Below are 84,300 nucleotides of genomic sequence, written 5' to 3'. Positions count from 1 at the left end.
ATGTGTTAGGCCTGCCGCCAGCGTTCAATCTGAGCCATGATCAAACTCTTCAATTTAAAAGTGTTTGATGCTCAAAGAATTAAAACTGTTTATAAAATCAGTAGTCACTCTTCAAGACTTGATATTTTTTTGCATCCGGAGATGCTGAGATATCAATCCTGCGAGTGCCCACACAGATTGTCTGATAAATTGTTAAAGAGCAGTGAGTTAGGCGCTTTCGCTTGCTAACTCGAGGTGGCGTATATTACGCTTTCCTCTTTCAGAGTCAAGCGTTTATTTTCGCTTTCGTCTGACTGACTACCGGGTTGTGAAGCCGCTTTCGAAGCCGCTTCGCCGTGTCAGTGGAGGCGCATTATAGGGAGTTCTCAGAGCCTGACAACCCCTAATTTGAAAAAACTTTCTGACCGCTCACTTTTCAGGCTAAAAGCACAAAACCCGGTCAATAATGGCTATTTTACAAACAAAAACGAGCCCAAATGGGCTCGTTTTTTTTACGTTAAGTGGCTTACTGCACGGCCACAATGCGGTCGTCTTTGACTTCCAGCTTAATTGTTTTCCCAGGAATCAGCTCACCGGAAAGGATTTGCTGAGCCAATGGGTTCTCAATTTGCTGCTGAATAGCGCGTTTCAACGGACGTGCACCGTAGACCGGGTCGTAGCCGTTCTCGCTGATGAGCTTCAATGCGTCATCTGAAATGCTGACGCCATAGCCACGCTCTTCCAGCCGTTTGTACAGACGCTGCAGCTGAATCTGAGCAATAGAAGCAATGTGGCGCTCACCGAGAGGATGGAAGACAACAACCTCATCAATACGGTTAATGAACTCCGGACGGAAGCTTTGACTCACCACGCCCAGCACCAGATCCTTCATATGGCCGTAATCCAGTTCACCGAAACGCTCCTGAATTAAGTCTGAACCAAGGTTAGAGGTCATAATGACAACCGTATTACGGAAATCAACAGTACGGCCCTGCCCATCGGTAAGACGGCCGTCGTCCAGAACCTGCAACAGAATGTTAAACACATCCGGATGCGCTTTCTCTACCTCATCAAGCAGAATAACGGAATAAGGACGGCGACGAACGGCTTCCGTCAAATAGCCACCTTCTTCATAACCGACATAACCCGGAGGCGCACCCACTAGCCGCGATACAGAGTGTTTCTCCATAAACTCGGACATGTCGATACGCACCATCGCATCGTCACTGTCGAACATAAAGTTCGCTAACGCTTTGCACAACTCAGTCTTACCTACCCCGGTTGGCCCCAGGAACAGGAACGAACCTATTGGGCGATTAGGATCGGACAATCCAGCACGGCTACGACGAATCGCGTTAGAGACAGCTTCGACGGCTTCATCCTGACCAATCACACGCTGATGAAGCTCTTTTTCCATACGTAATAGCTTGTCACGCTCCCCTTCCAGCATTCTGGCTACCGGGATCCCGGTCCAGCGAGCCAGGACTTCGGCGATTTCTGCATCCGTCACTTTATTACGCAGCAGACGCATGGTTTTCCCTTCGCTTTGGGTCGCTGCGGACAGCTGTTTTTCAAGCTCCGGAATTTTGCCGTACTGCAATTCAGACATGCGTCCAAGGTCACCCACGCGGCGAGCCTGCTCAATTGCGATTTTCGCCTGCTCAAGCTCAGCCTTAATGGTCTGCGTCCCTGACAGCGAAGCTTTTTCCGCCTTCCACTCTTCTTCGAGCTCCGAATACTGACGCTCTTTATCTTCCAGCTCTTCATTCAGCATGCTGAGGCGTTTCTGACTGGCTTCATCAGATTCTTTCTTCAACGCCTGCTGCTCCAGCTTAAGCTGAATAATGCGGCGATCGAGGCGGTCCAGCTCTTCAGGCTTGGAGTCTATCTGCATACGGATGCTGGATGCAGCCTCGTCGATGAGGTCGATAGCTTTATCAGGCAACTGGCGATCGGCAATATAGCGGTGGGACAGCGTAGCTGCCGCGACAATCGCCGGGTCGGTAATTTGTACATGGTGATGCAGCTCATAGCGTTCTTTCAGCCCGCGCAGAATCGCAATGGTGTCTTCTACAGAAGGCTCGGCCACGAAAACTTTTTGGAAACGACGCTCAAGCGCGGCATCTTTCTCTATATATTGACGGTATTCGTCGAGCGTGGTTGCGCCAACGCAATGCAATTCACCTCGGGCCAGGGCTGGCTTAAGCATGTTCCCGGCATCCATAGCACCGTCGGCTTTGCCTGCCCCGACCATGGTATGCAGCTCGTCAATAAACAGAATGACGTTGCCTTCCTGCTTAGCAAGATCGTTCAGCACACCTTTGAGACGCTCTTCAAACTCACCCCGGTATTTTGCACCGGCCACCAGCGCCCCCATATCCAGCGCAAGCACGCGTCGGCCTTTCAAGCCTTCAGGTACTTCGCCATTAATGATGCGTTGTGCAAGCCCTTCGACGATGGCTGTTTTACCCACGCCCGGTTCACCAATCAGTACCGGGTTATTTTTGGTACGGCGCTGCAATACCTGGATAGTACGCCGAATTTCTTCATCACGACCGATTACCGGGTCCAGCTTGCCTTGTTCAGCTCGCTCAGTTAAATCAACGGTGTATTTCTTCAATGCCTGACGTTGATCTTCGGCACCTTGATCGTTCACGTTCTCCCCTCCACGCATTTGCTCAATCGCGGCGGTTACGTTGGCTGGCGTTGCGCCTGCGGCTTTCAGCAGGTCGGTCAGAGTGCCGCGTGAGTCAAGTACCGCCAGAACAAACAGTTCTGACGAAATAAAGTTGTCGTTTCTTTTTTGTGCAAGTTTGTCGCACAGGTTCAGTACACGCACCAAATCCTGAGAAGGCTGGACGTCACCGCCGGTGCCCTCTACCTGTGGCAGGCGGCTTAATGCCTGCTCGATGTCGGTACGTAATTTGCCCGCGTTGACCCCCGCAGAGGTCAGTAACGGACGCACAGAGCCCCCTTCCTGATTGAGCAGAGCGCTCATCAGATGCAGAGGTTCGATGAATTGATTGTCGTGCCCAAGAGCAAGAGATTGGGCATCGGCGAGAGCAAGCTGGAATTTATTGGTAAGACGATCCAGACGCATAACTCCTCCCATAAACAGGTCAAATTTGCTACTGGAGATTAAATGAGGTCATCCCTCAATTATTCAAGGTTAATGACCTGAAATATATGAAGCGCGAGCGACACGCACTGGATCGTCTTGATTCGATAGGTTATATCAGCCAGATGAAACTTGCCATACGACCCGTTATTCTGTCGCGGCGGTATGAGAAGAAATCGCCACTTTCGGTCCAGGTACAGCGGTCGCCGCCGTACACCTGCGTAACACCCACGTTCGCCAGCCGCTGCCTTGCAAGCTGGTAGATATCAGCATAGTACTTTTCGCCCGCTGCGCTAAAAGCGTTTGCCGCTTTTTCGTCCTTCGCCATAAAGGCTTCGCGAACTTCCGGCCCCACTTCGAACGCCTGAGGACCAATTGCCGGCCCTAGCCAGGCGCGAATATTCTGTGGGCGATCCTGGAAACAGGCTACCGTCTCTTCGAGCACGCCTTCACATAAACCGCGCCAGCCAGCATGCGCTGCCGCAACTTCAGTTCCAGCCTCATTACAAAACAGCACCGGCAGACAATCCGCCGTCATCACCGCGCAAACCGTCCCCGGCGTATTGCTATAAGAAGCATCCGCTCGCTTTGAGGCATATGGCTCGCCCGTTAGCTTCAACACAGTTTTCCCGTGAACCTGCTCAAGCCAGACCGGCTTCGAAGGCAAGCCTGCGGCGGCATAAAATAATCGACGATTCTCTTCAACATCAGCCAGATCGTCGCCGCAATGGGCCCCCAGATTCATCGAGTCATACGGTGCGACGCTAACGCCACCCACGCGGGTTGAGCTACAGGCAGCAACGCCTTCAGGAAGAGGCCAGTGCGGGACGATCGTTTTGGTCATAGCCAGTCCAGTTGGTCTTTATGGGTTTCGGTATCAGCGCGTAGAGCTTCGATCAGTTCAACCATATCCTGTGGGATTGGCGCGCTCCACTCCATCAGAATACCACTGATAGGATGGTACAGGCGCAGCATGGTTGCGTGTAAGGCCTGGCGATCAAACTTGCGCAGTACGCTGACGAACTCTTCCGATGCGCCTTTCGGCGGACGAGGACGGCCACCGTAAAGCTGATCGCCCACCAGCGGATGGCTGATATGCGCCATGTGAACGCGGATCTGGTGAGTACGGCCGGTTTCCAGGCGCAAACGCAGGCGCGTATGCACGCGGAAGTGCTCCATAATGCGATAGTGAGTGACCGCCGGTTTGCCCATTGGATGCACTGACATGTGGGTACGTTTAGTTGGATGGCGGCTGATTGGTTCTTCAACCGTACCACCACCGGTCATATGACCAATTGCAACGGCTTCATACTCACGGGTAATTTCTCGCAGTTGAAGGGCTTCAACCAGGCGAGTTTGCGCCGGGACAGTTTTTGCCACAACCATCAGGCCGGTGGTGTCTTTATCCAGACGGTGAACAATGCCCGCACGAGGCACATCCGCAATTGGCGGGTAATAGTGCAGCAACGCATTGAGCACAGTACCGTCCGGATTGCCCGCACCGGGGTGCACAACGAGGTCGCGTGGCTTATTGATCACCAGAATATCTTCATCTTCGTAGACGATATTTAGCGGGATATCCTGAGCCTCCCAGCGGACCTCTTCTTCAATTTCAGCATTGATGGTTACGCTTTCGCCACCCAACACTTTCTCCTTCGGCTTGTCCCAGACAACGCCGTTGACCGTAACTCGCTGGTCAAGAATCCATTCTTTTATGCGCGAACGCGAATAATCCGGGAACAATTCGGCCAATGCCTGATCTAAGCGTTGACCCAGTTGTGAATCGGACACCGTTTCGGTGAGTTGTACTAGTTGTGCCATAGACAGCTTCTTTCGTTAACGTTGGGTTTTACGGCAATGCCGTTTAATATAATGTGCTATTGTAGCTGGTCTTTATCGGGAGCCGGAACACGAACTCTCCCGGAAATAACATTACTTAGGAAAGTCAAACGTCATGACGCGCATGAAATATCTGGTGGCAGCGGCCACGTTGAGCCTGGCTTTGGCTGGTTGCTCCAGTTCCAAGGATGAGGTTCCTGATAATCCGCCTTCTGAGATCTACGCGACTGCCCAGCAAAAGCTGCAGGACGGTAACTTTAAAGCGGCGATAACGCAACTGGAAGCGCTGGATAACCGCTATCCATTCGGCCCGTACTCTCAGCAAGTGCAGCTCGACCTGATCTACGCCTACTACAAAAATGCGGACTTACCGCTGGCTCAGGCGGCGATCGATCGCTTTATGCGCCTCAATCCAACTCATCCAAACATCGACTACGTACTTTACATGCGTGGCCTGACGGACATGGCGTTGGATGACAGTGCGCTGCAGGGCTTCTTCGGCGTTGACCGTTCCGACCGGGATCCCCAGCACGCACGCGATGCCTTTAACGACTTCTCGAAGCTGGTGCGCGGCTACCCGAACAGCCAGTACGTTACCGATGCGACTAAACGTCTCGTGTTCCTGAAAGATCGCCTGGCGAAGTATGAGCTTTCCGTGGCGCAATATTACACGAAACGCGGCGCGTGGGTGGCAGTAGTTAATCGCGTAGAAGGTATGCTGCGTGATTATCCTGACACTCAGGCTACCCGTGATGGCCTGAAGCTGATGGAAAATGCCTACCGCGAGCTGCAGATGCCGGGTCAGGCAGAGAAAGTCGCGAAGATCATTGCCGCCAACAGCAGCAACACCTGATCGACAATATAACAAGAAAAACGGCAGCCTCGGCTGCCGTTTTTTTATCTGCCGACGCAAAAACTGAAACGGTTTAGCGTCAGGTCATCTCATCAAATATGGACGTGATTTCTGATAACCACAAGCCTTAAAAGCACATATCCTGTCCTGCCTCACAAAAAGGTCTCCTTGACAAAAAGTGACAAAATAACGTGATTTACATCACACATTTTGACATTAAGAACGGTATGCTGGAGTTACCAAGACGGCAAAGACAAGAGGTAAATTTATGACAATGAACATTACCAGCAAGCAAATGGAAATCACCCCAGCTATTCGCCAGCATGTCGCCGACCGTCTCAGCAAACTGGACAAGTGGCAAACTCATCTCATTAATCCACATATTATCTTGTCCAAAGAGCCTCAAGGTTTTGTGGCTGATGCCACGATTAACACACCGAATGGGCACCTCGTAGCCAGTGCCAGACATGAAGATATGTATACGGCTATCAACGATTTGATCAACAAACTGGAGCGGCAGTTAAATAAAGTGCAACACAAAGGTGAAGCACGTCGCGCAGCAGGTTCAGTGAAAGACGTGTCCTTCGCAGAAGCAGAAGCTGACGAAGAGTAATACATCACTCTCCTTCCACTCACCGCAACGCGCCTCCGGGCGCGTTTTTTATTGACAGAACGAAAACAGAGCAGGTACTTTACCTCTCAGATTCCTCAGGAAACCTGACATGAAACTTTTCCCGTTCCTCTTCGCATTCTTTTTTACCTTCCCCTGACTGGGAGGCAATTCGTCGTGTGATAAAGAATGCGAAGACGAACAAACAAGCCTCCCAACCGGGAGGCTTTTTTTATGGACACCGAAAAGGTAGCGTTATGACCGAAATTAATCCGTTGCTGGCCCTGCGCGATAAAATCAGCGCGCTGGATGAAAAGCTGTTAGCCCTGCTGGCAGAGCGCCGCCTGCTAGCGGTTGAAGTTGGCAAAGCCAAACTTGCTTCTCACCGCCCGGTACGCGATATCGATCGTGAAAGAGATTTACTGGAACGCCTGATTACTCTCGGTAAAGATCACCATCTCGATGCCCACTACATCACGCGCCTGTTCCAGCTCATTATTGAAGATTCTGTTCTGACCCAGCAAACTCTGCTGCAGCAGCACCTGAACAAAACGAACCCTCACTCTGCCCGCGTCGCTTTCCTCGGCCCTAAAGGTTCTTATTCTCATCTTGCTGCGCGCCAGTATGCCGCGCGCCACTTTGAGCAGTTCATCGAAAGCGGCTGTGCCAAATTCCACGACATCTTCAATCAGGTGGAAACCGGCCAGGCCGATTACGCTGTAGTGCCAATCGAAAACACAAGTTCGGGGGCCATTAATGATGTCTACGATCTACTGCAGCACACCAGCCTGTCGATTGTCGCCGAAATGACCGTGCCGATTGACCACTGCGTACTGGTTTCCGGTTCCACCGATCTCGAGGAAATCCAAACGGTTTATAGTCACCCTCAACCTTTCCAGCAGTGCAGCCAGTTCATTAATCGCTATCCACACTGGAAAATTGAATACACCGAAAGTACCTCTGCCGCGATGGAAAAAGTCGCTCAGGCCAACTCTCCTCACGTTGCCGCTTTGGGCAGCGAAGCCGGCGGCGCACTTTATGGCCTGCAGGTGCTGGAGCGTAACCTCGCGAACCAGACCCAGAACATCACTCGCTTCATCGTTCTCGCCCGTAAGGCCGTCGAAGTATCCGACCAGGTACCAGCGAAAACTACATTGCTGATGGCGACTGGCCAGCAGGCTGGTGCCCTGGTAGAAGCACTTCTGGTATTACGCAACCACAGTCTGATCATGACTAAGCTGGAATCGCGCCCAATCAACGGCAACCCGTGGGAAGAGATGTTCTATCTCGATATTCAGGCAAACCTGAAAGATGAGAGTATGCGTAAGGCGCTGCGCGAGTTGGGGGAAATCACTCGTTCTCTGAAAGTGCTCGGCAGCTACCCAAGCGAAAACGTGGTACCGGTCGACCCGGCCTGATAACAATGCCAGCCCGGCTAAAACCGGGCTGCACAAATCACACTTCCCGAAAATTCAGTTTTTCCATTCCGGCCACCGCAACGCGGAGGGTGAAAATCGCCCCGGAAAGCGGTAATCGGGCCACTTCATCTTCGTCCATGTTTTCTCTGGTGGTGGTAATAAACAGTGTTTTCATATCCTCGCCGCCAAAACAGACCATCGTCGGGCAACGCACGGGCAAGCGATGCTCTTCCACAATCTCACCCTGAGGAGAAATACGCACAATGCAGTAGCCATCAAACAACGCTGTCCAGTAATAGCCTTCGCAATCCATCGCCGCGCCATCAGGAATGCCCTCACCTTCGGCAAACCGCCTGAAGACTTCACGTCGGCCTGGCTCGCCTTGCTCATCCAGCGGCGTGCGGTAAATCACGGCATTGGGCGTGTCAGAGGTATACATCCATTTGCCGTCCGGGCTAAATGCAAGCCCGTTTGCGCCATGAATATCATGCTGAACTACATGCGGCGCCAGATCGTTATCCACCCGGCAAAGTAGCGCGCCGTTGTAATCCCCTGGCCCCCAGAACGTGCCGGCATAAAAACGCCCCTGTCGGTCGGTGCCGCCATCGTTGAAACGCGCCAAATCCGGGTTACTCGGGTTATCACAGACTTTGCCCACGATCAGCCCGGTATTATTGGTTAGCCAGATACCGCTGCGCATCGCCACAATAAATCCGCCCGACTCACGCAAGGCAAAACAGCCTACTTCTTCAGAAAACTGAATAACGTCATGTTTGCCGCTGGCCAGATGGTAGCGGTGGATTTCATTCTCCAGAATATCCGTCCAGTAGAGGCTGCCTTCTTCTGCACTCCACGTAGGGCATTCGGGTAAGTGACCGGTATAGTCGAACAGCAACTGCGGCTCAGCCATTTCAGGGATCCTTTTGACAAACAAAAAAGCCAGCGGGCAAAATCCCACTGGCTTTTGATTATAAGACCTTTTGGCACCTACTGACGGTTATCATTTGCCTGCCGTAACAGAACGCGGCTCTCATTCTGGAAACGCTGCGCGTAATCCCCGAACCAGTGCTCCACTTTCCGGAAGCTGTCGATAAACGCCTGCTTGTCGCCATGTTCCAGCAGGCCGATCGCCTCGCCGAACCGTTTATAATAACGCTTGATCAGCGCCAGGTTACTTTCCGACGACATGATGATGTCGGCATAAAGCTGTGGATCCTGGGCAAACAGTCGGCCCACCATTGCCAGCTCCAGCCGGTAAATCGGCGAAGACAGCGCCAGCAGCTGTTCAAGCTGCACATTTTCTTCCGCCAGATGCAGGCCATAGGCGAAGGTCGCAAAGTGGCGCAACGCCTGAATAAACGCCATGTTCTGGTCATGCTCAATCGCGCTGGAGCGGTGCAAGCGCGCACCCCAGACCTGAATCTGTTCCAACAGCCACTGATAGGCTTCAGGCTGACGACCATCACAGTAGACCACAACCTGTTTTGCCAGGCTGCCGCTATCCGGGCCAAACATCGGGTGCAGGCCAAGAACCGGGCCCGAATGTACGGCAAGCATCGCCTGCAGCGGGCCATTCTTCACCGACGCTAAATCCACCAGGATGCAGTCCGCCGGCAGCGGAGGCAGCTTAGCGATAACCTGCTCGGTGATATGAATCGGTACGCTGACAATCACCATGCCCGCATCGGCCAGCAGCGCCGGTGCTTTGTCCCAGTCTTCTTTTTCAAGAATACGAACCTGGTAGCCGGAAAGCGTCAGCATTTTTTCAAACAGACGGCCCATCTGGCCCCCGCCGCCAACAATCACCACCGGACGCAAAGCAGGATGCAGGGTTTTAAAGCCCTTGTCGTTCTCGCTGGAGTACGACTCGCGCATCACGCGGCGCAGCACGTCCTCAATTAAATCCGGCGGAACGCCCAGAGCTTCAGCCTCTTTGCGGCGAGACGCCAGCATGGAGGTTTCTCGCTCCGGCACATAAATCGGCAAGCCGAAACGGCTTTTTACTTCACCCACTTCCGCCACCAGTTCCAGTCGCTTAGCCAGCAAATCCAGTAGCGCCTTATCCACTTCGTCGATTTGATCGCGCAGCGCGGTCAATTCAGCCACCATAGTAAACCTCTTATGCCTGACGAGCCGCCAGCACGCCGCTCAGAGCTTTGTGGATCTCACGCAGCAGGCTGTCCGTAGTTTCCCAGTCGATGCATGCATCGGTAACGGACACGCCGTATTTCATTTCGCTACGCGGCTGCTCTGATGATTGATTCCCTTCATGGATATTACTTTCAATCATCAGGCCAATAATAGAGCGGTTACCATCTTTAATCTGGGCAATGGCGGATTCGGCCACGCCCGGCTGGCGACGGAAGTCTTTATTTGAGTTGCCGTGGCTGCAATCGATCATCAAGGACGGACGCAGGCCGGCTTTCTGCATTTCTGTTTCGCACTGGGCAACATCAGCCGGGCTATAGTTAGGCGCTTTACCACCGCGCAGAATCACGTGCCCATCCGGGTTGCCCTGAGTCTGCAGCAGGCAAACCTGCCCCGCCTGGTTAATGCCTACGAAACGGTGCGGCATTGCAGCGGCGCGCATCGCGTTAATCGCCGTGCCCAGGCTACCGTCAGTGCCATTTTTAAAACCAACCGGCATAGAAAGGCCAGAAGCCATTTCGCGGTGAGTCTGGGATTCAGTGGTACGCGCACCAATTGCAGACCAGCTAAACAGGTCGCCCAGGTATTGCGGGCTATTGGGATCCAGCGCCTCGGTTGCCAGCGGCAGCCCCAGGCTTACCAACTCAACCAGCAGGCGACGCGCAATTTTCAGCCCTGCTTCCACATCAAACGAGCCATCCATGTGCGGGTCGTTGATCAGCCCTTTCCAACCCACGGTCGTACGAGGCTTTTCAAAATAGACGCGCATTACGAGGTACAGACTATCGCTAACTTGTTCAGACAGAGCTTTAAAACGACGAGCGTATTCAATCGCAGCTTCCGGATCGTGGATCGAGCAAGGTCCACAAACAACCAGCAGGCGCGGATCGCGGCCAGCAATAATATTGGAGATAGTCTGGCGGGACTGCTCAATTTGCGCTTCCTGAGCCGCAGTGAGTGGAAATTCCGCTTTCAGCTGATCCGGCGTGATGAGTATCTGTTCGTCAGAGATATGAACGTTGTTAAGCGCGTCTTTTTGCATGATGTCTGTCCTGTATTTAGCTCGTTTGCGATAGTCGTTTCCTCGTAGAGGAGACCTTACTGTAACCGCCGACAGTAAAGATTGCAATCCATTATACGTAAATTAATCGTTACACAACCAATTAAATGCCGCATGCAATCGCCAAATTCGTAAATAAAAAATTACACAGGACATAAAAATGCACATTTTATGGTCAAACTTGCATGACTAAACAAAAGCGCGCGTAAAAATTCATTCCACCTTCTATGCTGATATTATCCCCCACGTGTGCGTTTTTCGTGGGGAAACTGATAACGATTTACACCATCTTTCCAGGGTTATTCTCGTTATTATTTTGGATAATCAGGAATATCATCACACCTGGGAATGAATGACGGAAATACGTAGGAGTGATATGCTCAAAGGCAACATCATAAATAATAAAGACTGGCTTCACCGGCCAGGATGCTTTTGGGCTGGTGGCGCGTGAAAACCACGTCTCAACTCCGCGGGCTGACGTTATTTTTAACGTTTATCGTCCTCGCGCTAACGATATTCAGGATGCAGGCTGCACAGGCAACAAGCCCCGTGCTGCCCGACAAAGTCCGCACTACAGTGGCCGGGATTGTCAGCTACACCCGCTGGCCTCAGCTACAGGGGCTTCCAAAGCTCTGCATATTTTCAACGGCAGCCTATGCCACGACGCTAAGCACAAAAAATAGCGATATTTCATATCAACCCTTCATCGTTCAGTCATCAGACGAGGCATTGCGAGCGAACTGCGACGGGATATATTTTGGTAACGAGTCACCACAACAGCAGTTGCAATTAATAGAACGTTATCAATCCCGGCCTTTATTGTTAATTGCCGAGCAGAACCCACAATGCATAATTGGCAGTGCTTTCTGCCTGAATATTCATAATGACGCAGTTTCTTTTTCGGTAAACCTTGATGCCCTCAGCCGCAGCGGCGTCAGGGTTAGTCCGGATGTATTACTGCTGGCTCGGCCAGGGAATAATAGTCATGAATAAGGATTTGACTACGCCGTCACGTCCAACGTTTAAAGGAACGTTACGTAGAATCAGCATAATCAGCGTGGTTATTGCCATGCTGGCTGTCTGGCTGCTGCTTTCCGTCGCTTCGATGCTGACGCTAAAACAGTATGCGCAAAAAAACCTCGAATTGCTGGCGGTGACTGTTAGTCATAGCCTGGAAGCCGCCGTTGTTTTCCGTGATGGCACCGCGGCCAATGAAACCCTGGCCGTGCTGGGCAAGCAAGGGCAATTCACCGCCGCAAAGGTGGTAGATGTTAATGGTCAGGAGCTCACGCACTGGCAGGCAGATAAGCCGTCTCAGCATGACATGGTGAGTGGCCTGGTTACCCGATGGCTATATCCTCATCCGATCAGGCAGCCTATCTGGCATAACGGGAAAATCATCGGGGAAATGCGGCTGATAGGCACGGATGCTACCGTGACTTTGTTTGTCTGGCTCTCATTAGGCGTGCTGACGGCCTGTATTTTACTCGCGTCAGTTATCGCATTAGGCATTTCACGTCATTTACATCGCGATATTGATGCCGCGCTGCAGAATATTACTGACGTTGTCCACGACGTTCGCAGCAACCGTAACTTTTCTCGCCGCGTATCACCGGAAAAAATTGAGGAGTTTCACCTCTTTGCCCAGGACTTCAACAGCCTGCTGGATGAGATGGAAGAATGGCAAAAACAGCTTCAGCTGAAAAATGCTTCGCTGCAGAAAACGGCCCTGCAGGACTCATTGACGGGCCTGGCAAACCGAGCAGCCTTCCGAACCGCGCTGGATAAACTGATTGCAGATCCCGAAACCCTCCAGAACAGCGCCTTGCTGTTTATGGACGGCGACAACTTCAAATTTGTTAACGATACCTGGGGACATGCGGCCGGGGATACTGTGCTTATTGAAGTCGCAAAACGGTTACAGGTGTATGCCAATACGCGCTACCTCGCCTTCCGCCTCGGCGGGGACGAATTTGCCATGCTGCTTCATTCTGTGAATAGCGAAGAACAAGCCGCTTCCGTGCTGGAACAGTTAAAAGAAATGGTCGAGCAGCCGATCCTTTTACCAGGCGAGCACTGGGTCACCATGACCCTAAGCATCGGCGTTGCGCTCGCGAAAGATATCACCTCAGCGGAAAGCCTGATGGAAACTGCTGATCGCAATATGTACATAGAAAAACACAAGCAACGTGAGTTGCTAATAAAACCGCCCCAAAGGGATACATTATGAAAGCTTCACGCTTATTTGCACCGGCAATCCTCTTCTCGTTTCTGTTAACTGGCTGTCAGGCACCGCCATCGACGTTCTCTCCTGAACAGGTTGCCGCGATGCGCTCGTACGGATTCTCTGAGTCAAACAACGGCTGGTCACTTGGACTGTCAGACAAGATCCTGTTTGGTAAAAACCAGTACAAGCTGCAGCCTGAAAGCTACCAGACCATCCAGAGTATGGCCGCCAAACTCTCTGCGACCGGCCTGAAACACGCCCGCATGGATGGTCACACGGATAACTACGGTGAAGACGGCTACAACGAACAACTCTCCCTCAAGCGAGCTAATATCGTGGCAGATGCCTGGGCCGAAGGTGCTCACATCCCACGCAGCAACCTCACAACCCAAGGTTTGGGTAAGAAATACCCGGTGGCCAGCAACAACACCGGCGAAGGCCGCGCGGAAAACCGCCGCGTCGCGGTCGTCATCACCGCCCCATAATCAAGGCCGATTTAGAGCATAAAAAAGGGCTGCCTGATGGCAGCCCTTTCAGTCCGGTGACAAACAGCCGAAAAACGTGGTTTTCGACTGTTTGGGGCAAACAACAAAACACAATTCACATGTTTTTCAGCCAGAGTGATGACCTTTACAAGCGCACGATGCTTTCTTTTTCCCATAAAAAAGGGCTGCCAGATGGCAGCCCTTTTATTTGGATGTCGCCTAAGCGAATCTTAGTTAAGACGCTTTTACTAAAGCACATGGAAAAACATAGATTTTTCTTTATAAACAGAATGTTATATACCTATCTGGTGCTGCGAGATGCGGTCAAAAACATGCTGCGTGGGCACAACATGGACACATTACTCAAACTTCTTCAACCGGTGCTTTAACTAAAGCACGATATTTAGTTATTATGGGAATGGCCTCTTCAGGTATGGTTCCCCATCTTGAATTGTAATAGTGCTCACAGGTTAAATCTAAAATACTTCTACAAAATCCTTCTATATGCCACATAGGAAGTTCACTGTTATTATTCATATTCGATTCTTCCTTTTCCATCATACCTAAGTAAGGCATGCATTGCGTAATTCTTTTTTCGAATTCTTCAACAGTGGAATCATACCTTCTTATTTCATCAAGAAGCTCTGGAATATCCTCATTTGAGAATTTCCTCCCAGGCGAGTATTCATTAATTAATTTTATTAAGTTGTCTGAGTTCAATGCCTCATCTTTATTTATCACTTCTCCTTGAGTTTCAATTCTATCGTTATAGGAAATTTTCAAATCTTTTATACTGTCAAATTTTTCATCGGCAAGCTCAATGAGAGCGCTTAATTTACTCAAGCTTCTTTTAATCTCTCTAGGCGCATCTTTCTCTCGTTTATATAAGAGTTTGTGGCTTATCGCTGCCCATGTATGCATCAGCATTGTTCGGACTTGTATCTCCATCTTAAACCCACCCAAATTACGATAATTCGGGACATTTAACCACTCATCTTTAATTTTACATATCAAATGCCTCGAGGAGTATCCAAAACGATCGACATCTATTTCCTTTTGCTTATCTGATCCAGAAGTAACATCAAACTCCTTTCTGATAATATCTTCAATTCTATCTAAGTCAGACTCATAATAACAAATAATTCTAATCCCACAGAAATCCTCAATTTCCTCCAAAGGGTTAACATATACTTTTCTTGTCAACTTAACCCTCAATGAGTCTATAGTTTTCACCCTGCCTTCAATATTGAATATAGAAACACTTTCATCCTCTACCAGCTTTCTAAGCACAGGCATCGCTTGACTCATCAAAGAAACATAAAATGGATACTGTTTCTCATACTCCTCACAGTGGTCAATCATAATTTCCCTCTTATTCTAAACTAATCTTTGATAATGGATTATAAAGTACAGCATCCTCTAAATGATCAGGGGAAAAATGAGAATAGCGCATAGTTTCACGAATATTCGCATGACCTAAGATTCTCTGTAACACCAAAATATTCCCACCATTCATCATAAAGTGACTCGCAAACGTATGGCGTAACACATGCGTTTTCTGCCCCTCAGCTAACTGTATATCGGTCAGCGTGAGCATTTTCTTGAATTCTTGATAGCAAGGATGGAACATTTTTCCCTGCAGAGGAGCCAGTTCTTCATACAGCCACCGTGGGATCGGTACTGTTCGGTTCTTCTTCCCCTTCGTTTTCGTGAAAGTCAGCTTGTGGGGTGATAGCTGTGAACGGGTCAAACGTTCAGCTTCGCTCCATCGAGCGCCGGTCGTCAGGCATACTTTAACAATGCGAGTTAAATAAATTTTTCCGTATGACTCACAGGCGTTGAGCACTTCTTGAATTTGCGGGTGAGTAAGCCACGACATTTCTTTTTCGGCTTCTTTGAAAACACGCACGCCTTCGAGAGGGTTTGGCAAACTCCACTCCCCCAACCGCTTCAGCTCGTTGAAAACAGCTTCGAGGTACTGTTGTTCCCGGTTCACAGTCACAGGTTTCGCAATCCACTTTTCGGGATTTGCGTGATAGCCATTGTCGATTTCACCCTTGAGACGTTTATCTCGATAGTGGGCAAAGTCTTTGGCGGTAAGTTGGGTCGCAATTGGATCACCAAGCCCACGACAAACTATGCGTAGTTTAGCCAATCGGGATTTGCTGGCGGCCAGCGACTGGCCGTGAAGGTTATGCCAGAGTTCAATCAGTTCACTCAAGCGTCGACGGTCTTCCTTCTCACCCATCCACGGCTTATTTTTCGCCTCTTCACGGTAATACTGTTCAAAGGCAACAGCTTCACCTTTGGTGGTGAATTTCTTTCGCACTCGGCGGCTTTCAGCGCCATCTACGCGGAAATCGCAAAGCCACTCACCAGAGGCTAGTTTTTTTATCGCCATAATTCTTTTAGCTAGTTCTGCTCAGGGTAAGGTGTACCAGGCCAATGCATTCAACCTCTGAGACTGCGCACTGAAAATCAGTGCCTGAATTGCTCACCTTGATTTTATTGCCTGGAATTCTCGCAACATCGTAAATGTCATGATCGCCATCAATACTCAGCAACCAACGGCCATTAGAGATATCAGTAGTATCAAAATCGATAATCCAGGAGCTTAGCCCCTTACAAACGTACTTCGGGCTAGTTACCGCATCTGAAAGAAGCGAATCATCAACAATCCATTTATCATTTTCGACCAGATTGCCAGCCAGAATATCGAAGCGGATTAACGTCCTCATCCTACCTTGCGTATGGTCTGTATCGAACTTACTTCCCTTCCCTGTCGCTAACCAACGCAGTGATACCCCCGTATCCAGAGCGCAAGCTACCACCACATCACCAGGGAAATAATCTCGCCTTATCCATGTGCTGATCGTCCCTGATGACAACTCGTGCATATCACCAAGCTGCTTTTGCATAGTGAAACCATAAGCGTCCAGCATGCGCTGCAACACAGCTTTTCCACCTTCTAGTTCGTTCAGTTTCATCTTAAAAATCCGAGTAATCGCAAAAATCCAATTTGACAACTTAAATAAATGAGATTAGATTCCGCTTAAACCTGAAAAATGCACGCCAATGCACAGGAATGACTATCAACAGAGGATGATCACTTATGACTTCACAAATTGCAATCCCGTCTGGCGCAGACCTCATGACTTATGACGAATTTGCTGAACGCTACGGCTACAGCATTCGCACGGTAAAACAGATGGTTGCTGATGGAGACCTACTCCTGATGCCTCGTAAAAAAGACGGTGGTGCCGCACGTATCAACATGATTGCTTTCCGCGCCCGCCTCCTAGCCCAGGGCATCAATTGTCGCTATGTGGCCGCCTGAACAACTCGATTATTTAAGCTAACGAGGAAAAGCGCATGTTTGATTTTCAAGTTTCCAAACATCCTCACTATGACGAAGCATGCCGGGCATTTGCTCAGCGGCACAATATGTCGAAGCTAGCCGAGCGTATGGGTATGAACGTTCAAACCTTACGTAACAAGCTTAACCCAGAACAGCCTCACCAATTGACGCCGTCTGAATTGTGGCTACTGACTGACCTGACCGAAGACTCAATCTTGGTTGATGGCTTTCTCGCGCAAATTCATTGTCTGCCGTGTGTACCGGTTAACGAGCTGGCGAAAGACAAATTGCAGTCTTACGTCATGCATGCAATGAGCAAACTCGGCGAGCTGGCCACTGGAGCAGTATCAACAGAACGTCTCACCCCGGCGCGTAAAAATTCGATGGTTGAGAGCATTAATTCAGGGATCCGAATGCTGTCTCTTTCTGCGATGGCATTGCAGGCTCGTTTGCAGGCTAATCCGGCTATGTCGAGCGTGGTCGATAGCGTGAGCGGTATCAGCGCATCATTTGGGATTATCTGAGGTGACCATGCTGAGGAATGAGCCATCATTTGCTTCACTGCTGAAAAGCCAAAGCCCCTCTATGCACTTCGGGCATGGCTGGATATCCGGGAAAGATGGTAAGCGCTGGCACCCAAGCCGCGACCAGTCTGCATTGTTAAATGGTCTTTGCGCTAAAAAGCCATCTTTGTTTACCTGGCTGATTAAACGTTGGGGGATTAAATGAAAAGTGCTGCGCTCTCTTCATCCGTTCCGGCCGCAAAAAAAGAATTTAACAATGTGTACTTTATGCACGCGCGTATTGATGAGCCGCTAAAAATGACCGGCGACGAATGTCTCGCACGTTTTCGCCAGCAATTAAAGGCGACGAGTAACGCCGCGCAGCGTAATTTTAATAAGCTGGACGACAATTTTAAATTCGTCGTCCTGACACTGGCGAACCGTAAAGAGCCTGCAGCATTTAAGTCTGACGAAATCGGCAAGCCGTTTGAGTATTTCGATAAGCCGCGCCGCTTTCTCATTATTGAGTCGATGAACGAATTAACGCGCTGGGGAAGCATTCTGCCGCGTCGTTTTTCAAAACACGATATTTATCTAGCTGATTAATTAACCACTTTTAAAAACAAAGGCGTAAACCCGCCGGGCATTCTTTTGCCTAAATTCAGGAGAAGCATAAATGCGAAATATTCAGATTAGTGCATTTCAAGTTGATAACGATGCGCTGGGCGCAATGTTGAGTAAAGCCAAAAACGAGGAACGCAAAGCGCGCGCCGCTGCGGTTTCCTTGCGCCTTGAGGCGCTGGCAATTCACATCACAAATACCGGCATGGATGGCAAAGAAGCCGCTGATCTGCTACGCCGCGAAGCTATTCGCTTTGAAAACGAATCGCAGGAGCTGCACTGATGACCGACGCAATGGACGAAGTGAAGGAACGCGAGCGCCACATCAATCAGGCTCGCAGACGTACCGCTGCACCTTCTCGATTTACCTGTGAAGAGTGTGATGCACCAATTTCGGAGGCAAGACATACAGCACTTCCGGGAGTTGCCTCTTGTGTGACCTGTCAGCAAATCACTGAGCTTAAATCCAAACACTACAGAGGCGTGTAGTGGAAGCAATTAAATATGCTTACCCGTGGAATGCTCCACGGGCGGCAATCGCCAGCCCTTACCTCACCTATGCCGAAGAATATCGCCGCAACCGTATGTTTGCGGCGTTGTTGCATGCAAGAAAATCCCTGGCGCTTCTGCCCGAGTGTGTGCGTTTTGATGTTTACCGCACCGCTGCCGTGCTGGAGCGTGAGCAGGGAAGCCAGCGAGCTAATGCCTTTTTAATCAGCTTTTGCAAAAGGGCATTGTCCCGCGTTGAGCTTGTTACCCAAAAATACCAGGTGACCGGTATTAATGCCGACGTATCAAGCGCCGCGTTTGGCGGTCAATTCGATACCGACATTATCCGCTATACCGCATCAAGCATGGTCAACATGGTAAGCCGCTATAACCGCTTGCCGGATATGTCGCGCGCTGATGTGGATTTACTGGCCGCTGATATTGCGAACCTTACCCGCGCCGAGCTAGCAAATATTGACGACTCTGGATTCGGCGAGCTGAAAACGCTTTACACCTGGTACACTCGCGCCGGATTAATTGCCCTGCAGTTTAATGTCACCCCCCCGCATTGGGATCGCGTATTAAGTAAGCGCGTTGATCAGGATGATTTAGCCCCAGCAGTCATTCGCATGTTTACCGAAACGTGGTGGCGTGGTCGCCTGCGCCGTGTTGCTGCCTCCTGGCGCGAACACCTGCAAATTGCTGTCGGTAGCGTTAGCAAGAAGAAGCACGCTTACGCGAGTAAAAACTGCGTAACTGACTGGCGCGAGCAAAAGCGCCGCACCCGCGAATTTCTCAAGGGGCTTGAGCTTGAGGACGCGGAAGGAAATCGCTTCAGCCTGATTGAAAAATATGACGGCTCTGTCGCTAACCCTGCTATTCGTCGCTGTGAATTAATGGCTCGTATTCGCGGGTTTGAGGATATCTGCTCAGGTCTCGGTTATGTTGGTGAGTTCTACACCATCACCGCCCCGTCCAAATATCACGCCACGACGAAAGCGGGCTACCGTAACACCAAGTGGAACGGAAGCAACCCGGCAGACACGCAGTCTTATTTAACCGGCGTATGGGCTCGTATTCGCGCCAAGCTGCACCGCGAAGATATTCGCATATTCGGGATCCGCGTTGCCGAACCACATCACGATGCAACCCCTCACTGGCACATGCTCATGTTCATGCAACCGGAAGATGTTGAACGTGTACGCGGCATTATCCGGGATTACACCTACCAGGAGGATTCTTCCGAGCTGAGAAGCGATAAGGCAAGAAAAGCACGTTTTCATGCCGAGGCTATCGATCCGGAGAAAGGCAGTGCGACAGGCTATATCGCCAAATACATTTCTAAAAACATTGATGGCTATGCGCTGAACGATGAGACGGACGACGAGAGCGGCGAGCTGCTCAAAGAAAGCGCCCCTGCTGTTTCAGCCTGGGCGGCGCGGTGGCACATCCGTCAGTTTCAATTTGTCGGCGGTGCGCCGGTAACCGTTTATCGTGAATTGCGTCGCATGGCTGACCCTGAAACAGCCCGCGCGCTTAGCGTTGAATTTGCAGCGGTTCATGATGCTGCGCATTGGGGGCGTTGGGCTGATTATGTTAACGCTCAAGGTGGCCCGTTTGTTCGTCGTGATGAGCTGCAGGTGCGCACGCTGTATGAAGCTCGCGACGATCTGAACCAGTACGGAGAGGAAACCGTCTGCATTCGTGGCGTATACGACACGGCCATCGGCTCTGATTCGTCAATCTTAACCCGTCTTACACAGTGGAAGATTGTCCCAAAACGAGCCTCTGATTTGGCCGTTGAATTGGATTTTGACGTTAAGGGCGCTTCTGCGCCCTCTCGGAGTTCTGTCAATAACTGTACGGGGAGCGATAGCGAGCCACCGGAGCTGGATTTATCAAAACCACTAAGCCGGAGTGAAAGACGGCGACTTATAGGCCGGTTGAGAGAAGAAAAGCCGGTATCGAGGCGGCAGTTTTCACCGGGAACGGAAAGACAGGCCGCCGCGATAACGCGAACCATTGAGGAAATACACCAGGTAACCGGCGAAACCATCAGCCGGGGCGAGGCGCTGCACCTCATGGCCGGTGGCCGTGGGCGCTTTGGCGATAAGTTATGCCGGGGATCCGCAAGTGGCGAAGTGTTTACCGCGAAACCGTCTTACGATATGAAAACACAAAGGATCATGAGCCGCGTTTCTAGGTTGTCAGAGTCTGCAAGCAAAGTTTAAAAATTAATCTTCATCTAATCATGCACATAGATGCATTAATTTCACTTCCAATTTTTTGTCACAACACTATACTGTATTAATGTACAGTATAAATTTAGGGGATTTTATGGTTGGCGAACAATTTAGCCACACTCAGCATAAGCTGGCGTGTGTTCAATTCATTGCGGAAGTTTCGTTGATAGCGAACTGTAAAGCAGCAGATCTCAAGCTTGCGCTGTCAATCATCGCTGACCTGGCAGGTAGAGAAAACAGTAAATCAGATAATGAGATTTTTTATGAAGTTCAATAATCCCGTCTTTTTTACAGCTTCGATTCCAGCACAGGGTTGGAAGCATTATTAAGAAGGCCGGGTAAAGCTGACGTCCGTTTTAAAAAGAGTGCAATCCTTGCCGCCAGATTTGATAGTATGAGGTTGTTTTATATGGGATTACACACAAAGGAAAATTATGGACACTATAGTGGCTTTTTTATCTCTGGCTCTCTTTATTGCTTTTATCGTCGGTTTAATCAAGCCGTCGGTGGTTCGGATGCCAAACCGTAAGCGTTCCAGTGCCGTTTATCTGGGCGGCTGCCTAGCGCTGGGTGTTATTGGCTCAATCTTATGGCCAACTGAAAAAAGTCAGTCTGTAGTAAAAAGTGACGTACCGGCGGTTAAAGCGGAACTGGTTACACCAACATTTGAGTACGCAGAAAAAACCCTCAAAGAGTATCGCAACGAGCCAAAATCAACCCGGCACAATATCGTTAAAAACTATGTTGGCTTCAAAGGTGTACCGGCCAGCTCTGCTGATGCCTTTTACGCCTGTATGAGTGAGTTCACTTTTACTAAAGATGATGCGTTAAAGCTCGGTGATGTGTTGGGGTGGTGTTTCAATGACTTCGAGAAGGATCCACAATCTCTAAATAATAAAATCAACCTTGACGCGTTTCAGGGTAACTTTAGCGGTTGGGATGGCTCCTATCGCCCGTTGGAGAAACTGATAAAAGCCAACATGAATGATGATTCCTCTTATAAACATGTTTCAACTGTCTATCATCTGATTTTGAATAAAGACCCACATGCGGTTGTGAAAACAACGTTTCGAGGCACCAATGCTTATGGTGGTGTGGTTAAGCAAACCGTAGCGGCGCGTGTTGATGTAAGAACGGGTGATGTCGATTCGATACTCGACAATTAACCAACATAGTGACAAACGCCGCTGGTGCTGAAACTTGCTTTCAGTGCTGGCGGCGTTGAACAACGAGTCCCGTTAGGCGTTAGAATTTATTAACGCTTTAACTAATTTAAAGGGTAGAACTATGGATATTTCAAGTGCTACTCACCTCTTTAGATTTCGGGGTGATAACATAAATACCATAAATGAACTTGTTAATAATATTATTTGGCATTCAAAGTATGCTGGATTAAATGATCCATTCGAAATGTTCTTTCAATTAGATGATAGCGGCTTAGAGAAATTACCCTTGGATGATATAGCAAAAATCTTAGCGAAGACAAGATATCTAGCTGAGCAAAGGGAGTATATTCAAAGGTGTTTTATGCAGAAGGATATGGTGGAAATATATGAGCATATACGACAGTATTGGGGGGAGTCATTTATAAAGGCTTTGGTTTCTACTTATCAAAAAGGCGTTGCTGTGGCTTGTTTCACAAAGACGTATGATAGCCGTTTGATGTGGGGATACTATGGAAATGGTATGAAAGGCATCTGCTTTGTATATAACAAACAGAAATTACTTGAATCCGGTCTTGAAATTGCCGATGTCATTTATTCCGATGAGGCCCCCAAAATTGACACCTATAAGCATCTCGTTGAGAGACTGAGGGGAAGACCTCTAACAGTGGATGCTTTATTTTCATTACGTAAACATAATGATTGGATTAATGAGCAGGAGGTTAGAAGCTTAAAGTATTTAGAGAAAGATGAGGTGTATGAACATCAGCCCGGCATAGCGGTGCCTCTAAGTCCGGGATGTATCGACGCGATCATTTTAGGTGAGCGCTTAGCTGGGGATATGAGAAGTTTTGTAGAAGCTTATGCTAAAAAAAATGATATACACCTGTTGATTGCCAAAGCTGATTTTACAAGCTACAAAGTGAAAATTGAGGGCTAAAGATCTGTGCATGCATCAGGTGCATTGTTTTGCATGTGTCAAGGTTTCCCGTGCTGACCGTGCGTCGCCAGTGCTGGCGCGGCTCCGGCCTGTTCATGCAACTGCATTAAAAACGCCCCCTAAAGCGGGCAGGCGTGGCGGGGAAAGCATTGCGCGCTGAGGCGGGTATTTAATTATTATTTTTCGGCCTGAGCGCGGCGCTGTGGCGTCGGTGCGGGTGTGGTCGGATTGCGAGGTGGTGCCGGGTTTCGGTGGTGTGTCGTGCGTCTGAGGCGGTCTGAGGGCGGGACGTAAAAAAGCCGCCCTGGGGCGGCTGTGGTGGATGGGTCAATCGTCCTCAAGTGAGTATTTTTTGAATCTGATAATTTCCTCTCCCGCCCACTCGTTAAGCTCCATGAAACGCGCCTGCAGTGGAGACAGCTCGTTACGCACAAAGACCTTTGCCACCTTCTCAATATCGCCCATTGAACCGATGTTCTCGGGCTTGCCGCCCATGAGCTGGAACGGGATCCGGTGCGCGTCGAGCAGGTCGGCAGCGCTGGCCTTTTTGATATTGAAAAAATCATCTTTGGTTGCCACCTCACTGAGCGGCACGATTTTAATGCCGTCCGGTTTTCCGTTCGGGGCGTAGAAAAACAGGTTTTTAAAATTGCCGAGCCCTTTCGAATCGCGCATAGAACGGCGCAGGGCTTCAACGTCGGTGCTACTCTGCGCGGCGTCGGTCACATACATGATGTAACCCGCGTGCGCGCCGTTCTGGTAATACTTGCGACGGAACAGCGTCGCCGACTCATTCAGCCACGCTGAATTTAATGCGCTGAGATATTCCGGCATCCCGTAAAGCTCCTGATTAATATCAGGCTCCATCAGGTGAAACACCGAGCCCGCCGCATACTGGTGCGGCTTGTTGAAGTCCTGCAAAAACCAGTAAGTATCCTGCTCCACGCCGCGCCGGGTGTATTTGGCCGGGGACGTTTCAAAGCGCAGCGCCTTGTTGCTGAGGCTCTGCCGTTTTTCCAGAAAGCCGTTGCCGAACACGAGAAAATCCAGCGTCAGGCGGCTAAAGTCCTGACTGGAGAGCTTCGGGTGCGGGATGTACGTCGACACCAGAATATTACGCTTAACGTAAATCGGTGAGCTGTGGTGCACGGCGGCACGCATGGTTTTCGCCAGGCCGGAGAAGCTCACCGGCGGCTCGTACCATTTGCCGTTATGGGCGCATTCCAGATAGTCGAAAATTTCCCGGCGATCCAGTACCGGCGTCGGCTCGCCGAAAGTAAACGCCTCCATATTTTGTGATGGGGTGGCGGTGTGCTGCTGCGCTTTTGCAGCGCGCTGACCTTTGTATTTTTTTTTCATCAGTAAAATTCCAGAATGGAGGAGGACGCCTTGCCGCTGGCGGCGGTCAGTGGTTCATTGATTAATACGTGCATGGTTGCCCAGGCTAAATCGGCGTGGCTCGCCTCTTCGGTGCGGCTCGCTTCATACGTGGAGCTGCGCCCGCTGCTTGTCATGGTTTTGCGAATAGACATAAACGACTGTGTGATATCCGTCGCGCCGACGTCGTATTCCAGGCAGCCGCGGCGAATGGTGTCTTTTGCCTTGAGCACCATCGCGGTTTTCATTTCCGGCGTGTAGCGAATCTCTCGCGCTGCCGGGTAGAACGAGCGCACGAGCTGGTAAACACCCTGGCCGAGGCCGGTGGCGTCAATGCCGATGTACTCCACGTTATATTTTTGCGTCAGCGCCCGGATTGACTCGGCTTGGGTGGCAAAGTCCATGCCCTTCCACTGGTGGCGCTCCAGAATGCGGAACTTGCCCCCGGCGACAACCGGCGGCGCGATAACCACACAACCGGCGCTATCCCCACGCAGTGACGGGTCGTAGCCAATCCACACCACACGGTGACCGAATGGCCGGTCGGCGTAAGGCTCGACGTCCTCCCACTCTTCCATGCTGTCGACCATGCAGCGCTGCAGCTCCTCGAACGGAAAGACCGAGGCTTTATCGTCGACAAACTCGCACATAAACAGGTTGCGAAAATCGTCGGCGCTGTTTTCCTGTTTCAGCGTGTCCAGGTCAAACAGGGTGCAGCCCCCGGCGAGCGCGTCCTCAATGGTGACAATCTGCCGCCACTGACCATCGGCGCAGGCCACGCCCCGCGCTAACGCTGTGTGGCTGATATCAATCTCGACCCGCTCGCTGGCGCTGGCGCGCCCCTTGTTAAACAGTTCGCCCGACCAGAACGGATAAGCACCATGGCCGAGAGAGGAAGGTGTCGAAAAGTAGGTCGTGCGGAGGTGTTTTTGTGAGGCCATGCCCGAGGCGACTTTGCGCAGGCGCTGGAAGTTTGGGATCCAGAAAATCTCGTCGACATACAGGTCGCCGTTGTGGCTCTGCGCGGTGTTGGAGTTGGTGCCGAGGAACAGCATTTCAGCGCCATTGTTGCCGATAACAATCGGGTCACCGCTCAGGTCAACATCGACCAATCGCGCAAAGGCGATGATGTATTTTCGGAACACATACGCCTGAGTTTTACTGGCTGATAAAAAAATCTGGTTCTGGCCGGTTTTCAGCGCCCGCAGCAGTGCCTCGCGCGCAAAATAAAACGTCGCGCCAATCTGGCGGGATTTGAGGATGTGCCTGATACGGTGCTCAAGCCCTGCTTTGTGCCAGCCGAGCTGATACTCGAAAGACTGGTCAAAGAAAATTTCCTCCAGCTTCTCTATCGCTTCCTCGCTGAAATAGTTCTTTTTCGGCTGCTTGCGCTCCCCTTTGTTGCGGTTCGCCACGTTCGGATTTAAGTCGGCCTCATTCCCGCTCACGCCGTAGCGGTTGATACGGGCGAATCGCTCCATTTGCCGCGCCAGAAAATCGGCGACTTTGAAGTCGTGCGCGGTCAGGTCGGGTTTCGCGTAGAGCTGAATCAGCCGCGCCTCTAGCGTGCTCTCAACCCGGTTAAGCGGGGCTGTTTCTTCCCACTGGTCGCGCTGCTTCCAGCTTTGCACCGTGGGGCGTTTGGTCTGCAGCATTTCCGCAATTTGCGGCACGGAAAACCCCTGCCAGTACAAAAGCGCGGCCTGCCGTCGCGGGTCGCTGAGGATGGATGTGTCGGTCGTGATGTTCATGAATGCCTCGCCGTCGTTGATACCAGGGCAAGGCTAAAGAAACGGGAGGGCTTATTCGCTAAGCCCCTGTTGTGTCAGGCGTTGCACTTCCGTAACGGGTGGCTGGCGTGGGTCGGAGTCGGGAAACTAAGCCCGAACCCATCACCCACTATCAGGATTCCTGAATATGGCTAAGAAAGTAGTTTCTAAGTTTTTCCGTATTGCTGTTGAGGGCGATACCTGCGACGGGCGCGACCTTAGCGCCGTGGATATCCAGCAAATGGCCGACACGTTTGATCCGCGCGTTTACGGCTGCCGTATCAACCTTGAACACATTCGCGGTTATCTGCCGGATAGCGACTTTAAGCGCTACGGCGACGTGGTGGAGCTGAAAGCCGAAACCATCGACGACGACTCCGCGCTGAATGGCAAGCTGGCGTTGTACGGCAAAATTGCCCCACTCGATACCCTGATTGAGATGGTTGGCAAAGGCCAGAAGGTTTACACCTCCATCGAGATCCAGCCGAACTTTGCCAACACAGGCAAATGCTACCTGGTCGGCTTGGCCGTGACCGATGACCCGGCCAGCCTCGGCACGGAATACCTCCAGTTCTGCCGTAAGGCTGAGCACAACCCGCTCAAGCGCTTCAAAGCCAGCCCGGACAACCTTTTCTCTGTCGCCACTCTGGCCGAAATGGAGTTTGAAGATGTGCCGGAAAACCTGCTTCACAAAATCACCGACTCGGTAAAAAGCATTTTCAGCCGCAAACAGGCCAGCGATGACGCGCGTTTTAACGACGTGCATGAGGCGGTGACCGTTATTGCCGAGCAGGTGCAGCAGACCGGCGACGATACCGCCGCGCGTTTCAGCAAACTGGAGGCTGAAATCACCGGGCTTAAAAAGGCCATGACTGACCAGGCCACCGAAACCAGCCAGCAATTCAGCACCCTGACGAGCACCCTGGACAACACCGAGAGCAAGACCCAGCAGCGCCGCAAATTAAGCACCGGCGGCGGCGGTGAAAGTGCGGCTGAGCTGCTGACCGACTGCTGATTAATGCCTTTGAATCAGCCCTGATTCAGAGCCAAACCCATTTAAAACAGGAAGTAAAATCCATGCGTAAAGAGACACGTTTCCAGTTCAACAAGTTCCTGAGCCGTATTGCCGAATTAAACGGCCTGGACGTGAGCGACCTTAGCAAAAAATTCACCGTCGAGCCGTCGGTGACGCAGACCCTTTTTGAAAAGGTGCAGCAGTCCTCCTCGTTCCTGGCACTGATTAACATGCCTGTGGTGCGTGAGCTGACCGAGGAGAAAGTCGGCATTGATGTGAATGGCTCCATTGCCAGCACCGCCGACACCGACAACGGCGTCGAGCGTAAGACTGCGGATTTCTCGAAGCTCGATGCTTACCGCTATTTCTGCAAGCCGGTCAACTTCGACTACAACCTGAAATACACCAAGCTCGACCTGTGGGCGCGCTATCAGGATTTCCAGATCCGTATTCGTGACGCCATCATCAAGCGCCAGGCGCTGGACTACATCACCATTGGCTTTAACGGCGTGACCCGTGCGGCAACCTCTGACCGCAAGCAAAACCCACTGCTGCAGGATGTGGCGGTCGGCTGGCTGCAGAAGTACCGCAACGACGCGCCGGAGCGCGTGATGAGCAAGGTTGTCGACGAGGACGGCAAGGTCATTTCTGACACTATCAAAGTGGGGAAAGGCGGGCATTACGCCAACCTGGACGCCCTGGTGATGGATGGTCACGAATCCCTGATTGATGAAATCCACCGTGAAAACCCGGAGATGGTTGTCATTTGCGGCCGCCGCATTCTGACCGACAAATATTTCCCGATGATCAACAAATTCCAGCCGAACAGTGAAGCCCTGGCCGGGGAGCTGATTATCAGCCAGAAAACTATCGGCCAGCTCCAGGCGGTGCGCGCGCCGTTCTTCCCGGCTAACGCGGTGTTTATCACCACGCTGGATAACATTTCCATCTACCTCTACGAGGACGGCCACCGCCGCCACATCGTGGAAAACCCGAAACTCGACCAGGTGGAAAACTACGAGCAGGTGAAAGTCGATTTCGTTATCGAGGACTACGCCGCCGGGTGCCTGATTGAAAACATCGAAATTCTCGACCCGGAAGAACCAGCCACTGCCGAGCAGGCTAGCGCGAGCGTATTCGCGGCTGAGCTGGTGAAAGCCATGCAGCACCTGACCGTACCGCAGTCAGCGCCGGTCGCGGATACCGAAACCGACAAAAAGGACGCCTAAGCCATGCTGAGCCCCGCACGACGTCACGCGATGCGGGTCTCGGCCAGCCAGGCAGCGCAGCGGGAAAACGCCCCGCAGCGCCACGCCACCCCTTACGAGCAAATGCTCGTCAAGCTGGCCGCAGACCGTCGGACATTAAAAAACATCCATTCCAACGAAGCGAAAGCAACAAAAAAAGCCGAGCTGCTGCCGTTTTATCTGCCCTGGGTGACGGGCGTACTGGAGAACGGCACCGGCGCGCAGGACGACATTTTAATGACCGTCATGCTCTGGCGTCTCGATGCCGGGCAACTGGCTGGCGCGCTGGAAATCGCCCGTTATGCGCTGCGCTACAACCTCGCCACGCCTGACGGCCATGCGCGCACCGCGCCTTATATGCTGGCCGAGGAGTTTGCCCTGTCTGCACAACGCGCGAGCGATGGCGGCCAGCCGGTTGACGTGTCGCTGCTTCTGGATGTGCTTGCGCTGGTTCGTGATGCCGATATGCCCGACCAGGTGAAAGCCCGTCTGCATAAAGTGATCGGCCTTGCGATGCGTGATGACGGAAACCCTGCCGCCGCGCTGGAGCACCTGAATCGTGCTGTGCAGCTCGACCGCAACGCCGGAGTACGCAAGGACATTGAGCGCCTGACGCGTGAGCTCACGCCTAAACCCGCCCCCGCGAAAGCACCGCCAGCGGCTAAGGCTCCGGCCAGCAAGACCCCGGCGAAAAAACAAGATTCATCGGTGAAACGAGGGCGAGGACGCCCGAAGAAAGTCACCGCCTAACCGAAAGCGCCCCGCGCCGGGCGGCACGCTGGTCAAAGACGGTGATCCACCGACACGGCGACCGGCGTCCACCGCCCACCCATTACAGAGGTTGTCATGACAGTGATTATCACTAAGCCGGAAGCGGTATCGGTCGAGCCTGGTGTGGTTATCCCCGCCCGACCGGTGCCGGAGGCCGTTATTACCAACACGGCGTTTTTCCCGGACATTGAGCCCACGCGCATTCGTGAGCTGCTGCGCATTGAAAGCACTGTGAACGCCGTGCGCTTACGCGCCGCGATTATCGACGGCATGGCAGAAACCAATGCCGAGCTAAGAGAGTACCGTGAGGAGCAAATCTTACTCGGGCGTAAAACCCTGGCCGACGTTCCCGCAGACAAAATCGGCGGGGAGAGCGTGCGCTGTTTTTACTACCTGCAGGCCGTCAGCGCCATGACCACCGCGAAACTTTATGAGGGTTATCGCGGGGTGGATGCGAGCGCCAAAGGCGACAAGAAAGCCGACAGCATCGAGAGCGTGGTTGATGAAATGTGGCGGGATATGCGCTGGGCGATATCCCGTATCCAGGATAAGTCCCGCTGCATCATCGGGCAAATCTGATGAGGGTTTACGCGCAGCAGGGCGACACCCTCGACGCACTCTGCGCCCGGTATTACGGGCGCACTGAGGGAGTATTCGAGGCGGTACTCGTCGCAAATCCGGGACTCGCCGAGCTCGGGGCGGTGCTGCCGCACGGCACCGGCATTGAGTTGCCGGACGTTCAATCCTCACCCGTTACGGAGACGATAAACCTGTGGGACTGACAATGGAAAAAATCACCACGTTTGTGACTTACTGGCTGTCCGTGGCGCTGGCCTATTTAGGCACCCAGACCCCCGACCGCCTTGCGCTTTATGTGGGGAGTGCTTGTGCGATTTTTACCGCTCTGGTGAATCTGTGGTATCGCCGTAAAACCTTCAACTATCTGCGCTCAATGGGCGTTAATCCGGGGGTTATTCATGAGCTCAATCGTTAAACGCTGCAGTGTGGCCGCCGTGCTGTTGCTGGCGGCACTCGTGCCGGATTACCGGCTGATAAAAAGCTCCCCTGATGGCCTGGCACTCATTGCCGATCTGGAGGGGTGTCGTTTGCGCCCGTACCAGTGTAGCGCCGGTGTCTGGACGTCGGGTATTGGTCACACTGCTGGCGTGGTGCCGGTAAGGGATATCACGGAGCGGGAGGCCGCAACAAACCTGGTGAGGGATGTGCTTAACGTCGAGCAAAAGCTCGCGGTATGCGCTCCGGTAGATATGCCGCAACCCGTTTACGATGCCGTGGTTAGCTTCGCTTTTAACGTCGGCACCGGCGCGGCGTGTAGCTCAACGCTGATGACATTTGTTAAGCGCCAGCAGTGGCAGCAGGCTTGCGAACAGCTCCCGCGCTGGGTGTACGTGAAGGGTGTCAAAAATACCGGGCTGGAAAATCGCCGGATGCGTGAGCAGGCCTGGTGCATGAGGGGGGTTAAATGAAAACGCTGATTGTCCTCCTTGCCCTGGCTGTGCTCGGGCTGCTGTGGATGCGCCACGAAAACACCTCTCTCACCCGCTCATTTGAAAAGGCTAACCGCGTCGCCGGGGAGCAGAAAACACAAAACATCATGCTGAAAAACCAGCTCGATGTTGCCGCCAGAATCGCCGACAGCAAAGAACGTGCGCAGGTGGATTTAAGAAACAAACTGGCAACCGCTGAGGCGCTGGCCGGGCGTAGAAGCAACACGATTACGAGGCTACTCAATGAAAATAAAGCACTTCGCGAATGGTATGACACTGCTTTACCTGATGATGTTATCCGGCTGCAGGAACGCCCCGCCTTTGACACCACCGCCGATTATTTACAATGGTTGTCCGAAAGTAGCGCTGTGCAAACTCCCGGCCAGCCAGCCGCGCATTAACGGCGATTTGCTCGCGGATAATCGCCAGCTCGAAAGCGCCTGGGTGAGCTGCGCCGCCCAGGTCGAAACGGTGAAAAACTGTCAGGATAATCTCGATGCACAAGCAAGCCAGCCTGAAAAAAGTCCTCACTGAGGCGGTGCCGGGGGTGGCGAATAACCCCTCCATGATGCGTATTTTTGCCGACGAAGGGACGATTGAATCCACGCTTGCCGCGTCACTTTCATTCGTGAAGCGCTACACGCTAAACGTGATCGTGACTGACTACACCAGTGATATTGATTACCTCCTGGTGCCGCTGCTGGCGTGGCTGCGGGTGAATGAGCCGGATATTATGACCACGGCAGAGGGGCAAAAGCGCGGCTTTACCTGGTATGCGGATATCAATAACGACAGCAGCATTGATATCAGCATCAGCTTACGCCTGAGTGAGCGCACGATTGTTAAAGAGACCGAGGGCGGCGAGCTGCACGTCAGTTACGCGCCGGAACCGCTGCAGCCTGACCCGGTTACCCGCCCGGTGCAGCTGTGGGTTCACGGTGATTTGGTGAGTGAATGGGATGAGTGAACTCAAGCCCTTTGACGACAAACTCGCTGCGCTGATTGCGAATCTGTCACCGGCTGGCCGTCGCAAAATGGCCGGGGAGATTGCGAAAAAGCTGCGTACCCGACAACAGCAGCGGATAAAAACGCAGAAAGACCCCGACGGCAAGCCATACGCCGCCAGAAAGCGCCAGCCGGTGAGGAGCAAAAAAGGCCGCATTAAGCGGGAAATGTTTGCGAAGCTGCGCACCAATCGCTACATGAAAGCCACCGGCAGCGACGAGGCCGCAGTCGTGGAGTTTGTCGGTAAAGTGCAGCGCCTGGTGCGTGTGCATCAAGAGGGATTGGAAGATAAACCAAACAGTCATGCACAAAGTGTCAAATATCCAAAACGACAACTATTAGGCTTTGCTTTTAGTGAAATCGTAAAGATTGAGAGTGTAATTATTGAGGTTTTGACATAGGAACAGGCGAATTATTAATTCGCCTACTAATCCTATAGCTTAATTACGAAGTCGCCAATATCAACTCTATATAGTTTTTTTCTTGTTCGTTCGCCTGGGGTTACCTTTACTGTTTCAGATGTATTCAAACCCCAAGTAATAGAAGGTTTTTTTACAATCTCTTGTTTATCAGGCCGAGTTTCATAATCATTAGAGGTAATTGTTGTGACTTTTTCCTGAATATGCGAAACTTTTGCCATTCCTTTAACGATTTCAAGCTGACCTAGGCTTTCAAGGGTGTCAGGGTCAATGATTTCATCTCCAAGGGCAACAATTTTAAATCTGTCATGCATCGTAATTCCATCCTCAGAGCCCTTATTGATGACTACAGTATAATCATCAACTTTATAAGCTACCTTGCCAAAGTATTTGTCGTCAAACATATTGAAAAGCATAATTAATCTCCATTAAGTTCTGAGATGATATCAAAGGGTATAACCGGTCTGATGATGACTTTTGACCTTCCATCAGGAGAGAATGCACCGAATTGCTGCGGATTAATAATGTTTTTAATTACTTTTATTTGAATGAGTTTTTCTTGAACATGATGAACAACCCCAACAAATGCTATTGTTTCCACACCGTCTCTTTCTTCCCAAAAACATCCAACAACTGAGCTGTGAGCAAAAAGATCATTTTTCCTGATAATGAAAATCCCCTTCTCAGGAAGAGAATCTATTGGCTTTTCTGATGTCCTGATTCCAGGTGGCTCTTTGCGCTTTTTTATATCATTGATAATTTTACATAAGATTATCAAAATAGAGATAAAAAGCCATGATAAGAAAATTGTCCAGCGAACAGAGAGTGTAATGTTCACGTCTATGAACATAGTGACTATCGTAGACAGAAAACCAGCTACACCTATAAGTATTGGTACTGACTTTAGACTAAATACTTCCTTAATTTCATCACTCACTTTGTCCCTCGATCATTCGATTTAGAATGGTCACTATAATACCTGAATTTACAGATATTGTAATTGTTGTACCAGCCCTGACAAAACCCCGCATGATTGCCGCCGGATAACCCCGGCGGCATCCTTTCCACTATGAATACTCTCGCAAATATACAGGAACTGGCGCGCACACTGCGCAACCTCATCCGCACCGGTGTCGTTGTTGAAGTCGACACGGCAACGGGGCGCTGTCGCGTCCAGACCGGCGGCAATATTACCGACTGGCTCCAGTGGCTGGCGCAGCGCGCCGGGCGTTCACGTACATGGTGGGCTCCCTCTGTCGGCGAGCAAGTCATGATTCTGTCCGTCGGCGGTGAGCTCGATACGGCGTTTGTGTTGCCCGGTATTTATTCCGACGACAACCCCGCCCCCTCGGCCTCTGCCGATGCGCTGCATATTTCGTTCCCTGACGGCGCGGTGATTGAGTACGAGCCCAAAACCAGCGCCCTGACCGTGAGCGGGATTAAAACCGCTGATATCACGGCATCTGAATCGCTGGCCGCCTCGGTGCCGGTGGTGACCATCAAAGCCGATACCCGCGTCACGCTCGATACGCCGGAAGTGGTCTGCACCAATAAGCTGACGTGCGCCACCCTGGACGTGCAGAAAGGCGGGAAAATGGGCGGCAACATCGCGCATTCCGGCGGCTCGTTCACCTCCAACGGCGTACAAGTTGATAAGCACGCTCACGGCGGCGTCCAGCGCGGCGGCAGTATGACGGAGGGCACCCAATGACCGCCCGTTATATCGGCATGAATCAGACCACCGGCCTGAGCGTCAGCGACGCGGAGCACATCCGGCAAAGCATCCGGGACATTCTTATTACGCCGGTCGGCTCGCGCGTGATGCGTCGCCAGTATGGCTCGCTGTTGTCTGCCCTGACTGACCAGCCGCAAAACGAGGCGCTGCGGCTGCAAATTAGCGCCGCCTGCTATATGGCGATCCTGAAATGGGAGCCTCGCATCAGGCTGACCGGCATTACTTATGAAACCCGGTTTAACGGCGAAATGGTCGTCGATATCACCGGCGAATTTACCGACTCGGGCGCAAGCCTTTCTCTTTCCATTCCGCTGAGCTGATACCTATGCCAACCATTGACCTGAGCCAGCTCCCCGCGCCTGAAATCGTTGAGGAGCTCGATTTTGAAACCCTCCTGGCCGAGCGCAAGGCGACGTTAATCTCGCTTTACCCGGAAGAACAACAGGACGCTATCGCGCGCACGCTCGAGCTGGAATCCGAGCCTATCGTCAAGCTGCTGCAGGAGAACGCTTACCGCGAGGTGATTCTGCGCCAGCGCGTCAATGAAGCCGCCCGCGCGGTCATGCTGGCCTACGCAAACGGCGCCGACCTCGATGTGATGGCCGCGAACAATAACACCGCGCGCCTGGTGCTGAGCCCGGCAGACGACACCACAATCCCGCCGACGCCAGCCGTGATGGAATCCGACAGTGATTTACGACTTCGCGCCCAGCGAGCTTTTGAAGGAATGAGCGTGGCGGGGCCGGTCGGGGCGTATGAATATCACGGCCTGAGCGCCGACGGTCGGGTCGCCGATATTGCGGTCGAAAGCCCGTCCCCGGCATGTGTGACCGTGACCGTGCTGTCGCGTGAGGGTAACGGCACCGCAGGGGCTGACCTGATTGCCGTTGTGACCCGCGCGCTCAACGATGAGGACGTGCGCCCGGTGGCTGACCGTGTGACCGTGCAGGCCGCCGAGATTGTTCCCTACCAGATTGACGCCACGCTTTATTTTTTCCCTGGTCCCGAAGCCGCCCCGATAAAAGCCGCCGCCGAGAAACAAATCCGGCGCTATATCTCGGCACAGCACCGGCTCGGGCGGGATATCCGGCTGTCAGCCATTTACGGGGCGTTGCACGTCGAGGGCGTGCAACGTGTCGAGCTGGCTTCCCCACTGGCCGATATCGTGCTCGCAAAGCATCAGGCTTCTTACTGCACCGCTTACGCGCTGAAAGACGGGGGATCCGATGAGTGATAACCGCCTCTTGCCGGTCGGCTCGTCGCCGCTGGAGGTCGCCGCCGCCCGCGCCCTGGCTGATATCGCGCGAACGCCGATTCAGTTGCGCACACTCTGGAACCCGAACACCTGCCCGGTGAGCCTGCTCCCGTATCTCGCGTGGGCGTTTTCCGTCGACCGGTGGGATGAGAACTGGACGGCAGCGACAAAGCGAAACGTGGTGCGTACTGCGTATTTCATCCACCGGCGAAAAGGCACTATCGGCGCTATCCGGCGCGTGGTCGAGCCGCTGGGCTACATGATTAAGGTCACTGAATGGTGGGAAACCGGCGACGCGCCCGGCACCTTTCGCCTGGATATTGGCGTACTGGAAAGCGGTATCACGGAAGAAATGTATCAGGAAATGGAGCGTTTAATCGCTGATGCCAAAGCCGCAAGCCGTCACCTGATTGGCCTGAACATCATTCAGGAAATTGCGGGTGATATGTACGTCGGCGGCACGTATTACGACGGCGAGATTGTGACGGTTTACCCCGAAATGGAGCTACTGAAATGAGTCAGAAATTTAAAACTATTCTCACCAATGCCGGGGTGCAAAAGCTGGCCGCCGGTTTACCGCCCGACGGGAAGAAAGTCATTTTTACCACAATGGCCGTGGGCGACGGGGGCGGCTCGCTGCCCGAACCAAAGCCGGAGCAAACCGCCCTGGTGCGCGAAGTGTGGCGCGCACTTATCAACACGATCACCCCGCATCCCAAATATGCTAACTGCGTGGTCGCCGAGCTGATTATCCCGCCGGAGGTGGGCGGCTTCTGGACGCGGGAGCTTGGACTCTATGACAGCGAGGGTGTGCTCATCGCGGTGGCCAACATGGCCGAGAGTTACAAGCCGCTACTCGCCGAGGGCTCAGGGCGCGCGCAAACCGTGTGCATGGTGATTGCTGTCAGCAATATGGCCTCGGTCGAGCTGCAGGTCGACAGCTCCACGGTGATAGCGACAAAAGAGTACGTTGACGACGCGCTCGACAAACACGCGAAATCACGCAATCACCCCGACGGCACGCTCAAAGAAAAAGGCTTTGTGCAACTGAGCAGCGCCACCGACAGCGACAGCGAGACGTTTGCTGCTACGCCGAAAGCCATTAAGGCCGCCGTAGATGTGGGTAATGCTGCGAACCAGAACGCTGAGAAACGACTACTCAGAGACAGCAATCTGTCCGATGTGCCGGACAAAGTTGCAGCCCGTAAAAATATGGGGCTGGGAACGGCGGCGCAAATGGATGCCAGCAATTTTTTAACCCCCTGGAATAACTTATGGGATGTGCAGGATAAAAGCGCCGCGCGTTTAAATCTCGGCCTGGGTACTGCATCGCAGCTTCCAGCGGAAGCGTTTTTAATGCCAGGAAAAAACCTGTCTGATGTGAATGATAAGGCGCAGGCGCTGAGGACGCTGAACGGTGTAGCGAAGAGCCAGAAGGTGAACGGACACGCGCTGGAAGGTGACAATACGAATGTCACATCACAGGATATTTTTGACGGCCAGGCGATTAACATCCCGGAGGTTGCTGACCTGAACAGCTACACAACGCCGGGGCTGTATTTGCAGCCAGCCAACGCCAACGCCATAGCGGGAAAAAATTACCCGGAGGCGAATGCCGGATCGCTCGAAATCTATAAAAATGCGGGTATTACGCAAGTTTACCGCGTGTATCTCAGCTCGCGCTCTTATGTTCGTTCGTTTTACGCAGGTGTCTGGACAGCATGGGCAATGCAGTACGATAAAGATAACAAGCCAACGCCGCAGGAAATTGGCGCAGTGCCAACGACTGGCGGCAGTGTTGGGTATCTGGATAACGCAGAACACTACAGCACAAAACAAAATGTATGGCCGGGCGCTGGTTCATTTCAAAATCAAATCAAAGACCCTCGCGCACTCTTCTACTCTGCCGGGTTTACTGCTGATGGGAATTTGTTTTTGCCCATGACTAAAGCTGCCGTAAACACACAAGGCAAGGGGTATAAGGCATCAATTAGTTATGGCGTGCTGACATCTGGTAAAGCTGATTTTCCGAGTGCATGTATTCATATACTCAGTGATTTGGGGAATGGCACGTTTCGTGACAACACCTGGATGTTTAACCCAAATGACGGATCTTTTATAAGCTCCGGTGCTGTTCATGCTGGGTACAATGTTGTGGCAGGAAGTGGCGTTTACGAAAGCGGCGGTACGGTGCGTGTCTATTCGCCAAATAACCCGCAGCCCATCGACACATCATGGATTGCCGGTACTCAGTGGGTTATGGATTACTTTGCCCAAAGAAGCACGGCGGGGCTGGCGCAAAGTGGATGGCATCGGGACTGGTCAACAGGATTAATAACGCAATGGGGATTTACTAATAACGCGAGCGGCTTACAGACTATTTATTTCCCTATTGCTTTCCCGAATAGCTGTTTCAGCATCCAGGCCACGCCGTACACATCGGGCGTCATCGGGACTGTCACATCCGTCGTGATGGGTTTTAATAATAGCTCGGCAACGTTTAACGCCTCGCAGCCGATCCCCGTGTTTTGGGAAGCGAAAGGATATTGAGAATATGAACACCAATGAATATGTGTACTCCCCGGCACAAAATGCCTTTTATCCCGTTGGGTTAAAAGAAGTGTATGAATCAGCCGGGAGCTGGCCAGGTGATGCCGTAGACGTGAAAGATTCGGTCTATATCGAGTTTGCGGCGAGTAATCCCCCCGAGGGTAAGCAAAGGGCGGCGGGGAAAAACGGTAGCCCTAAATGGGTTGCGATCCCCGCCCCGGATGTGGCGACGCTCATCACCATTGCAGAGGAAGAAAGAAAGCGCCTGATGAGCAGCGCCGGAACGCGCATAGACTGGCTTACCGCTGCACAGGAAGATGGCGATATTTCAGAAGGTGAAACCGCCGAGCTTGAGGCGTTGCGGGCATATCGGACGGCGCTGCGCCGGTTAGATATTACGACCGCCCCGAAAATTAAATGGCCTGAGCTTCCCGCCTGATAAAGCGCTCCCGACCGGGGGCGTTTTTCTTTTCCCGGTTGTGTCACCGACAGCAAAACCCCAACCGCTCGCCCCCTCCCGCCCCGCGTCAGAAAATATCACTCACCCAAACACCATGGAGTAAACCGGATGAGTGACTTTCACCACGGCGTCCAGGTCGTCGAAGTAAACGACGGCACGCGCGTCATTTCCACTGTCTCGACGGCAATTATTGGTATGGTCTGCACCGCCAGCGATGCCGACGAAAAAACATTCCCGCTCAATGAGCCGGTGCTGATTACCAACGTACAAAGCGCGATTGCTAAGGCTGGGAAAAAAGGCACCCTGGCCGCTTCCCTGCAAGCTATCGCCGACCAGGCCAAACCGGTGACCGTTGTTGTGCGTGTCGCTGAGGGAACCGGCGACGATGAAGAGGCCGCGCAGGCTGAAACCATCACAAACATCATCGGCACCACGGATGAGAACGGCAAATACACCGGGCTTAAAGCGCTGCTGACCGCCGAGGCGGTGACGGGCGTCAAGCCGCGCATTCTCGGGGTGCCGGGGCTCGATGCAAAAGAGGTGGCCGTCGCACTCGCGTCAGTCTGCAAAAAGCTTCGCGCGTTTGGCTATATCAGCGCCTGGGGTTGCAAAACCGTGTCGGACTGCATCAAGTACCGCGAGAATTTCAGCCAGCGCGAATTAATGCTCATCTGGCCGGACTTTATTGCCTGGGACACCGTGACCAGTACGAGCGCCACGGCATACGCCACCGCCCGCGCAATGGGGCTACGTGCTTACATCGACCAGGATGTTGGCTGGCATAAAACGCTGTCTAACGTTGGCGTCCAGGGCGTGACCGGCATCAGCGCCTCAGTATTCTGGGATTTGCAGGAATCCGGCACCGATGCCGACTTGCTGAACGAGGCCGGAATCACCACGCTGATCCGTAAAGATGGTTTCCGCTTCTGGGGTAACCGCTGCTGCTCTGACGATCCGTTATTCCTCTTTGAGAACTATACCCGCACCGCGCAGGTTATCGCCGACACGATGGCCGAGGGGCATATGTGGGCGATCGGCAAGCCGGTCACGCCGGTTTTAATCAAAGACATTATCGACGGCATCAATGCCAAATTCCGCGAAATGGCGACCGCCGGTTACATCATCGGCGCGAGCTGCTGGTTTGACGAAAGTGCCAACGACAAAGAGAGCCTGAAAGCCGGAAAGCTCATTCTGGATTATGACTATACGCCGGTGCCGCCACTCGAAAACCTGACCCTGCGCCAGCGTATTACCGACAAATATCTCGCTAACCTGGCCTCTGCGGTCAGCAGCTAAGGAGCCTGATTAAATGGCAATGCCACGCACGTTAAAAATGATGAATGTATTCATCAATGGCTTTAGTTATCTGGGCGTTATCAGCTCGCTGACGCTGCCGAAACTGACCCGCAAACTGGAGATGTATCGCGGCGGCGGGATGAACGGCGCAGCCCCGATTGATTTTGGCCTGGAGGATGATGCCCTTTCGGTTGAGCTGAGCCTCGGCGGCTTCCCGGATGAGGCGCTCTGGTCGCTTTATGGTGCCGTCGGTACGGGCGAGCTGCTGCGCTACGCGGGCTCTTACCAGCGCGACGACACCGGCGAAACGGTGCCGGTCGAGGTGGTGACCCGCTTCAAAATGAAGGAAGTCGACACCGGAGAAAACAAACAGGGCGAGAAAACCGAGAGCAAATTATCGGTGGTCTGCACTTATTACAAACTCACCATCAACGGGAAAGAGCTCGTTGAAATCGACGTGCTGAATGCTGTCGAGAAGGTGAACGGCGTCGACCGGCTGGCCGAACACCGTAAAAACATCGGTCTGATTTAACCCCTGACCGGCGGGCTGCCTCGCCGGTTATTCCCCAAATTCTGACAAAAGAGAGCAAACAACATGGCTAAGGCAAAAGAAGTTTTAAGCAACCCGGAAAACACCGTCACCCTGGACACGCCAATTAAACGCGGCGATCAGGTCATTGCCGCAGTAACGCTGATTAAACCCAACACCGGCACGCTGCGCGGCGTGGCGCTGGCCGATGTGGCTAACTCTGACGTGAATGCACTGATTAAAGTGCTGCCGCGCATGACTTACCCTTGCCTGACCGAGCAGGAAGTTGTGGCGCTTGAGCTGCCGGATATTCTGGCGCTGGCCGGAAAGGTGGTCGGTTTTTTTGCACCGAGTTCGGCGGCTTAAACTTCCCTGAAAAATTCTCGGTCGACGATCTCATCGCGGATATTGCGGTTATTTTTCACTGGCCGCCATCCGAGCTTTACCCGATGAGCGTGACCGAGCTCCTCTCATGGCGCGATAAAGCGCTCCAGCGAAGCGGAAACACAGATGAGTAATAACGTTAAGTTACAGGTATTACTCAAGGCTGTTGACCAGGCGACCCGCCCGTTTAAATCCATCCAGACAGCGAGTAAATCGCTGTCGGGTGATATCCGGGAATCACAGAAATCCTTACGCGAGCTTAACGGCCAGGCCTCAAAAATTGAGGGATTCCGTAAGGCCAGCGCTCAGCTCGCGGTCACCGGTCAGGCTTTGAAACAGGCAAAACAGGAAGCCGCCGCGCTGGCTATTCAGTTTAAAAATACCGAGCAGCCCACGCTCGCGCAGTCGCGCGCGATGGAGGCCGCCCGCCGCAGCGCTAACGAGCTGCAGCTCAAACACAACAGCCTGCGGCAATCGGTACAACGTCAGCGGCAGGAGCTGGCGCAGGCCGGAATAAATACCCGCACCCTGGCAAGTGATGAGCGTCGCCTGAAAAACTCCCTCAGTGAAACAACGGCGCAGCTCAACCGACAGCGGGAAGCACTGGCGCGGGTCAGCGCGCAGCAGGCCAAACTCAACGCCGTCAAGCAGCGCTATCAGGCTGGCAAAGAGCTCTCGGGAAGTGCGGCCGCCGTAGGCGCTGCCGGGGTCGGTATCGCCACGGCGGGAACGATGGCAGGTGTGAAACTGCTGATGCCTGGCTATGACTTTGCACAGAAAAACTCTGAGCTGCAGGCAGTACTCGGGGTGGATAAACAATCCCCGGAAATGCAGGCGCTACGCAAACAGGCGCGCCAGCTCGGCGACAATACTGCGGCGTCAGCTGATGATGCCGCCGGAGCTCAGATTATTATCGCGAAGGGGGGCGGGGATGCCGCAGCCATTCAGGCGGCGACGCCGGTTACGCTAAACATGGCGCTGGCAAACCGCCGCACGATGGAAGAGAACGCCTCACTGTTAATGGGGATGCGCTCTGCCTTTCAGCTCTCTAATGATCAGGTGGCGCACATTGGCGACGTTCTGTCGACGGCGATGAACAAGACCGCCGCCGACTTTGACGGCCTCAGTGATGCGCTGACCTACGCGGCACCGGTGGCGAAAAATGCCGGGGTCAGCATCGAGCAAACCGCCGCAATGGTGGGGGCTCTGCATGATGCGAAAATTACTGGCTCAATGGCGGGGACGGGTAGCCGTGCAATTCTGAGTCGCCTGCAGGCACCGACCGGTAAGGCGTATGACGCCATCAAAGAGCTTGGGGTGAAAACGTCGGACAGCAATGGAAACACGCGGCCAATCTTTAGCATCCTGAAAGAAATGCAGGCCAGTTTCGAAAAAAATAAGCTCGGAACCAGCCAGCGCGGCGAGTATATGAAAACCATTTTCGGCGAGGAGGCCAGCTCTGCCGCCGCCGTACTTATGACCGCAGCGGCCAGCGGTAAGCTCGACCAGTTAACCGCCGCGTTTAAAGCCTCGGACGGCAAAACCGAGGAGCTGGTCAAAGTCATGCAGGACAACCTCGGCGGCGACTTCAAAGAGTTTCAGTCGGCTTATGAGGCGGTAGGCACTGACATTTTCGACCAACAGAATGACTCTTTGCGCAGCCTGACCCAAACAGCCACAGGGTATGTATTGAGGCTGGATAAATGGATTACAGATAATAAAAAACTGGCGCAAACCCTCGGGCTGATTGCCGGTGGCGCACTGGCGCTGATTGGCACCATCGGGGCAATTGGCCTCGTTGCCTGGCCGGTTGTCGCGGGTATCAATGCGATCATCGCGGCTGCCGGTCTGCTCGGGACAATTTTCAGCGCGGTAGGAAGCGCCATTGTCACGGCTCTCGGGGCGATCACCTGGCCGGTGGTCGCCGTGGTGGCGGCCATCGTCGCCGGGGCGCTGCTTATCCGCAAATATTGGGAGCCCATCAGCGCCTTTTTTGCTGGCGTGGTTGAGGGGCTTAAGGCGGCCTTTGCACCGGTCGGCGAAATGTTCGCGCCATTAAAGCCGGTGTTTGACTGGCTGGGCGAGAAGTTAAAAGCCGTGTGGGACTGGTTCAAAAACCTGATAGCGCCGGTTAAATCCACGCAGGAAACACTCGATTCCTGCAAAAATGCCGGGGTGATGTTTGGCGAGGCGCTGGCTAGTGCGCTGTTGGCACCGCTTAACGCCTTTAATCTGTTGAGAGAGGGTATTACGTGGGTGCTGGAAAAGCTCGGTGTTATCAACAAGGAATCCGGTGCAATCAATAAAACGGCGGGTGACCTTGCCACCGGTGGGGCAAATGCGCCGGGCGGCAGCGGAAGTTATTCTCTTGCCACCGGTGGCGCATACATTCCGGCAAGCGCTGGCGGCAATCAGGCATATCAGCCTATCAGCGCGCCCGGTGGTAGTTCATATACCGACAACAGCCGCAGCGAGTACAACATCCACCTGCCGGGTGGGATGATGCCGGAGCGCGACCTCGACCGCCAATTACGCGATGCGGTGGAAAGAATAGACCGTGAAAAACGCGCTAAACAGCGCTCCAGTATGCGGCATGACTGACAGGAGGAATTAACGATGATGCTCGCACTAGGTCTTTTTGTTTTTATGCGTCAGACGCTGCCCTATCAGTCGATGCAGCATGATATTAGCTGGCGCTGGCCGTCAAACAGTCGCGTTGGCGAGCGTCCGGCGTTTCAGTTCCTCGGAGTGGAGGAGGAAAAAATCATGCTGAGCGGGACGCTTTACCCGGAGCTGACCGGCGGGCGGTTTTCTTTGCTGACCTTAAAGCTCATGGCCGACGAGGGGAAAGCCTGGTCACTGATTGAGGGAACCGGCACGATTTACGGGATGTTTGTCGTTAATTCCGTGCGTCAGACCAATGCGGAATTTTTTAACGACGGCACGGCCAGAAAAATCGATTTTACGCTTGAGCTCACCCGCGTGGATGAGTCACTCGCGAATATGTTCGGGGATATCGGTAAGCAGGCCGAGAGCCTGGTCGGAAAGGCGCGCGATATGGCCGGGGATGTAGTTTCAAAAGTGAGTGGTGCTGCCGGAGGGTTATTCTGATGCTCAACACAATTTTATCTGACGTTGGGGCAACCGCGACGCCGGCCTTTTTGCTCCGGCTGGAAAATAAAGACATTACGCAGAATATCAGCGACCGGCTTATTAATCTGAGCATGACCGACAACCGCGGATTTGAAGCCGACCAGCTCGACATTGAGCTCGACGACGGTGACGGCCTGATTGAGCTCCCGTTACGCGGTGCGGTGCTGACCCTGTTCCTCGGCTGGAAAGGTGAGGCGCTTATTGGTAAAGGGCAATTTACGGTTGATGAGATTGAGCACCGGGGCGCGCCGGATGAAGTCACGATCCGGGCGCGTAGTGCAGATTTTCGTGGGACGCTTAATTCACGCCGGGAAGCCTCTTATCACGATACAACCCTGGGGGAAATTGTGGCGACCATCGCCGGGCGCAATAAGCTGGAGCCAGCGGTCGCCGATGTGCTGAAAGGAATTAAAATTCCGCATATTGACCAGGCGCAGGAGTCCGACGCCAAATTCCTTACCCGCCTGGCCGAGCGAAACGGCGCGGAGGTCTCGGTCAAGGCTGGCCGTCTCCTGATGCTCAAGGCCGGGAACGGCGTCACGGCCAGCGGCAAACCTATCCCGGCTATCACCATCAAGCGCAGCTCCGGTGACCGTCACAGCTTCTCTATCGCTGACCGGGGCGCATACACCGGAGTTACGGCTAAATGGTTGCATACCAAAGACCCGAAGCCGGAGAAGCAAAAGCAGCAGGTAAAGGTGAAGCGCAAACCCAAAGAGCGGCATTTGCGCGCGCTGGAGCACCCGAAAGCTACACCGGTAAGCAAGGCTAAGGCGAAGAAAGTCAAAGAGCAGGAAGCCCGTGAGGGGGAATACATGACCGGCACCGAGGATAATGTTTTCGCCCTGACAACAATCTACGCGACAAAGGCGCAAGCCATGCGCGCCGCCCAGGCTAAATGGGACAAGCTCCAGAGAGGGGTTGCGGAGTTTTCTATCTCGCTGGCGCTGGGGCGTGCCGATATCTACCCGGAAACCCCGGCGCGTGTCTCAGGGTTTAAGCGCGTCATAGATGAGCAGGACTGGACAATTACTAAGGTAACCCACTCGCTAACCAATAACGGCTATACGACGGGCTTAGAGCTTGAGGTGAGGTTAAAGGATGTTGATTACAAGGCTGAGAGCCAAAGTTAAAAAAGCAAACAATAACTTGCAAATGTAAGTTGTAGGTTTATCATCCACTCCATATCAGCGCGAGGGGGAATAAAACAAATGATGCACTGCCCGTTATGCCAGGACTCAGCTCATGCAAGATCGAGTCGTTATCTGAGCCGTGAGACAAAAGAAAGATACCATCAATGCCAAAACCTGAACTGTGGATGCACGTTCGTTACTCATGAATCGCTCGCCAGATACATAGTGAAACCCGGCGAAGTTAACCCCGTCCCGCCCCACCCAAACAGAACTGGCCAACAGATGCTATGGATGTGAGGAAAGACCTGCGAAAGCAGGTTTTTTTATATCTATGGAATGGACTGGCATGGACATAAAGATAATCTGCGTGGGCATTATGTGGACACAGCAAAATAAAAAGGGGCTGACACATCGCCAACCCCTTGTTTCACTTTAACTTTTTGGATGTCGCCTAAGCGAATCTTAGTTAAGACGCTCTTTGATACGAGCAGACTTACCAGTACGCTCACGCAGGTAGTACAGTTTAGCTTTACGAACGGCACCACGACGTTTAACAGTAATGCTGTCGATTACTGGGGAGTGAGTCTGGAATACACGCTCAACACCTTCGCCGTTAGAAATTTTACGAACAGTGAATGCAGAGTGCAGACCGCGGTTACGGATAGCGATAACCACGCCCTCAAATGCCTGCAGACGTTTTTTAGAACCTTCAACGACCCATACTTTCACTTCCACGGAGTCGCCCGGACGGAAGGAAGGTACATCCTGTTTCATCTGTTCTTGTTCAAGTTGCTTAATAATATTGCTCATAATTTATCTCTTATCCTGGGTAAACTGATATTTCCCCGTCATATTTGAAGCTGCATCTGCGCTGGCTGCTCTTCTTCACCCAAATCACTTACTGAAGTAAGCTCATCGGGATTCACTCGCTTGCCATCTTGCTGCAACTCCAACTATTTTGGGGTTAAGGGGGCTTACGCCTGCCCATCATGTTTATGTTGCTGTTGCGTATGCTCTTTTTTGAACTCCGCCAGCAACCTTGCTTGCTCTTCAGTCAGAGCCAGGTTTTCCAAAAGTTCAGGTCTTCTAAGCCAGGTGCGGCCCAGCGACTGTTTCAGGCGCCAACGGCGAATCTCCGCATGGTTCCCAGACAATAACACTGCCGGTACTTCCATGCCATCCAACACTTCAGGACGGGTGTAGTGAGGGCAATCCAGCAACCCTTCAGCAAACGAATCTTCGGTTGCCGATGCTTCATGCCCCAGAACGCCCGGAATAAACCGGGAGACTGAGTCAATCAGCGTCATCGCTGGTAGCTCACCGCCGCTGAGAACGTAATCGCCAATTGACCATTCTTCGTCAATTTCGGTTTGGATCACGCGCTCATCGATCCCTTCGTAACGGCCACAAACCAGAATTAACTTCTCATTTGCTGCCAGTTCACTGACGCCCGCTTGATCAAGCTTGCGCCCCTGAGGTGAAAGATAGATAACCTTAGCACCTTCCCCTGCCGCTGCTTTCGCTGCGTGGATAGCTTCCCGCAAAGGGTTAACCATCATCAACATTCCCGGTCCGCCACCGTAAGGACGATCGTCCACGGTACGGTGCCGGTCATAGGTGAAGTCGCGCGGACTCCAGCTTTGAATGCTCAGCAGGCCATTTTTTACTGCCCGGCCAGTTACCCCGTAATCGGTAATTGCGCGGAACATCTCAGGAAACAGGCTAACTACACCAATAAACACAAGCCAATCCCCACTATGCTAGCGACTACCGTATGATTTCGGAGTTTTAAAAACCAGGATCCCAGTCTACTTCAATGGTTTGAGTAGCGAGATCGACTTTCTTGATAACCTGCCCATCGAGGAACGGAACCAGCCGCTCCTTGATACCAAATGCATCCTTCAGGTTTGCCTTGATGACGAGAACGTCATTCGAGCCGGTTTCCATCATGTCGATGACTTTACCGAGCTGGTAGCCCTGAGTGGTCACTACCTGGCAGCCCATAAGGTCTTTCCAGTAGTAGTCACCCGCTTCAAGAGCCGGCAGCTGCGTTGAATCCACGACAATTTCGCAATTGGTCAGAAGATTCGCGGCATCCCGATCGTCAACGCCTTGCAGCTTGATGATCAGATCCTGATTGTGGTGCTTCCAGCTTTCCAGCTGTACTTGCTGCCACTGACCGCCGCGCTGGATAAACCAGGGCTGGTAGTCAAAAATGCTTTCGGCGTCTTCGGTGGAGGAAAACACTCTGAGCCAACCACGAATACCGTAGGAGGAGCCCATCTTGCCCAACACAATTGGGTTAACAGGAACCTGTGCGGCGAGTTGCTTGCTCATCATGACCACCGTGACAGATTAAGCTGCTTTCTTAGCTTCTTTGATCAGCGCAGCAACGCGATCAGAAACGGTTGCGCCCTGGCCAACCCAATGTGCTACGCGATCCAGATCCAGGCGAACGCCTTCTTCTTTCTCGTTAGCGATAGGGTTGAAGAAACCAACGCGCTCAATGAAGCGACCGTTACGTGCATTACGGCTATCAGTAACGACAACCTGGTAGAACGGACGCTTTTTAGCGCCGTGACGTGCTAAACGAATAGTTACCATAACATCCTCTTTAGTGAATAAAACGCCGGGCCCCATCGAGGGATGGAGCCCGGTGTCATATTAAAAGCCCGAAAATTTTACTCATTTCGGCGTAAAAAGCAATCGAAAAGAGCTTAGCGGCCAGGGAAACCTGGTGGCATCATCCCTTTCATACCGCGCATCATTTTGGCCATGCCGCCTTTCTTCATTTTCTTCATCATGCGCTGCATGTCGTCAAACTGCTTCAGTAAGCGGTTAACGTCCTGCACCTGCATGCCGGAACCCTGCGCGATACGGCGCTTGCGGGAGCCTTTGATGATGTCCGGCTGCGCGCGTTCTTTCAGCGTCATCGAGCTGATAATCGCCTCCATACGCACCAGCACTTTGTCGTCCATCTGGGATTTGACGTTATCCGGCAACTGGCCCATGCCCGGCAGCTTGCTCATCATGCTCGCCATGCCGCCCATGTTCTTCATCTGCTTGAGTTGTTCAAGGAAGTCGGTCAGGTCAAAGCCATCACCTTTTTTCAGCTTGCTGGCGAGCTTCTCAGCCTGCGCGCGGTCAACCTTGCTTTCGATATCTTCAATCAGCGACAGCACGTCGCCCATGCCGAGGATACGGGAGGCAATACGGTCCGGGTGGAACGGCTCCAGCGCTTCGGTTTTCTCCCCCACGCCGAGGAACTTGATTGGTTTGCCGGTGATATGGCGAATAGACAGGGCCGCACCGCCGCGGGCGTCACCGTCCACTTTAGTCAGCACAACGCCGGTCAGCGGCAGCGCTTCGTTGAAGGCCTTCGCGGTATTCGCCGCATCCTGACCGGTCATGGCATCGACCACAAACAGCGTTTCCACCGGCTTAATCGCGGCATGAACTTGTTTGATTTCCTCCATCATCGCTTCGTCAACGTGCAGACGACCGGCGGTATCCACCAGCAGCACGTCGTAGAACTTCAGCTTCGCTTCTTTCAGCGCGGCGTTAACGATATCGACAGGCTTTTGCTGCGCATCAGACGGGAAGAAGTCCACCTCAACCTGCTGAGCCAGGGTTTCCAGCTGTTTAATCGCCGCAGGGCGATAAACGTCCGCTGAAACCACCAACACTTTTTTCTTCTGCTTCTCGCGCAGGAATTTACCCAACTTACCGACGCTGGTGGTTTTACCGGCGCCCTGCAGGCCAGCCATCAGCACGACTGCCGGTGGCTGAGCCGCCAGGTTCAGGCTGCTGTTCTCTTCGCCCATCGCGGAAACCAGTTCAGCGCGAACGATTTTGACGAACTCCTGGCCCGGGGTCAGGCTTTTATTGACTTCATGCCCCACCGCTTTTTCTTTAACGCGGCTGATAAAATCACGCACTACCGGCAGCGCAACGTCCGCCTCCAGCAGCGCCATGCGCACTTCGCGCAGCGTCTCTTTAACGTTTTCTTCGGTTAGCCGCCCACGGCCGCTAATATTGCGCAGGGTACGCGACAGACGGTCTGTTAAATTATCAAACATGGTATTTTGCCTAACGTGGTAACTGGGGCCGCTGCTCGCGACACAAAACTGAATTTGGCGGATTATATCATGAAGCCGCCTCGGGTGTGATCCAACGGTTGGAGCAGGCGACAGGTAACGTTATACTGGCTTTTTTGTTCTCTGGCCAATTTGACCGACACATTAATATGCCCGTTTTCGCCATTCTTGCGCTTGTAGCCTACTCCGTCAGCCTGGCGCTGATCATTCCCGGTCTTCTGCGGAAGAACAGCGGATGGCGACGCTTTGCCATTTTGTCCGCCGCTATTGCCCTGGTCAGCCATGCGCTGGCGCTGGAAGCGCGCTTCTTTACCGTCGATGGCAGGCAAAACCTGAGCCTGCTGAACGTAGGATCCCTCGTCAGCCTGATGATTTGTACGGTAATGACCATTGTCGCCTCTCGTAATCGGGGCTGGCTGCTGTTACCTATTGTTTACGCCTTTGCGCTGATAAATCTGGCGCTGGCGACCTTTATGCCCAACGAATTTATCACTCATCTCGAAGCCACACCGGGAATGATGGTGCATATCGGCCTGTCGCTCTTTGCCTATGCGACACTGATTATTGCCGCGCTATACGCTTTGCAGCTGGCGTGGATTGACTACCAGTTAAAGAACAAAAAGCTGGCCTTCAGCGCGGAAATGCCGCCGCTGATGGTGATCGAGCGTAAAATGTTTCATATCACCCAGGTGGGCGTTGTCCTGCTGACGTTGACGCTGTGCACCGGCCTGTTTTACATGAAGAACCTGTTCAGCATGGAAAACGTCGATAAAGCCGTGCTGTCGATTCTCGCCTGGTTTGTCTACGTCGTTCTGCTGTGGGGGCACTATCATGAAGGATGGCGCGGCCGCCGCGTAGTCTGGTTCAACGTTGCCGGGGCGGGCATTTTAACCCTCGCTTATTTTGGCAGCCGTGTCCTGCAGCAGTTCGTTAGCTAATCTCTTAAAGGAAATCACTTTTGGAACACATCTCAACCACCACGCTGATCGTCACCCTGATCATCATGGTGGTGGTGTCCGCGTACTTCTCCGGGTCAGAAACCGGCATGATGACGCTAAACCGCTACCGCCTGCGCCACCGCGCCAAACAGGGCAACCGGGCAGCGAAGCGCGTTGAAAAACTCCTGCGTAAACCAGACCGCCTGATTAGCCTGGTGTTAATCGGGAACAACCTGGTCAACATTCTGGCTTCTGCATTAGCGACTATCGTCGGCATCCGCCTTTACGGTAACGCAGGCGTGGCAATAGCAACCGGTGTTTTAACCTTTGTTGTACTGGTGTTTGCCGAAGTCCTGCCTAAAACCATCGCCGCGCTGTATCCCGAAAAAGTCGCCTATCCAAGCAGTTGGCTGCTCGGCCCTCTGCAGTTCCTGATGATGCCGCTGGTCTGGCTGCTGAATACTATTACCCGTCTGCTGATGCGCATGGTTGGCATCAAGGTTGACAACATTATTAGCACCGCCCTCAGCAAAGACGAGCTGCGAACCATCGTGCATGAATCCCGCTCGCAAATTTCGCGGCGCAACCAGGATATGCTGCTGTCGGTCTTGGATCTGGAAAAGGTCAGCGTCGACGACATCATGGTGCCGCGGAACGAAATCGTCGGCATCAATATTAATGACGACTGGAAGTCCATCGTCCGCCAGTTAACGCACTCCCCGCACGGCCGCATAGTGCTGTACCGCGACAGTCTGGATGATGCCATCGGCATGCTGCGCGTCCGCGAAGCCTACCGCCTGATGACCGAGAAAAAAGAGTTTACCAAAGAGGTGATGCTGCGCTCGGCCGATGAGATTTACTTTGTGCCGGAAGGCACCCCGCTCAGCGTGCAGCTGGTGAAATTCCAGCGCAATAAAAAGAAAGTTGGCCTGGTGGTAGATGAATACGGCGATATTCAGGGGCTGGTGACCGTCGAGGATATTCTGGAAGAAATAGTTGGGGACTTCACCACGTCCATGTCCCCAACGCTTGCGGAAGAAGTCACGCCGCAAAACGACGGCTCAGTCATTATCGAAGGCAGCGCCAACGTGCGTGAACTCAACAAAGCCTTTAACTGGACGCTGCCGGAAGATGACGCCCGCACGGTAAACGGGATGATTCTGGAAGAGATTCAGGAGATCCCGGCGGCTGGAACCCGCATCCGGCTCAGTCAGTACGACATCGATATTCTCGACGTGCAGGACAACATGATTAAGCAGGTGCGCGTCACGCCGGTGAAGCCTTTGCGGCAAAGCGTGGAGCAATAGACGTAAAAAAGCCAGCCTCAGGGCTGGCTTTTTCGTGCTTGTAACGAATCAGGCTTTGGCTACGGAAACCATCGCGGCACGAATAGTACGGCCGTTCAGGGTGTAACCTTTCTGCATCACCATCAGCACGTTATTTGGCGCAACGTCGGCAGATTCAACCATCGCAATCGCCTGGTGCACGTCCGGGTTAAACGGCACGTTAGTTTCGCCCACCACTTCCACGCCGAACTTGCGAACCACATCCAGCATCGACTTCTGGGTCAGCTCAATGCCTTCGATCATTGGGGCTAAATCCGGGTTGGACTTATCGGCTACTTCCAGCGCGCGATCCAGGCTGTCGATAACCGGCAGCAGTTCGTTCACGAACTTTTCCAGGGCGAACTTGTGCGCTTTCTCGATATCCTGTTCGGTACGGCGACGCAGGTTAGCTAAATCAGCCTGGTGGCGCGGCTCAATTTCACGCTCGCGCTGCTTCATTTCTGCCAGTTGAGCCTGCAGATTTGCAATCTCTTCGTCGCGCGGATCCACGACATCGGCACCTTCTACGGCCTCGACTTCTTCGTGCTGATCCATGACGATATCTTCCGGGGCTTGCTCGTTAGGTGTTTTCTGTTCTTTACTACTCATGAAATTCTCCGCGTTTTTAGCATTCATCTCGCTGCTTCGCTTATTATGGGGATCAGTTTCAGGGTTTCAAGGGAACCTGTCATATTGTCACAGGAACGTCTGCGAATAAGGACCACCAGGATAATGAACAAACATTTCAACTGCATCGGTATTGTCGGGCATCCGCGTCACCCCACCGCTCTGACCACGCATGAAATGCTCTATCGCTGGCTGTGCGCCAAAGGCTATGAAGTGATGGTGGAACAGCAAATCGCCCAGGAGCTAAACCTCAAGCAGGTGAAAACCGGCACGCTGGCGGAGATAGGCCAGCAGGCTGATTTGGCCGTGGTCGTCGGCGGGGATGGCAATATGCTGGGCGCCGCTCGGGTGCTCGCTCGCTATGACATAAAAGTCATTGGCATCAACCGTGGCAACCTGGGTTTCCTGACCGACCTTGACCCGGACAATGCCCAGCAGCAGTTGGCGGACGTCCTCGAAGGGCATTACATCACCGAACGCCGCTTCCTGCTCGAAGCCCAGGTCTGCCAGCATGATACTCCTACGCGCCTCAGTACCGCGATAAACGAAGTGGTGCTTCACCCCGGTAAAGTCGCGCATATGATTGAGTTCGAAGTCTATATCGACGAAATCTTTGCGTTTTCACAGCGCTCTGACGGGCTGATTATCTCCACGCCGACCGGCTCGACTGCCTACTCGCTTTCCGCTGGTGGCCCGATTCTTACGCCTTCGCTGGATGCTATTACGCTGGTGCCGATGTTCCCGCATACGCTGTCTGCACGTCCGCTGGTGATCAACAGCAGCAGCACCATTCGCCTGCGTTTTTCCCATATGCGAAGTGACCTTGAAATCAGCTGCGACAGCCAGATTGCTTTGCCTATTCAGGAAGGTGAAGATGTACTCATTCGTCGCTGCGACTACCACCTCAATCTGATTCACCCGAAAGACTACAGCTATTTCAATACATTAAGTTCGAAACTCGGCTGGTCAAAAAAATTGTTCTAAAAAACCACCTGGCCACTTTACTGTATATAAAACCAGTTTATACTGTATGAAAACACAGTAACTCAATCTAGCTCTAAATAATTCGAGTTGCAGGTAGGCGGCAAGAGAGTGAATCCCCAGGAGCTTACTTGAGTAAGTGACTGGGGTAAGTGAAAGCAGCCAACACCCCTGCAGCTTGAAGTATGACGAGCTCATACAGGAGAGTGGTCATGCTCGCTCAACTCACCATCAGCAATTTCGCTATCGTTCGTGAACTTGAAATAGACTTTCATCACGGGATGACGGCCATTACCGGGGAAACCGGTGCCGGTAAATCTATTGCCATAGATGCTCTGGGCCTGTGCCTGGGCGGTCGCGCGGAAGCGGACATGGTGCGTTCTGGTGCAAATCGCGCGGATCTCTGCGCCCGCTTTTCCCTGAAAGACACCCCGGCTGCGCTACGCTGGCTGGAAGAAAACCAGCTGGAAGACGGCAGCGAATGCCTGCTTCGCCGCGTGATCAGCAGCGATGGCCGCTCCCGGGGCTTTATCAACGGTACCGCCGTGCCCCTTTCCCAACTGCGAGATCTCGGTCAGCTGCTTATCCAGATTCATGGCCAGCACGCCCACCAGCTGTTGCTCAAGCCCGAGCATCAAAAAACGCTTCTGGACGGCTATGCCGGCGAGCAGGCGCTGATTCAACAAATGGCAGAACGCTACCGCGAATGGCACCAAAGCTGCCGTACTCTGGCGCAGCATCAGCAACTGGCTCAGGAGCGTTCAGCCAAAGCCGAACTGCTTCACTACCAGCTCAAAGAGCTGAATGAGTTTTCTCCCGTTGCCGGTGAATTCGAACTGATTGATGAAGAGTACAAGCGCCTCGCCAACAGCGGCCAGCTGCTCTCCACCAGCCAGCAGGCGCTGGACGTGCTGGCCGACGGGGAAGAAAGCAATCTACAAAGTCAGCTGTATACCGTGCGCCACCTCATGGGTGAACTGGTGGGCATGGATAACAAGCTCTCTGGCGTACTGGATATGCTGGAAGAAGCAGCCATTCAGATTTCCGAAGCCAGCGACGAACTACGCCATTACTGCGATCGTCTGGATTTGGATCCAAACCGTCTTTATGAACTGGAACAGCGTATTTCTCGTCAGATCTCTCTGGCACGTAAGCACCACATCACGCCTGAAGAGCTACCCGCTTTCCACCAGAAGTTGCTGGATGAACAGCAGTTACTGGATGAGCAAACCGGGTCGTTGGAGGAGTTGCTGCAGGCCGTTGCCCAGCATCATCAGCAGGCGCTTGCCGTGGCGCAGGCGCTGCACCAAAGCCGGGCCAAACATGCCAATGAACTGTGCCAGTTGATAACGGAAAGCATGCATTCGCTCTCCATGCCACACGGGAAGCTCGCCATTGACGTCGAATTTAACGAAAACCACCTCACCACCGAAGGCGCTGACCGCATTGATTTCCGCGTCAGCACCAACCCAGGGCAGCCGCTGCAGCCGCTGGCAAAAGTGGCCTCGGGCGGCGAGCTTTCTCGCATCGCGCTGGCGATTCAGGTGATCACCGCCCGTAAAATGGAAACACCGGCGCTGATCTTCGATGAAGTCGACGTGGGGATCAGCGGCCCGACAGCTGCGGTGGTGGGTAAACTGTTGCGTCAGCTAGGCGAGTCTACTCAGGTGATGTGCGTCACTCACCTGCCGCAGGTTGCCGGCTGCGGTCACCACCACTTCTTCGTCAGCAAAGAAACCGACGGGGAAATGACCGAAACCCATATGCAGCCGCTGGACAAACGTTCTCGCCTGCAGGAGCTTGCTCGTCTTCTCGGCGGCAGTGAAGTGACACGCAACACGCTGGCCAATGCCAAAGAGCTGCTGGCCGCCTGAGGCTTTACAATGCACGGTGTATCCAGCGCCGTGCATTGTGCAAAAAACACCCGCCCCACTCGCTAATCCGTCTTTCTGCCACCTTTTCAACCAACTTTTTTATGCTCCCACTGTCAGAGTTGAGCGCCTTGAGGTTTTAAACTGCTTAAAGGTCTATTATCATCGGCATAATACGAATGAGCCACGCACTACTCCGGCCCGAAAAGGAATCAAATCACTATGCGTTGTAAAATGCTGACTGCTGCCGCAGCGGTTCTTCTGATGTTGACCGCAGGCTGTTCCACTCTGGAGCGAGTGGTTTACCGCCCAGACATCAACCAGGGTAACTATCTGGCACCGAATGATGTGTCCAAACTCCGCGTGGGCATGACCCAACAACAGGTGGCCTACACCCTCGGGACGCCAATGATGTCCGATCCGTTCGGCACCAACACCTGGTTCTATGTCTTCCGCCAGCAGCCGGGCCACGAGAACGTGACTCAGCAGACGCTGACCCTGACCTTTAACAGCAGCGGCGTGCTGACCAACATCGACAACAAACCGGCCCTGACCAAAGGGGAATAAGGCTTGCTCGATGCATAAAAAAAGGTGCCTGAGGCACCTTTTTTTGTCGCTTTCACGCAGGATTATTTCTGGGCAGAACGTTCCGCACGCTGGCGACGCAGCTCTTTTGGGTCAGCAATCAGCGGCCGATAAATCTCAACCCGATCGCCGTCATTCACTTTATCCCCCAGCTTTACCGGACGACTATAAACCCCGACTTTGTTTTTCGCCAGGTCGATATCATCGCGAAGTTCGAGCAAACCAGAGGCGATAATAGCCTGTTCTACAGTACTACCCTCTTCAAGCCTCACCTGCCGCAGGTACTGTTTTTGCGGCAGCGCATAAACGACCTCAACCTGAATCTCACGCGACACGGTAAACCTCTTTGGCGCGGGTAGTGAATGCCTGAACCATGCTACCGGCAAGCTCTTTAAAGATACGGCCAAAGGCCAGCTCAATCAGCTTATTGGTAAATTCAAAATCAAGCTGGAACTCAATCCGGCAGGCATCTTCGCTGAGCGGCGTGAACTTCCAGCCCCCCATCAGCTTTTTGAAGGGGCCATCCACCAGATGCATCAGGATGCTCTGATTGTCTGTCAGGGTATTCCGGGTAGTAAAGGTTTTGCTGATCCCGGCTTTTGAAACGTCCACCGCCGCCGTCATCTGATTAGCCGATGCGTCAATCACCCGGCTACCGGTGCAGCCAGGTAAAAATTCGGGGTACGAATTCACGTCGTTCACTAACTGGTACATCTGCTCGGCGCTGTAGGGCACCAAAGCAGTACGGCTAATCTGCGGCATAACAATTCCTGGGAGTCATAAATCGGACAAATAATAACATTTATCACCGCGCAAACAAAAACTCTCTGCCGCTCATGCTAAGATAAGCGCTTCCTCCTCGCGCAGATCGCGGGGTGTCTTTGAACTCCTGGATTACATATACTGAGCAGCACTATGACTAAGAAAAAAGCACACAAACCAGGCTCAGCCACCATTGCGCTAAACAAGCGTGCCCGCCACGAATACTTTATCGAAGATGAGATTGAAGCGGGCCTCGCGCTGCAAGGCTGGGAAGTAAAATCATTACGTGCCGGGAAGGCAAACATCGGCGACAGCTACGTTATCTTTAAAGATGGCGAAGCTTATCTGTTTGGCGCCAACTTCACGCCGTTAACCGTCGCTTCCAGCCACGTCGTCTGCGATCCTACCCGCACCCGTAAGCTGCTGCTTAACCAGCGCGAGCTGGACAACCTGTTCGGTAGCGTCAGCCGCGACGGTTATACCATCGTCGCCCTGTCCCTCTACTGGAAGAACGCCTGGTGCAAAGTGAAAATCGGCGTAGCGAAAGGTAAGAAGCAGCATGATAAGCGTTCCGATGCGAAGGATCGCGAATGGGCCGTGGATAAAGCCCGCATCATGAAAAACGCGGGCCGTTAAGGCGATTCTTTCAGCCCCGCACTCCACTGGCTCTTCTTCTGAAGAGCCAGTATAAAAAAACACACGCACTTTTAATTATCAGCTATTATTGCGCAGTCAAATATTGGGGCATCTGAATGAGTTAAGCGACACTAAATAATATATGCTATTTTCCTTCACAATTATCTTCCCCACTGAAAACCACAAACTCATAGATATATAATATTTCCTACCTCAGCGACCATCTTTGTACGCTTCACAAAATAGATAATTTCTTCCATATTTTTCCTCTTTACAAAACAAAATACCCCACCAAAAAAGGCACTATATCCCTTTCAGACACAGGGATTTTTATGCCTGAAGTCTCAATTCATTCGGGGTAATACAAAAGCACGGCTAAAACTTATCTTAAATCTTTCAATGCAATAAGCACAACGGCACCTGACATACACCATGGGAACTGGCTTCAGCCGTTTAGGTGATCCCGCTACGTTCACTGGTACTTTAGAGTGACTTACATAGTGTTAAATATGGCTTAAGTTGCGCTTTCATTTTTTCCTGTCTATATCATCAATAGTCTCTATTTAATAAACGACGAGCCTATGACCCTGAGAATTAACTAATTTCGATTCCGCACCGGAAACGCCCTGTTTATTAACAATCACTGTCATCAATTTTTTGATACAGGCCTTTTTTTCGCCAATAAATCGCGAAGGGCCTTTTACACCTAAAAATTTTGCTTTCGGTAATCAACACATTACGCCGGGCAACTGACTACCACCACGTTCATCGCGAATGGAGTGATAACAATGCGTTCAATTTTAATTATCTCTAAATTAACCGGCGTTAAAAACAACGTCGAAGCCTCTGAAATCACCTTAAAAGGCCCTTCAATTGTCGAGCTAAAAATTGAACGTGAAGAGGTCGCCAGCTACACGCGTTCAGGCCAGGATCTGGTGATCAAACTCCATTCCGGCGAAACCATTACCATCAAAAACTACTACGCCTTTGCCGACCAGGGTGGCAACCAGCTAGTGTTGGAAGGCCATGACGGCGTGCTTTGGTGGGTTCAGGATCCAGAAACCGCAGCTCACTATGAGCAAATTGCCAATATTGACGCGATCATGACCGCTACGGGCGCACATGCCGAAGGCGGCGCAATATGGCCTTGGGTGCTGGGTGGTCTGGCCGTTGCCGCGGGCGGTGCCATTGCTGCAGCCTCAAGCGGCGGCGGTGGGCACTCTGATAGCGGCACCAACCCAGGCAATCCTGGCAGACCAGACGTTACTCCACCGCCGGCACCTACCGGTCTTGCCGTCTCCGCAGACGGCAGAACCATTACCGGTAATGCCGAAGCGGGATCCACGGTCACGGTAAAAGATGCCAGTGGCAACGTTATTGGCACCGGTACTGCTGGCACCGACGGCAGCTTCACCATCACCCTCACCTCGCCACAGATAACAGGCGAAACGCTGACCGTCACGGCAACAGATCCTTCTGGTAACACTGGTCCAGGTGCCACTATTACCTCACCGACTATTCCGCTGCCGGACGAACCTGGCATTACAGGTATCACGAACGATCATCCGAATGCGCCTAACGGCGGCAACGTAGGCAATAACTCCCCAACCAACGACAATACTCCCACGCTGAACGGCACCGGTCAGGCCGGTACCACGGTACATATTTACGACAACGGCGTGCAGATTGGCACCGTTGTGGTCGGCGCCAATGGGACCTGGAGCTTCACGCCAGGCACTGCTTTGGCTGACGGCACCCACTCTTTCACCGTCACGGCGACAAATGAAAGGGGCGAAAGCGCAACCTCTCCGGCCTATACCATCACCATTGACACCGTGCCACCTGCGGCTGCAACCGATCTGGCCGTTAGCCCAGACGGCGATACCCTGACCGGTCATGCTGAAGCAGGATCCACAGTTACGGTAAAAGATGCCAATGGCAACGTGATAGGCACTGGCACGGCGGGCACCGATGGCAGCTTCACTATTACTTTGACCACCCCGCAGATAACCGGCGAAATACTGACCGTCACGGCGACCGATCCCTCAGGTAATAGCAGTCCTGGTGCCACCATTACCGCACCGAATATCCCGCTGCCGGATGAGCCAGCTATCACCGGCGTAATTAACGATAACCCGGGAGCACCTAACGGCGGCAACGTAGGCAATAACTCCCCAATCAACGACAATACTCCCACGCTGAACGGCACCGGCCAGGCTGGCACGACCATTCACATCTACGATAACGGGGTACAGATTGGGACTGTCGTGGTAGGTGCCAGCGGAACCTGGAGCTTTACCCCGGGTAGCGCGCTGGCCGACGGCTCCCATGTGTTTACTGCCACGGCGAGTAACGAAAGGGGCGAAACCGCCCCATCCCCAGCGTATACCGTCACCATTGACACCGCCCCTCCAGGGCCGGCCACCGGTCTGGCCGTTAGCCCGGATGGGGAAATCGTCACCGGCCATGCCGAGGCGGGTAGCACCGTCACCATTAAAGACCCGAACGGCGTAGTCGTCGGGTCAGGTACTGCCGATAACAATGGCAATATCAGCATCACCCTGACCACGCCGCAGGTAGACGGTGAAACATTGACCGTGGTCGTCACCGATCCGGCGGGCAACAACAGTCCTCCGGCCAACGTGACCGCGCCGGACGTACTCCCGCCGGTATTGCCGGTGATTACCGGCGTTCTTGACGACGTCGCGCCAGTCACCGGTAACGTAGGGAACGGGCAGTCAACCAACGACAACACGCCAACCCTGCAGGGTACCGGGCAAGCCGGGGACACCATTCATATCTATGCCAACGGGAGTGAGATCGGTACCACTAAGGTCGCCCTGGACGGCACCTGGAGCTTTACGCCAACCACACCGCTGGTGGATAACGCCTACATTTTCACCGCTATGGCTTCTAACGTTCGGGGAGACAGCGGCACGTCAGTCAGCTATACCGTGACTGTAGATACCGCCGCGCCTGCCGAACCGACCGGCCTGCTTGTCAGCGCTAATGGCGAGACATTAACAGGCACCGCAGAACATGGCAGCACAATCACCATCAAAGATGCGAACGGGAACGTGATTGGAACCGGCACTGCCGATCCTGTGACCGGGGCATTCACTATTACCCTGACCACACCGCAGCTCGACGGCAGCCAGCTCAGCGTCACGGCAACCGACGCGGCAGGCAACGTCAGCCAGCCGGGAGAAGCCACCGCGCCGTTCTTCCCGCTGCCGACCATCCCTGTGATTACCACCATCATTGATGACGTTCCGCCGATCGTTGGCACCGTACCCAACAATCAGCCAACCAACGATCAGACCCCAACTCTGCAGGGGACAGGCGTCGTCGGCGAGACGATTCATATCTTTGATAATGGCGTAGAGATCGGCACCACCATCGTGCTCGTGGGAGGGATCTGGACCTTTACTCCTGTCGCCAATCTGCCCGACGGCCCGCATAGCTTCACCGCCACAGCCTCGAATATTCGCGGCGATAGCGGAAGCTCCACGTCCTACACCGTCATTGTCGATACCGTCGTGAATCCGCCGGTACTCGATCAGATCCTCGACACGGTGGGCTCTATCACCGGCCCTATCGGCAACAACGGTATTACCGATGACAGTAAACCGGCCTTCAGCGGCACCGGGGAAGCAGGCAGTACCCTGACTATCTTTGATAATGGCCTGCCCATTGGGCAGGTTACCGTGGGTAGCGACGGCAAATGGAGCTTTACGCCTTCTCTCGCCCTGGCCGATGGACCGCACGCGATTACGCTGCAGCAGACCGACCTCGCGGGCAACATCAGTAGCGTGACCGTCGGCCCAACCTTCACCGTGGACACCCTTCCACCGGTGGCGGTCACCATTGACACCGTGAGCCTGGACGGCACAACCGTGACCGGGACAGGTGAGGCCGGTGACACCGTGAAAGTTGTCGGTCCGAACGGCGTGGTACTGGGTACGGCACAAATTGACCAAACCGGGCACTTCACCCTGACCCTCACCCCGGCCCAAACCCATGGCGGCACGCTGACTGCCCAGGTGCAGGATGCGGCGGGTAACATGGGGCCGGATACCACCTTCCCGGCGTCAAACTCCGGCTTCCCGACCATTCCGGTTCTGGTTTCGGTCACTGACGATATCGGCCCTATCCAGGGGCCGCTGACGAACGGTCAACCAACGGATGACAACCGCCCAACGCTGAGCGGTACCGCAGAGGTGGGCTCCACCGTTACTGTCTTTGATAACGGCCTGCCTATCGGCATCGCAACAACTGACGCCAGCGGCACGTGGACGTTTACACCGCTGCTCCCGCTGATTGATGGCCCGCACAACTTCACCTTTACTGCCACCAACGGCAGCGGCACCAGCGGAACATCCTCAGGCTTTAGCGTCGTCGTGGACACCACGCCTCCGATACTGCCCACCGGGCTGGCCGTCTCTAACGACGGGACAACGCTCACCGGGACAGCAGAAGCCAATAGCAAGGTCACCATCACAAACGCCAGCGGCACCGTGCTCGGTACGGCCACAGCGGACGGTACCGGCCACTTCAGCGTGACGCTCAACCCACCTCAGCTTAACGGGGAGATCTTAACCGCCAAAGCGACCGACGCGGCGGGTAATACCGGGCCAGGTGCCGCTATTCCTGCCCCGGATCACACGCCACCGAATGCCCCAACCGGGCTTGCCGTCAGCGCGGATGGTCTGCATGTGACCGGTACCGCCGAACCGAACAGTACCGTCACCGTCTGGGACGGTAACGGCAATGTGATTGGGGTAGGCGTTGCCAGCGGCACTGGCACATTTGATATTTCCCCGCTCACGCCACCGCAGCTAAACGGCCAGACGCTGATGGTCACCGCGACGGACGCCGCGAACAACGTCAGTACGCCTGCCGCCGTCATTGCCCAGGATCATACGCCGCCTGCGCTGCCGACCAACCTCACCTTCAATGAAGACGGCTCGGTACTGACCGGTAAAGCCGAGGCTGGCAGCACGGTGAAAGTAACCGATGCGCTGGGCAATCCGTTGGGTCAGGCCGTTGCCGGGCCAGACGGCAGCTTTAGCATCACCCTGACAACCCCGCAGGCGAACGGCCAGCTGGTGGAAGTGAACGCCACGGATGCCGCCGGGAATATCGGCCCGAATGCGCCGGTCACCGCCCCGGATATCACCCCACCGAATATGCCGATCATCGGTTCCGTGGTCGACAATGTGCCTGAGCATACCGGTAACCTGAATAACGGCGACCTGACTAATGATGATAAACCGACGATCTCCGGTACGGCTGAAGCTAACTCAACCGTGAAGATCTACGACAACGGGACGCTGATCGGCACGGTTAGCGCCAACGGCAGCGGAGCCTGGACCTTTACGCCGACCACCTCTATTGGCCAGGGCCTGCATAGCCTGACGGTGACCGCCACCGATGCCGCCGGGAACGTCAGCCAGCCGAGCGCCGCCTTTAACATCAACGTAGACTCCATCGCTCCTACCGCCCCGGCGATTACCCAGGTGCTGGACGATGTGGGTACCGTTACCGGACCGGTCAGCAATAACGGCGCCACCAACGATCCGACGCCAACCCTTAGCGGCAGCGGTGAGCCGGGTTCAACCATTACTATTTACGATGGGCTGAATCCGCTGGGAACCACTACCGTAAGCGGCGACGGGACCTGGACATTTACGCCAACCACGCCGCTGCTGGATGGACCTCACTCCTTTACCGTCACGGCTTCAGATGCCGCCGGAAACGTCACCGCACCTTCCGCGCCGTGGAACATTGAGCTGATCACAACCCTGCCAACCGCGCCGACTATCGGCGAAATAGTGGATAACGTTAACCCGGATACTGGCCCGATCTTGCCTGGTGGCTCAACCAACGATCCTCAACCCGTTATTAATGGGACAGCAGGCGCCAATGCGGTCGTAAAAATTTATGACGGCACAACGCTTATCGGTACCGTCACGGCGGATGGCACTGGCGCATGGACATTCCAGCCAACTCAGCCGCTGAGCGAAGGCTCGCATACCCTGAATGTTTACGTAACGGATGCGGCCGGAAACACCAGTTCTGCAGCCGTGCAGATTGTAGTTATCGACACCGCGCCTCCGGGAGCCCCTTCCATCGACGGCGCTCTGGGCAACGTCGCCGGCGCGCCAGTCACCCTGGTTAACGGCGGCAGCACCCAAAGCACCGAGCCGGTACTCTCCGGTAAGGGGGAAGTGGGGGCCACCATCAAGCTGTACGCTGACGGCGGCGCCACGCCGATTGGTACTGCAGTTGTCGATGCCGACGGTAACTGGAGCATCACCCCAACTTCTCCTCTGGGGAGCGGGACGCACGTCTTCACGACTACGGCAACGGATGCAGCAGGCAACACGGGGATGCCTTCTTCTGGCTTCACGCTCTCGGTTTACGCAACGCCTCCGGCTCAGCCAGCGGCACCAGTCGTGACCGATAATGTGCCTCCGGTGGTCGGTCCCGTCGCGCCTGGCGGCAGTACCAATGACACCACGCCAACCTTTAGCGGGACCGGCGTAGCGGGCTCAACCATCAACGTCTACAACAACGGGAACGACCTGATCGGCACCGCCACCGTGCGCTCCGACGGAACCTGGAGCGTGACCCCGTCAACGCCGTTCACTGAAACGACCTATAACATTACCGTCCAGGTGACCGATCCGGCGGGCAACATCAGCCTGCCGTCAGCCCCGATCGCGATCACCGTAGACACAACGCCGCCGGCGGCACCGACTATCGGTACCGTAGATGACGGCGTGGGTCCGGTGACCGGGCCAATTACCAACGGCATTACCGATGATACGAAGCCGGTGTTCCACGGCACGGGTGAAATCGGCGCGACCGTCACGCTCTACAACGGCACCACGGCGATAGGCTCTGCGGTAGTGGATGGCTCAGGTAACTGGACCATTACGCCGAATACCGCGCTGAACAACGGCGTGAATACCATCACCGCGGAACAAACCGATAAAGCCGGTAACGTCAGCGGGCCATCCACCGATTATGTACTGACCGTCGATACCGTGCCGCTCACCGCGCCGGTCGTCGTGGAAATCATTGATAACGTTGGCCCGATCCAGACCCCGCTGGTCAACGGCAGCTTCACCGATGACACCACGCCAACCTTTACCGGTACCGGCAAAGTCGGCAGTACAATCACGCTGTACGACACCAATGGCACGACGATTCTGGGTACCGGTGTCGTGGCCGCCAATGGCACATGGAGTATCACCACCTCCGTGCTGCCGGAAGGCGCACACAGCATTACCATCAAAGCGGTGGATGACGTCGGTAACAGCGTGGGGCCTTCTGCGCCAATTGTGATTAACGTCGATACCACTCCGCCACCAAACCCTGTAGTGCTGCCGATCACCGACCCTACCGGTACGCTTGTAGCCGGTACCGCCGAACCGGGGGCAACGGTTATCATCAAAGACTCCAGCGGCAACGTGCTGGGCACGGCTGTGGCTGACACTGTTTTGGGCACCTGGACCGTTACGATGTCCCCGGCTCAAACCACCGGCGCAACCCTGACGGCTATTGCTCAGGATCAAGCGGGTAACCAAAGCGCGGGCATTAACTTCACCGCAACCACCTCCATCCTGCCGCATCCGCCAACCATCGATCTGGTAGACGATAACGTGGGTGCCGTAACCGGTAACGTCGGCAACGGCAAATCGACCGATGATACTTTACCAACCCTGAGTGGTTCTGGCGGCGCCCTCGGCGGGGTCGTACATATCTATATTGATGGACTGCTGATCACCTCCGTACCGGTCGGCGCCGGCGGCACATGGACGTATCAGCTCACCACGCCGCTGACTCAAGGCCCGCATACCTTTGCCGTGAGCCAGACCGTCGGTCTTGAGACCAGCGGCCTGTCTCCGCTCTACACCATCATTGTCGACACCACGCCACCAGCCCAGCCGGTGATTGTCTCCGTGGTAGACGATGTAGTAGGCGGCGTAGTCGGGCCGTTAACCAATGGCCAGGCCACGAACGACCCAACGCCAACCCTGAGCGGTACGGCGGAAGCTGGCAGCACGGTGAACATTCTCGATAACGGCACCATCATCGGTACCGTCACCGCGAACGCCCTCGGCATCTGGACCTTTACGCCAGGCACTAATCTTGGCGAGGGTTCTCACACCCTGACCGTCACGGCGACGGACGCCGCCGGGAACGTCAGCCTGCCGTCCACCGGCTTTGTGGTGAACGTCGATACGCTGGCCCCGGCCACCCCGCTGGTCGTCTCCGTCACCAACGACATCACTTCCCAGCCGATAACGTCCGGCCAGCCGACTAACGACAATACGCCAACCTTCAGCGGTACCGCCGAGGCGGGTACCACGCTGACCTTCAAGGACGGGAACGTGGTGATCGGCACCGTAACGGTACCGGTGGGCGGGAACTGGAGCTTTACCCCAACGGTTCCTCTGCTGGATGGCAGCCATAATATCACCGTAACCGCCACGGATGCGGCAGGCAACGTCAGCGGCCCAAGCGCAGGGTTCAACGTGGTGGTCGATACCGTGCCGCCTGTAGTGCCAGTCATTCTTTCGGTCATCGACGACCAGACTCAGCCAGGCACTAACCTGCCGCTGATCAACGGCCAGTTGACGAAGGACACTCAGCCAACCCTGAGCGGTACGGCGGAAGCCAACGCCACCATCACGGTGAAAGACGGCAATAACGTGCTGGGAACCACCCAGGCGGATGCGCTGGGCGTCTGGACATTTACCCCTTCCGCACCGCTGGGCCAGGGGACACACACCCTGAACGTTACGGCGACGGATGCCGCAGGTAACGTCAGTAACGCGGCTTCGTTTGGCGTGAACATTGACTCTGTCGCACCGAACCCACCGGTGATCGTCACCGTGCTGGACAATACCGCGCCGGTGCTGGGGCCAATCACCAACGGCCAGGCCACCAACGAAACCCGCCCTTCCCTGAGCGGGACGGCGGAGGCCAACGCCATCATCAAGGTTTACAGTGACGGCAACCTGATTGGTACCACCATTGCCAACGGGTCTGGCGCGTGGACGTTGACCCCTGTGGCCGCGCTCGGCAACGGGGCGCATACCTTAACCGTAACCGCGACCGATGCGGCTGGCAACGTCAGTAATCCGTCCAGTGGCTTTGCGCTGACGGTGGATACTATTGCCCCGAACGCGCCGGTCATCAGCACCGTGGCGGATGCCGTCGGCCCAATCACCGGCAACTTGTCTAACGGCCAGGTCACCGACGACACCCGTCCGGTGCTGACCGGTACCTCTGAGGGCAATGCTACCGTCAGCGTGTACGACAACGGCGTTCTGCTTGGCACCGTCCAGGCAGATGCGGGCGGAGCCTGGACCTTCAGGCCATCCACACCGTTGATTAACGGTGGCCATGCGCTGACAGTGACCGCGACGGACGCTGCGGGCAACGTCAGCCTGCCGTCAACACCGTTTAACGTGGTGGTAGACACCATTGCGCCTTCCCAGCCGATTGTGGTGCAGGCCTTCGATGATGTCGGCCCGGTTCAGGGGCCGCTGGTCAGCGGCCAGACCACGGACGACACTCAACCGGCGTTCAGCGGCACAGCCGAAGCGAACTCCACCATCAATATTTACGACAATGGCAACCTGATTGGCACCGTAACCACCAATGCGCTGGGGTCCTGGACCTTCACGCCGGGTACGGCACTGTCGCTGGGCCAGCACGTATTCACCGTCACCGCGACCGATGCGGCAGGCAACACCAGCGTACCTTCGGCTGGCTTTACCCTGACCGTCGCCAGTGGCGTGTCGAATACGCCGGTGCTGACCTCCGTCGTCGATGACGTGGTTGGCGGCACGGTAGGCCCGTTGACCAACGGCCAGGCAACCAACGATCCGCGTCCGACCCTGAACGGGACGGCGGATGCCAACAGCACCATCAAGATTTACGATGGCGGCAACCTGATTGGCACCGTGACGGCCAACGCCCTGGGCGTTTGGGTCTTTACCCCGCCGACCACGCTGGCAAACGGCTCGCATACCTTTACTATCACCGCGACCAACGGTGCGGGCGTAGTCAGTAGCCCAACGGCAGGCTTCACCATCGTGGTGGATACCGTGGCGCCGAACCAGCCGGTGATTACCTCCGTGGTGGATGATGTCGGCCCAATCACTGGCCCGGTAGGTAACAACCAGCCAACGGACGACACTCGTCCTACCCTGAACGGGACCGCCGAAGCCAACGCCACAATCAATATCTTTGATAACGGCGTGCTGCTGGGCACCACCACGGCGAACGGCAGCGGCGTCTGGACCTTTACGCCAACGCTGCCGCTGCTGCAGGGCAACCATTCGTTTACCGTGACGGCAACGGATGCGGCCGGGAACGTGAGTACCTCGTCTGTGCCTGCCGGGATCGTGGTTGATACCATTCCGCCGCTGGCGCCAACCGGCCTGACGGTCAACGCCACCGGTACCGTAGTCACAGGCCTGGCTGAAGCCAACAGCACCGTGACCATTACCTCTGCCACAGGCACGGTGCTGGGGACGGCGAAAGCGGACGGGAGCGGTAACTTCTCTATTACGCTCTCGCCTGCGCAGACCAGCGCTCAGTCGCTGCTGGCCTTCGCGCAGGATGCCGCCGGGAACATTGGCGTCTCCGCGAGCTTCACCGCACCGTTTACCGGCGTGCCGGGGCTGCCAGTGATTACCAGCATCGTGGACGATGTTCTGCCGAAAACCGGCATCGTCGGCAACGGGCAGAGCACCAACGACACCCGACCGACGATCAACGGCACCGCCGAGGCCAACGCCACCGTTAAGATTTACGACAACGGCGCGCTGCTGGGGACGGTTACCGCGAACGCCAGCGGCGTCTGGACGTTTACCCCGACCGGCGCGCTGGGTGATGGCGTGCACGCCTTTACCGCCACGGCAACCAACGCCAACGGGACGGGCGGCGCCTCTCTGCCGACCTCGGTGATTGTCGACACTATTCCACCGCTGATCCCAACCGGGGTTATCAGCGCCGACGGGTCGACGATCACAGGCGTAGCGGAAGCTAACAGCACCGTGACCATCACGCTGCCGGGCGGGATCACCGTCACCGGCACGGCGAATGCGTCCGGCGCGTTCAGCATCACGCTGCCGACTCGCCAGATTGAAGGGCAGTCGCTGTCGATATCTGCCGCGGATGCGGCGGGTAACGTCTCTCCATCGCTCTCGATCACAGCGCCGATTCTGCCACTTTCGGCCAGCAGCAACGTGGTCGATCTGGCGCTGACCAGCAACGCAGACATCACCACCTCGCACTACAGTGGCTATGGCAACCTACTGATTGGCGCGCTGGGGAACGTGGCGTCGGTTCTGGGCAGCAATACTGCCCAGGTCGGCTTCACCATCGGCAGCGGAGCAACGGGGCATATCACCATTAATGCCGCCGCCACCGGTGTGGTACTGTCATTGCTGAATACGCTGGAAATCGCTATTCAGAAATTTGACGCGACCACTAACTCCTGGACGACGGTTGTCGACTCCTCCCTGCCGCAGTTCCTGAACCTGCTGACCCTGGGCGCTACCGGCGTTACCCTGAACCTTGACGGACTGGGCGAAGGGCAATACCGCGTGCTGGGCTACAACACCAGCCTGCTGGCCACCGGCGCGGCGACCAACCTTGCGGTGACCGTCGAGCAGACCAGCGCCGGCGTGGTCAGCGGTACCACCACCTCAAGCGGGAACGTCATTACCGATCCGGGCCCTGGTGGGGCTGTGGACAACGCCCCTACCGGCACCGTGGTCACGGCGATTACCGATGGCCAGGGCGTCTCCCATACGGTTGGCGCTGGCGGACTGGATATTCAGGGTAAATACGGCACCCTGCATATCAACCAGGACGGCAGCTATACCTACACCTTAACCAACACCTCGGCAGCGGTCCTGGGCCGCACCGAGAACTTTACCTACACGATTACCCACAACGGCGTCAGCGACTCTGCACAGCTGGTTGTCAGCCTGGGCAACGGCGCCCCGGCCAGTACGGTCACCGCTACGGATAACACCGGATCGCTGACCTTCGGCACTGATGTGGTCGCCGTTGACCACGGAGCTTCACAGCAAACAGGTCTGTCGGTGCTGAGCGTCGGTCTGGGGAATGTGGTCAACCTCAACCTGTTGGCTAACATGACCAACCCGATTCTGTTTGATGTCGCAGACGGATCGACCCGCACCATGACGCTGCAGGCCAGCGTGGGCGGGGTGGCGCTGCTTTCCACCTTCGACCTGTACATCTACAAGTTCAACGTGGCGACCCAGCAATACGAGCAGTTCCAGGTGCAGAAAACCTGGCTGACGGCTCCGCTGTTGGGCGGCTCGTCGGGCCAGCTGACCGTCACCCTGGGCGGCGGGGACTACCTGTTCCTGCTGATGAACGCGAGCGGTGTCTCACTGCTGACCAGCTACACGCTGAATATCCTCCAGGATCACACCTACGCGGTCGACAGCCTGGCGGCTTCAACTACCGGGAACGTGATGCAGGACGATGTCGCTCCGGCAGGCAGCTTGCTGACGGCGGTGAACGGCGTGGCAGTTTCCGCGACCGGTACCACCACCATCAACGGTAAGTTCGGGACGCTGACCATTGATGCTCACGGCAACTACACCTACACGCTGAAATCCGGCGTGGGAGCCGACAGCATCAATACGCCAGACAGCTTCGTGTACACCGTGACCGCGCCAAACGGGGATACCGGTACCGCGTCGCTGAACATCACCGCCACGCCGCATACCGTGGATGCCGTGAACGATATCAGCTCCATCATGGCTATCACGTCGACGCAGAACACCGCGGCCTACGCGAGCGCCAACGTTGGGTCAGCCTCCTGGAACACGGCGCTGTTGGCCTCTACCCACGGCAACGGCAGCGGCACCTTTAACATTGCGGATAACACCGTGCTTAGCGGGGCCAATATTGTGTTCAAAGTGGCTTCCGGTCTGGTATTAGGTGGACTGTCCGTCAGCTGGACGCTAAGCGACGGTCAGGGTCACACCTATACCGGCACCTTTAGCGGCAGCGCCCTGCTGGGCGGCACGGCAACCATTCCAATCACCGATCTGCACTCTGGCACCTGGACGCTGAGCTATGTCGGGAACATGGGGCCATTGGGGCTGGGCACGATCACCATCACGCCAACGGTCACCGGGACGTCAAACCTGCTGGATAGCTTCACGGCGCAAAGCACCATCGTACACGGCAACCTGTACGACGGGACTGACTCCGCAGGTGCGTCTGACCAGCTTGGCAGCGTGCATACGCTGATGACAATTACCGGCGCTAACGGCAGCTCGGCCACGCTGAACCCGATGAGCAACAGCGACGCGGTGGCCACGATACAGGGGCAGTACGGCACGCTGAAAATTGGTATCGGCGGCGACTACACCTACACCCTGAATCCGGGGGTATCGCCGGGGTCAATCACCAACAAAGAGGTCTTTACCTACGCTCTGAACGATCAGAACGGGCATACGGACACCGCCACCCTGACCATTAACATGAACCCGCAAATCGTCAGTACCGCATATGGGGACATCATCACCGGTTCTTCGGCCTACGCCGATACGCTGGTGTACCACGTCCTTGCGGGCGGCGCGGCCGATGGCACGGGCGGCAACGGATCGGACGTCTGGAAGAACTTCTCGCTCGCCAACGGGGACCAGATCAACATCCACGACCTGCTGGTCGGCTGGAACGGTCAGACTTCATCGCTGGGTAATTACCTGAGCGTGGCAAGCGTCGGCAACAACACGGTGATTTCCATCGACCGTGACGGCACCGCCGGCACATACCACTCAACCACTCTTGTCACTTTGGAGAACGTGCACACCACACTCGATGAGCTGATCCAGAACAACCACATTGTTGCCTGATAGTAGTTGCGATAAATCCCCGGGCGCGCAGACGCCCGGGGAATAAGACAAAAACGCAGTGCCATTTATTAGGGAAAAAATATGGGAAAATTACGGCCTGTTGCGTTATGGCTGGCTTGCGGTCTGTTTTCACTCCAGGCCTGGGCCGACGACGCGCCTACTTCTATTACGACTCAGGGTCTGGCTCAACAACAAGAGCTCCCCTCACTCGATGGCTCCACTGCCCTCCCGCTGAATGCCCCTGCGCCCGGAACCTTAACGCTGAACGACGCGGTCAACCGCTCCGTCACCTGGCACCCCAGCATTCGCGAAGCTATTGGCAAACTCTCCAGCCAGTCTGAACAGATCAACGTCGCCAAATCGAAGTACTACCCGCAGATCAGCGCCGGGATGAACAACGGCTACACCAACACCTACACCAACAGCGGCTACAGCCCGTCGCTGGTGCTTTCGCTGTCCCAGATGCTCTATGACTTCGGCAAAGTCGCGAGCCAGGTCCGCGCCGAAACCGCCGGGGAAGCGCAGGCCCAGGCCAACGTACTGGTGAGTATTGACACCGTCGGGCACGACACCGCCTCGGCGATGGTGCAGGTGCAGCTCTGGCAGCAAATGGTCGACATCGCCAAAGAACAGCTGGACGCGCTGACCGCCATTGGGCGCCTGACTCAGGAGCGGAACGACCAGGGCGCAACCTCGATGTCCGATGTGGTGCAAACCGACGCGCGTATCGAATCCGCCCGCTCGCAGCTGATCCAGTACGAATCGAACCTCGACAGCACCCAGGCGACGCTGATGAGCCAGCTCGGCTGGACCAGCCTCAACAAAGTCAGCCCTGATTTCCCGCAGAAGCTGAATAACAGCTGTAACGTGGCGAAGCCGGACGATCGCCTGGTGCCCGCCGTCCTTGCCGCCTGGGCGCAGGCCAACGTGGCGCAGGCCAACCTGGACTACGCCAATTCGCAGATGACGCCGACCATCTCGCTGGAGCCGTCCGTGCAGCACTACCTGAACAATAACTATTCAGGCAGCGAAGTACTGAACCGCACGCAATACTCGGCGTATATCCGCGTCGAAATGCCGATTTACCAGGGCGGTGGCCTGACGGCACGCCGCAACGCCGCCAGCCATGCGCTGGAAGCGGCGCAGTCCGGTATCGACCGGGTTCGGCTGGACGTGCGCCAGAAGCTACTGGAATCCCGCAGCCAGGCCATTAGCCTCGCCACCGCGCTCCAGGTGCTGCAGCGCCAGGAACAGCTGAGCGCCCGCACCCGCGAACTGTACCAACAGCAGTACCTCGACCTGGGCTCCCGCCCGCTGCTGGACGTGCTCAACGCCGAGCAGGAAGTCTTCCAGGCGCGCTTCGCCCAACAACAAACGCTGAGCCAGCTCCATCAACTGCAGCTTAACTGCCTGTATAACACCGGCAAATTACGCACTGCATTTGGTCTGGAACACCGCAACATCCAGTCCCTGGAGATTCAGCCATGAGCCAGACAGCCTCTCCCACTGGGGAGTTTTTAAGCGAACAGGCCCTGACCCAATGGGCCCACGCCATCAGTCACGTCGCCGGGCACTACCGCGTGGTTTGCTCCCCCGGCACCATTCAGGCCAACGCCCCGTGGTTCAAAGACAAAACTAAAGTCGCCGCCCTGACCCAACTTTCACGCCAGGCCGGCCTGTCCTTCCATATGCTGGGCAACACCGAAAAAGCGATATCCCAGTGGCGGCTACCGGTGGTGGTGGACTTAGCCAACGGCCAGATCGCGGTGATCGAACAGTTTGACGGCGAAGACACCGTGGATATCTGCTACTTCGACGACGAACGCCACACCAACCGCCAGTCGCTCAGCAAGCTGCTGCCGGAGATCCGCTTTGTGGCCGCCCTGCGCCCGCTCTCAGCGCTGAAAGACAGCCGCGTCGACGCCTATATCTCACGCTTCAGCCCGGACTGGATGAAAGAGCTGATCATGCTGGACATTCGCCCTTACGGCCCGGTAATGCTGGCAGCTTTTTGGGTGAACGTGCTGTCGCTGGCCGGGATCCTGTTCTCGATGCAGGTGTACGACCGGGTGATCCCGGCCCAGTCGTATCCGACGCTCTACGTGCTGGCGACCGGGGTCCTGATCGCCGTGGTGTTCGGCTTCATTCTGAAAGTCACGCGCAGCAACATCATGGACGTGCTGGGCAAGCGGGCCGACATGCGTATTTCGGATCGCGTCTTTAGCCACGCCCTGCGGCTGCGCAACAGCGCCGTGCCCCGCTCCACCGGCAGTTTTATTTCTCAGCTGCGCGAGCTGGAGCAGATCCGCGAGATGATCACCTCCTCAACCATCTCGACGATCGTCGACCTGCCGTTCTTTATCTTGTTCGTTGGGGTACTGGCGATCATCGCCCCGCAGCTGGCGTGGATCGCCCCGGTCGCCGCCATCGTGATGGTGCTGCCCGGCCTGCTGCTGCAGAAAAAGCTCGCCACGCTGGCCAACCAGGCCGCCCACGAATCCACCCTGCGCAACGCCGTGCTGGTGGAAAGCGTGCAGGGGCTGGAGGACATCAAGCTGATGCAGGCGGAAAACCGCTTCCTCCAGCAGTGGAACAGCTACATCCGCATTACCGCCGAGTCCGGCCTGAAAACCCGCGAACTGACCCAGGGCTTAATCAGCTGGGGGATCACCATCCAGAGCCTGGTGTTCGTGGTGGTGGTGCTGTTCGGCGCGCCGCTGGTCATTGAAGGTGAAATGACCACCGGGGCCATGGTCGCCGCCTCGATGCTGGCCTCAAGGATGATTGCGCCGATGGCCAACCTGTGCGGCGTGCTCGCCCGTTGGCAGCAAGTCAAAGCCGCCAAACAGGGGCTGGACAGCATCATGCAGCTGCCGGTGGAAACCCAGCGCGATGAAAACCTGATCCACAAGGACATCCTCCACGGCCACTACCTGTTTGAAAGCGCGCAGTTCAAATACCACAGCGAAGATCCGCGCATTCCGCTGCGTATTGCCCGCCTTGAGATCCAGCGCGGCGAGCGCATTGCCGTGCTCGGGCGCAACGGGGCGGGTAAATCCACGCTGCTGCAGGCGCTTGCCGGCGGGGTCGATCTCGCCAGCGGCGAAGCCCGGCTCGACGATCTCGCGATGTCGCAAATCGATATGGCGGATCTGCGCCGCAACATCGGCTTCCTGAGCCAGAACGCGCGGCTGTTCTACGGTACGCTGCGGGAAAACCTCACCCTCGGTGCACCGCACGCCAGCGACGAAGCTATTTTCGAGGCGCTGGACGTGAGCGGCGCGAGCAACTTTGTGAAGCACCTGCCTAAAGGCCTGGATCACCCGATCATGGAAGGCGGCAGCGGGCTTTCCGGCGGGCAGCGTCAGTCGATCCTGCTGGCGAGGATGCTGCTGCGCTCGCCCAACATCGTGCTGCTCGATGAGCCCACCGCCTCGCTGGACGACCATACCGAACGGGAATTTATTCAGCGGCTGAACCAGTGGCTCGGCCACCGCACGCTGGTCGTCGCCACCCACCGCGTGCCGGTGCTCGAACTGGTCGAACGCGTGCTGGTGCTGAAAGACGGCCAACTGGTAATGGATGCACCGAAGGCGCAGGCGCTCGGCGCCGCAAGACCGGCACAGGCTCAGGCCCCGGCCGCCGCCCAGACACCACCGCGGGAGTGGAACAATGAAAACCAGTCAGCATGACGTCACCATGGATGACCCGGACATCCAGCGCGAAAGCGAATTCTCCGGGGCGAGCCGCATTATCCTGCTCATCACGCTGCTGTTTGCTCTGTTCGGCGTCTGGGCGTGGTTCGGCACGCTGGACGAAGTCTCCACCGGCACCGGGAAAGTAGTGCCGAGTTCCCGCGAGCAGATTTTGCAGTCGCTGGACGGAGGGATAGTCACCGAGCTGCTGGTGCACGAGGGCGATAAAGTGCAGGCCGGGCAAATCGTCGCCCGCCTCGACCCGACCCGCTCCGAGTCCAACGTCGGCGAAAGTACAGCTCGCTACCGTGCTTCTCTGGCCTCCAGCGCGCGGCTTTATGCGGAAGTGAACGACCAGCCGCTGAAGTTCCCGGACTCGCTCAAAGCGTTCCCGGACCTGATCGCCTCTGAAACCCGGCTGTATAAAACCCGCCGGGCGCAGCTGAACGACTCCGAAGCCGAGCTGCGGGACGCGTTAACGTCGGTCAACAAAGAGCTGGATATCACCCAGCGACTGGTGAAAAGCGGCGCGGCGAGCCACGTGGAAGTGCTGCGCCTGCAGCGGCAGAAAAGCGACCTGGGCCTGAGGATCACCGACCTGCGCTCGCAGTATTACGTGCAGGCGCGCGAGGCGCTGTCGAAGGCCAATGCCGAAGTGGACATGCTGGACGCCATCATCAAAGGCCGTGAGGATTCGGTGAACCGCATGACCGTGCGCTCCCCGGTGCGCGGCATCGTGAAGAACATTCAGGTGACCACCATCGGCGGCGTTATTCCGCCGAACGGTGAGATGATGGAGATTGTGCCGGTGGACGATCACCTGCTGATTGAGGCTCGGCTCTCCCCGCGCGACATCGCCTTTATCCACCCCGGCCAGCGCGCGCTGGTGAAAATCACCGCCTACGATTACGCCATTTACGGCGGGCTGGAAGGCACCGTGGAAACCATCTCCCCGGACACCATTCAGGACAAGGTGAAGCCGGAAATCGTCTACTACCGGGTGTTTATCCGCACCAACCAGGACTACCTGGTGAACAAAGTCGGCCACCATTTCTCCATCTCACCGGGGATGGTGGCCACCGTGGACATTAAAACCGGGCAGAAAACCATCGTTGAGTACCTGATTAAGCCGTTCAACCGCGCCCGCGAGGCGCTGCGCGAACGTTAATTGACCGCCTATCCCGCTGGTGCTGAAGGAATTTTGTACGCCTGGCACTCAGCGGGATTTCTCTTTAGACGGCTGGTCACGCGCGTAATAAATCTGTTATACTCGCCGGTACACATTGGGGCTGATTCTGGATTCGACGGGATTTGCGAAACCCAAGGTGCATGCCGAGGGGCGGTTGGCCTCGTAAAAAGCCGCAAAAAAATAGTCGCAAACGACGAAAACTACGCTTTAGCAGCTTAATAACCTGCTCTGAGCCCTCTCTCCCTAGCTTCCGCTCTTAAGACGGGGATCAAAGAGAGGTCAAACCCAAAAGAGATCGTGTGGATGCCTTGCCTGGGGTTGAAGCATTAAAACTAATCAGGATAGTCTGGTAATGGCGTGTCTGTCCGCAGTTGCCCGGCGAATGTAAAGACTGACTAAGCATGTAGTACCGAGGATGTAGAAATTTCGGACGCGGGTTCAACTCCCGCCAGCTCCACCAAAATCCTTTGTTGACGGTTACCAGAGCCCGATACGAAGTCCTGAAAGCCCGCATGGCGTAAGTTATGTGGGCTTTTTTGTGTCAGTTATCTCTATAAGAATTGCTGAAAACCACTACTTATGACCTACCTTTTAGATAGGCTGAGATCACAGTATTGCTCAGCTAACTACCCTACTTTTATCTAGCACTGCAAGTTTCTTCAATCCACTTCTAATTAGTGTTGCTGCGATTCAGATTAGTGATACTACACATGATTTCTAGTAGCTATTCATTCGCAATAAAACAGTGCATCATTCTAAATATTTAAAAAATGTAACCCTATGCCTGATAGGGCTATCATCATATGTAATGAAAGGGATTGATTATGAATTATCGTTTTAACCTTCCATGGAAGTTTTACTTTTCACTATTAGCCGTCTTAATAGTTGTCACATATGTATGGGATCAACTTAATGACGACTATCTTAAATTTAATATAAAATTAATTTCTTTAGTATTTTTTCTCATATGTGTTTTTAGTGCACTGCAATTAAGAAATGGTAAAGCTGAACCTTATAAAAATATTTTAAACGCAATATGGAATATAGAAACCGCATTTGTTTTTGTATATGCAGTCTCTATTGTTTACGCAAAAATCCTATATGGAACCGAACCAACTACCAGCTTCACTAATTGGGCTGAAAGCAATCCTAAAACTTTCATTTTACTGACTCACTCGTTAGGCTCAGTAGCGATTGCGCGAGCGGCATTTGCATTCACTGATATCTTCAAAGTTTCAATATTAAAACTGCATGAAAAAACCTCAACCCCATCAGAAGATACCCAAGCCAAGAAAGATACTTACGTATCCAATTATCAAAAATCCGAATCACTTACACCGGATGAAGTGCAAGAAAAACAGAGTTGTGACGATATCAATCAATGACTCAACATAACGCCCCCCCCCCCAAAAAAATAGACATAAGCTATTTACTCCGTGTAGAAAAGCTTTTGAGCGTGCAGTGATACGAGCTGGTATAGACTTGCCCGAGGGGCAATGCACCCATGTACTGCGCCATACATTCGCCAGCCATTTTATGATGAACGGCGGAAACATACTCGTTCTTAAAGAAATCTTAGGGCATGCCGATATAAAAATGACGATGATTTACTCACACTTTTCACCTGATCATCTTGAAGATGCTGTTACTAAAAACCCTTTTCATAATCTATATGGCTTTTAAAAATGGACATTAAAAACTCTATCATAATATTGGCGGTATACATAATCATTTTAGCATCATTTATTACTCTTATAGTATTTAAACGATGGTACAAACTAGACCATAAGAATTTATTCTCTCAGGAGCTTTTTTGGTTTGCAATATTAACACCTGTTTTTAGTTTTTTTTACTTTGGAATTTTTTCATGGAAAGGCCATCTGCCACAATTTGACAACGAAGGAATGAATAATTTCATAGCGATTTCTAAACTTCCATTACTTTTGCTAGCATCATCAGTACCGCTCGGCGCTATTGTCACTAATCTTCATAGAACTTATCAAACAGAAGCTCAAATAAAAACTGCCGAAACCAAAAATCAAACAGATGGTTATTATGCTCATAATAAGTATCACGTAGAGTTTCTTGGGAAGGTTAATTATAGCAAGAGAGTAGTAAAATCTGAAAATGATAAAACAGAACAAGCAAACAATTTAAATTTATCCGTCGCCCAACCTCACAGCTTGTATAAAAGATTATTCCCAGACTCATCTCCAACACTAGGACCACAATATACACCATCTAATTCAACAATAAAAAAAATCAATATATTATTAGATAATAATATAAACGCGTTTAAGGCATTAGATAGCAACTATTACATTAACACAATAGGTAATGGTGTTGATGAAAATAATAAAGAACTAAAGAAAATAAGAATAACCCTGCTAACCCTGTGCGCTTTTTTATATTTAAATGATGACATTAAAGATATTACTATAATTGATACAAAAAGTCGAAATCCAAAATTATGCATGATATTTACTATATTAAGGATGAGACTTATTTGTATTAAAATTAGCGTGGTTCTATTAGAAATCCTTGATATATATGGAATTAATAAACAGAGCCATCCTGACTTGATAAATAAAGTGAAAAGCTTTCGTAGCAGCGCTAAAGAAGCAAGGCTCATTTTAGATCAAACACCATTGCCAGCGCGTTCAAAACCCTTGAAAGGGGTTTTAACTTCTATAAATGAAGCTGAGACAGCTTCTACGCAGGAAGATAAACATTCAAGCGAACAGCCTGCAAAGTCTCTCACTGAACCATCCAGTGAATAACAGAGTAGGATTTAGTAGTTCACCTACACAAATGTTGTAGGAGGTAAGACTTTGCTTGGCGGCATTTTGGCGGCAGGGCATTAAAAATGAGTAAAACGGAAGAATACCGAATAATACTAACCCACTGTTTTTAACAGTAAATGGCTGTTTTTACTATACTAAAAATGGTATGTAGAAATTTCGGATGCGGGTTCAACTCCCGCCAGCACCAAAATCCTTTGTTGACGGTTACCAGAGCCCGATACGAAGTCCTGAAAGCCCGCATGGCGTAAGTTATGTGGGCTTTTTTGTGTCTGCAAACGTGCTAACGTTGCGATCAAAAAAATTTCCTAAGCTAATGCGCTCTTTAGTCATATCACACCTGTCCGTTCCAACTTGTTGTCTTAATGAATAGCAGCTTCTGAGTTTCGTACGCCCTTCAGAGCCTGAAGGCACTCGATGGGCAGAGATCGATCTCGATACCAAACTCTGGACGATCCAAGCCGAATGGATGAAGGCTAAGCGTGAGAACATTGTCCCTCTATCTGCTCAGGCATTAGAGATTCTGGAAGTGATGAAACCAATCAGCGCTCATCGTGAACATGTTTTCCCGAGCAGGACTAATATAAAGCAAGCGATGAATCGTCAGACAGCTAATACAGCGTTAAAACGGATTGGATATGGCGGTAAATTAGTTGCACACGGACTAAGGTCTATTGCAAGTACTGCATTAAGCGAAGCTGGTTTTAATCCCAACGTGATAGAAGCAGCATGAGCTCACACAGATAAAAATGAGGTTAGAACCGTTTAACTTACCTAGAACAGCGAAAGCCACTTATGGAGTGATGGGGATATACCGTTAATAAAAAACCGTAAAACTAAATATGCCCGTCTAACTGACGGGCTTAACTATTATTTCTTTGCGGAAATTTTCTTGTTTATAAGTTTGAATAGATTCTCAAACTTGCTCATTACTTCTAATGATAGAAAATCATCATTCGCATCTTTCAATTTAGAAAGGAACAATCTAGCTGGCTTAGCTTTCACAAATTTCTTTTTATTTAACTTTAAAGCTTCCTCTGCCTGTTTGGTCACTCTTGGAATCTTATCATTAAAAACCAACACCTCACTCAACTCAGACGCATACGACTCTGTTATGAGAGATCTAAACATATCTGTCTCAAACAAATCCTCTATATCAACTTCTGTGTTTTCACCGTCCTGAACCTCAGATACAAAAATAATATTTTTTTGGCCAATCATTCTCCCGTTAATGATTTCAACCGAAGTTTGACGACTGTTTCTTTCATCATCTAAAAGCAGCACAACATTAAGATTCTGAGATGAAAGCAAGGATACTAAATAAGATACTTTCTGAGCCCCTCCTGCAGGAGTGATTGTAATATTCTCATTCAATCCAACCATCCCCTTAGAAATGAGGTACTCAGATAAAGAAGATAAATACCAGTAATCAGTTACACCCTCAACAATTAGGTTATGAGAACCAATAAACAATGACTGAGTAATATCATACCCTAATGCTGCCTGAAGGGGAAATAGGGTCGTAGAGTCACCACTGGGATCATTTGTAACCTGTGTCCCGTTCTCCTCTGAGAGTGAAACAGTCTTAATAGCAGAAATATCTTTCACAGGAACCAAAAATGGTGAATGCGTTGAATATATAATTTGGTTAGAAAAATCATCAATTAAATGATTTAACAAGTCCCCTTGCGATTTGGCGTGGAGGTACAAACCAGGTTCATCTAATAAAATAATCGCATTCTCGGCATTTCCGCCATGAGTATCTGCACAAAAAGTAATATAGAATGAGAAAAACCATTTAAAGCCACGACTCCGCTCATCTAAATTAACTTCAACATCATATCCACTATTATGATCAGATACGTAGGTATGGAAATAATCATTATCAAGATTAAATCTTATTTTCAGTGGCTTATCTTTCCATAATCGATGTATTTCTTGTGTTACTACCGCACCAGCACGATTTGCTAACTGATTCCTCACCTCAGGATCATTTTTATTTTCATGCAATTCCTCAGGTTTGATGCCTGCAACTTTGCATAGTTTATCGAAATTGATATCAGCCTTATTGTGATTGCCTTGGCGCTTTCGTTCAAAGTATTGCCCTAAGTTTTGATGCCCTTCAAGCTCTGGATATTCATCAACATAGATGAAAACAGGCATAGATTGAATTATCCAATCTCGTGCCTTTTGGCTTAAAGACGCGTCATTTTTTATGACGCTTACCAACTCACTCATAGATTCAATGAAAGTTTCATTTTCTTCTTTGATCACTAAATCATATTTATCTATAGCTTTATTCAAATCATTAAATTTTTCCCCAACTTTGTTAGACCAGGATAGAACCCCTTCATTGTCAGCTGGCAAAATTTCAGAAACCAAGTTTCTAAAATAAGCTACAACAGTATTTTTTTCAGCATCTTCATACTCATTTCCATCTATTGAGTTCTCTATGTTCAATAGAATCTTATTTAATTTCTTTTTAATTAAAGCAGGGTCATAATCAAACGGCTCAAGATTTGTTAAGCCTATCAATCTTACCTTGCCATAGTTTCTGGAAATACTGACTATTTTGCTATTTTTTGCCCTTGGATAAATATTCCCCAATTGTTTTAATTCTGAATCAGTTAATTCCCAATTAGACTCAACCACTCCAGTCGAATCACCACACTCTTCTAGTCTTCGATTTCTCGGGAAGTTTTTAATTTTATCAAGAATGCTAAATTCTTCTGCTGGCTTTAAACTATAAAGTGCCGATAGCAAATTGGTTTTGCCGCTTTCATTTCTACCAAGTATTGCTGTTAGTTTATCAGTTGTTATTAAGCCACTATCAAAAATAGAGCGATAATTTTTTATCCTGAATGAAATCAATTTCATATGAACCTCATTTTATATATGCTACTGCTAAGGTAGTTAATGTTGAAATAGCTGCAAGAAATATCGCCAGCCACAATTTAAGACTGTTATTTCTTTCATCAATTGACAACCGTCTACCTTGCTCTTCCACTGCGATCATTTTAGTAACAAGATCTAGCATCATACCTAATTCAGCTGGCTCAACAGGTGGGGACTCTCGTGAACCATCATCGGCATTTCGTCTTCTTCTTGCATATCGCAAATGAATCATAAAAAGCGGTTCTCCTTGAGTACTAAGGTTTCCCGACCGCCTAAAAAATGCCGGGTATGACCGCAAAACTCTTTCGACTTCATTTATATCCATCCCAAGACTGTCGGCTATATTTCTTGGTGTTCTACTATTCCATTTCTCATGGGCACCTAAATGCTGAATGAGGGCAGTAAGATAATGAAAATCTTGTGTAAAAGAAGGAACTGATTTTTTATTTTTACGCCTAAACAATATAACTCCTCCATGACATCAAATGTATAGTTATATAACTTTCATTTCAACATCCAACCAACTCATACTATTGATCGAATTCTACCTACAAATCAAAGGGATGATCATGGTTTTTTATTCTATTTCGCAGTTTCTGAAAAGATATATCAAATAAATGCTAAGAGCCTATGGCGCGCAATGCTCTCCCCGCCACGCCTGCCCGCTTTATAGGTCGGTTTTAATGCAGGTGCATGAAGGGACTCAGGCCGCGCCAGCACTGGTGCGGCAGGGTGTGAAAAAATACGGGGAATAAATGCAAAACCATGCAGCGTATGCATGCATGGTTATTTTTATTAAATAAAAGCGGATTTTCGGGGCGTTTTATGCGGATTTTTTGCTGTTCTGCGCGGCCTGTTGCTGCATGAAAACCAGGCTCAGTGTCTGGCCTGATTATCTGTTCGGGATGCCCTATCAGGCCGGAACCCGATGGCCGTCAGAATATCCCGGTCATCCTCGGCATAGTGCACCACAATTCAGCTTGCCAGATGAACAGTTCCATTTTTTGCCGCTATGGAATGGTGTGCTTAACTTTCCCATCACCAGAGTTCAATACCACACAATAAGTAACCGGCCAGTCCGGAGCTCCCTGGATAGAAAAGTCAGGGAAATTCGTAAAAGTAATCATAGAATTTGCCTGGTAGGCAGTCAGAGTCCGTTTAAATTGATTCGCAACAATATCAGCAAGCTCTGGTGAAGAAAGTGCAATAACGTTGATAGTACTGGCATCAATTCGACGTGTTTCTCCCGTTTCGTCTGTTGTCGCAGTCACACGGTACTGAATAATCAAATTGGGGGTTTTATCGCCAGGTTGGCTGAAGATCTCGTCGGTGGCAAATACTCTCGAATTTTCTGACCGTGATACCAGTTTTGAACGTGTAGTACGTTCAACGGTAACCCTTCCGGCATCACTATTTGATTCCCAAGAAACCTTGCATTCGATCTTATTTCCAGGTTTCAAACTGCTATTGAAACGTTGAATATCCTCATAAGTGGCGCTGTAGGCTGAAAAAGCTGCGAATAGCAATATCGGGAAAAAAATCCCTCTTAATGCTGAATTGAGCGATGTGTAACTATCTACAATCATTATATTTTTATTTTTCCCCAGTTGTTTTTCTAATAGAAATCAAGTCACCACAGCTTCAACTTTTCCCCTGTAGATCCATCCATATTTTTTCTGCGAGGTGCATTCCATTTCCCTCCCTTATTTCCCAGTCAAACAGGGTGCCACGGTATAATACCCGAATGAAATAAGCAGTTTTCAGCAAAGAAAATAAACCCAAAGAAGCGCGATTAAGGCAGGCGGCAACCCGCCCTAACCGCTAATCACAACCAACTGAAAGAGAGTTGACTATGACTGAAGAGCATAATAAGCCAGAGAACCACATCCCCACAACAACAAGGACTTATACTGTGGGCTACATTCGAGATTCGAAAAAATTCCAGCCTTCACCCGCCATAACGTTGAATGGGTTCTGGCTTGCGGAAGCGGGTTTTGATACGGGCACGAGCGTGGAGGTGCGGGTTCTGCCGGGCTGCCTGATATTAACGGCCAAAGAGCCACTGCCGCCGGTGGAAGAACCGGAGATCATGCAGACCCTGCGCAAGGTGTGTAAGTTTTCCGCCCGCAGGCAGAAGCAGGTCAAAGCGTTTATCGAGGACGTGATCGCCCCTAAACCGCCGGTGCGTTAACGGCTGAACCTGGCCCCGGTGAATCGCCGGGGTTAATGAACTAAATTTTACCGCCACGTTAATTTCACTTTAAATAACCCTGGAAATAAAAACCCTATTCCGGGTTCGGGCTTCTCTATTTAAAATATATTATTCCCTCCCGCCATAAGAATAAAAAAATCTCACCGCATTGCTGGCGCGCTCTAACGCTTAAACTACTCTAATGAGTATAAAAAACGATGATGGCCTGCTCTCTCCCAATGAACAGAAATATATTCCGCAAGGAAGCCATAGAGCACACCCGCAGCAAATGGCTGGGTAAAGCGTTACTGATCTCCGGGTATCCCGCCTGGGTGGTGGTTTTACTCTCCGCCGCATTTTTAATTATTTTGATAAGCCTGATGGCCTTCTCCAGCTATACCCGGCGGATTAACGTCAGCGGGGAAGTCATCACCCAGCCGCACGCCATCAATATCTTCTCTCCGCAGCAGGGGTTTATCACCCACACCTGGGTTAAAACCGGCGACAGCGTGGCAAAAGGCGATCATCTTTATCAGATAGATACCAGCCGCTCGACCCAGTCGGGCAACGTCAGCCAGAACTCTATCGCCGCCATCCAGAAACAAATTCAGCTTATCGAGGAAATCATCCTCAAACTGCAGCAAAACAAGCAGAAAACCGAGCAAAACCTCAGGCAACAGCTGACTCAGTACCAGACCGCGCACGAGAAGTCCCTTGCCCTGGTGGCGAACGCCGCCAAAGGCATGGAAGAGATGCGCCAGAGCATGGACAACTACGACGGCTACCAGCGCAAGGGTATGATCACCAAAGACCAGCTCAACAACCAGCGCTACCTCTATTACCAGCAGCAAACCGCCTACCAAAGCCTGAACACCCAGAGCATCCAGGAAAGCCTGCAGATCACCAACCTGCAAAGCGAGCTCTCCACGCGGGCGACGGATTTTGACAACCAAATCTCCCAGTATCAGTTCCAGCTGAGCGGCCTCAACCGCCAGCTGGCGGAAGTGGACGGCGGCGGGACCGTGTTTATCGATGCCCCCAGCGACGGCAAAATCGACTCCCTGAGCGTCACCCAGGGGCAGATGGTCAACGCCGGCGACAGCCTCGCGCAGCTGG

The 84,300-nt window shown here is 53.2% G+C and carries 79 protein-coding genes, 1 other RNA gene, 3 pseudogenes and 1 other annotated feature (1 of these 84 cut by a window edge); of the genes and pseudogenes, 58 read left to right on the top strand and 25 right to left on the bottom strand.

Translation table 11 applies throughout. From position 1 onward, the window contains the following. Positions 1 to 505: 505 nt before the first annotated feature. From clpB to rluD, 3 genes are all read right to left on the bottom strand, one after another. A complete protein-coding gene (clpB, locus tag F3J28_RS20350) occupies positions 506 to 3,079 on the bottom strand; it encodes an ATP-dependent chaperone ClpB (protein ID WP_166879241.1) in 2,574 nt (857 codons plus the stop codon). A gap of 130 nt (positions 3,080 to 3,209) precedes the next feature. Beyond that, positions 3,210 to 3,941, bottom strand: a complete 732-nt coding sequence (gene yfiH / locus F3J28_RS20345) for a purine nucleoside phosphorylase YfiH (protein WP_166879238.1) — start codon at positions 3,939 to 3,941, stop codon at positions 3,210 to 3,212. Then, positions 3,938 to 4,918, bottom strand: a complete 981-nt coding sequence (rluD, locus tag F3J28_RS20340; RefSeq protein WP_008458156.1) for a 23S rRNA pseudouridine(1911/1915/1917) synthase RluD — start codon at positions 4,916 to 4,918, stop codon at positions 3,938 to 3,940. Before rluD ends, yfiH begins: the two co-directional genes overlap by 4 nt. A gap of 133 nt (positions 4,919 to 5,051) precedes the next feature. Between rluD and bamD the strand changes: the two genes are divergently transcribed. From bamD to pheA, 4 genes are all read left to right on the top strand, one after another. Then, positions 5,052 to 5,789: an outer membrane protein assembly factor BamD gene (gene bamD, locus F3J28_RS20335; protein WP_008458157.1), complete on the top strand. Its 738-nt coding sequence runs from the start codon at positions 5,052 to 5,054 to the stop codon at positions 5,787 to 5,789. 268 nt (positions 5,790 to 6,057) lie between these two features. Beyond that, positions 6,058 to 6,402 (top strand): ribosome-associated translation inhibitor RaiA, encoded by a 345-nt coding sequence (raiA, locus tag F3J28_RS20330; protein ID WP_008458158.1) that lies wholly within the window; start codon positions 6,058 to 6,060, stop codon positions 6,400 to 6,402. 108 nt (positions 6,403 to 6,510) lie between these two features. Beyond that, positions 6,511 to 6,635: a sequence feature (Phe leader region), on the top strand. Then, positions 6,512 to 6,559, top strand: a complete 48-nt coding sequence (locus F3J28_RS22400; protein ID WP_205247269.1) for a hypothetical protein — start codon at positions 6,512 to 6,514, stop codon at positions 6,557 to 6,559. It overlaps the preceding feature by 48 nt. 21 nt (positions 6,636 to 6,656) lie before the next feature. Further along, on the top strand, positions 6,657 to 7,817 hold the full coding sequence (gene pheA, locus F3J28_RS20325; protein ID WP_166879236.1) for a bifunctional chorismate mutase/prephenate dehydratase: 1,161 nt from the start codon (positions 6,657 to 6,659) through the stop codon (positions 7,815 to 7,817). 37 nt (positions 7,818 to 7,854) lie between these two features. On the opposite strand, the gene F3J28_RS20320 is transcribed toward pheA, so the two are convergent. The 3 genes from F3J28_RS20320 to aroF all read right to left on the bottom strand — a co-directional run bounded on the left by F3J28_RS20320 (position 7,855) and on the right by aroF (position 11,007). Beyond that, on the bottom strand, positions 7,855 to 8,727 hold the full coding sequence (locus tag F3J28_RS20320) for an SMP-30/gluconolactonase/LRE family protein (RefSeq protein ID WP_166879233.1): 873 nt from the start codon (positions 8,725 to 8,727) through the stop codon (positions 7,855 to 7,857). 77 nt (positions 8,728 to 8,804) lie between these two features. Next, positions 8,805 to 9,926: a bifunctional chorismate mutase/prephenate dehydrogenase gene (gene tyrA, locus F3J28_RS20315; RefSeq protein ID WP_166879230.1), complete on the bottom strand. Its 1,122-nt coding sequence runs from the start codon at positions 9,924 to 9,926 to the stop codon at positions 8,805 to 8,807. A gap of 10 nt (positions 9,927 to 9,936) precedes the next feature. Then, positions 9,937 to 11,007, bottom strand: a complete 1,071-nt coding sequence (aroF, locus tag F3J28_RS20310; RefSeq protein WP_166879228.1) for a 3-deoxy-7-phosphoheptulonate synthase AroF — start codon at positions 11,005 to 11,007, stop codon at positions 9,937 to 9,939. A gap of 540 nt (positions 11,008 to 11,547) precedes the next feature. On the opposite strand from aroF, the gene yfiR reads away from it, so the two are divergent. The 3 genes from yfiR to F3J28_RS20295 are packed head-to-tail and all read left to right on the top strand — an operon-like array spanning position 11,548 to position 13,737. After that, complete coding sequence (gene yfiR, locus F3J28_RS20305) at positions 11,548 to 12,018, top strand: regulatory sequestration protein YfiR (protein ID WP_205247268.1); 471 nt, start codon at positions 11,548 to 11,550, stop codon at positions 12,016 to 12,018. Then, positions 12,011 to 13,255: a diguanylate cyclase DgcN/YfiN gene (gene dgcN / locus F3J28_RS20300; protein WP_166879223.1), complete on the top strand. Its 1,245-nt coding sequence runs from the start codon at positions 12,011 to 12,013 to the stop codon at positions 13,253 to 13,255. Before yfiR ends, dgcN begins: the two co-directional genes overlap by 8 nt. Next, a complete protein-coding gene (locus F3J28_RS20295; protein WP_166879220.1) occupies positions 13,252 to 13,737 on the top strand; it encodes an OmpA family protein in 486 nt (161 codons plus the stop codon). The genes dgcN and F3J28_RS20295 overlap by 4 nt, the downstream gene beginning before the upstream one ends. A gap of 363 nt (positions 13,738 to 14,100) precedes the next feature. On the opposite strand, the gene F3J28_RS20290 is transcribed toward F3J28_RS20295, so the two are convergent. Genes F3J28_RS20290 through F3J28_RS20280 form a run of 3 tightly spaced genes read right to left on the bottom strand, consistent with a single transcriptional unit; the run spans position 14,101 to position 16,724 of the window. Next, the gene (locus F3J28_RS20290; protein ID WP_166879218.1) at positions 14,101 to 15,099 is read right to left on the bottom strand and encodes a GTP pyrophosphokinase; all 999 of its coding nucleotides are present in this window, start codon (positions 15,097 to 15,099) and stop codon (positions 14,101 to 14,103) included. Positions 15,100 to 15,109: 10 nt separating this feature from the next. After that, on the bottom strand, positions 15,110 to 16,138 hold the full coding sequence (locus F3J28_RS20285; protein ID WP_166879216.1) for a phage integrase: 1,029 nt from the start codon (positions 16,136 to 16,138) through the stop codon (positions 15,110 to 15,112). Positions 16,139 to 16,145: 7 nt separating this feature from the next. Continuing rightward, positions 16,146 to 16,724, bottom strand: a complete 579-nt coding sequence (locus tag F3J28_RS20280) for a phage repressor protein CI (protein WP_166879214.1) — start codon at positions 16,722 to 16,724, stop codon at positions 16,146 to 16,148. A 125-nt stretch (positions 16,725 to 16,849) separates the two neighbouring features. Here F3J28_RS20280 and F3J28_RS20275 point away from each other — a divergent pair, with 125 nt between their 5' ends. The 10 genes from F3J28_RS20275 (at position 16,850) to F3J28_RS20230 (ending at position 23,054) form a co-directional block, all read left to right on the top strand. After that, on the top strand, positions 16,850 to 17,074 hold the full coding sequence (locus F3J28_RS20275; protein ID WP_166879212.1) for a QIAIP family phage-derived DNA-binding protein: 225 nt from the start codon (positions 16,850 to 16,852) through the stop codon (positions 17,072 to 17,074). Positions 17,075 to 17,109: 35 nt separating this feature from the next. Continuing rightward, positions 17,110 to 17,619, top strand: coding sequence for a phage regulatory CII family protein (locus tag F3J28_RS20270; RefSeq protein WP_166879210.1), 510 nt, complete (start codon positions 17,110 to 17,112; stop codon positions 17,617 to 17,619). A 7-nt stretch (positions 17,620 to 17,626) separates the two neighbouring features. Beyond that, positions 17,627 to 17,824, top strand: coding sequence for a phage filamentation protein Fil family protein (locus F3J28_RS20265; RefSeq protein WP_166879209.1), 198 nt, complete (start codon positions 17,627 to 17,629; stop codon positions 17,822 to 17,824). A 92-nt stretch (positions 17,825 to 17,916) separates the two neighbouring features. Next, positions 17,917 to 18,204, top strand: coding sequence for a hypothetical protein (locus F3J28_RS20260; protein ID WP_166879207.1), 288 nt, complete (start codon positions 17,917 to 17,919; stop codon positions 18,202 to 18,204). A 70-nt stretch (positions 18,205 to 18,274) separates the two neighbouring features. Continuing rightward, the gene (locus F3J28_RS20255) at positions 18,275 to 18,502 is read left to right on the top strand and encodes a DUF2732 family protein (protein WP_166879204.1); all 228 of its coding nucleotides are present in this window, start codon (positions 18,275 to 18,277) and stop codon (positions 18,500 to 18,502) included. After that, positions 18,502 to 18,708: a TraR/DksA C4-type zinc finger protein gene (locus F3J28_RS20250; RefSeq protein ID WP_166879201.1), complete on the top strand. Its 207-nt coding sequence runs from the start codon at positions 18,502 to 18,504 to the stop codon at positions 18,706 to 18,708. Before F3J28_RS20255 ends, F3J28_RS20250 begins: the two co-directional genes overlap by 1 nt. Beyond that, positions 18,708 to 20,939 (top strand): replication endonuclease, encoded by a 2,232-nt coding sequence (locus tag F3J28_RS20245; RefSeq protein WP_166879199.1) that lies wholly within the window; start codon positions 18,708 to 18,710, stop codon positions 20,937 to 20,939. The genes F3J28_RS20250 and F3J28_RS20245 overlap by 1 nt, the downstream gene beginning before the upstream one ends. A gap of 106 nt (positions 20,940 to 21,045) precedes the next feature. Further along, positions 21,046 to 21,228: a hypothetical protein gene (locus F3J28_RS20240; RefSeq protein WP_166879197.1), complete on the top strand. Its 183-nt coding sequence runs from the start codon at positions 21,046 to 21,048 to the stop codon at positions 21,226 to 21,228. 157 nt (positions 21,229 to 21,385) lie between these two features. Further along, positions 21,386 to 22,117, top strand: coding sequence for a hypothetical protein (locus F3J28_RS20235; protein ID WP_166879195.1), 732 nt, complete (start codon positions 21,386 to 21,388; stop codon positions 22,115 to 22,117). Between the two features lie 121 nt (positions 22,118 to 22,238). Beyond that, positions 22,239 to 23,054, top strand: a complete 816-nt coding sequence (locus tag F3J28_RS20230) for a DUF2971 domain-containing protein (protein ID WP_166879193.1) — start codon at positions 22,239 to 22,241, stop codon at positions 23,052 to 23,054. Between the two features lie 327 nt (positions 23,055 to 23,381). On the opposite strand, the gene F3J28_RS20225 is transcribed toward F3J28_RS20230, so the two are convergent. Beyond that, positions 23,382 to 24,413: a phage portal protein gene (locus F3J28_RS20225; protein ID WP_166879191.1), complete on the bottom strand. Its 1,032-nt coding sequence runs from the start codon at positions 24,411 to 24,413 to the stop codon at positions 23,382 to 23,384. Next, positions 24,413 to 26,182, bottom strand: coding sequence for a terminase ATPase subunit family protein (locus F3J28_RS20220; protein ID WP_166879189.1), 1,770 nt, complete (start codon positions 26,180 to 26,182; stop codon positions 24,413 to 24,415). The genes F3J28_RS20225 and F3J28_RS20220 overlap by 1 nt, the downstream gene beginning before the upstream one ends. Positions 26,183 to 26,348: 166 nt before the next feature. Between F3J28_RS20220 and F3J28_RS20215 the strand changes: the two genes are divergently transcribed. From F3J28_RS20215 to F3J28_RS20170, 11 genes are all read left to right on the top strand, one after another. Beyond that, positions 26,349 to 27,215 (top strand): GPO family capsid scaffolding protein, encoded by an 867-nt coding sequence (locus tag F3J28_RS20215; RefSeq protein WP_166879186.1) that lies wholly within the window; start codon positions 26,349 to 26,351, stop codon positions 27,213 to 27,215. Positions 27,216 to 27,277: 62 nt separating this feature from the next. Then, positions 27,278 to 28,444 (top strand): phage major capsid protein, P2 family, encoded by a 1,167-nt coding sequence (locus tag F3J28_RS20210; RefSeq protein ID WP_166879184.1) that lies wholly within the window; start codon positions 27,278 to 27,280, stop codon positions 28,442 to 28,444. Between the two features lie 3 nt (positions 28,445 to 28,447). Beyond that, positions 28,448 to 29,212: a phage terminase small subunit gene (locus tag F3J28_RS20205; protein ID WP_166879182.1), complete on the top strand. Its 765-nt coding sequence runs from the start codon at positions 28,448 to 28,450 to the stop codon at positions 29,210 to 29,212. Positions 29,213 to 29,308: 96 nt separating this feature from the next. Further along, positions 29,309 to 29,812: a head completion/stabilization protein gene (locus F3J28_RS20200; protein ID WP_166879179.1), complete on the top strand. Its 504-nt coding sequence runs from the start codon at positions 29,309 to 29,311 to the stop codon at positions 29,810 to 29,812. Then, positions 29,812 to 30,015 (top strand): tail protein X, encoded by a 204-nt coding sequence (locus F3J28_RS20195; protein ID WP_166879176.1) that lies wholly within the window; start codon positions 29,812 to 29,814, stop codon positions 30,013 to 30,015. The genes F3J28_RS20200 and F3J28_RS20195 overlap by 1 nt, the downstream gene beginning before the upstream one ends. Beyond that, a complete protein-coding gene (locus F3J28_RS20190) occupies positions 30,006 to 30,227 on the top strand; it encodes a phage holin family protein (protein ID WP_166879174.1) in 222 nt (73 codons plus the stop codon). The genes F3J28_RS20195 and F3J28_RS20190 overlap by 10 nt, the downstream gene beginning before the upstream one ends. Beyond that, a complete protein-coding gene (locus tag F3J28_RS20185) occupies positions 30,211 to 30,720 on the top strand; it encodes a lysozyme (RefSeq protein ID WP_166879172.1) in 510 nt (169 codons plus the stop codon). Before F3J28_RS20190 ends, F3J28_RS20185 begins: the two co-directional genes overlap by 17 nt. Beyond that, on the top strand, positions 30,717 to 31,142 hold the full coding sequence (gene lysB / locus F3J28_RS20180) for an Rz-like lysis system protein LysB (RefSeq protein ID WP_166879170.1): 426 nt from the start codon (positions 30,717 to 30,719) through the stop codon (positions 31,140 to 31,142). The genes F3J28_RS20185 and lysB overlap by 4 nt, the downstream gene beginning before the upstream one ends. Further along, positions 31,030 to 31,275: an Rz1-like lysis system protein LysC gene (gene lysC, locus F3J28_RS22515; RefSeq protein ID WP_286178384.1), complete on the top strand. Its 246-nt coding sequence runs from the start codon at positions 31,030 to 31,032 to the stop codon at positions 31,273 to 31,275. Before lysB ends, lysC begins: the two co-directional genes overlap by 113 nt. Then, complete coding sequence (locus F3J28_RS20175) at positions 31,238 to 31,708, top strand: phage tail protein (protein WP_166879168.1); 471 nt, start codon at positions 31,238 to 31,240, stop codon at positions 31,706 to 31,708. The genes lysC and F3J28_RS20175 overlap by 38 nt, the downstream gene beginning before the upstream one ends. Continuing rightward, entirely contained in the window at positions 31,701 to 32,147 is a 447-nt protein-coding gene (locus F3J28_RS20170) for a phage virion morphogenesis protein (protein ID WP_166879167.1), read from the top strand. The genes F3J28_RS20175 and F3J28_RS20170 overlap by 8 nt, the downstream gene beginning before the upstream one ends. Positions 32,148 to 32,179: 32 nt before the next feature. Here F3J28_RS20170 and F3J28_RS20165 read toward each other — a convergent pair whose 3' ends face one another. Together F3J28_RS20165 and F3J28_RS20160 are read right to left on the bottom strand one after the other, a co-directional pair. Further along, on the bottom strand, positions 32,180 to 32,581 hold the full coding sequence (locus F3J28_RS20165; protein ID WP_166879166.1) for a hypothetical protein: 402 nt from the start codon (positions 32,579 to 32,581) through the stop codon (positions 32,180 to 32,182). Positions 32,582 to 32,583: 2 nt separating this feature from the next. Continuing rightward, on the bottom strand, positions 32,584 to 33,102 hold the full coding sequence (locus F3J28_RS20160) for a hypothetical protein (protein ID WP_166879164.1): 519 nt from the start codon (positions 33,100 to 33,102) through the stop codon (positions 32,584 to 32,586). A gap of 132 nt (positions 33,103 to 33,234) precedes the next feature. Between F3J28_RS20160 and F3J28_RS20155 the strand changes: the two genes are divergently transcribed. The 14 genes from F3J28_RS20155 (at position 33,235) to F3J28_RS20090 (ending at position 44,957) form a co-directional block, all read left to right on the top strand. Further along, on the top strand, positions 33,235 to 33,876 hold the full coding sequence (locus tag F3J28_RS20155; protein WP_166879162.1) for a phage baseplate assembly protein V: 642 nt from the start codon (positions 33,235 to 33,237) through the stop codon (positions 33,874 to 33,876). Beyond that, entirely contained in the window at positions 33,873 to 34,220 is a 348-nt protein-coding gene (locus F3J28_RS20150) for a GPW/gp25 family protein (RefSeq protein ID WP_166879160.1), read from the top strand. The genes F3J28_RS20155 and F3J28_RS20150 overlap by 4 nt, the downstream gene beginning before the upstream one ends. Before the next feature lie 5 nt (positions 34,221 to 34,225). Then, positions 34,226 to 35,134, top strand: a complete 909-nt coding sequence (locus tag F3J28_RS20145) for a baseplate assembly protein (protein ID WP_166879157.1) — start codon at positions 34,226 to 34,228, stop codon at positions 35,132 to 35,134. Continuing rightward, positions 35,127 to 35,672, top strand: a complete 546-nt coding sequence (locus F3J28_RS20140) for a phage tail protein I (protein WP_166879155.1) — start codon at positions 35,127 to 35,129, stop codon at positions 35,670 to 35,672. Before F3J28_RS20145 ends, F3J28_RS20140 begins: the two co-directional genes overlap by 8 nt. Beyond that, complete coding sequence (locus F3J28_RS22510) at positions 35,669 to 37,705, top strand: phage tail-collar fiber domain-containing protein (protein ID WP_286178379.1); 2,037 nt, start codon at positions 35,669 to 35,671, stop codon at positions 37,703 to 37,705. Before F3J28_RS20140 ends, F3J28_RS22510 begins: the two co-directional genes overlap by 4 nt. A gap of 4 nt (positions 37,706 to 37,709) precedes the next feature. Beyond that, a complete protein-coding gene (locus F3J28_RS20130; protein ID WP_166879152.1) occupies positions 37,710 to 38,144 on the top strand; it encodes a tail fiber assembly protein in 435 nt (144 codons plus the stop codon). Between the two features lie 129 nt (positions 38,145 to 38,273). After that, positions 38,274 to 39,461 (top strand): phage tail sheath protein, encoded by a 1,188-nt coding sequence (locus F3J28_RS20125; protein WP_166879149.1) that lies wholly within the window; start codon positions 38,274 to 38,276, stop codon positions 39,459 to 39,461. A gap of 13 nt (positions 39,462 to 39,474) precedes the next feature. After that, positions 39,475 to 39,993 (top strand): phage major tail tube protein, encoded by a 519-nt coding sequence (locus tag F3J28_RS20120; protein WP_166879146.1) that lies wholly within the window; start codon positions 39,475 to 39,477, stop codon positions 39,991 to 39,993. 63 nt (positions 39,994 to 40,056) lie between these two features. Then, a complete protein-coding gene (locus F3J28_RS20115) occupies positions 40,057 to 40,356 on the top strand; it encodes a phage tail assembly protein (RefSeq protein WP_166879144.1) in 300 nt (99 codons plus the stop codon). Positions 40,357 to 40,388: 32 nt separating this feature from the next. Continuing rightward, positions 40,389 to 40,508 (top strand): GpE family phage tail protein, encoded by a 120-nt coding sequence (locus F3J28_RS20110; RefSeq protein WP_166879258.1) that lies wholly within the window; start codon positions 40,389 to 40,391, stop codon positions 40,506 to 40,508. Further along, complete coding sequence (locus F3J28_RS20105; protein ID WP_166879142.1) at positions 40,501 to 42,975, top strand: phage tail tape measure protein; 2,475 nt, start codon at positions 40,501 to 40,503, stop codon at positions 42,973 to 42,975. Before F3J28_RS20110 ends, F3J28_RS20105 begins: the two co-directional genes overlap by 8 nt. Before the next feature lie 15 nt (positions 42,976 to 42,990). Further along, positions 42,991 to 43,485, top strand: coding sequence for a phage tail protein (locus F3J28_RS20100; RefSeq protein ID WP_166879140.1), 495 nt, complete (start codon positions 42,991 to 42,993; stop codon positions 43,483 to 43,485). Beyond that, complete coding sequence (locus tag F3J28_RS20095) at positions 43,485 to 44,660, top strand: phage late control D family protein (RefSeq protein WP_166879137.1); 1,176 nt, start codon at positions 43,485 to 43,487, stop codon at positions 44,658 to 44,660. The genes F3J28_RS20100 and F3J28_RS20095 overlap by 1 nt, the downstream gene beginning before the upstream one ends. A 78-nt stretch (positions 44,661 to 44,738) precedes the next feature. Then, on the top strand, positions 44,739 to 44,957 hold the full coding sequence (locus F3J28_RS20090; protein ID WP_166879134.1) for a DNA-binding transcriptional regulator: 219 nt from the start codon (positions 44,739 to 44,741) through the stop codon (positions 44,955 to 44,957). A 165-nt stretch (positions 44,958 to 45,122) separates the two neighbouring features. Here the strand turns inward: F3J28_RS20090 and rplS are convergent, their stop codons facing one another. From rplS to ffh, 5 genes are all read right to left on the bottom strand, one after another. After that, positions 45,123 to 45,470, bottom strand: coding sequence for a 50S ribosomal protein L19 (gene rplS, locus F3J28_RS20085; protein ID WP_008458168.1), 348 nt, complete (start codon positions 45,468 to 45,470; stop codon positions 45,123 to 45,125). A gap of 164 nt (positions 45,471 to 45,634) precedes the next feature. After that, positions 45,635 to 46,402 carry a tRNA (guanosine(37)-N1)-methyltransferase TrmD gene (gene trmD, locus F3J28_RS20080; protein ID WP_008458169.1) on the bottom strand — a complete coding sequence of 256 codons (768 nt, stop codon included), beginning with the start codon at positions 46,400 to 46,402 and terminating at the stop codon, positions 45,635 to 45,637. 46 nt (positions 46,403 to 46,448) lie between these two features. Then, positions 46,449 to 46,997, bottom strand: coding sequence for a ribosome maturation factor RimM (rimM, locus tag F3J28_RS20075; protein WP_008458170.1), 549 nt, complete (start codon positions 46,995 to 46,997; stop codon positions 46,449 to 46,451). 18 nt (positions 46,998 to 47,015) lie between these two features. After that, the gene (rpsP, locus tag F3J28_RS20070; RefSeq protein ID WP_038479704.1) at positions 47,016 to 47,264 is read right to left on the bottom strand and encodes a 30S ribosomal protein S16; all 249 of its coding nucleotides are present in this window, start codon (positions 47,262 to 47,264) and stop codon (positions 47,016 to 47,018) included. A 113-nt stretch (positions 47,265 to 47,377) separates the two neighbouring features. After that, a complete protein-coding gene (gene ffh / locus F3J28_RS20065) occupies positions 47,378 to 48,739 on the bottom strand; it encodes a signal recognition particle protein (protein ID WP_039297411.1) in 1,362 nt (453 codons plus the stop codon). Between the two features lie 167 nt (positions 48,740 to 48,906). On the opposite strand from ffh, the gene F3J28_RS20060 reads away from it, so the two are divergent. Then, positions 48,907 to 49,695 carry a cytochrome C assembly family protein gene (locus F3J28_RS20060; RefSeq protein WP_205247262.1) on the top strand — a complete coding sequence of 263 codons (789 nt, stop codon included), beginning with the start codon at positions 48,907 to 48,909 and terminating at the stop codon, positions 49,693 to 49,695. A gap of 20 nt (positions 49,696 to 49,715) precedes the next feature. Continuing rightward, on the top strand, positions 49,716 to 51,002 hold the full coding sequence (locus tag F3J28_RS20055) for an HlyC/CorC family transporter (RefSeq protein WP_039286882.1): 1,287 nt from the start codon (positions 49,716 to 49,718) through the stop codon (positions 51,000 to 51,002). 48 nt (positions 51,003 to 51,050) lie between these two features. Here F3J28_RS20055 and grpE read toward each other — a convergent pair whose 3' ends face one another. Beyond that, positions 51,051 to 51,629 (bottom strand): nucleotide exchange factor GrpE, encoded by a 579-nt coding sequence (grpE, locus tag F3J28_RS20050; protein ID WP_008458175.1) that lies wholly within the window; start codon positions 51,627 to 51,629, stop codon positions 51,051 to 51,053. A 123-nt stretch (positions 51,630 to 51,752) separates the two neighbouring features. Between grpE and nadK the strand changes: the two genes are divergently transcribed. The 3 genes from nadK to bamE all read left to right on the top strand — a co-directional run bounded on the left by nadK (position 51,753) and on the right by bamE (position 55,066). Beyond that, the gene (nadK, locus tag F3J28_RS20045) at positions 51,753 to 52,631 is read left to right on the top strand and encodes an NAD(+) kinase (RefSeq protein WP_008458177.1); all 879 of its coding nucleotides are present in this window, start codon (positions 51,753 to 51,755) and stop codon (positions 52,629 to 52,631) included. A gap of 209 nt (positions 52,632 to 52,840) precedes the next feature. Next, positions 52,841 to 54,502: a DNA repair protein RecN gene (recN, locus tag F3J28_RS20040; RefSeq protein ID WP_166879133.1), complete on the top strand. Its 1,662-nt coding sequence runs from the start codon at positions 52,841 to 52,843 to the stop codon at positions 54,500 to 54,502. Positions 54,503 to 54,721: 219 nt separating this feature from the next. Further along, positions 54,722 to 55,066, top strand: a complete 345-nt coding sequence (gene bamE / locus F3J28_RS20035; protein ID WP_008458182.1) for an outer membrane protein assembly factor BamE — start codon at positions 54,722 to 54,724, stop codon at positions 55,064 to 55,066. A 62-nt stretch (positions 55,067 to 55,128) separates the two neighbouring features. Here bamE and F3J28_RS20030 read toward each other — a convergent pair whose 3' ends face one another. Next, positions 55,129 to 55,419, bottom strand: a complete 291-nt coding sequence (locus F3J28_RS20030) for an RnfH family protein (RefSeq protein ID WP_166879130.1) — start codon at positions 55,417 to 55,419, stop codon at positions 55,129 to 55,131. Continuing rightward, a complete protein-coding gene (locus F3J28_RS20025; RefSeq protein ID WP_166869096.1) occupies positions 55,409 to 55,846 on the bottom strand; it encodes a type II toxin-antitoxin system RatA family toxin in 438 nt (145 codons plus the stop codon). Before F3J28_RS20025 ends, F3J28_RS20030 begins: the two co-directional genes overlap by 11 nt. A 153-nt stretch (positions 55,847 to 55,999) precedes the next feature. On the opposite strand from F3J28_RS20025, the gene smpB reads away from it, so the two are divergent. The 9 genes and pseudogenes from smpB to F3J28_RS19980 all read left to right on the top strand — a co-directional run. Then, on the top strand, positions 56,000 to 56,482 hold the full coding sequence (gene smpB / locus F3J28_RS20020) for an SsrA-binding protein SmpB (protein ID WP_008458185.1): 483 nt from the start codon (positions 56,000 to 56,002) through the stop codon (positions 56,480 to 56,482). 788 nt (positions 56,483 to 57,270) lie between these two features. Further along, positions 57,271 to 70,413 (top strand): BapA/Bap/LapF family large adhesin, encoded by a 13,143-nt coding sequence (locus F3J28_RS20015; RefSeq protein WP_166879128.1) that lies wholly within the window; start codon positions 57,271 to 57,273, stop codon positions 70,411 to 70,413. Between the two features lie 81 nt (positions 70,414 to 70,494). Then, a complete protein-coding gene (locus tag F3J28_RS20010) occupies positions 70,495 to 71,901 on the top strand; it encodes a TolC family outer membrane protein (RefSeq protein WP_008458187.1) in 1,407 nt (468 codons plus the stop codon). Continuing rightward, complete coding sequence (locus F3J28_RS20005; RefSeq protein WP_166879125.1) at positions 71,898 to 74,105, top strand: type I secretion system permease/ATPase; 2,208 nt, start codon at positions 71,898 to 71,900, stop codon at positions 74,103 to 74,105. The genes F3J28_RS20010 and F3J28_RS20005 overlap by 4 nt, the downstream gene beginning before the upstream one ends. A gap of 7 nt (positions 74,106 to 74,112) precedes the next feature. Then, positions 74,113 to 75,276 carry an HlyD family type I secretion periplasmic adaptor subunit gene (locus tag F3J28_RS20000; protein ID WP_166879252.1) on the top strand — a complete coding sequence of 388 codons (1,164 nt, stop codon included), beginning with the start codon at positions 74,113 to 74,115 and terminating at the stop codon, positions 75,274 to 75,276. 117 nt (positions 75,277 to 75,393) lie between these two features. Continuing rightward, positions 75,394 to 75,757, top strand: a transfer-messenger RNA (tmRNA) gene (ssrA, locus tag F3J28_RS19995). 846 nt (positions 75,758 to 76,603) lie between these two features. After that, positions 76,604 to 76,980: pseudogene (locus F3J28_RS19990) on the top strand (tyrosine-type recombinase/integrase); the annotation flags it as partial. A 2-nt stretch (positions 76,981 to 76,982) separates the two neighbouring features. Further along, entirely contained in the window at positions 76,983 to 78,077 is a 1,095-nt protein-coding gene (locus F3J28_RS19985; protein ID WP_166879123.1) for a hypothetical protein, read from the top strand. A gap of 298 nt (positions 78,078 to 78,375) precedes the next feature. Continuing rightward, positions 78,376 to 78,902 (top strand): annotated as a pseudogene (locus F3J28_RS19980) (tyrosine-type recombinase/integrase); the annotation flags it as partial. 66 nt (positions 78,903 to 78,968) lie between these two features. On the opposite strand, the gene F3J28_RS19975 reads toward F3J28_RS19980, so the two are convergent. From F3J28_RS19975 to F3J28_RS19960, 4 genes and pseudogenes are all read right to left on the bottom strand, one after another. Next, on the bottom strand, positions 78,969 to 80,975 hold the full coding sequence (locus tag F3J28_RS19975) for an AAA family ATPase (protein WP_166879120.1): 2,007 nt from the start codon (positions 80,973 to 80,975) through the stop codon (positions 78,969 to 78,971). Between the two features lie 7 nt (positions 80,976 to 80,982). Then, positions 80,983 to 81,456: a hypothetical protein gene (locus tag F3J28_RS19970; protein ID WP_205247260.1), complete on the bottom strand. Its 474-nt coding sequence runs from the start codon at positions 81,454 to 81,456 to the stop codon at positions 80,983 to 80,985. A gap of 360 nt (positions 81,457 to 81,816) precedes the next feature. Further along, positions 81,817 to 81,962, bottom strand: a pseudogene (locus F3J28_RS22645) (phage polarity suppression protein); the annotation flags it as partial. 41 nt (positions 81,963 to 82,003) lie between these two features. Beyond that, a complete protein-coding gene (locus F3J28_RS19960) occupies positions 82,004 to 82,579 on the bottom strand; it encodes a hypothetical protein (protein ID WP_166879117.1) in 576 nt (191 codons plus the stop codon). A gap of 266 nt (positions 82,580 to 82,845) precedes the next feature. On the opposite strand from F3J28_RS19960, the gene F3J28_RS19955 reads away from it, so the two are divergent. Both F3J28_RS19955 and F3J28_RS19950 read left to right on the top strand, forming a co-directional pair. Next, the gene (locus F3J28_RS19955) at positions 82,846 to 83,184 is read left to right on the top strand and encodes a SymE family type I addiction module toxin (RefSeq protein ID WP_166879113.1); all 339 of its coding nucleotides are present in this window, start codon (positions 82,846 to 82,848) and stop codon (positions 83,182 to 83,184) included. A gap of 239 nt (positions 83,185 to 83,423) precedes the next feature. Further along, positions 83,424 to 84,300 carry the 5' portion of an HlyD family secretion protein gene (locus F3J28_RS19950; RefSeq protein ID WP_166879111.1) on the top strand. The gene runs 413 nt beyond the window's last position, so the window shows 877 of its 1,290 coding nt (coding positions 1-877); its start codon is at positions 83,424 to 83,426; its stop codon lies beyond the right edge, outside the window.

The organism is Enterobacter sp. Ap-1006 (genome assembly GCF_011752835.1).
Taxonomy (GTDB): Bacteria; Pseudomonadota; Gammaproteobacteria; order Enterobacterales; family Enterobacteriaceae; genus Cedecea.
The sequence above is the reverse complement of the archived record's forward strand: the minus strand, read 5'-3'. Positions and strand labels throughout refer to the sequence as shown.

Coding starts and splice junctions, on each gene's coding strand:
- clpB (WP_166879241.1), bottom strand. CDS start 3,079: ATGCGTCTGGATCGTCTTACCAATAAATTCCAGCTTGCTCTCGCCGAT.
- yfiH (WP_166879238.1), bottom strand. CDS start 3,941: ATGACCAAAACGATCGTCCCGCACTGGCCTCTTCCTGAAGGCGTTGCT.
- rluD (WP_008458156.1), bottom strand. CDS start 4,918: ATGGCACAACTAGTACAACTCACCGAAACGGTGTCCGATTCACAACTG.
- bamD (WP_008458157.1), top strand. CDS start 5,052: ATGACGCGCATGAAATATCTGGTGGCAGCGGCCACGTTGAGCCTGGCT.
- raiA (WP_008458158.1), top strand. CDS start 6,058: ATGACAATGAACATTACCAGCAAGCAAATGGAAATCACCCCAGCTATT.
- pheA (WP_166879236.1), top strand. CDS start 6,657: ATGACCGAAATTAATCCGTTGCTGGCCCTGCGCGATAAAATCAGCGCG.
- F3J28_RS20320 (WP_166879233.1), bottom strand. CDS start 8,727: ATGGCTGAGCCGCAGTTGCTGTTCGACTATACCGGTCACTTACCCGAA.
- tyrA (WP_166879230.1), bottom strand. CDS start 9,926: ATGGTGGCTGAATTGACCGCGCTGCGCGATCAAATCGACGAAGTGGAT.
- aroF (WP_166879228.1), bottom strand. CDS start 11,007: ATGCAAAAAGACGCGCTTAACAACGTTCATATCTCTGACGAACAGATA.
- yfiR (WP_205247268.1), top strand. CDS start 11,548: ATGCAGGCTGCACAGGCAACAAGCCCCGTGCTGCCCGACAAAGTCCGC.
- dgcN (WP_166879223.1), top strand. CDS start 12,011: ATGAATAAGGATTTGACTACGCCGTCACGTCCAACGTTTAAAGGAACG.
- F3J28_RS20295 (WP_166879220.1), top strand. CDS start 13,252: ATGAAAGCTTCACGCTTATTTGCACCGGCAATCCTCTTCTCGTTTCTG.
- F3J28_RS20290 (WP_166879218.1), bottom strand. CDS start 15,099: ATGATTGACCACTGTGAGGAGTATGAGAAACAGTATCCATTTTATGTT.
- F3J28_RS20285 (WP_166879216.1), bottom strand. CDS start 16,138: ATGGCGATAAAAAAACTAGCCTCTGGTGAGTGGCTTTGCGATTTCCGC.
- F3J28_RS20280 (WP_166879214.1), bottom strand. CDS start 16,724: ATGAAACTGAACGAACTAGAAGGTGGAAAAGCTGTGTTGCAGCGCATG.
- F3J28_RS20275 (WP_166879212.1), top strand. CDS start 16,850: ATGACTTCACAAATTGCAATCCCGTCTGGCGCAGACCTCATGACTTAT.
- F3J28_RS20270 (WP_166879210.1), top strand. CDS start 17,110: ATGTTTGATTTTCAAGTTTCCAAACATCCTCACTATGACGAAGCATGC.
- F3J28_RS20265 (WP_166879209.1), top strand. CDS start 17,627: ATGCTGAGGAATGAGCCATCATTTGCTTCACTGCTGAAAAGCCAAAGC.
- F3J28_RS20260 (WP_166879207.1), top strand. CDS start 17,917: ATGACCGGCGACGAATGTCTCGCACGTTTTCGCCAGCAATTAAAGGCG.
- F3J28_RS20255 (WP_166879204.1), top strand. CDS start 18,275: ATGCGAAATATTCAGATTAGTGCATTTCAAGTTGATAACGATGCGCTG.
- F3J28_RS20250 (WP_166879201.1), top strand. CDS start 18,502: ATGACCGACGCAATGGACGAAGTGAAGGAACGCGAGCGCCACATCAAT.
- F3J28_RS20240 (WP_166879197.1), top strand. CDS start 21,046: ATGGTTGGCGAACAATTTAGCCACACTCAGCATAAGCTGGCGTGTGTT.
- F3J28_RS20235 (WP_166879195.1), top strand. CDS start 21,386: ATGGACACTATAGTGGCTTTTTTATCTCTGGCTCTCTTTATTGCTTTT.
- F3J28_RS20230 (WP_166879193.1), top strand. CDS start 22,239: ATGGATATTTCAAGTGCTACTCACCTCTTTAGATTTCGGGGTGATAAC.
- F3J28_RS20225 (WP_166879191.1), bottom strand. CDS start 24,413: ATGAAAAAAAAATACAAAGGTCAGCGCGCTGCAAAAGCGCAGCAGCAC.
- F3J28_RS20220 (WP_166879189.1), bottom strand. CDS start 26,182: ATGAACATCACGACCGACACATCCATCCTCAGCGACCCGCGACGGCAG.
- F3J28_RS20215 (WP_166879186.1), top strand. CDS start 26,349: ATGGCTAAGAAAGTAGTTTCTAAGTTTTTCCGTATTGCTGTTGAGGGC.
- F3J28_RS20210 (WP_166879184.1), top strand. CDS start 27,278: ATGCGTAAAGAGACACGTTTCCAGTTCAACAAGTTCCTGAGCCGTATT.
- F3J28_RS20205 (WP_166879182.1), top strand. CDS start 28,448: ATGCTGAGCCCCGCACGACGTCACGCGATGCGGGTCTCGGCCAGCCAG.
- F3J28_RS20200 (WP_166879179.1), top strand. CDS start 29,309: ATGACAGTGATTATCACTAAGCCGGAAGCGGTATCGGTCGAGCCTGGT.
- F3J28_RS20195 (WP_166879176.1), top strand. CDS start 29,812: ATGAGGGTTTACGCGCAGCAGGGCGACACCCTCGACGCACTCTGCGCC.
- F3J28_RS20185 (WP_166879172.1), top strand. CDS start 30,211: ATGAGCTCAATCGTTAAACGCTGCAGTGTGGCCGCCGTGCTGTTGCTG.
- lysB (WP_166879170.1), top strand. CDS start 30,717: ATGAAAACGCTGATTGTCCTCCTTGCCCTGGCTGTGCTCGGGCTGCTG.
- lysC (WP_286178384.1), top strand. CDS start 31,030: ATGATGTTATCCGGCTGCAGGAACGCCCCGCCTTTGACACCACCGCCG.
- F3J28_RS20175 (WP_166879168.1), top strand. CDS start 31,238: ATGCACAAGCAAGCCAGCCTGAAAAAAGTCCTCACTGAGGCGGTGCCG.
- F3J28_RS20170 (WP_166879167.1), top strand. CDS start 31,701: ATGAGTGAACTCAAGCCCTTTGACGACAAACTCGCTGCGCTGATTGCG.
- F3J28_RS20165 (WP_166879166.1), bottom strand. CDS start 32,581: ATGCTTTTCAATATGTTTGACGACAAATACTTTGGCAAGGTAGCTTAT.
- F3J28_RS20155 (WP_166879162.1), top strand. CDS start 33,235: ATGAATACTCTCGCAAATATACAGGAACTGGCGCGCACACTGCGCAAC.
- F3J28_RS20150 (WP_166879160.1), top strand. CDS start 33,873: ATGACCGCCCGTTATATCGGCATGAATCAGACCACCGGCCTGAGCGTC.
- F3J28_RS20145 (WP_166879157.1), top strand. CDS start 34,226: ATGCCAACCATTGACCTGAGCCAGCTCCCCGCGCCTGAAATCGTTGAG.
- F3J28_RS20140 (WP_166879155.1), top strand. CDS start 35,127: ATGAGTGATAACCGCCTCTTGCCGGTCGGCTCGTCGCCGCTGGAGGTC.
- F3J28_RS22510 (WP_286178379.1), top strand. CDS start 35,669: ATGAGTCAGAAATTTAAAACTATTCTCACCAATGCCGGGGTGCAAAAG.
- F3J28_RS20130 (WP_166879152.1), top strand. CDS start 37,710: ATGAACACCAATGAATATGTGTACTCCCCGGCACAAAATGCCTTTTAT.
- F3J28_RS20125 (WP_166879149.1), top strand. CDS start 38,274: ATGAGTGACTTTCACCACGGCGTCCAGGTCGTCGAAGTAAACGACGGC.
- F3J28_RS20120 (WP_166879146.1), top strand. CDS start 39,475: ATGGCAATGCCACGCACGTTAAAAATGATGAATGTATTCATCAATGGC.
- F3J28_RS20115 (WP_166879144.1), top strand. CDS start 40,057: ATGGCTAAGGCAAAAGAAGTTTTAAGCAACCCGGAAAACACCGTCACC.
- F3J28_RS20105 (WP_166879142.1), top strand. CDS start 40,501: ATGAGTAATAACGTTAAGTTACAGGTATTACTCAAGGCTGTTGACCAG.
- F3J28_RS20100 (WP_166879140.1), top strand. CDS start 42,991: ATGATGCTCGCACTAGGTCTTTTTGTTTTTATGCGTCAGACGCTGCCC.
- F3J28_RS20095 (WP_166879137.1), top strand. CDS start 43,485: ATGCTCAACACAATTTTATCTGACGTTGGGGCAACCGCGACGCCGGCC.
- F3J28_RS20090 (WP_166879134.1), top strand. CDS start 44,739: ATGATGCACTGCCCGTTATGCCAGGACTCAGCTCATGCAAGATCGAGT.
- rplS (WP_008458168.1), bottom strand. CDS start 45,470: ATGAGCAATATTATTAAGCAACTTGAACAAGAACAGATGAAACAGGAT.
- rimM (WP_008458170.1), bottom strand. CDS start 46,997: ATGAGCAAGCAACTCGCCGCACAGGTTCCTGTTAACCCAATTGTGTTG.
- rpsP (WP_038479704.1), bottom strand. CDS start 47,264: ATGGTAACTATTCGTTTAGCACGTCACGGCGCTAAAAAGCGTCCGTTC.
- ffh (WP_039297411.1), bottom strand. CDS start 48,739: ATGTTTGATAATTTAACAGACCGTCTGTCGCGTACCCTGCGCAATATT.
- F3J28_RS20060 (WP_205247262.1), top strand. CDS start 48,907: ATGCCCGTTTTCGCCATTCTTGCGCTTGTAGCCTACTCCGTCAGCCTG.
- grpE (WP_008458175.1), bottom strand. CDS start 51,629: ATGAGTAGTAAAGAACAGAAAACACCTAACGAGCAAGCCCCGGAAGAT.
- nadK (WP_008458177.1), top strand. CDS start 51,753: ATGAACAAACATTTCAACTGCATCGGTATTGTCGGGCATCCGCGTCAC.
- recN (WP_166879133.1), top strand. CDS start 52,841: ATGCTCGCTCAACTCACCATCAGCAATTTCGCTATCGTTCGTGAACTT.
- bamE (WP_008458182.1), top strand. CDS start 54,722: ATGCGTTGTAAAATGCTGACTGCTGCCGCAGCGGTTCTTCTGATGTTG.
- F3J28_RS20025 (WP_166869096.1), bottom strand. CDS start 55,846: ATGCCGCAGATTAGCCGTACTGCTTTGGTGCCCTACAGCGCCGAGCAG.
- smpB (WP_008458185.1), top strand. CDS start 56,000: ATGACTAAGAAAAAAGCACACAAACCAGGCTCAGCCACCATTGCGCTA.
- F3J28_RS20015 (WP_166879128.1), top strand. CDS start 57,271: ATGCGTTCAATTTTAATTATCTCTAAATTAACCGGCGTTAAAAACAAC.
- F3J28_RS20010 (WP_008458187.1), top strand. CDS start 70,495: ATGGGAAAATTACGGCCTGTTGCGTTATGGCTGGCTTGCGGTCTGTTT.
- F3J28_RS20005 (WP_166879125.1), top strand. CDS start 71,898: ATGAGCCAGACAGCCTCTCCCACTGGGGAGTTTTTAAGCGAACAGGCC.
- F3J28_RS20000 (WP_166879252.1), top strand. CDS start 74,113: ATGGATGACCCGGACATCCAGCGCGAAAGCGAATTCTCCGGGGCGAGC.
- F3J28_RS19985 (WP_166879123.1), top strand. CDS start 76,983: ATGGACATTAAAAACTCTATCATAATATTGGCGGTATACATAATCATT.
- F3J28_RS19975 (WP_166879120.1), bottom strand. CDS start 80,975: ATGAAATTGATTTCATTCAGGATAAAAAATTATCGCTCTATTTTTGAT.
- F3J28_RS19960 (WP_166879117.1), bottom strand. CDS start 82,579: ATGATTGTAGATAGTTACACATCGCTCAATTCAGCATTAAGAGGGATT.
- F3J28_RS19955 (WP_166879113.1), top strand. CDS start 82,846: ATGACTGAAGAGCATAATAAGCCAGAGAACCACATCCCCACAACAACA.